87 protein-coding genes (1 of these 87 running past the window's edge) are annotated in these 115,343 nt (G+C 44.4%); 40 read left to right on the top strand and 47 right to left on the bottom strand.

All coding sequences use genetic code 11. The annotated features are described in order from the left end of the window. Positions 1–2,088 carry the 3' portion of an acylase gene (locus U2P89_RS04980; protein ID WP_322190775.1) on the top strand. 6 nt of this gene lie to the left of the window's left edge, so 2,088 of the gene's 2,094 nt are visible here — the last part of the coding sequence; the start codon falls outside the window, past its left edge; the stop codon is at positions 2,086–2,088. A 14-nt stretch (positions 2,089–2,102) separates the two neighbouring features. Here the strand turns inward: U2P89_RS04980 and U2P89_RS04975 are convergent, their stop codons facing one another. The 7 genes from U2P89_RS04975 to nifJ all read right to left on the bottom strand — a co-directional run bounded on the left by U2P89_RS04975 (position 2,103) and on the right by nifJ (position 11,675). Continuing rightward, entirely contained in the window at positions 2,103–3,419 is a 1,317-nt protein-coding gene (locus U2P89_RS04975; RefSeq protein ID WP_313380178.1) for a UDP-glucose/GDP-mannose dehydrogenase family protein, read from the bottom strand. 209 nt (positions 3,420–3,628) lie between these two features. Then, complete coding sequence (locus U2P89_RS04970) at positions 3,629–4,852, bottom strand: FtsX-like permease family protein (protein WP_322190774.1); 1,224 nt, start codon at positions 4,850–4,852, stop codon at positions 3,629–3,631. An 11-nt stretch (positions 4,853–4,863) separates the two neighbouring features. Further along, positions 4,864–5,202 (bottom strand): 30S ribosome-binding factor RbfA, encoded by a 339-nt coding sequence (gene rbfA, locus U2P89_RS04965; RefSeq protein ID WP_091906033.1) that lies wholly within the window; start codon positions 5,200–5,202, stop codon positions 4,864–4,866. A gap of 7 nt (positions 5,203–5,209) precedes the next feature. Next, positions 5,210–5,842 carry an O-methyltransferase gene (locus U2P89_RS04960; protein WP_076928698.1) on the bottom strand — a complete coding sequence of 211 codons (633 nt, stop codon included), beginning with the start codon at positions 5,840–5,842 and terminating at the stop codon, positions 5,210–5,212. Between the two features lie 118 nt (positions 5,843–5,960). Beyond that, a complete protein-coding gene (gene pyk, locus U2P89_RS04955; RefSeq protein WP_322190773.1) occupies positions 5,961–7,433 on the bottom strand; it encodes a pyruvate kinase in 1,473 nt (490 codons plus the stop codon). A gap of 137 nt (positions 7,434–7,570) precedes the next feature. After that, positions 7,571–7,999 carry a type II 3-dehydroquinate dehydratase gene (aroQ, locus tag U2P89_RS04950; protein ID WP_322190772.1) on the bottom strand — a complete coding sequence of 143 codons (429 nt, stop codon included), beginning with the start codon at positions 7,997–7,999 and terminating at the stop codon, positions 7,571–7,573. Positions 8,000–8,090: 91 nt separating this feature from the next. After that, a complete protein-coding gene (nifJ, locus tag U2P89_RS04945; RefSeq protein WP_322190771.1) occupies positions 8,091–11,675 on the bottom strand; it encodes a pyruvate:ferredoxin (flavodoxin) oxidoreductase in 3,585 nt (1,194 codons plus the stop codon). 399 nt (positions 11,676–12,074) lie between these two features. Here nifJ and U2P89_RS04940 point away from each other — a divergent pair, with 399 nt between their 5' ends. Together U2P89_RS04940 and U2P89_RS04935 are read left to right on the top strand one after the other, a co-directional pair. After that, positions 12,075–14,243: a bifunctional alpha,alpha-trehalose-phosphate synthase (UDP-forming)/trehalose-phosphatase gene (locus U2P89_RS04940; RefSeq protein WP_091906040.1), complete on the top strand. Its 2,169-nt coding sequence runs from the start codon at positions 12,075–12,077 to the stop codon at positions 14,241–14,243. A gap of 10 nt (positions 14,244–14,253) precedes the next feature. Then, a complete protein-coding gene (locus U2P89_RS04935; RefSeq protein WP_091906042.1) occupies positions 14,254–15,345 on the top strand; it encodes a mechanosensitive ion channel family protein in 1,092 nt (363 codons plus the stop codon). Here U2P89_RS04935 and U2P89_RS04930 read toward each other — a convergent pair. The 5 genes from U2P89_RS04930 to U2P89_RS04910 all read right to left on the bottom strand — a co-directional run bounded on the left by U2P89_RS04930 (position 15,332) and on the right by U2P89_RS04910 (position 21,713). Further along, positions 15,332–17,128 carry a glycoside hydrolase family 15 protein gene (locus tag U2P89_RS04930; RefSeq protein WP_019538540.1) on the bottom strand — a complete coding sequence of 599 codons (1,797 nt, stop codon included), beginning with the start codon at positions 17,126–17,128 and terminating at the stop codon, positions 15,332–15,334. The genes U2P89_RS04935 and U2P89_RS04930 overlap by 14 nt on opposite strands. A 131-nt stretch (positions 17,129–17,259) precedes the next feature. Further along, positions 17,260–17,766, bottom strand: coding sequence for a YciI family protein (locus U2P89_RS04925; protein ID WP_139233411.1), 507 nt, complete (start codon positions 17,764–17,766; stop codon positions 17,260–17,262). A 108-nt stretch (positions 17,767–17,874) separates the two neighbouring features. Further along, positions 17,875–19,986 carry a GDSL-type esterase/lipase family protein gene (locus U2P89_RS04920; RefSeq protein ID WP_322190770.1) on the bottom strand — a complete coding sequence of 704 codons (2,112 nt, stop codon included), beginning with the start codon at positions 19,984–19,986 and terminating at the stop codon, positions 17,875–17,877. A 166-nt stretch (positions 19,987–20,152) separates the two neighbouring features. Beyond that, positions 20,153–20,569, bottom strand: a complete 417-nt coding sequence (locus tag U2P89_RS04915) for a hypothetical protein (RefSeq protein WP_091906044.1) — start codon at positions 20,567–20,569, stop codon at positions 20,153–20,155. A 100-nt stretch (positions 20,570–20,669) separates the two neighbouring features. Beyond that, on the bottom strand, positions 20,670–21,713 hold the full coding sequence (locus tag U2P89_RS04910) for an asparaginase (protein ID WP_076932003.1): 1,044 nt from the start codon (positions 21,711–21,713) through the stop codon (positions 20,670–20,672). Positions 21,714–21,899: 186 nt separating this feature from the next. Between U2P89_RS04910 and U2P89_RS04905 the strand changes: the two genes are divergently transcribed. Together U2P89_RS04905 and U2P89_RS04900 are read left to right on the top strand one after the other, a co-directional pair. Then, a complete protein-coding gene (locus U2P89_RS04905) occupies positions 21,900–22,316 on the top strand; it encodes an OsmC family protein (RefSeq protein ID WP_313380165.1) in 417 nt (138 codons plus the stop codon). Positions 22,317–22,430: 114 nt separating this feature from the next. Then, entirely contained in the window at positions 22,431–23,690 is a 1,260-nt protein-coding gene (locus U2P89_RS04900; RefSeq protein WP_091906047.1) for a phosphoglycerate kinase, read from the top strand. Positions 23,691–23,824: 134 nt separating this feature from the next. Here the strand turns inward: U2P89_RS04900 and U2P89_RS04895 are convergent, their stop codons facing one another. After that, a complete protein-coding gene (locus U2P89_RS04895) occupies positions 23,825–26,308 on the bottom strand; it encodes a helix-turn-helix domain-containing protein (protein WP_322190769.1) in 2,484 nt (827 codons plus the stop codon). Between the two features lie 297 nt (positions 26,309–26,605). On the opposite strand from U2P89_RS04895, the gene U2P89_RS04890 reads away from it, so the two are divergent. After that, positions 26,606–28,024 carry an AAA family ATPase gene (locus U2P89_RS04890; protein ID WP_322190768.1) on the top strand — a complete coding sequence of 473 codons (1,419 nt, stop codon included), beginning with the start codon at positions 26,606–26,608 and terminating at the stop codon, positions 28,022–28,024. Here the strand turns inward: U2P89_RS04890 and U2P89_RS04885 are convergent. Next, positions 28,013–31,066 carry a DEAD/DEAH box helicase gene (locus U2P89_RS04885; RefSeq protein WP_091906051.1) on the bottom strand — a complete coding sequence of 1,018 codons (3,054 nt, stop codon included), beginning with the start codon at positions 31,064–31,066 and terminating at the stop codon, positions 28,013–28,015. The genes U2P89_RS04890 and U2P89_RS04885 overlap by 12 nt on opposite strands. 203 nt (positions 31,067–31,269) lie before the next feature. Here U2P89_RS04885 and U2P89_RS04880 point away from each other — a divergent pair, with 203 nt between their 5' ends. From U2P89_RS04880 to U2P89_RS04825, 12 genes are all read left to right on the top strand, one after another. After that, entirely contained in the window at positions 31,270–31,434 is a 165-nt protein-coding gene (locus tag U2P89_RS04880) for a hypothetical protein (protein ID WP_313380159.1), read from the top strand. Continuing rightward, positions 31,431–31,967, top strand: coding sequence for an ABC transporter ATP-binding protein (locus U2P89_RS04875; RefSeq protein WP_313380158.1), 537 nt, complete (start codon positions 31,431–31,433; stop codon positions 31,965–31,967). The genes U2P89_RS04880 and U2P89_RS04875 overlap by 4 nt, the downstream gene beginning before the upstream one ends. Before the next feature lie 13 nt (positions 31,968–31,980). Beyond that, positions 31,981–32,382, top strand: coding sequence for a four helix bundle protein (locus U2P89_RS04870; protein WP_091906081.1), 402 nt, complete (start codon positions 31,981–31,983; stop codon positions 32,380–32,382). Positions 32,383–32,429: 47 nt separating this feature from the next. Then, positions 32,430–33,599: an ABC transporter permease gene (locus U2P89_RS04865; protein WP_091906053.1), complete on the top strand. Its 1,170-nt coding sequence runs from the start codon at positions 32,430–32,432 to the stop codon at positions 33,597–33,599. Between the two features lie 66 nt (positions 33,600–33,665). Beyond that, the gene (locus U2P89_RS04860; RefSeq protein WP_091906056.1) at positions 33,666–34,400 is read left to right on the top strand and encodes an outer membrane lipoprotein-sorting protein; all 735 of its coding nucleotides are present in this window, start codon (positions 33,666–33,668) and stop codon (positions 34,398–34,400) included. Positions 34,401–34,432: 32 nt separating this feature from the next. Then, positions 34,433–34,822, top strand: coding sequence for a four helix bundle protein (locus U2P89_RS04855; RefSeq protein ID WP_091906058.1), 390 nt, complete (start codon positions 34,433–34,435; stop codon positions 34,820–34,822). Between the two features lie 229 nt (positions 34,823–35,051). Then, positions 35,052–36,506: a transposase gene (locus U2P89_RS04850; RefSeq protein WP_322190767.1), complete on the top strand. Its 1,455-nt coding sequence runs from the start codon at positions 35,052–35,054 to the stop codon at positions 36,504–36,506. Between the two features lie 86 nt (positions 36,507–36,592). Then, the gene (locus tag U2P89_RS04845) at positions 36,593–37,168 is read left to right on the top strand and encodes a TetR/AcrR family transcriptional regulator (protein WP_091906060.1); all 576 of its coding nucleotides are present in this window, start codon (positions 36,593–36,595) and stop codon (positions 37,166–37,168) included. A 23-nt stretch (positions 37,169–37,191) separates the two neighbouring features. Further along, positions 37,192–37,707: a hypothetical protein gene (locus tag U2P89_RS04840; RefSeq protein WP_091906062.1), complete on the top strand. Its 516-nt coding sequence runs from the start codon at positions 37,192–37,194 to the stop codon at positions 37,705–37,707. Further along, positions 37,691–38,005 (top strand): hypothetical protein, encoded by a 315-nt coding sequence (locus U2P89_RS04835; protein WP_091906064.1) that lies wholly within the window; start codon positions 37,691–37,693, stop codon positions 38,003–38,005. Before U2P89_RS04840 ends, U2P89_RS04835 begins: the two co-directional genes overlap by 17 nt. Before the next feature lie 279 nt (positions 38,006–38,284). Continuing rightward, positions 38,285–40,747, top strand: a complete 2,463-nt coding sequence (gene pheT / locus U2P89_RS04830; protein WP_322190766.1) for a phenylalanine--tRNA ligase subunit beta — start codon at positions 38,285–38,287, stop codon at positions 40,745–40,747. A gap of 155 nt (positions 40,748–40,902) precedes the next feature. Then, positions 40,903–41,622, top strand: coding sequence for a YebC/PmpR family DNA-binding transcriptional regulator (locus tag U2P89_RS04825; protein ID WP_092024477.1), 720 nt, complete (start codon positions 40,903–40,905; stop codon positions 41,620–41,622). A 66-nt stretch (positions 41,623–41,688) separates the two neighbouring features. On the opposite strand, the gene meaB is transcribed toward U2P89_RS04825, so the two are convergent. The 5 genes from meaB to U2P89_RS04800 all read right to left on the bottom strand — a co-directional run bounded on the left by meaB (position 41,689) and on the right by U2P89_RS04800 (position 53,445). Next, positions 41,689–42,786: a methylmalonyl Co-A mutase-associated GTPase MeaB gene (meaB, locus tag U2P89_RS04820; RefSeq protein WP_091906070.1), complete on the bottom strand. Its 1,098-nt coding sequence runs from the start codon at positions 42,784–42,786 to the stop codon at positions 41,689–41,691. Between the two features lie 80 nt (positions 42,787–42,866). Beyond that, a complete protein-coding gene (locus U2P89_RS04815; protein ID WP_175456712.1) occupies positions 42,867–43,256 on the bottom strand; it encodes a DUF1573 domain-containing protein in 390 nt (129 codons plus the stop codon). 137 nt (positions 43,257–43,393) lie between these two features. Next, complete coding sequence (locus U2P89_RS04810) at positions 43,394–49,303, bottom strand: alpha-2-macroglobulin family protein (RefSeq protein ID WP_322190765.1); 5,910 nt, start codon at positions 49,301–49,303, stop codon at positions 43,394–43,396. Between the two features lie 189 nt (positions 49,304–49,492). Next, positions 49,493–50,245 carry a hypothetical protein gene (locus U2P89_RS04805; protein WP_322190764.1) on the bottom strand — a complete coding sequence of 251 codons (753 nt, stop codon included), beginning with the start codon at positions 50,243–50,245 and terminating at the stop codon, positions 49,493–49,495. A 215-nt stretch (positions 50,246–50,460) separates the two neighbouring features. Then, positions 50,461–53,445 (bottom strand): PEP/pyruvate-binding domain-containing protein, encoded by a 2,985-nt coding sequence (locus U2P89_RS04800; RefSeq protein ID WP_322190763.1) that lies wholly within the window; start codon positions 53,443–53,445, stop codon positions 50,461–50,463. Between the two features lie 252 nt (positions 53,446–53,697). Here U2P89_RS04800 and U2P89_RS04795 point away from each other — a divergent pair, with 252 nt between their 5' ends. From U2P89_RS04795 to U2P89_RS04780, 4 genes are all read left to right on the top strand, one after another. After that, complete coding sequence (locus U2P89_RS04795) at positions 53,698–54,675, top strand: lytic transglycosylase domain-containing protein (RefSeq protein WP_076928662.1); 978 nt, start codon at positions 53,698–53,700, stop codon at positions 54,673–54,675. Positions 54,676–54,683: 8 nt separating this feature from the next. Continuing rightward, positions 54,684–57,506: an excinuclease ABC subunit UvrA gene (gene uvrA, locus U2P89_RS04790; protein WP_076932001.1), complete on the top strand. Its 2,823-nt coding sequence runs from the start codon at positions 54,684–54,686 to the stop codon at positions 57,504–57,506. Between the two features lie 242 nt (positions 57,507–57,748). Next, entirely contained in the window at positions 57,749–58,249 is a 501-nt protein-coding gene (gene tpx, locus U2P89_RS04785; RefSeq protein WP_076928661.1) for a thiol peroxidase, read from the top strand. Positions 58,250–58,257: 8 nt separating this feature from the next. Then, entirely contained in the window at positions 58,258–58,470 is a 213-nt protein-coding gene (locus tag U2P89_RS04780; RefSeq protein WP_076928660.1) for a hypothetical protein, read from the top strand. A gap of 29 nt (positions 58,471–58,499) precedes the next feature. Here U2P89_RS04780 and U2P89_RS04775 read toward each other — a convergent pair whose 3' ends face one another. Both U2P89_RS04775 and U2P89_RS04770 read right to left on the bottom strand, forming a co-directional pair. Continuing rightward, the gene (locus U2P89_RS04775) at positions 58,500–58,802 is read right to left on the bottom strand and encodes a HigA family addiction module antitoxin (protein WP_076928659.1); all 303 of its coding nucleotides are present in this window, start codon (positions 58,800–58,802) and stop codon (positions 58,500–58,502) included. A 17-nt stretch (positions 58,803–58,819) separates the two neighbouring features. Further along, positions 58,820–59,095 carry a type II toxin-antitoxin system RelE/ParE family toxin gene (locus tag U2P89_RS04770; protein WP_076928658.1) on the bottom strand — a complete coding sequence of 92 codons (276 nt, stop codon included), beginning with the start codon at positions 59,093–59,095 and terminating at the stop codon, positions 58,820–58,822. Positions 59,096–59,576: 481 nt separating this feature from the next. On the opposite strand from U2P89_RS04770, the gene U2P89_RS04765 reads away from it, so the two are divergent. The 4 genes from U2P89_RS04765 to U2P89_RS04750 all read left to right on the top strand — a co-directional run bounded on the left by U2P89_RS04765 (position 59,577) and on the right by U2P89_RS04750 (position 64,867). Further along, positions 59,577–62,123, top strand: a complete 2,547-nt coding sequence (locus U2P89_RS04765; RefSeq protein WP_076928654.1) for an FtsK/SpoIIIE family DNA translocase — start codon at positions 59,577–59,579, stop codon at positions 62,121–62,123. Positions 62,124–62,235: 112 nt separating this feature from the next. Then, positions 62,236–62,880: a LolA family protein gene (locus U2P89_RS04760; RefSeq protein ID WP_091907466.1), complete on the top strand. Its 645-nt coding sequence runs from the start codon at positions 62,236–62,238 to the stop codon at positions 62,878–62,880. Between the two features lie 149 nt (positions 62,881–63,029). Next, positions 63,030–63,971, top strand: coding sequence for a thioredoxin-disulfide reductase (gene trxB, locus U2P89_RS04755; RefSeq protein ID WP_091907464.1), 942 nt, complete (start codon positions 63,030–63,032; stop codon positions 63,969–63,971). A gap of 191 nt (positions 63,972–64,162) precedes the next feature. Beyond that, positions 64,163–64,867 carry a hypothetical protein gene (locus U2P89_RS04750; protein ID WP_076928651.1) on the top strand — a complete coding sequence of 235 codons (705 nt, stop codon included), beginning with the start codon at positions 64,163–64,165 and terminating at the stop codon, positions 64,865–64,867. A gap of 24 nt (positions 64,868–64,891) precedes the next feature. On the opposite strand, the gene U2P89_RS04745 is transcribed toward U2P89_RS04750, so the two are convergent. The 14 genes from U2P89_RS04745 to U2P89_RS04680 all read right to left on the bottom strand — a co-directional run bounded on the left by U2P89_RS04745 (position 64,892) and on the right by U2P89_RS04680 (position 81,539). After that, entirely contained in the window at positions 64,892–65,341 is a 450-nt protein-coding gene (locus U2P89_RS04745; protein ID WP_091907459.1) for a GatB/YqeY domain-containing protein, read from the bottom strand. A 62-nt stretch (positions 65,342–65,403) separates the two neighbouring features. Then, entirely contained in the window at positions 65,404–66,699 is a 1,296-nt protein-coding gene (ftsZ, locus tag U2P89_RS04740; RefSeq protein WP_322190762.1) for a cell division protein FtsZ, read from the bottom strand. Between the two features lie 21 nt (positions 66,700–66,720). Further along, complete coding sequence (ftsA, locus tag U2P89_RS04735) at positions 66,721–68,067, bottom strand: cell division protein FtsA (RefSeq protein WP_322190761.1); 1,347 nt, start codon at positions 68,065–68,067, stop codon at positions 66,721–66,723. 145 nt (positions 68,068–68,212) lie between these two features. Beyond that, positions 68,213–68,944 (bottom strand): hypothetical protein, encoded by a 732-nt coding sequence (locus tag U2P89_RS04730; protein ID WP_322190760.1) that lies wholly within the window; start codon positions 68,942–68,944, stop codon positions 68,213–68,215. A gap of 65 nt (positions 68,945–69,009) precedes the next feature. Then, on the bottom strand, positions 69,010–70,392 hold the full coding sequence (gene murC / locus U2P89_RS04725) for a UDP-N-acetylmuramate--L-alanine ligase (protein WP_322190759.1): 1,383 nt from the start codon (positions 70,390–70,392) through the stop codon (positions 69,010–69,012). Positions 70,393–70,417: 25 nt separating this feature from the next. Next, positions 70,418–71,527 (bottom strand): undecaprenyldiphospho-muramoylpentapeptide beta-N-acetylglucosaminyltransferase, encoded by a 1,110-nt coding sequence (gene murG, locus U2P89_RS04720; RefSeq protein ID WP_322190758.1) that lies wholly within the window; start codon positions 71,525–71,527, stop codon positions 70,418–70,420. After that, positions 71,524–72,891, bottom strand: coding sequence for an FtsW/RodA/SpoVE family cell cycle protein (locus U2P89_RS04715; protein WP_091907449.1), 1,368 nt, complete (start codon positions 72,889–72,891; stop codon positions 71,524–71,526). The genes murG and U2P89_RS04715 overlap by 4 nt, the downstream gene beginning before the upstream one ends. 202 nt (positions 72,892–73,093) lie before the next feature. Beyond that, positions 73,094–74,434, bottom strand: coding sequence for a UDP-N-acetylmuramoyl-L-alanine--D-glutamate ligase (murD, locus tag U2P89_RS04710; RefSeq protein WP_322190757.1), 1,341 nt, complete (start codon positions 74,432–74,434; stop codon positions 73,094–73,096). 87 nt (positions 74,435–74,521) lie between these two features. After that, a complete protein-coding gene (gene mraY, locus U2P89_RS04705) occupies positions 74,522–75,781 on the bottom strand; it encodes a phospho-N-acetylmuramoyl-pentapeptide-transferase (protein ID WP_313380135.1) in 1,260 nt (419 codons plus the stop codon). Between the two features lie 48 nt (positions 75,782–75,829). Further along, entirely contained in the window at positions 75,830–77,317 is a 1,488-nt protein-coding gene (locus U2P89_RS04700; protein WP_313380133.1) for a UDP-N-acetylmuramoyl-L-alanyl-D-glutamate--2,6-diaminopimelate ligase, read from the bottom strand. 38 nt (positions 77,318–77,355) lie between these two features. Beyond that, the gene (locus U2P89_RS04695) at positions 77,356–79,554 is read right to left on the bottom strand and encodes a penicillin-binding protein (RefSeq protein WP_322190756.1); all 2,199 of its coding nucleotides are present in this window, start codon (positions 79,552–79,554) and stop codon (positions 77,356–77,358) included. A gap of 188 nt (positions 79,555–79,742) precedes the next feature. Then, positions 79,743–80,075 (bottom strand): FtsL-like putative cell division protein, encoded by a 333-nt coding sequence (locus U2P89_RS04690; RefSeq protein ID WP_019538612.1) that lies wholly within the window; start codon positions 80,073–80,075, stop codon positions 79,743–79,745. A gap of 61 nt (positions 80,076–80,136) precedes the next feature. Beyond that, positions 80,137–81,072 carry a 16S rRNA (cytosine(1402)-N(4))-methyltransferase RsmH gene (gene rsmH, locus U2P89_RS04685; RefSeq protein ID WP_313380130.1) on the bottom strand — a complete coding sequence of 312 codons (936 nt, stop codon included), beginning with the start codon at positions 81,070–81,072 and terminating at the stop codon, positions 80,137–80,139. A gap of 23 nt (positions 81,073–81,095) precedes the next feature. After that, the gene (locus U2P89_RS04680) at positions 81,096–81,539 is read right to left on the bottom strand and encodes a division/cell wall cluster transcriptional repressor MraZ (RefSeq protein WP_313380129.1); all 444 of its coding nucleotides are present in this window, start codon (positions 81,537–81,539) and stop codon (positions 81,096–81,098) included. 427 nt (positions 81,540–81,966) lie between these two features. Between U2P89_RS04680 and U2P89_RS04675 the strand changes: the two genes are divergently transcribed. From U2P89_RS04675 to U2P89_RS04635, 9 genes are all read left to right on the top strand, one after another. Then, on the top strand, positions 81,967–82,788 hold the full coding sequence (locus tag U2P89_RS04675) for a 1-acyl-sn-glycerol-3-phosphate acyltransferase (RefSeq protein WP_322190755.1): 822 nt from the start codon (positions 81,967–81,969) through the stop codon (positions 82,786–82,788). Between the two features lie 35 nt (positions 82,789–82,823). Next, the gene (locus U2P89_RS04670; RefSeq protein WP_322190754.1) at positions 82,824–83,867 is read left to right on the top strand and encodes a GNAT family N-acetyltransferase; all 1,044 of its coding nucleotides are present in this window, start codon (positions 82,824–82,826) and stop codon (positions 83,865–83,867) included. Between the two features lie 395 nt (positions 83,868–84,262). Beyond that, positions 84,263–87,256 carry a TonB-dependent receptor gene (locus U2P89_RS04665; protein ID WP_322190753.1) on the top strand — a complete coding sequence of 998 codons (2,994 nt, stop codon included), beginning with the start codon at positions 84,263–84,265 and terminating at the stop codon, positions 87,254–87,256. 12 nt (positions 87,257–87,268) lie between these two features. Next, the gene (locus U2P89_RS04660; RefSeq protein WP_322190752.1) at positions 87,269–88,894 is read left to right on the top strand and encodes a RagB/SusD family nutrient uptake outer membrane protein; all 1,626 of its coding nucleotides are present in this window, start codon (positions 87,269–87,271) and stop codon (positions 88,892–88,894) included. A gap of 132 nt (positions 88,895–89,026) precedes the next feature. Further along, positions 89,027–90,175: a SusF/SusE family outer membrane protein gene (locus tag U2P89_RS04655; RefSeq protein WP_322190751.1), complete on the top strand. Its 1,149-nt coding sequence runs from the start codon at positions 89,027–89,029 to the stop codon at positions 90,173–90,175. A gap of 17 nt (positions 90,176–90,192) precedes the next feature. Continuing rightward, complete coding sequence (locus U2P89_RS04650) at positions 90,193–91,617, top strand: SusF/SusE family outer membrane protein (RefSeq protein ID WP_322190750.1); 1,425 nt, start codon at positions 90,193–90,195, stop codon at positions 91,615–91,617. A gap of 153 nt (positions 91,618–91,770) precedes the next feature. Then, entirely contained in the window at positions 91,771–92,805 is a 1,035-nt protein-coding gene (locus U2P89_RS04645) for an arabinogalactan endo-1,4-beta-galactosidase (RefSeq protein ID WP_322190749.1), read from the top strand. A 79-nt stretch (positions 92,806–92,884) separates the two neighbouring features. Next, entirely contained in the window at positions 92,885–94,717 is a 1,833-nt protein-coding gene (locus U2P89_RS04640) for a glycoside hydrolase family 13 protein (protein WP_322190748.1), read from the top strand. A 56-nt stretch (positions 94,718–94,773) separates the two neighbouring features. Beyond that, entirely contained in the window at positions 94,774–97,101 is a 2,328-nt protein-coding gene (locus tag U2P89_RS04635; protein ID WP_322190747.1) for an alpha-amylase family glycosyl hydrolase, read from the top strand. A 165-nt stretch (positions 97,102–97,266) separates the two neighbouring features. On the opposite strand, the gene U2P89_RS04630 is transcribed toward U2P89_RS04635, so the two are convergent. From U2P89_RS04630 to U2P89_RS04615, 4 genes are all read right to left on the bottom strand, one after another. Beyond that, complete coding sequence (locus U2P89_RS04630) at positions 97,267–98,574, bottom strand: peptidoglycan DD-metalloendopeptidase family protein (protein WP_322190746.1); 1,308 nt, start codon at positions 98,572–98,574, stop codon at positions 97,267–97,269. A gap of 189 nt (positions 98,575–98,763) precedes the next feature. Continuing rightward, positions 98,764–99,720 carry an ABC transporter permease gene (locus U2P89_RS04625; protein WP_076928628.1) on the bottom strand — a complete coding sequence of 319 codons (957 nt, stop codon included), beginning with the start codon at positions 99,718–99,720 and terminating at the stop codon, positions 98,764–98,766. After that, positions 99,713–100,450 (bottom strand): ABC transporter ATP-binding protein, encoded by a 738-nt coding sequence (locus tag U2P89_RS04620; RefSeq protein WP_313380113.1) that lies wholly within the window; start codon positions 100,448–100,450, stop codon positions 99,713–99,715. The genes U2P89_RS04625 and U2P89_RS04620 overlap by 8 nt, the downstream gene beginning before the upstream one ends. A gap of 2 nt (positions 100,451–100,452) precedes the next feature. Continuing rightward, the gene (locus U2P89_RS04615; protein WP_175456773.1) at positions 100,453–101,589 is read right to left on the bottom strand and encodes an NEW3 domain-containing protein; all 1,137 of its coding nucleotides are present in this window, start codon (positions 101,587–101,589) and stop codon (positions 100,453–100,455) included. 561 nt (positions 101,590–102,150) lie between these two features. On the opposite strand from U2P89_RS04615, the gene U2P89_RS04610 reads away from it, so the two are divergent. Continuing rightward, positions 102,151–102,657, top strand: a complete 507-nt coding sequence (locus tag U2P89_RS04610) for a flavodoxin (protein ID WP_313380112.1) — start codon at positions 102,151–102,153, stop codon at positions 102,655–102,657. Here the strand turns inward: U2P89_RS04610 and U2P89_RS04605 are convergent. The 3 genes from U2P89_RS04605 to U2P89_RS04595 all read right to left on the bottom strand — a co-directional run bounded on the left by U2P89_RS04605 (position 102,645) and on the right by U2P89_RS04595 (position 106,942). Further along, the gene (locus U2P89_RS04605) at positions 102,645–104,003 is read right to left on the bottom strand and encodes an alpha-amylase family glycosyl hydrolase (RefSeq protein ID WP_313380111.1); all 1,359 of its coding nucleotides are present in this window, start codon (positions 104,001–104,003) and stop codon (positions 102,645–102,647) included. The genes U2P89_RS04610 and U2P89_RS04605 overlap by 13 nt on opposite strands. Before the next feature lie 201 nt (positions 104,004–104,204). Then, entirely contained in the window at positions 104,205–105,731 is a 1,527-nt protein-coding gene (locus tag U2P89_RS04600; protein WP_091907414.1) for an MFS transporter, read from the bottom strand. 200 nt (positions 105,732–105,931) lie between these two features. Continuing rightward, positions 105,932–106,942 (bottom strand): LacI family DNA-binding transcriptional regulator, encoded by a 1,011-nt coding sequence (locus U2P89_RS04595; RefSeq protein ID WP_322190745.1) that lies wholly within the window; start codon positions 106,940–106,942, stop codon positions 105,932–105,934. Positions 106,943–107,031: 89 nt separating this feature from the next. Here U2P89_RS04595 and U2P89_RS04590 point away from each other — a divergent pair, with 89 nt between their 5' ends. Then, positions 107,032–108,297, top strand: a complete 1,266-nt coding sequence (locus U2P89_RS04590; RefSeq protein WP_322190744.1) for an arginine deiminase family protein — start codon at positions 107,032–107,034, stop codon at positions 108,295–108,297. 33 nt (positions 108,298–108,330) lie between these two features. Here U2P89_RS04590 and U2P89_RS04585 read toward each other — a convergent pair whose 3' ends face one another. From U2P89_RS04585 to U2P89_RS04565, 5 genes are all read right to left on the bottom strand, one after another. Beyond that, positions 108,331–109,023 (bottom strand): YjjG family noncanonical pyrimidine nucleotidase, encoded by a 693-nt coding sequence (locus U2P89_RS04585; RefSeq protein WP_076931999.1) that lies wholly within the window; start codon positions 109,021–109,023, stop codon positions 108,331–108,333. 74 nt (positions 109,024–109,097) lie between these two features. After that, complete coding sequence (locus U2P89_RS04580; RefSeq protein ID WP_076928620.1) at positions 109,098–109,952, bottom strand: hypothetical protein; 855 nt, start codon at positions 109,950–109,952, stop codon at positions 109,098–109,100. 70 nt (positions 109,953–110,022) lie between these two features. After that, entirely contained in the window at positions 110,023–110,691 is a 669-nt protein-coding gene (gene rsmI, locus U2P89_RS04575) for a 16S rRNA (cytidine(1402)-2'-O)-methyltransferase (RefSeq protein WP_076931998.1), read from the bottom strand. Positions 110,692–110,708: 17 nt separating this feature from the next. Then, positions 110,709–111,473, bottom strand: coding sequence for a hypothetical protein (locus U2P89_RS04570; RefSeq protein WP_322190743.1), 765 nt, complete (start codon positions 111,471–111,473; stop codon positions 110,709–110,711). A gap of 81 nt (positions 111,474–111,554) precedes the next feature. Beyond that, the gene (locus U2P89_RS04565; RefSeq protein ID WP_091907485.1) at positions 111,555–112,979 is read right to left on the bottom strand and encodes an ATP-dependent DNA helicase; all 1,425 of its coding nucleotides are present in this window, start codon (positions 112,977–112,979) and stop codon (positions 111,555–111,557) included. Between the two features lie 116 nt (positions 112,980–113,095). Here U2P89_RS04565 and U2P89_RS04560 point away from each other — a divergent pair, with 116 nt between their 5' ends. Genes U2P89_RS04560 through U2P89_RS04550 form a run of 3 tightly spaced genes read left to right on the top strand, consistent with a single transcriptional unit; the run spans position 113,096 to position 115,160 of the window. After that, entirely contained in the window at positions 113,096–113,800 is a 705-nt protein-coding gene (locus U2P89_RS04560; RefSeq protein ID WP_091907406.1) for a hypothetical protein, read from the top strand. Between the two features lie 20 nt (positions 113,801–113,820). Further along, positions 113,821–114,636, top strand: a complete 816-nt coding sequence (locus U2P89_RS04555) for a DUF3822 family protein (RefSeq protein WP_322190742.1) — start codon at positions 113,821–113,823, stop codon at positions 114,634–114,636. After that, a complete protein-coding gene (locus U2P89_RS04550) occupies positions 114,627–115,160 on the top strand; it encodes an RsmD family RNA methyltransferase (protein WP_076928616.1) in 534 nt (177 codons plus the stop codon). Before U2P89_RS04555 ends, U2P89_RS04550 begins: the two co-directional genes overlap by 10 nt. Positions 115,161–115,343 lie beyond the last annotated feature (183 nt).

Raw genomic sequence — 115,343 nt, 5'->3', positions numbered from 1 at the left:
GTAGCAGCCTGGGACACCTATGTAACGCGACAAACAGGAGTGATAACGATAGTCTTCACTATCTTTATTCTTTTTTCCTGCTCTAACCCGCAAAAACCGGAGAACACGGAAATCATCTGGGACAATTACGGCGTGCCGCACGTGTATGCCAATAATGAAGCGGAGATGTATTATGCTTTTGGATGGGCACAAATGCAGAACCATGCCAACCTGATCTTGAAATTATATGCCCAGGCGCGGGGGAGGGCATCGGAATATTTCGGCGAGGAGTATATGGATTCTGATAAACTGGTCCATCTGTTCAACCTGCCCGATTCTGCAGAGGCGCACTATAACAAATCCGGCAGCAGAGATAAACAGTATTTAGATGCATTCGTAAAGGGTCTCAACGATTATGCAAAAGCGTATCCCGATAAAATAGATGATAGGGTGAAACAGGTGTTACCTGTTTTAGCCACGGATGTGCTGGCTCATGGTAAAAGAGTTATATGTCTTGAATTTACTGGCGGAAACGATATAGCCGAGACCATGAAAGAAACAACGCCGGGCTCTAACTCCTATGCCATTGCCCCTTCTAAATCCGAATCAGGGCATGCGATGTTGGTTGCCAATCCTCATCTCCCATGGAGTGATTTTTACTTGTTTTTTGAAGCACAGTTAACCGCTCCCGGCTTTAATGTGTATGGTGTTACTTTGGTAGGCATGCCTGTGTTAAACATCGCCTTTAACGAACAGCTAGGATGGACGCATACTGTAAACACCATTGATGCTTCGGACAGATACGAGTTAACGCTGCAGCAGGGTGGTTACCTGCTTGATGGCAAGAGTGTGCCTTTCCAGGAAAAGAGAGTGCCTTTAAAAGTACTGCAAAAAGATGGCACGGTTCAACAGCAGGATATTGAATTAAGGTACTCCCAACATGGGCCTGTAATGGGTGAGAAAGACAACAAAGCTTATGCCGTAAGGGTTGCAGGACTTGAAAACAGTTCATATTATTCCCAGTATCATGAAATGGGTAAAGCTAAAAACATGAAAGAGTTTGAAGATGCTTTAAAAATGATGCAAATTCCAATGTTCAATCTCATATATGCCGATAAAGAGGGTAACATTCTCTATCTCTTTAATGGTAATGTTCCTGTAAGATCTGAAGGTGATTGGGTTTTCTGGAATGGTACTGTGGATGGTACACAGTCGAAATATATCTGGAACAGGTACCATGATTATGATGATCTGCCGAAGTTGATTAATCCCTCTTCGGGTTTTGTACAAAATGCGAACGATCCCCCCTGGACATCTACTTATCCGCTTTTACTGGACTTTGAGGACTTTCCTCCTTATATGTCTCCGGAGGATATGCCGGTATCTTTAAGGGCGCAACGTGCGGTGAACCTGATTAAAGATGATGCTTCCATCAGTTTTGATGAACTGGTTGATTATAAGTTAAACACGGGAATGGAGGCTGCCGACCGTTTTTTGGAGAACCTGCTGGCTGCAGTAAAACAACACCCCGATTCAACGGCACTGAAAGCTGCTTTGGTACTGGAACAGTGGGATAGAGCTACCAATGTAGATAGTCGTGGAGCTGTCCTTTTTGGAAGATGGCTTGACAAGCTTGACAGTGATATGTTTGCAATTCCATGGAGTGCCGAGAGACCTGTTTCCACTCCTGAAGGATTAAATAATCCAAAGCAGGCTGTCGAGCTGTTGGTAAGTGCTGCCAGGGAGGTAGAAGAGACCTATGGTTCAATGGATGTTGCCTGGGGTGATGTGAACCGGTACAAAGCAGGTGAATATGAATTTCCGGCGAATGGGGGGCCCGACAAATACGGCGTTTTCAGAACTATGTATTATCAACCAAACGGGGAGAACAATAAAAACTATGCATACCATGGCGACACGTTTGTAGCGGTTGTTGAATTTGGAGAGACCGTGAAAGCCAAGGTTTTACTAAGCTATGGCAATGCTACTCAGCCGGGCAGCAAGTTTATCGGCGATCAGTTGCAACTGCTTTCCGAAAACAGGCTGCGTCCCGCATTTTTGACCAGGCAGGACGTTTTACAAAATATGGAGAAAAGAGAAAAACTGTAAACAACAATTTCCTACTATTGCCCGATACCGCTATAAGCAAATCCGTAGGAGGCAAGTTCCTCCATATTGTAGATATTTCTTCCGTCTATCACGACATGGTTATTCATGATCTTCTTCAGGATACTCCAGTTGGGCAGCCGGAATTCTTTCCACTCGGTAGGTACGATCAGCGCATCAGCACCGTTGGCGGCATCGTAAATATCGGTCGCATAATAGATGGAGTCGTTCAAATAACGACGTGCTTCCTCCATGGCTGCCGGATCGTAGGCACGCACAGCTACCCCTGCTTCCCTCAGGCTGTGAATCAGTGAAAGTGAAGGTGCTTCGCGGACATCATCAGTCTCCGGTTTAAACGATAGTCCCCATATCGCAACTGTCTTCCCTTCCATTTCGCCATTGAAATGGCGTTTGAATTTTTGAAACAGGATATCTTTCTGACGGTTATTCACCTCTTCCACTGCCTTCAGGACACTCATCTCATAACCGGCATCTTCCGCCACCTTGATCAACGCACGAATATCCTTGGGAAAGCAACTTCCCCCGTAACCGCAACCGGGATAGAGAAAACTCCTGCCGATACGGGAATCGCTGCCCATTCCACGGCGCACCATATTCACATCGGCCCCTACCCTCTCACACAGGTTAGCGATATCATTCATAAAACTGATACGTGTAGCCAGCATGGCATTGGAAGCATATTTGGTCATCTCCGACGAAAGGATATCCATAAAAATCACCCGGAAGTTATTCAGCACAAAAGGACGGTAAAGCTTAGTCATCAGGTTTTTTGCTTCTTCGCTTTCCACTCCCACAATCACCCGGTCGGGGCTCATAAAGTCGTTTACAGCCGCACCTTCCTTCAGAAATTCGGGATTGGAAGCCACATCAAATCGCAGATCGGTCAATCCCCGTTCATCAAGTCGTTTTCTCACCAGATCCCTGATACGATATGAAGTTCCAACGGGTACAGTACTTTTGGTGACAATCAACAAGGGTTTGGACATGTGCTCGGCAATAGTGTTTGCCACCGTCATCACATAAGAAAGATCGGCAGTCCCGTCTTCGCCGGAGGGAGTACCCACCGCGATGAACACAATTTCCATATCGTTCAGTATAGCCGGCAAATCAGTCGAAAAATGAAGACGGTCCGCTTCATAGTTGCGTACCACAATATTCTTTAACCCCGGTTCGTAAATGGGAATAATTCCCTTCTTCAGTCTCTCTATCTTTTCACTATCGATATCCACACAGGTCACATCGACACCCATTTCAGAAAAGCAGGCTCCGGAAACCAACCCTACATAACCGGTTCCAACAATAGCTATTTTCATATTTTAATAGATTTAAAATTCCAGATTCAAAATTCAAAATTCAAAATTCTCAATCATCAAATCGTCAAATTATCACATCTTCAAATCATCGAATCATTAGTCCTATTATCACATTGGCATCCCCTGTCCCGATTTATCGGGATTGGCAGATTGACTCATTGGCAGATTAATCATCACATCGTTAAGTCACCCACCTTATCCCGTCAACTTCACTGTTGGAGTTTCTTTCTCAAGTTATTGACGGGATAAAGCACTGTCAACAGGCTTATCAAGCTCACAACCGCAAAGGCGATCACCACATCCGTCATTTTGACGATCACCGGGTAGGCATCGATAATATAAGCACCGGGCGTATCACTTAACTGAAGCAATCCGAAATATTGTTGTAATAAACATAATGCCAATCCGGTAATTATCCCGGAGATGATACCGATAAACGAAATCAGCCATCCTTCGTACAAAAAGATACGCGATATCAATTGTTCGGATGCTCCCATATTCTGCAGGCTTTTGATATCGTCCCGTTTCTCCACGATCAGCATTGAAAGCGAACCCACCAGATTAAAAACAGCAATCAACAAGACGAATACCATGATAAGGAAGGTCACCCATTTCTCAATTTGCATCATCCGGTACGATTCTTTTTGTTGTTGATACCGGTCTTCCACAAGAAAATCATCTCCCAGGATACGTTCTATTTCACGCTTCACTCTGTTTACCGAGACGTTGGGTTCCAATTTGATATCCAGTGATGTCACTTGGTTTTCATACCCAAAAAGATCCCGCGCCAGTTGAATAGGAACGATAGCCATTTGTTCGTCATATTCCGGGGAATTGAGGCTGAACACGCCACCAATCTGAATGTATGCTCTAGTGAATGCTGCTGCCGGGTTAGCCAGGTTTACCCTTACGTCACGCTTGGGTGCATATATTTCAATCGGATTGATAAAACCGGGACGTGCGCCAAGTGTCATTGCCAATCCGGAACCCAGCGTAGTATAGTCCACTACATCTTCGCGCAGGTTAAACGATCCCTCCAGTAATAACTTCTCCATGTCGGTCATCAACTTGAACTCCTCCGATACTCCTTTCATCAGCACCGGAGCCTGACTTTCGCCGAACATAAAAAGAGCATTCTCTTCCAGTGATTCGGAGATGATCTGTATACCATTTATCTGTAACGCCTTTTCAAATTCCGGCGTATGATAATCGAACACTTTTCCCTCTTTCACCGTGATCTTCAGATCGGGATCGAAAGCATTGAAGGTACCCTCCACAATACCTCCGAAACCATTAAAGATAGAAAGTACGCATACTATAGCCGCAGTAGCGACAGCAATACCGCACACCGATATAGCGGAAATCACATTGACGACATTGTGTGATTTCTTTGAGAAGAGATATCTGCGCGCTATGAAAAAGGAGACGTTCACCGGCCGGGATTTTACTGGTCTTTCAATAGCCTGTCGATATTTTCGATATAATCGAGCGAGTCATCCACATGAAACGTCAGTTCAGGGATCACCCGCAATTGGTTTCTTAACCGCTTACCCAGATCGTAACGGACGGTCTTCACATTTTCATTGATATTTTTAACCAGCTCTTCTGCTTTCTCCGACGGAAACACACTCAGATAGGCATGAGCGATACCCAGGTCGGGCGATACCCGTACGTTGGTTACCGAGATCAATATCCCCTGCATCTTTTTGGCATCAAGTAAAAAGATCTCACTGAGTTCTCTCTGTATCAACCGGTTTACTTTTTGTTGTCTGTTCGTATCCATGCTATTGTCATTTTTTTCTTATCAATGTTAATCCGTCGCGGAGAGGTAGGATCACCTTCTCCACCCGGTCGTCGTCGGCCAGTTTCCTGTTAAAATCCAATATCGCCCGGGTTGCCCAATCGTTACTTTTCACCTCTTCTATTACTTTTCCGTACCAAAGGGTATTATCGACCAGGATAAAACCTCCTTTCCTGATCTTCGGGAGGGTGTCTTCGTAATGAAGACAATAATCTTCCTTATCAGCATCAAGGAAAGCGAGGTCGAAACTTTCATCCGGAAAACCGGAGAGGATATCCAACGCATCACCAATATGAAGGATAATCTTGTTTCCGTGTTCAGACTGTGCAAAATTATCGCGTATCCGATCCTCTAATTCATCATCAATTTCGATGGTGTGAAGTTCACTGCCTTCTACAAGGCCTTCTGCAAAACAGAGAGCTGAATATCCGACAAAGGTTCCGATTTCCAGTACCCGCTTCGGACGGATCATTTGCGTGATCATTTTCAGGAAGCGTCCCTGCAGATGCCCGGAAGTCATGTTTCCCTGCAACAGTTTCATATGCGCATCCCGGTCGATCTTTTTCAGCACCTCCGGCTCCGCATCTATATGGGACAGTATGTATTCTTCTATTTTACTCATTCGCCCCCTTTTCAATTACTAATTACTAATTATTTTTATCGCACGAAATGCATTATCACTGAAAGTATTATCGTGCGAAGCGCATATCGCCGAAGGCATTATCATTCACTCAAAGAGACTACATCGTATAATCGGGCAGATTATATTTCTCTTTTGCCTCGAGAATTCTCCAGGCATCTATAATCTCCAAATAGGTAGTCCCACCGGTCTCCCCAAAGCTCCCTCCCAGATAAGCTACCCTATCCTGCGATTCAATTGTATTTTTATTTACCAACTGCTGGATGGCTTCTGTAAAATAAGCCCTGCGGCTTTCCTTGGTATTACCGTCACCTTTTCCCTGTTGGAACTCTGCCCAAATACCGTATGATAACGCCAACTCACGCGCCAGCCTTTTAGTAGTGGTGATAGCGTAAACGGGACTCTTTCCCCTGAATGCCGCCAAAACCCGGGCAGTTCTGCCTGTGTGGCTATCGGTCACGATTGCCTTCACATTTAGAAGTGCGCATGACTTCACTGCCTGTTTGGCCAGAAACTCCGTCACTTCACGGTTGTCTGCCGGATCATAAGGTACACGGATATCATTTTCTGACAGTTTGGTCAATTCGGCCTCATAAGCAGTTTTTGCCATTGTACGTACCGCTTCTACCGGATATTTACCATAAGCTGTTTCACCACTCAACATCACGGCATCGGTACGATAATAGATCGCATTGGCAATATCAGTGATCTCAGCCCGTGTAGGACGGGGATTATTGATCATGGAGTGCAGCATCTGAGTAGCTACAATAACCGGTTTCTTATGATGGATGGCTTTTCTGATCAGTACACGTTGTATACCGGGAATTTTCTCCTGTGCGACCTCTATTCCCAGGTCACCCCGGGCAATCATGATACCATAAGCTGCTTCCAGTATTTCATCGGCATTATCCACACCTTCCTGGTTTTCAATCTTGGCTATGATTTTGATATGGCTTCCCAACTCGTCCAGGATATCCTGTACGGCTTCAACATCTTCCCTGCTTCTCACAAATGAATGAGCTACAAAATCCACATCATTTTTGGCGGCTAATTCAAGGAATTTCTTATCCCGTTCAGTAATCGCAGGAAGATTGATACGTACACCGGGGATATTCACACTCTTACGGCTTCCGATCACACCATCATTCTTAGCACAACAAAGAAGAGAATCATTCGTGACCCCAATCACTTCCAGGTCTACCTCTCCGTCATCAATCAGGATATCATCTCCTATATGCATCTCATCGGTGATATTCCGGTAGGTGATATATAAGGTCTCCCTTGACGATATCTTATCAGGATTCCCCACAATTTTTATTTTGTCTCCTATTTTCAACTCAATAGGATCTTCCAGGACGGTAGTACGAATCTCCGGGCCTTTGGTATCTACCAATATAGCAATCTGGTCGGAGACTGTCCGTACATTGTTAATAATATTGAGGAACCCTTCTTCATCGAGATGGGCCGAGTTAAGCCTTACAACATTCATTCCTGCATCATAGAGTTGTTCCAAAAAGGGTATGTCACAACGCTTATCGGAAATCGTAGCAATAATTTTAGTATGTTTATACATATATATTTATTTATATTCCAGATTCAAAATTCAAGATTCTGAACTTCTAACTTCTTATCTCTTATTTCTTATTTGACTTCGTCCATTTTCTGTCGTCACTCGGCAAAATGCAAACAAGTTTGCTTCTGTCCTCGTTCCTAAGAAAATTCTAACTTTACCAGCGCACTCAGTGCCAGGCGATAGGAGTCCATTCCAAAGCCGGCGATCACTCCAAGGCAGACGGCCGATATCATAGAGTGATGCCGGAACTCTTCCCGGGCATGTACATTAGAAATATGCACCTCTACTACCGGAGCAGGAATCGCTTTAATGGCGTCACGAATAGCCACGGAAGTATGGGTGTAACCACCCGCATTAAGAATAATACCATCACTCTCAAATCCAGCTTCTTGTATCTTGTTGATAATCTCTCCTTCCACGTTTGATTGAAAGTAATCGATCTCTATTCCTGCATGATCGCTCCTCAACTGATCCAGATAATCTCCAAAAGTCTGGCCTCCGTACACTTCCGGCTCACGAACACCCAATAAGTTGAGGTTTGGTCCATTGATGATTTGAATTTTCATAACTGTATATCTATTTAGAGCACAAAGGTACATACAATCGGGGGCATTACAATAAGTAATACCCCCGAAAATATAACAGTTATGTCGTTACTTAGTTCGCTTCATCATCGATCGTCCCAGCGACCGGTCCTTCTGCTACCGGTGTAGCAAATGATGCTTCAGCCATACGTTTGTAAGAGCGATACCTCCACTGTGCATTCTCCTTTGCAGCAGCAAAAAGTTCATCTGCCTCCCTGGGGAATGATTTCATCAATTGGGTATAACGCACTTCACCGAGCAGGAAGTCTTTAAAGCGACTCCAGTCAGGTTCCTTACTATCGAGTTGGAAAGGATTCTTGCCCTCATCTTCAAGACGGGGATCATAGCGCCACAGATGCCAATATCCGCACTGTACCGCATCCTTCTGTTCAGACTGTGCATACCCCATTCCTCTTCTCAATCCGTGGCTGATACAGGGTGAATAAGCGATCACAATTGAAGGTCCATTATAAGACTCCGCCTCTTTGATTGCTTTCAGGGTTTGTGCCTGATTAGCCCCCATGGCCACCTGAGCTACATATACATATCCGTAGGTAGCAGCAATCATTCCGAGATCTTTTTTACGTATCCGCTTCCCGGCAGCGGCAAATTTAGCGACCGCAGCAGTAGGAGTAGATTTGGATGATTGACCTCCGGTATTGGAATACACCTCTGTATCAAGCACTAATATATTGATATTCTGCCCACTCGCCAATACATGGTCGAGTCCTCCGAATCCGATATCGTATGCCCAACCGTCTCCACCAAATACCCAGATCGATTTTTTGGAGAGGTATTTCTTTAATGAAATAATCTCAGTTGCGATGTGGTTATCCACACTGGCAAGAGAAGCAACGATTTTCGGCGCCAGTTCTTTTGATAATTCAGCATCCTCACCATTTTCGATCCATTCACGGAACAGCCCTTGTTGCTCTTCGTTAAATTCTCCGGAGACAAGCCCTTGTTGCATCAAGCTCCGGATACGATTACGCATGCTCATGTGGGCAATTGCAAAACCATATCCATATTCGGCATTATCCTCGAAAAGCGAGTTAGCCCATGCCGGTCCTTTTCCCTCTTCATTTTTCCTATAAGGGGTAGCCGGGGCAGAAGCACCATAGATAGAAGAACAACCTGTGGCATTGGCGATCATCATCCGGTCGCCATAGAGCTGGGTGATCAGTTTCACATAAGGTGTTTCACCACAACCAGAGCAAGCGCCGGAGAATTCAAACAACGGCGTGGCAAACTGGGTATTTTTCACATTCAGCTTCACGTCTACCAGATGGGCTTTACTGGTCACATGATTTATCATGTAATCCCAGTTCTTCTGGTTGTCATACTGTGTACCGATCGGTACCATTTGAAGCGCCTTTTGTCCTTTCTTGCCGGGACATACATCCACACAATTCTCGCAACCAAGACAATCAAGCACATCGACCTGAATACGATAACCCATATCCGGGAATTGTTTACCCTGCGCTTTCAATATTTCCACATCAGCACCCAATCCCTTCTGTTCTTCCTCAGTGAGTACGAACGGACGGATAGTAGCGTGAGGACAAATATAAGCACATTGGTTGCACTGGATACATGCTTCGGGGTTCCATACCGGCACTTTTGCTGCTACTCCACGTTTCTCGTAAGCAGTCGTGCCCATCTCCCAAGTACCATCCTCACGGCCACTGAATGCAGAAACAGGCAGGTCGTAACCGCGCTGGGCGTTCACCGGACGAACCACTTTGCGGACAAATTCGGGAGCATCATCGGAAAGATCGGCAGTGGTCTGGATGGATGCCCATTCAATAGGTACTTCCACCTGTTCAACGTCTCCCCCACGATCGACAGCAGCATAATTCATTTTCACCACCTCTTCCCCTTTTCTTCCGTAGGATTTCACAATGAATTTCTTCATTTGCTCCACAGCGAGTTCATAAGGAATTACATTGGATATCTTGAAGAATGCCGATTGCAGAATGGTATTGGTACGATTGCCCAACCCGATTTCATTGGCAATTTTCGTCGCATTGATAATGTAGAACCTGACATTGTTCTCGGCAAAATATTTCTTGATATGGTCGGGGAGATGATTACCTACCTCTTCTTTAGGCCATACCGAGTTGAGCAGGAACGTACCGTTCTTTTTCAATCCGCGGGTCACATCATACAAATGCAGGTAGGCCGGTACGTGGCATGCCACAAAATTGGGTGTATTCACCAAATAGGTTGAACGGATAGGATTGTCTCCAAAACGAAGGTGCGAGCAGGTAAATCCACCCGATTTCTTGGAGTCGTAGGCGAAATAGGCCTGCACATATTTATCGGTATTATCACCGATGATTTTGATAGAGTTCTTATTGGCTCCTACCGTACCATCCGATCCCAGTCCGTAGAATTTGGCTTCATAAGTAGTCTCATCTATCGTGATTTCCTCTTTCAAAGGAAGTGATTTGAATGTCACATCATCTACAATACCGATAGTGAAATCGTTCTTTGGTATATTCATCGAAAGATTTTCAAATACCGATACGATCTGTGCGGGGGTTGTATCTTTAGAGGAAAGGCCGTAAATACCTCCTACAATCCCTGGAGCTCCTTCTTTTCCATAGAAGCAATCCTTGACATCGAGATAGAGCGGTTGTCCGGCAGCACCGGGTTCCTTGGTACGATCGAGCACTGCGATACGTTTCGCCGTTTCAGGAATGGCCGACAGGAATGCTTCGGCTTTAAAGGGGCGATAGAGATGAACTGCCACCATTCCCACTTTCTCTCCCCTTTCGTTGAGATAATCCACCGCTTCACGGATGGTTTCCGTTACAGACCCCATGGCGATCACCACTCTTTCAGCTTGTGGATCACCGTAATAATCGAACAGGCCGTATTTACGGCCGGTCACTGCAGCCAGCTTTTCGAGGTATTTTTCCACAACACCTGGTACTGCATCGTAGAACGGATTGGAAGCTTCACGCGCCTGGAAATAGATATCGTCATTCTGTGCCGTTCCCCTTGTAACAGGATTATCGGGATTCAGTGCACGGTCGCGGAAAGCCTTCAGTGCTTCCTGATTGATGAGCGGTGCAAGATCGTCATTCGTCAAAGCTTCTATCTTCTGGATCTCGTGTGATGTGCGGAATCCATCGAAGAAATGGAGAAAAGGAACACGGCTTTCTATTGCGGAGAGATGGGCTACTGCAGCCAAGTCCATCACCTCCTGCACCGATCCGGTGGCGAAGAGTGCGAAACCGGTAGGTCTTGCAGCCATCGCATCCTGATGATCACCAAAAATAGAAAGAGCGTGTGATGCCAATGCACGTGCCGAAACATGAAATACTCCGGGAAGTAATTCTCCTGCTATTTTGTACATGTTGGGGAGCATCAACAATAAGCCCTGTGAAGCAGTGAATGTGGATGTAAGTGCACCCGCCTGCAAAGAACCATGTACTGCTCCGGCAGCTCCCGCCTCCGATTGCATCTCCTGTACCAACACAGGCTGTCCGAAAATATTTTTTCTTCCGGATGCTGCCCATTCATCCACATATTCGGCCATGGTGGAGGAAGGGGTTATCGGATAGATCGCAGCTACTTCGCTGAACATGTAAGCGATGTGAGCGGCGGCCTGATTACCGTCGCAGGTTAAGTAAGTTTTTTGTTTTGCCATAATTATATGATGATGTTACTATAAAATTGCAATCCCTAATTTAGATCTGTTTCAATAGTTTGTTTTCTACAAATTATTTGAGTCGTTCCTCGATTTCCAATTTACGCAACGACATAGTTGTAATCTGAACGACGAAATTACTATAAAAAAGTGGAAGCAACAAACCATACTATTTTTTGTTCATGAAGAATAAGAGGAAAAACAGTTAAATTCATAAAATAAAGTTAAAAAATAATCTTTCATGGGAATATGATGTTATTATTAATATACCAATGCGCCAATATGCCAATCCCGACTTCGGGAAGTATTGAATAATGTGGTAATAGGAAGTTAGAAATAAGAAGTGGAGAAGTCCAGAATTCATTTTTAATTTTTCACTTTTAGTTTTTAGTTTAACTTATGAAGATAATAATAATAGCCAACAGGTTACCGGTTAAAATAGAAAGAAAAGAGGAAGGGTTCTGCATCGTCAGAAGTGAAGGCGGCCTTGCCACCGGCCTCGGATCATTAGAGACTGAATCCGAAATATTCTGGGTCGGTTGGCCAGGTATTCATACTGAGGATGAGGAGGAAAAAAAGGAGATCACAGAGAAACTACATGAAATGGATTTTCATCCGGTTTTTCTGTCGGCCGGCCAGATCGAACACTATTACGAAGGTTACAGCAACAGCACCATTTGGCCGTTGTGCCATTACTTTTTTTCCTACATAGAATACAAGACGGAGTATTGGGAAGCCTATCAGGAAGTGAACAGGTTATTTTGCCAGGAATCGATCCCCTTTATAGAGAAGGATGATATGGTATGGATCCAGGATTATCAACTGATGTTATTGCCCAAAATGATTCGTACAGAAAAGCGGGATGCAAATATTGGTTATTTTCACCATATTCCTTTTCCTTCTTACGAACTCTTCAGGGTACTTCCAAAGAGGGAAGCGTTACTGGAAGGGTTGCTCGGTGCAGATCTCATCGGTTTTCACACGCATGACTATATGCGGCATTTTATCAGTGCCATCTATCGCGTACTCGACCTGAACTGTAGTCTCGATGAGATCAATCTCCAAGACCGGATCGTACATGTCGATGCTTTCCCGATGGGTATCAATTACGAACAATACCATAACGCACCTGCATTACAGGAAGTGAGGGAAAAGTCGGAGATGCTCCGCGAAGAGTTAGGTGATACCACTGTAATACTGTCTGTTGACCGTCTCGATTACAGTAAAGGTATCCTTCATCGTCTGCAGGGTTTCAAACAGTTTCTGGATAATCATCCCGAATATCATGAGAAGGTATCGCTGACTATGATAGTGGTGCCTTCACGCGACAGTGTGGATATTTACGCAGACCTGAAAACAAAGATCGACCAGGCTATTAGTGAGATCAACGGTCAATACTCCGGACTGGGATGGACTCCTATATACTACTTCTACCGCAGTTTCTCGTTTGAAGAATTGATTGCCATGTATGACATCGCCGGAATTGCCCTGGTAACCCCTCTCCGTGACGGAATGAATCTGGTAGCCAAAGAGTATCTGGCAACCAAGAACAGTCACAGTGGTGTCCTCATCCTCAGCGAGATGGCAGGTGCTGCCATTGAATTACAGGATGCCATCACCATCAATCCCAATGATAGCGACGAGATTGAAAGGGCCATACTGGAAGCCCTGCGCATGCCTGAAGAGGAAAAGATAGAGAGATTACATAATATGCAGAAGCGGATATCCAAGCAGTCGGTAAAGAAATGGGCGAACGATTTTGTGGAAGAATTACAGTCAATCAAAGCCCAGAATAAAGTGATATTGCAGAAAATCGTGGGGAAGAGACAGCTTAATCAGATCAAGAGCGCCTATGACGAAGCGACATCCCGCCTGATCCTGCTCGACTACGACGGCACTCTCGCCCCGTTCGTCAAAAAACCTGAGGATGCTGTTCCATCTGCCGAATTGCTGGATCTTTTGCAAAAGATGACTTCAGACAAAAAAAACAAAGTGGTGATCAACAGTGGCAGGAACCGTCAAATACTCGATCAATGGTTTGAGGGTCTGGATCTTGATTTTGCCGCCGAGCATGGTATGTTTTACAAGGAAAACGGGCAATGGTATAAGAACATACAGGAGAAAGTGGAATGGGATGACGAGATCATTGACATTATCCAACATACGATAGATAAAACTCCCCGCTCCTATTTGGAAAAAAAGGATGCCGCCCTGGTGTGGCACTATCGCAAAGTAGACGTCTGGCTTGCCGAGCTGCGGGCACAACAATTGATCAACGCCCTCATAGGCCCCTGCTCCAGGTTGAACTTACAGATCGTTCCGGGGAATAAGATCGTAGAAGTCAAACCTCCCGATTTTAATAAAGGCAGCGAAGTGCTGCGCAGGCTGGACAAGGGGGCGTATGACTTTGTGATGGCTATCGGCGATGACACTACCGATGAGGATATGTTCAGGGTACTTCCTCCGGGTGGTATCAGCATCAAGGTAGGTAATTTCTCTCCTGCAGCGAAATATCGTCTCCCTTTACAGTCATCTGTAATTCCATTTTTATCCAACTTAATTAAATAACAATCTCCCTATGGATTTTATTGACCATCTTATCCCCAACAGTTCACTACGATACCCATTTATTGCATTGCTATTTATTGCATTATTCATCATACTGGTCCTTGTTTTTAATTTTATCATCAGGAAATGGAGGATTCGGACACAAAAAAGTAAAAGCCACATTGATGATTTTATTGTCCGCCTTTTCAGAGTTCCCGGGATATGGATCATTTTCGCTATATTATTAAATATATTCAGTACGCTGTTACAGGAAGATGCACGCACTTTTGAAGTCTTACAGAAAATAAGCCGGATATTGCTGATTCTCACACTCGGATGGATAATTGTACAGATTATCAGGGGTACCTTTCATTATTGGCAGAACAAGCTCGACATCAATAATCCCAATAATCTTGAAGCTAGGAAGAGGCTTACACAGATGAGTATGATCGAGAGGATCACGATCATACTCACAGCCTTTATCTTCTTTTCGATAGCACTGATGACCATCGATTCAGTCAGGCAACTGGGTGTCAGCCTGCTGGCTTCGGCAGGAGTGGCGGGGATCATTATAGGATTCGCAGCCCAACGTAGTTTCGGACAGATATTCTCCGGTATCCAGATTGCTTTTACACAGCCGGTCAGACTGGATGATGTAGTAGTCATCGAGGGAGAATGGGGGCGTATTGAAGAAATCAATATCACATACGCCGTGGTAAAGATCTGGGATGAGCGACGGTTAATCATACCCATCGATTATTTCTTGAACAACCCCATACAAAATTGGACAAGAACCACTTCCGATATATTGGGAACAGTATTCCTGTATGTCTCTTACGACCTGCCTCTGGAACCATTGCGTGAAGAACTGGCACGCATAGTGGAAGATGACCCCAATTGGGATGGACGTGTCCATAACATCCAAGTCACCGAAAGCAAGCAGTGGTGCAAAGAGATAAGGGTATTGGTCAGCAGTAACAACTCATCCAGCAATTGGGATCTCCGGGTAGCTGTCCGCGAAAAACTGATCGATTTTATCAATCGGTACTATCCCGGTTCATTTGCAAAGATCAACTCTGCCGCTACGGGAGAAAAAGGGACTCCAGCTGTTACGGACGAATAAATTTGGAAAGGTGCTTCTCCTCCGAGAACAGCACTGCTGTGTTAATAAATGCAAGGTGTGAATAAGCCTGCGGGAAGTTGCCTAACTGACGTTTGGTCTTAAAATCGAGATCTTCGCTGTAGAGCCCCAGATGATTGGAATAGGAAATCATCTTCTCAAATATTTCACGTGCCTCCTCTGTTTCGCCGATCTTAAAAAGCGCCTCGATCAGCCAGAAAGTACAGATAGTAAATGAAGAGGTAGGCACACCGAAATCATCCTCTGCTTTATAACGGTACATAAGTCCTTCATGATAAAGGTGCTCTTTGATGGCCTTTACCGTTTTTACGTACCGCTCATTGTCGGGTTCGATGAAATCATAGAACTGCATAAGTAACAACGAAGAATCATAATCGGTATTACCATAGGCCTGAGTGAAGCATTGCAACTCTTCGCTCCATCCCTTTTCATGCACTTCCGCCTTGATCATATCCGCTTTCCGGCGCCATTTCTCGGCATAGCTATCCCTATGTAACAGTTCAGCAATCAGCGATGCCCTGTCAACAGCTACCCAACTCATCACTTTCGAAAAGACAAAATGCATCTTCCTTGTACGGAATTCCCAGATGCTTCTGTCCGGTTTGTCCCACGCAGCCAATACCGAGCGCACCAGATTCTTGATGATCTCCCATATCTCCTCCACTTCGTCCAGCGTACCGGGAAAATAGAGATAGTATTTATAAATAACATCCAACAGATAGCCAATGGAGTCGTTTTGTTCCTGATAGTAGGCCGCATTCCCGATCCTTACAGGACGTGATCCCTCGTAACCGCTTAAATGGGGCAGTTCCTCTTCCGTCAGTTCACGTTCGCCACGGATACCATACATGATCTGGATGGTTTCGTTACGGGACGACTTCAGGATGCGTTTCACAAAACCGATAAAACGCTCTGCCGTTGCCCGCTGTTTCATGAACAGCAGCGTATCTATCGACATGGAAGCATCGCGCAACCAACAGAAGCGGTAATCCCAGTTCCTGTTTTCCCCGATGCTTTCGGGCAGGCTGGTAGTCACCGCTGCCAACATGGCTCCCGATTCCTGGTATGACAACAATCTAAGTACAAGCAGGCTGCGTTTGATCATGTCGTTGTATTGCAGATAATCCCTGGAGCGATTCACGAAATTGAGCCAATACACTTTCGTGCGTTCATACTCCAACAGGATACGGTTGATATCCACAGTCATTAATTTCTGGTTATACGACAAAAGAAAGAAATGATGTCCGGCCAGCTCAATCTCCTCACGGCTGATCACTACTTCCGGATCAAAACTGCTATAGAGATAGATTTTATCTTCTGAATCTTCTGCTGAATGCGTTTTAATATAACTCCCCACTATTTCATGGCGGACCTCTTCCCTGGCATAGTTAATCTTTGGATCGTAAATTATTTTGACTAACGGCCGTCCTCTCGTGACCCTGATATACCGGTGAATTTCCGGCGGCATATAATAGCGGTTCGCCTCGGTCTGATAACGGGGCATATAATCGAACACGATAAACCCGTTCTCAGGCGACTCAAACCTTGTCAACAGCATATTGGTATGCCCGTGATAACTCTGGGTAATGGTATATTCATCCGACACCTCAAAATGAAAACTACCCCCTTTTTCCTCGTCCAGCAGTTTCGCAAAGACAGATGGGGAATCAAAATCGGGGAGACAGAACCAGTCTATACTCCCGGTTTTCGATACCAATGCCGCGGTGCGGCAGTTCCCGATGATTCCGTAATCCAAATTTTTCATTCCAATCAATTTTGTGGTTTTCTATCTTCTGTAAAAACAAAGATAGGAAAACCCTCTTAGAAAAAGAAAAATGAAGGAACACAAACATATAAAACGAATTTCTCTGATACTATACAGAGTATCAATTATTGTCAAGGACTGACTTTCCATATTTTATCGGAAACGGACAAATATTCGGGTAACGCAGCAGAACCATACCAAGTGAAAATCTCAAAATTCAACAATCCGCTTTTGATAGCGGGATCAGTGAGTAATAACTCTCGCGCTTCCTCCGCTGAATCAATATTGTTCAGAATAAAAATTCCCCTGTAGCTATTTTCATTCTGCCCTAATGGGCCTGCCACAACCAATTTCCCTTCTTGCGTCAGTCTTTGGATATTATCTAAATGGCCTCTGAAATTTTCGCTAATAAAGTCTCTGTCTGTAGTAGTATTCGTCCCCGTCTTCAGGATAACAAAGAAGTAACTTTTCATCCCGTAGTCATCTGCACCCAACTTCACGGCCAATGCCTTGTCGTAATTGGAATTTGAGATTGTTGTATCTCTTTGCAATGCTACTTCACTGTTTTTTTGAGGATCGGATTGACCAAAAACCGCACTCACCAACGACAGTGTTATTGCTACAAATAAATATTTCATTGCCAACAATTTTATTCATCTATATATACAGAAATGAACGTACACTGTGCTAGATTGTTCACAAATTAACTACCGGAAAGTTTGATTTTAGCCTTCTTCTTCGGGTATTTATTTTCGTATAAGTGTTGCAATCTTTTCCGCTGTGATTTTATATCCTTCACTTGTCATGTGGATATAATCATTGCCATAGAGCCCCTCTCTGATTGTTTCGTTATCATCAACATACCAACCGGTAGGATTGACATATTCTAGCTGATGAAATGGGTATGTACTTAAGATGTCATGAACTCTATCACATTTAATACGTAATGCAGCCTGCTTTTCCTTACCGGCAGGATAAGGGCCTAAAAGGATAATATGAGAGTTGGGGAATTGTCTCCGGGCTTCATTCGCCACAGCTATAATCCCTTCTGCAGTATCTTCCGGAGTATCCGTCCCTCCTAAATTATTAATACCAATAGCTATGACCACATTCTCAGGCCTACAAACATTGTAATTGCCATGTTGGAGACGCCATAAGAGATGTTGGGTCCGGTCACCCGAAATACCGGCACTTTCCCATACCCCTTCACCGATGGCATCATCCATAGCCTGCTTGCCCTTAAAATTGGTAATGGCTTTACGTGTACCGCCCCAGGCTTGTGTTATAGAATTACCTAACAAAAGCAGTTTCAATTTCTTACCCTGTAAGGTCTCTGTGATCTCTTCAGCGACTCCATACCAGTCTGCCCCTTCAACCCAACCCGCTGTCGTACGGAATTCATTTCCCGGGACAGGATGTACGCAATCATTTTTATTTCGTCCGGTAGCAGTAAGGATAAAACGGACAATCATTTCGGGGTTATTCAGGGAATGAGGATGATGTCCTACAGCCGGTTTATGAATTACAGTAATCGGAGCATTCAACTTATTCATCTGTTGTTCAAAAACAGCTGTATTTTCATCCACCGGCACTACTGCATCAGCATCTCCTACTACATGGATCACAGGAATTTTCGCTTTTGCTATGACCGAAGCGTAATCCAGCGGGTTACGCTTCCATGCAAGTGCTTCTCCTTCGTTTTTAAAACCGTAAGCAGCCAAAAGCTTCCGGGTATCATTTACCGATCCGGTAGATCCTCCTTTTCCCATCGGCCAGCTTTTAATATCCATTACCGGTGCATCTGCATAAATACATGCCACTTTATCCGCATTTTTTGCTGCCCAGTTATACACAATTAAACCGCCACGGCTCATTCCCTCAAGTACTACTTTCTTGTTAAATCCGGCTTTGACCATCTTTTTATAGAATCGATCCCATCGTCTAACAGCCTTATCGGATCCATACATATCTGTTACATCACAATAAGTGATATAGAACCCCTGTTCCAACAGATCGATATCTGTCTGAGGTTCATGATTCCAGAAACGTGCACGAATTACCCATGGCCTCCCTTCGGCTTCTATATATGGTTTGACCACTTTACAAAGTACACCTTTATCATAGAATTCATACCCCTGATAACCATGAAAGTTGAATTTTTGTGCATCACGCGGTACGACCGACTCAATAGATTTTGCCTGAAGAGAAGAATTCAAAGTGAGGAAATTATATATCTTCTTTGCCATGACTCCTGCTCCGATAGATGAAGGATGTAGTTTATCAGGCATAAGATAAGATTTCCAATCATTCCCAAATATATTGAACATGTTGATGATCTCCAGATCATTTCTCCAGGCCAGTTCTTCAAGCATGGGGCGCACTTCTTTCTCTATCAGTTGTGAGTTGATAGAAGAGCCCTCCGGCAAGAAACAACGTACCGGCGTAAGTAAAACAACACGGGGATGAGATCCCAACGCCCTATAACTATCAATAAGTGTCTGATAGTCTTTTAGAAAATCCTCTTTGTACTTCCAATTCTGGGGTTTAGTGTCGTTAGTCCCTAACTTAATCAGAACTATATCCGGTTGATAAGATAAAGATTGTTGGTAAGCATCCGTCTCTATATAAGGGTGATCACCTTTGGAAAGAGTTGTCCTGCCAGATACTCCAAAATTTCTCACTTCCCAATTATCACCCAGATATGCCTGGAGTTGTGCAGGATAACAATTTTTTTCACGGTTTATAATTCCGGCACCATAGGTGATACTATTACCCACACAGGCTACTTTGACGGGCTTTTGTGCTGCCAGATCCGTTATGCACAATAAGAATGTCAGTGTTAAAATTAAATATCTCATTACAATCAGTTTTATATTCATTCCCCTCTTCCAAGAGTGAATCACTTGTTGTCTTACTCAACTTTCGCAAATCGGCTTGGCAGATGTATTCGACTAAACCATATAACTTGCTTTATGTTGTTTGAAATTGAGCTTTTTAAATAATAGTGTCATTATTAGTTGTTGATCATTTTTGAAGTTCATTATTTATTGCCATGATATTTATCTCTCGTTCAATTGAATAAGTATTATCTTTCAAACTACAGAATCTATAAAGCTGCAATGCTTTCTCCAAATATTTCCTGGAACTCCCGTATTGGGCATTAAAACCTATTTCTGCCATAGCATTTGCCAAGGATTCTATATTTTCAGTATTGAAACCGTCAAAATCCAATAAATATTCACTTGTTTTTTCATCGTTTAGATGCAGAAACATCTCCAGGTCAAAGTTAATTTCGTCCAGAAGCATCCCCTTTGCTTCATCCACTTTATTCTCTATAGTTATTGCAAGATTCTCCCCATCTCCAAAAAGCATATTCCGGAAGGCACTTATTATCAGTCCAAACTTTTTTATTTCACGGATTATATAGTCTTCATGTTGCATATTCCTGAACTACTTCGATGAATCTCCCCTATCCTGGCAATAAATATACAACATAATTTTCACCCCATATCTAATAACCCAAATATTTCACATAAATTCCTTATCCTCTCACCGTCAATTCACCACGGAGGGAGACAGACATCAGGCGGCTTACTTCGGCCGGCGTTTTACCCTCCCCGAAAAGGATCATCAGCTTGGCAAGAGCAGCTTCGGTAGTGATATCGTGTCCGCTCACTGCACCCAATTTCTCCAGACGTTGTCCGTTTTCATAACGATGCATCTCTACACCTCCATAGAGGCACTGGGTAACATTCAAAATCACAATACCCCGCTCTATTGCATCCTGCAATAAGTCCGTAAACCATGGATGAATAGGAGAGTTCCCTGTGCCATATGTTTCCAATACAACCCCTTTCAGGCCGGGAATTCCGAGATGTGCCCGCACCGACTCCTCGGAAATACCGGGAAATAGTTTCAGGATCACCACATGGGAATCCATCGCATAATTGAAGTATACCGGCTTTTCGTAATCGGGCTTGAGGATGAATTGGTCATTGTACCGGATATCCAGGCCCGCCTCGGCCAGATAAGGATAGTTGGGACTATTGAAAGCACTGAAGTGATCGGCATTGACCTTGGTAGTACGGTTTCCCCGCATCAGCAGGTTTTGCATATAAATGCACAGCTCAGGAACGATAGGACGGCCGATAGCATTTTTGTCGGCTGCAATCTCAAGAGCGGTAATAAGATTCTCCTTCCCGTCCGTCCGGAGTTTACCGATAGGAAGTTGTGATCCGGTCAGGATTACCGGTTTGGTAAGATTACCCAGCATCAGACTTAGTGCTGAAGCAGTATAAGCCATCGTATCTGTACCATGAAGAATCACGAATCCGTCATATTCATCATAATGATCTTCAATCACTTTAACTATTTGTTGCCAGATCGAAGGAGACATATCCGATGAATCAATGGGAGGATCAAACAGGTAGGTTTCCACATTGAAATTCAATCGCTTTATCTCCGGCATGTTAGAGCGAAGATGACTGAAATTAAACGGTTCGAGAGCACCTGTTTCTACATTTTCTACCATTCCAATGGTTCCCCCTGTGTAAATAAGGAGTACATTCGTATTTCTATCAATCATATTTGCATATTTTTTACGCAAAAATAGCAATTTGTAATTAAATGATTATCTTTTTGACATAAATTTAATCATAATAACGAACTTAACACCTTAAAAATTTACTTTTTCATCTTCCGAACCAAAAGGGAAAATAATTTGTTTTAATTAGATAGTCGGATAATCATTAAAGAGAGAGCTAAAATGGCAATGCATTCTATTCAAACAGTTTGGAGAAAAAATAATATTTTTGATACCGAGATCGACGGACACAAGATTACTATTGATCTGGCGAAAGAAGCAGGAGGCAATGATGCGGGACCAAGGCCGAAGAGGTTCCTTTTGATTGCAGCCGCAGGATGTACGGGACTGGATGTGGTGGAAATTGTCCGTAAGATGAGAATCGACCTGAAAGGTTTTGACATACGTATCGACGCAGAAATGAGCGAAGAACATCCTAAACAATATACATCACTAAAAGTGATCTACGAATTTGAAGGGGATAATCTTCCGAAAGAAAAACTGGAACGGGCATGTAAACTCTCGTTCGACAACTATTGCGGTGTATTGGCCATGTATAAAAAAGCGGTACCTGTAACCTATGAAGTGGTGATAAAGAACTCCTGAATTTTCCCTACAGCTATTATGGAAAAAATTCCACATTTTTTGTAACTTTGCACTTTATTCGGCATTGCCGTAATTGGGTTATTTCGCAAAACTTTTTATAAAATATACTGAACTATGCAAACAATGGACACTTTTAATTTTGCCGGTAAAAAGGCATTTGTGCGTGTGGACTTCAATGTTCCTCTCGATGAGAATTTCAACATCACCGACGATACACGTATCCGCGCTGCTATTCCTACACTGAAAAAAATCCTGAAGGATGGAGGCAGCGTAATCATAGGATCGCATTTAGGCAGACCGAAAGGACCAACCGATAAATTTTCACTCAAACATATCCTTCCCCGTGTATCGGAGCTGTTAGGAGTGGATGTACAGTTCGCCAACGACTGCATAGGTGAAGAAGCTGAAGCCAAAGCCGCTGCATTACGTCCCGGTGAAGCATTGTTACTCGAAAATCTCCGTTTTTATGCGGAAGAAGAAGGCAAACCCCGCTTAGCCGCAGACGCTACTGAAGAAGAAACTGCGAAAGCAAAAAAAGAGGTGAAAGAGTCGCAGAAAGAATTCACCAAAAAATTGGCTTCTTATGCCGATGTATATGTAAATGACGCTTTCGGAACTGCTCACCGTGCCCATGCCTCCACAGCGCTGATCGCCGACCATTTCGATGCTGATCATAAATTATTCGGATACCTGTTGCAAAACGAAATCACTGCCGTCGAAAAAGTGATGAATGAAACGCAACGTCCTTTCACAGCCATTATGGGTGGTTCTAAAGTATCTACCAAAATAGAGATTATCAAGAACCTGCTGGATAAGGTAGACAATCTGATCCTTGCAGGAGGAATGACCTATACTTTTGCCAAAGCATTCGGAGGAAAGATTGGCGACTCTATCGTAGAGAACGATAAGCTGGATCTGGCAAAAGAACTTGTGGAACTGGCAAAAGAGAAAGGTGTAAACCTGGTACTGGCTACCGATGCAAAAATTGCGGACAGCTTCAGTAATGACGCCAAGACCGGTTTTGCATCCGTAAAAGAGATACCCGACGGGTGGGAAGGCCTTGACATCGGTCCGGAATCGGAAAAAGCTTTCGCCGAAGTGATTAAAAACTCCAAAACTATCTTGTGGAACGGACCGGTCGGAGTATTCGAATTCGACAATTTCGACAAAGGATCACGCGCTGTTTCCGATGCCATTGTAGATGCCACCAAAAAAGGAGCTTTCTCACTGGTAGGAGGTGGCGACTCTGTAGCTTGCGTCAATAAATTCGGACAGGCAGATGAAGTATCGTATGTTTCTACCGGCGGCGGTGCCCTGCTCGAAATGATCGAAGGCAAAGTGCTTCCGGGAATCAAGGCGATAAGGGGATATTGATCTTCTTTAGAAAAATGGATATAACAAAGCCTTATAGTAAAGTAATCAGTCTTGTTTCTTGATTCTTGGCTCTTGTTTCTAAAGCATAAGGATGATAAGGGTGGAGCTCTCCATGAGCTTCCACCCTTTAATGTTTACAGAAATGAACTCTCGGAGCCTCCTCTTCTTTTATGTGCAAGTATCACCATGATTTCGGTATTCGAAAAATCGGGTTGCAATGTGTAATATACGGGGTCGTCGGGCGAAGCAGTCCTCAACTTCTCTTCGGCCAGACGCAGCCGCTCCCGGGGAATAAAGTCGGTAATGACCAACTCGCCTGTCTCCACATATTTTGCAAGATGCGTACCAATAGTAGAAATTGCCAGATTCCGCTCTTCGGCTATTTCTTCAATGGTTTTTCCGGACCGAAACATTTCCAAACTGAGTCGCCGGCTGTCACCTTTCTTTTTCTTTTCTTTTTTCTCTTTCTTCTCCTTTTGCTTTCGCCTGGATACTCCCTTCTCCGTTAAACGGGACTCTAAGCCGTGCCTTTCACAATAATCCTGAATGATCGATAAGAAAGCCTGTCCATATTTCTCTACTTTGGCCGGCCCGAATCCGGTGATTTGGAGTAGTTCTTTTTTATTTTGAGGCAAATATTCCGCCATCTCATAGAGTGTCTTACTGCCAGCTACCAAATAAATTGGCAGGTCCCGTGGTCCACAGATATTATTTCGTTCCTCTACCAGCAGACGGTATAAACCGGGATGCGACAGGTCGGATTTTGTGGAGGCCGATATAGCATAAGCATTCACACTAAAGGATGGAAGCCTGAAATTGTTTTTTGCTTCAAAATAGGCCTCAATTGTTGTATCGGATTTGAATTTACCGAGTAGATGCTTCTTCAATGCCAGATCGGAAAAAACATCCTGTATCGCTTCGTTATACTCGGCAGCATGTGCACGGCTATCGGTCGAAGCCGGAGATTGCCGCAGTTCCTCTATCAACAGGTCTATCTTCTCCATAAAGAAATCACCAGCAGCGCTTAACCGATCTTTTAAATAGTCTTCCCTAAGGGGCTGCTGACGAATAATTGAGTTCAACTGTACCTGAAATTTAGCCGCTACCCGCTCTGTCTCCTCCAATTGTTGTTGGATATTTCGCAAGTAGGGTTGTGTCTCATCGTTGAAGGACTCTCCCCACTCCTTGATTTTCGACGACAAACGCCTGACTTGTGTCAAAATGCCCATAAAATCGAAAATTGACAACAGAAGATGGGAACGGTAAGCATTGCGCGACTCTTCCAACTGGGTTTCAAGCACATCAACGGTCAGCTTATTCTTCTCATGGTCTATAATCTGACGGTCATTACGGATACTATCAGGATGGATCTTGCTCAATAGTACAATACCTTCCAACGAGCGGCACCGGCTCAATGCCACATATATCTGCCCCGGTGCAAAGGCTTGTCCGGCATCGATCATCACTTTGTCAAAGGTAAGCCCCTGGCTTTTATGGATCGTAATAGCCCATGCCAGACGTAAGGGATATTGTATAAAACGCCCCAATGTGTTTTCCTCTATCTGCTTTGTCTCGGGATTGGCCGAATAACCGATATTCTCCCACTGGGTACGTTCCACCTCGATATACTCATTCCCATCACAACACACAATAATAGTGTCTCCATCAATTCTATCGACCACACCTGTTTTACCATTATAGAAACGTGCCGCCTCGGTATCATTCCGGAGGAACATCACCTTTGCACCGGGTTTCAGTTCCAATTCCGGCTCGGTGGGGTAGTTCTTCTCGGGGTAATCACCTTCGATCTTGGCAGAAAACTTATGGGCTTTCCCCTTTAATTTCGCCAATTCACGGGTATTGATCTGATCCGCTTTGTAGTTATGTGTAGTGAGGACAATATAGTCATCTTCATCCCTGGGTGTAAACAGCGGATCATAACGTTTTTCCAGCATCCGGAAACTTTCAGGGGAGAGACAATCGTTCCGTATCTCATTTAATACCCGTATAAAATCGCTGTTTGTCTGACGGTAAATTTTCTCAAATTCGATATAGACAGGCAAGTCCTGCATAATCGCCCGGCTGTGGAAGAAATAGGGACTCGGATAATATTCAGACAATAAACGCCACTCATCCTCTTTCGCTACTGGCGAGAGCTGGAACATATCACCGATAAAAATGACCTGTACCCCGCCAAAAAGCTGGTCACTCCTGTATCGGAAATGGCGCAAGGAAGCATCAATCGCATCCAGCAGATCGGCCCGCACCATACTTATCTCATCGATCACAAGCAATTCCAACTCCTGTAATACCCGCCGCCGATGTCCCCGCATCCTTGTCTGGCTGATCAATTGTTTCCGTCCTTCAGGTGTGGGAAAGAAAGGGGTAAGCGGCAATTGAAAAAAAGAATGGATAGTAGTACCACCGGCATTGATCGCCGCCACGCCCGTAGGTGCCACCACCGCCATTTGCTTTCCGGATATTTCTTTCAGGCGACGAAGGAAAGTTGTTTTTCCCGTACCTGCTTTTCCGGTAATAAACAAATTCCGGTTGGTGTGAAGTGCAAAATCAAATGCTAATTGGTTGTTGTCCATCTTATCACAATGTATGACACCCACAAAGGTCAATTATTTGAATGTAAGGCAAAATTAAGTAAAACAACGGAGATTCAGAAATATAAAGGAGCTAAGTTTCTCACGCGAATTTGAAAAGTCTACAATTCGTCCAATTATTCAGTAGCATCGCATAGTTTTAAAGTCACAGTATCTATATATTTTTACATGCTTAGCGCCAATAAAATATTTTTTACTTGGCTATATCTATATAATTTGATCAACTTAAAGCCAATAAAATATTTTATACTTGGCTATATCTATATTATTTTATATATTTACAGCCAATAAAAATATAACATTATGACAAGAATTGTTGGACGGGAGCATGAAATTGAGATGCTTCAAAAATATCTCGAAACCGATAAATCGGAGTTCATTGCCGTTTATGGGCGCAGACGCGTTGGCAAAACCTTCTTGATACGGGAGTTTTTTCAAAACAAATTCACGCTTTATTTTTCCGGCGTAGCAAATCTTGACAAGAAATCACAACTGGTCAATTTTCAATCGGCTATTAATCGCTATTCCGATTATAAATATCCGGCTGTGAACAGTTGGTTCGAAGTGTTTGAGCAGATCATCAATTTACTCGATAATACCAAAGAAGGAGGAAAGAAAATAATTTTCATCGACGAAATTTCGTGGCTCGACACCAAACGTTCCAATTTCACCAAGGCATTGGAATATTTCTGGAACACATACGCGTCGGCTCAGAGAGATGTGATTTTAATCGTTTGTGCATCGGCAACATCATGGATTATCAACAATATCATAAAGAACAGAGGAGGCCTACACAACCGTGTTACCCGCCAAATCCAGTTGAATCCTTTCACGCTGAGAGAAACGGAGGCTTTTCTCAAGAAGATGAAGATCAGTTTTAACCGGCATCAGATTATCGAATGTTACATGATTATGGGAGGCATACCCTATTACCTCGAACAATTAGACAAATCGAAGAGCCTGGCACAAAACATCGATGATCTGTTCTTTCGAAAAGAGGGTATGTTGCGACAAGAATTTTCCAGGCTATACTCTTCACTATTTGAAAACTCAGAACAGTATGTAAAAATTGTCGAAACGTTGAGCAAGAAAAGGATGGGTCTGACACGAAACGAACTGATACAATATTCCGGATTGCACAACAGTGGCAACTTATCGGCAAAAATCGAAGAACTTGAGTTGTGCGGATTTATCAAAAGATACAATCCCATCGGCAAAATATCAAGAGAAACACTCTATCAGTTAATAGACTTCTATACGCTTTTTTATCTCAATTATATCAAAGGATCGAATGCAAGCTACACAAACCATTGGACAAACCTGATTGACAACGCGAAGCATCGTGCATGGAGCGGCTACGGGTTTGAACAGGTCTGCCTGATGCATGAAGATCAAATTCGTAAAAAGTTAGGTATCCATGGCATTATCTCTTATTCACATTCCTGGCGGAGTAAATCCAAAGAAGAGGGGACACAGATAGATTTGCTTATCGACCGTAATGATAATGTGATCAACCTGTGCGAAATGAAATTCAGCAGGGAAAAATTTTGCATGGACAAAAAGACACATCAAAACCTGATGCACAAGAAATCGGTCTTTATCAATGAGACTAAAACCCGTAAAGCCGTCCACCTGACAATGATTACCACGTATGGACTCGTACATAACGAGTATTGGAACGATATTCAATCAGAGGTAACGATGGATGATTTATTTGAATAACAACTCCTTCATCTCCTCTATAGAAAGTTGCGACCTGATAAGTGCATCCGACAACGAACTCTTATAGTGTTGTAACCGCTGGATTTTTTCTTCTACCGTATTTTTCGTGATAAAGCGATATAGCGTCACTTTCCGATCCTGACCGATGCGGTGGGCACGGCTCACGGCCTGCATCTCGGCGGCGGGGTTCCACCACGGGTCGAGAATAAATACATAATCGGCGGCGGTGAGGTTTAACCCAGTCCCACCCGCTTTGAGCGAGATAAAGAACGTCTGTACATTATCATCGTTATTGAACTTCTCGATTTCTCCCTGCCGGTCGGTCGTGCTGCCGGTCAACCATGCGTAACGCCACCCGCACCGGTCGAAATAATCGGCGAAGAGTTGAAGATGCTTCACGAAAGAGGAAAAGATCAGCACCTTGTATTTTCCTGCAAAGATGGTCTCGGCTTGCGAGATGACCTGATCGAACTTGGCCGACGATCCTTCGTAACCGGGGAAGGAGATCGCGGGATGGTTGGCTAATAGACGCAACCGCGTAAGGCTGCTCAATGCGGCAGCTGTATAAGACTTATCCGCTTTGTTCCATTGCTCCAGCAAGACGTTTCGGATTTTGCTCTTCTCTTCATTATAACATGCCGCCTGCTCCTCTTCCATCTCGCAATAGACCGTCTCCTCCGTCAATGGCGGCAACTCGGGCGCCACCTCCTCTTTGGTGCGGCGAAGAATAAACGGGTCGATAATCTTGAACAGTTTGAGGCATGCCTCTTCATCGTTGATCACATCCCGCTCGTTGAAACGCGCTTTGAATGTACTCCGTTTCCCGAGGATACCTTCATTCAAGAAATCCATTTGCGACCACAGGTCGGAGAGTGAATTCTCGATGGGCGTACCGGTCAATGCGAGTTTACCGGAGGAATACAGCTGTTTTACACACTCAAATATCTTTGATTCCGGGTTTTTGATATTCTGGCTTTCATCCAGCACGAGGTAATAAAAATGATAATGGCTTAACAGGTCGATATCTTGCCTTACAACACCATAACTCGTCAGTATCACCTGGCAACGGTTCATCCTTCTTCTGAAACCATCACCCTGAAGACGATTGCTTCCGTAATGCGCATAGACTTTCAACTGCGGGGCAAACTTGTTCAACTCGTTCAACCAGTTATGGACAAGCGATGTGGGCATTACAATAAGTGTCGGCGGAAGGTTTTTATTCAAGCCGGACTGTCTGTCAGCCGTTTTCTCTCCATCACCCACGGTATCCTCTGCAAAATTATCAAAAAGAGAAAGCTGCTGAGGCACTCCTCTCCTTATATCCGGCTTCCCCTGTGCACGTGTTGTTCCGGAGCCACCCAACGATTTTACCTCTCCATGCATAGCAATCCCTCCCGGCGTTTCTGAACTATCCACATACAGATGTAACAACAGTGCGATGGTCTGCAAAGTTTTACCCAATCCCATATCATCGGCGAGGCATCCACCGAAACCGTTTTTCTGCAGATAGACCAACCAACGGAAACCGCTCTCCTGATAAGGGCGTAACGTGGTATTCAATGAAGGAGGAGGCTCGACCGAAAGCAATCTTTCTCCGGTTTTTATTTCTGAAAAACGACCGTTTTCAGCCAGTTCCTTTACACGGAAATGAGTATTTCCAAGGCGAATAGAGTCGCCTGTGACCTTCCCAAACCGGAACAACTCATCAAAACGGAAAAACCACTCCCGAGGTAGTATCGCTATGCGCCCGTCAGGCAAAACATACTCGCGGATACCATTAAGAATATGGTTTTTAAATTCCACAAAAGGGATTGTCACCTCACCAAAACATGCCAGACATTGAATATCGAACCAGTCGTTGTTGTCACTGATATCCATTTCTAAATCAATCTCACCCGTGTAATATAACACTTTACCGAACGACTGTTTCAATTCGAAGTTTTTCAGCAAGTCGCCGTGCAAATTCAACCACTCCACCACTCCTGAAGGTCCGGTACCATTTTTATCTGTATAATCCAATCGATCAGGGAGATTCGCAGCCATTGCCGTCGTCACAAAATGTCCGATAGGAGTTTTACATAACCCTGAATCGGTAAGCATTTGTATATGCCTTTCCTCCCAATCTCTGTCGCGATAATACCATCCAATCGAAAAGTCACCTCCATTATCATTCAATTCCACCTCTTTCTTATAAGGTTTATTCATAGAGAAAAGGTTATTTCCGTATTGAAAACGCAGATGGAGCACCGGGAGCAAATCCATTCCTTTCTCGAGTGTCAGAACCGCTACCGGATCATGTTTCTGTTCGAAAATAGTCAATCCTTCCCCTATCGTCTCATAATTTTCCACACATTGCACCACGAACTTACGAATGTAAGTGGCGACACTGTTTACCGGGACTGTTATCTGTTTTTTACTGAGAAAAGGGATCAGCTTTTTTACACCGATATCAATAAAATGATGCAGTTGACTACCAATCACCGCAAGGGCAGGGTTTGAGACAAGCGGGGCAAAAAAACGGCCGTCGAGCACTATCTCTGATTTTCCATTCTGCACTTTGGCTGTATAGGTGAATATCTCCTTATTTCGAAAAATAAATACTATACGTGAAGGCTCTTTCATCTGCTCCAATGCTTGGTTTATACGGAAATCACGAATTTGTATCTTATTACGAATAAAGACCGGGGAATTTGTTTTCAAAAGCAACGCCGCAATTTCCTTATGCCTGTTTTCTATAAACGGACGGATATAGAGGTCGATATCCTTTTCTGTCACCTTTTGCAGGAAAGCGGCTTCACTTTTCTCACGTGAATAGGATACCATCAAATTTTTATCGGTATAGCGTTCGGCACACCTCACAATTTCCTGCTCATCATCGCCCAATAGGGGAAAAGTGGAAGAGGAGATGCTTGCTATTTCGGTAATGGTATATACTTCAGTTTCATGCCGGAACAATGCAAATGCAGGTTGAAGCATATAACCGAATTTGGGATGATGAATCAGGGTTATGATAAGTGACTCAGCCATGTGTCCATTCATCATTGTATGATTATTTCAATTTTTTATCTACAAATTAAGGCGGAAAATTCCGCAAGTTAAACGATACTCAATACACAGAAAAAACAAAGTTAGCAAAAAATTAACTGAAAGTTTCATTCAAATTAACCAATAAATATATACTATATTTGTATAATAATACATTTTTCGTATATTTACACACATAAAGTATATTTTAAACATAAAATATGATGAATGAAAAAGAGAAGATCATCCGGCTGACCGATCTGGTCAAACAGTTTCCGGTAGGAAACGGATTTTTCACAGCCCTTAACCGGATTAGCCTGGATATCGAGCGTGGAGAATTCCTCGGATTGGTCGGTCCCAGCGGATCGGGAAAACTACGCTATTGAATATCATCGGCTCGCTTGACACGCCATCTGAAGGAGAAGCCATGGTGTTGGGACACTCTATATCCTTGTTGACCGCCAAGGAATCGGCTGTGCTCCGCAACAAAAGTATCGGCTTTATTTTCCAAAGCTACAACCTGCTGCCCGTCTATACCGTCTACGAGAATGTGGAGTTCGCGTTACTTCTACAAAAAATTTCAGATGAAGAACGGAATAAAGCGGTGATGGATGCGCTCGAATGGGTTGGACTGACTGACAAGGCAAAATCCCGTCCGTCCCAACTATCGGGTGGTGAAAGTCAACGGGTAGCCATTGCCCGCGCGATGGTGAAACGGCCTGATATTGTACTGGCAGACGAACCATCGGCAAACCTTGATGCAAAAAACTCGCATACCATTCTCCAAACCATGCGCCGGTTAAATGAAGAACTTAACACCACTTTTATTTTTGCCACGCATGACGAGAAAGTGATGCAGTACTTGAAACGGATCATTTATCTGGAAGACGGAAAGGTAGTAAAGGATTCAATGATTTAATGATTTAATGATTATGGGAAAGATCGTATTTTTTGAAGACTTGGAAGTATGGCTACAGGCAAGGCTTTTTGCAAAAGATATCTTCTTGCTGACGGAGAAGGAAAGTTTTTACAGGGAATTTCGTTTCAAGGAACAGATAAAAGCTTCTTCCGGTTCCATAATGGATAATATCGCTGAAGGATTTGAGCGCAACGGAAACAAAGAATTTGTACAATTTCTTTATATAGCCAAGGGGTCATGTGGTGAAACACGCAGCCAATTACAGAGGGCATTCGACATCGAATTGATCACCGAAAAGGAATATCTGGAATTTTCAGATAAGGCTAAAAACATATCCCAATCTTTATCCAATTTCATAAAATATCTCAAGGAATCAGAATATAAGGGGATAAAATACAAAAGTTCCCAACACTAATTGAATCTTTGAATCCTGGAATCTTTAAATTTTTGAATTTTTAAATCATGCTACTCAAAACAGCAATAAAAAATATCCTTGGGGCAGGTAGACGTACATGGTTAAATGTATCCGTACTTTCCTTCACCTTTATCCTGATGACAGCGTTTAACGGACTGATAGACGGATGGGTAAACGATGCGATCACGGATACCCGTGACTGGGAAACGGGAGCGGGGCAGTTCTGGCATGAAAACTATGACAGGTATGATGTATTTACCTTACAGGATGCACATGGCCCCATTCCCAATGAGTTTATCCCCCATATCAATGATCAATCCTTGACTCCCATTCTGGTTATTCAAGCAGTAGCATATGAGTCGGGAAATATGCAGAACATCCTGCTGAGAGGCATAGAGCCGTCCCAGCAAATACTGGAAATCCCCTCACAATATTTACAATCGGAAGAAGAACCCATTGAGGCAATAATAGGAAAAAGGATGGCACGTACACTCAATGCGAGTGTGGGGGACAATCTACTTATACGATGGCGTGACAAAAACGGTGCATTCGATGCACAGGAGATTGTTATATCAGAGATATTCGATACCAGTATCGCGACAGTTGACGCAGGGCAGATATGGGTCAACCTGCACAAACTTCAACAGATGACAGGTATGGAAGGAGAGGCAACCTATCTGGTAAGATCCAAAGACTTCCCCATTGAGCAGGATATCAAAGGCTGGAGCTATAAAAATTCCGATTTCCTGCTGGAAGATCTCTACCTTTTGGCACAAAGCAGCCGGATAGAGTCGCTCATCATCTTTATCATCCTGCTTTCGATTGCCTTATTGGCGGTGTTTGACACACAGACGCTTTCTATCTTCCGCCGTCAAAAGGAAATCGGTACATATATCGCCCTCGGGATGACGCCTAAGCAAGTGACAAGGCTGTTCACTTTAGAAGGCACTACTTATAGCTTGTTGGCCATACTTATCGGGGCTATCTGGGGAACACCCCTGCTATATTGGTATGGAAAGACAGGTATAAAACTGCCTCAGAGCTATACGGAGATAGGCTTAGGGATGCGAGACACCATGTTTCCGGTATACCAACCAAATACTATCCTGACAAGCATCGTCATCATTATATCGCTATCCATGCTGATAAGTTATCTCCCGGCACGTAAGATTGCCAAGAGTAATGTGGTGGAAGCGTTAAAAGGGAGAATTAATTGATTTCAGATTCAATGATTCAATGATTCAAAAATTCAAGATTTAAGATTTAAAATCAAGATAAAACATATGAAGAAGTTTATACTATTATTATTGACAATACTTGTCGTGAGTACCCTCCACGCGCAGGATGCGGAACAGATTATCAGGGATGTGGACAGAAACCTTTCTGCCGAAAGCAGGATCGTGGAATCGAGCATGACAGTACATGGCAGACGCAGCAGTCGTACGATGACTTCGAAAAGCTATACCGTCGGGAATGAAAAATCTTTCACAGAGTACCTCTCACCTGCACGCGAAAAGGGAACCAAGATGTTGAAACTTGGGAAAGAAATGTGGCTCTACTCCCCTTCGACTGACCGCACCATAATGATCTCAGGACACATGTTACGTCAATCGGTGATGGGATCCGACCTCTCCTATGAAGATATGATGGAAGACAGGAAACTGACAGATATGTACACCCCTTCATTGATGGGCGAAGAGATAATAGAGGGACGCAAATGCTATGTCCTGCACCTAGAGGCCAAAGTGGATGATGTGGCTTATCACTCCCAAAAACAATGGATAGACACCGAACGGCTCGTTCCATTACGACAAGAATTATACGCCAAAAGCGGCCAGTTACTCAAGGAGATCACTTTGAGCGATGTGCAACGTATCGACAACCGGTGGTTTCCCATAAAAATGGTATATAAGGATGTCCTGAAAGATGGTAAGGGAACCGAATGGAGTATCACCTACATTGAATTCGACAAAAAAATCCCGGAACATATTTTTTCAAAAGCAAGTTTGAAACAATAGAATTCGATATTTAAAATTCAAGATTCAAGATTATGTCAAAGATAGAACAATTTGAAGATTTGGAAGTCTGGAAAATGGCTCGTTCCTTTTCGAAGAAGATATATCTGATATTGGAGAAAGAGTCTTTCTCGAAAGACTATAGATTGAGAGATCAAATAAGAGGGTCTGCCGGATCAATTATGGATAATATTGCAGAAGGATTTGAACGTAGCGGTAACAAGGAATTTGTCCAATTCCTCTTTATTGCAAAAGGTTCTTGTGGAGAAATCCGCAGCCAACTATATAGGGCTTTAGATATTGGATATATTTGCGAGGAAGAATTTGAGCAATTATATCAGGAAGCTTTACAGATATCTCAATCCTTATCCGGATTTATCAAATATCTGAAAACTTCTGAGCTTCGAGGACCAAAATATAAATAAAATCAAAATGAAAAGAACTTTCAGGAGAGCCAAAATCGGCGTAAGCCAAATCTTGAATCTTGAATCTTGAATTTTGAATCTTGAATAATTTAACTCAAGTTTCCCACCTTTTATAAAAGATTGAGAATGAGTTAAAATAATAGGGAAAAAGCGATGGTAATTTAAAATAAATTGCTATTTTTGAGGTAGTTAAACAGAAAATATAACAATTCTAAAACTACCATCACTTATGAGTACGAAAGTAGGCAAATTAGACGAATTAAGCAACATCCTAAGGCAAAAAGACAAGACAGGGGAGAAGGTCCTCTCCTTTTCAAGACAATTCAATATGGGGCAGCTATTAAAGCCTTTTTCAACATCAAAAAAGCAAGGTTACCCGTTAATAGGGATGCTGGTAGCGATGATTTTGAGCCGTATGGGCGGATTTAGCGTCCACTCCGCGCAAAAAACGGGATATATCGGATTTGACGACAACACGGTATACCGTTTGATGAACAACCCGCTTGTTGATTGGAGGTCGGTTCTAATGTCGTTTGCCCGGCAATTCATCCGGTGTGTCCTTCGCAAAGGCGATTTGGACAGTAAGTCCATAAAATGTTTTGTCCTTGATGATACCGACATTGAAAAGAGTGGCAGGACATTTGAGGGTATCAGCAAAATCTACAGCCACAAGGAACATGGGTTCCTGTTCGGTTTCAAGCTGTTGCTGCTTTGTTTCTGGGATGGCAAAAGTTTGATCCCTTGCGATTTTTCGTTTCATCGGGAAAACAAGAAAAATGGGTACGGGTTGGATAAAAACTCGCAGGATCGGCAGTTCGCAGGAAAGAGGGACGTCGAAAGCCATTTCGGGGAACGCCATGGCGAACTGGACGAAGACAAACTCTCCGTGGGCGTTAAGATGTTGAAACAATGTGTGAAACGGGCCATTACGGCAAGCTATGTGCTGATGGACAGTTGGTTCGTGACCGATGGCATGATCAGGGAAATCCGCAAGATTGGCAAGGGGATGCTGCATGTGGTCGGCATGTGCAAAATGGACAAGCGCCGGTTTGAGGTAGACGGGAAAGAGCTTAACTCGAAGGCAATCGTCAGGATTAATGAATCCCGCTCCAATAAGGTACATAGTTGCCACAAGTACAAGTCACGGTATTTTTCTGTTGTTGCCAATTACAAGGGTACGCCGGTTAAATTATTCTATGTCAAATATAAAAATGCGACAAGCTGGGCGCTTTTGCTCACGACCGACACCTCCCTGACGTTTGTCAAGGCAATGGAACTCTACCAAATACGTTGGGGTATCGAGGTCCTGTTCAAGGAATGCAAACAATACCTGCGGCTCGGAAAATCTCAAAACACTGATTTTTGCGGACAGGTGGCCGATACCACTTTAGTGATGATAACATACACCATATTATCACTATACAAGCGTTTCCAGGCATATGAGACGTTGGGAGCCCTGTTCCGGGACACACGGGAAGAGATGTTGGAAAAAACGCTATGTGAACGGATTGAATTGGTTATATTGAAAATACTGCGGGATTTATTGGAATTGCTATGTATTGACATCGAAAGGACTCTTTACAAGTTGACTTCTTCAGAAAAGACATCCCAAGAGATCCTTGTTTTGCTAAATGCAGTAAATCATTTAGATAGCTGCAATGTTAAATCCAATAAAGCTTCTTGATAAATGATTAAATATGAGATTAATATAAAATCAAACCACTTCAATTATCGCTATAAGGAGAGGTGGGAAACTTGAATAATTTAAACATGACAAAAAAACAGAACGATATTTTTGAAGCGGCAAAAAGACTTTTTTACAAATTTGGTGTAAAGAAAGTTACGATAGAGGAAATCTGTGAGGAAGCAAATGTCAGCAAAATGACCTTTTACAAATATTTCCCCAACAAGATAGAGTTGGTCAAAGCCGTTATAGACAATTATTATTCTACTGCACTGGACAAATATGAAGCAATGATGCAATCAGACCTAACGGCTGAAGAGAAGGTCAGGAAAACATTTGAATTAAAGCTGGAAAACGCATCAACTTTGGATATGGAATTTGTGTCAGACCTGTATAAGTATCCCGACGATACAATCAGAGAACATTTAGAAGCATGGAGACAGAAAAATTTAGATGTTACAAAAAAATGGTTTATCGAAATGCAGCAAAGCGGACAGATCATCAAAGAGCTAAGCTTCCCGGTTTTTATTTTATACGTGAATGCCATACAAGATTTTACTTTCAATGATGAAACAATGAAGTTTTTCGGGACAACCCACGAACTCGCCCGCATTATCACAAGACTATTTATGTATGGTATCGCCGAAAACAAAGATGGATAAGACTTCAATCAACAAAAATTCCGATGAATAGAATCTACATATGCATAGCACTTATTTTCTGCAGCCCTTTAATATTTGCACAAAACAGCAAACCCGAAAAGCTCCTGTTCAGCGGACAACTATCTGCATGGGGGCAATTTTCACCCGATATCCCAACAAAATTCTGGTTGGGAGGACGTTATATCCCGCAATTGAACTTCAGCATCCCTTTAAAAAACAACCAACTCTTTGATATTGAAGCATCAGCAAATCTATTCGGTGACATGGGAATACAATCCGGTAATATTTCTACGGACGGAAAGATAAAACCATACAGGGCATGGGCACGTTATTCGTCCACAAGAATGGAAGCAAGGATCGGACTACAAAAAATTAATTTCGGATCAGCGCAGATGTTCCGACCGTTGATGTGGTTCGACAGCATGGATCCGCGTGATCCGCTGCAGCTCACCGATGGTGTCTGGGGTGGTTTGTTCCGATATTATTTCCCGAATAACAGCACCTTATGGTTGTGGTCTCTCTATGGCAACAACATTTGAACAATTATTCTACTCCTATAGCGAGAAAGGGATCGATCCTCACAACTCCCTTAATTTTTCCGGACTCCATATCTCCTACCCTCTCACGCTGCTGGACAATCTCAGTGCAATGATCTATTACGACTGGAAAGAGCAGAACTTCTACAACTTCCTCAACTGGCAGCATCAGCTCAACAACATTACTTTCCATACAATCGCTTACTGGAACCCGAAACAATTCGGAATACCTTCGCAAATGGGAACATCCGGTCGTTTTGCGGGTAAAGGCTTTCAACTAATGATCGTATGGCATCACTGACAAATCTTGAATCTTGAATTTTGAATTTTGAATCTTAAATCCAAATATAGAGAGGTTATCGCTTTTTTTTGTAATTTTGAACCTTATTTCAAAAAGAATCAGGATTCCGGATTTTAACAGGTTGATATTGACAGATTGAAAAACCAAACGATCATCAATCTTTTTCAATCTAAATCAATCTGAATCGATCTAAATCAATCTGAATCAATCTGAATCGATCTGTATCAGTAAGATTTAATCTGTTTTAATCCGCATAAATCCCATTGCAATTTTAGAAGAATGAACATTTCGTACAACTGGCTCAAAGAGTACCTTCAATTTGATTTGTCGCCACAAGAGACAGCCGATGCACTCACCTCCATAGGACTGGAAACCGGGAGTGTGGAAGAGATACAAACCATCAAAGGGGGATTGGAAGGTTTAGTGATCGGGGAAGTGCTGACATGCGTATCTCATCCCAATTCCGACCATCTGCACCTGACTACCGTAGATATCGGTAATGGTGAAGAGCCGCTGAAGATCGTATGTGGTGCACCCAACGTGGCAGCCGGCCAGAAAGTAGTGGTTGCCACCATCGGCACGAAATTGTATTCGGGTGATGATGTGTTCACGATAAAACGCTCCAAGATACGTGGTGAAGAGTCGTTCGGAATGATTTGTGCCGAAGACGAGATCGGGATAGGCACTTCTCATGATGGTATTATTGTTTTACCTGATGAAGCAAAAGTAGGAATGCCTGCTAAAGAGTACTATAACATAAAGAGCGATTATGTACTGGAAGTAGATATCACTCCCAACCGTATAGATGCTGCCTCCCATTTCGGAGTAGCACGTGATCTGGCGGCATGGCTGGAACAGGCAGGTAAACCTTATAAGCTTACAAAACCGTCGGTAGAGGGATTTGCCGTGGATACCCAACAGGGAGGTATCGAGGTGATTGTGGAGAACAGGGAAGCCTGCCCACGTTACTCGGGACTGACTATCCGTGATGTAACAGTGAAAGAAAGCCCCGACTGGCTGAAGAATAAATTATTGTTGATCGGGCTTCGTCCCATCAACAATATCGTAGACATCACCAATTTCGTACTCCACGAGACAGGACATCCGATGCATGCATTCGATGCTGCACATATCACCGGAAACGAAGTGATAATACGTACCATGCCCGAAAAGACCAAATTCATCACATTGGATGAAGAAGAACGCGAACTAAACGAAAACGACCTGATGATCTGCAACTCTGAAGAGGGGATGTGTATTGCCGGCGTATTCGGAGGATTGGAGTCGGGCGTAACCGAAAAAACAACCGATATATTCCTGGAATCGGCTTATTTCAATCCTACATGGGTACGGAAAACTGCCCGTCGCCATGGGCTGAACACCGACTCTTCATTCCGTTTCGAACGGGGTACCGATCCCGCCAATACAGTCTATGTACTAAAACGGGCAGCCATGCTGGTAAAGGAACTGGCAGGCGGTACAATAGAGGGCGACATTCGTGATATTTATCCGGTACCTATCGAAAGAGCAGTGGTATACCTCTCTTATGACAAAACAAAGAAGCTGATAGGCAAAGAAATACCGAAAGAGACTGTCAAGAGCATTTTGAACAGTCTTGAAATTGAGATAGAAAATGAGACAGATGATCAACTCACCCTACGTATCCCCACTTACCGTGTGGATGTAACGCGCGATGTGGATGTAATTGAAGATATCCTCCGCATCTATGGATACAACAATGTGGAGATCAGTGACTCATTAAAGGCGAATCTTTCCATTCAAATGCCTGCGGACCGCAAGCAGAAATTGCAGACACTCATCTCTGAACAACTTACGGCAAACGGATTTAACGAGATATTGAATAACTCTCTTACTAAAAAAAGTTATTATGAGAGCTTCGAAACTTATCCTGCCTCACACTGCGTACCGCTGGTAAATCCGCTAAGCAATGACCTCAACGTGATGCGCCAGACATTACTTTTCGGGGGATTGGAGAGCATTGCTTACAACCGCAACCGCAAACATGGCGACCTCCGGTTCTATGAATTCGGCAACTGCTATTTCTTTGATGCCGCCAAAAAAAGCGAAGAGAATGTTCTTGCCCCATATTCCGAAGAATTCCATATCGGACTATGGATATGTGGTAAACGTACCCATAAGAATTGGGCGGCAGCAGGAGAACAAAGTTCCGTCTTCGAGTTGAAAGCGCATGTGGAAAATATCCTGAAAAGAATGGGGATCAGCGGGAATCAGGTGTTCTTTGAAACAGAACAAAACGAACTCCTTTCTGCCGGTATGAGTGTCAAAACCCACAAACGCACCATAGGCTTCTTTGGCATTGTTTCTCCTAAGATATGCAAAAAATTCGATATCGATACGGAGGTATTCTTCGCCGAGATGAATTGGGATCTGCTGATGAAAGAATCCGAAAAACAATCGGTACGTTTTTCCGAAATAGCCAGATTCCCGGCCGTAAGCAGAGACCTGGCACTGCTGGTCGACAAAGAAATCACCTTTGCCCAGATCCGGAAGATCGCCCTCAAGTCAGAAAAGAAACTACTGAAACAGGTATCACTCTTTGATGTCTATGAAGGAAAAAACCTGCCTGAAGGCAAAAAATCCTATGCGGTCAACTTCCTGTTACAGGACGAAGAAAAAACGCTCAACGATAAACAGATCGACAACGTAATGCAGAGGATCCAAAAAAGTCTGGAAGAGGAATTGGGGGCTCAGTTGAGATAGGACTGGGGAGACTTGATGATTGGGGAAAAGGGAGAAAAATGAAGAGTGAAGAGTGAAGAATTAAAAGTGAACATTTCTGGTAAAATTGGTAATTGGTAATTAGTAATTGGTAATTAGAATTTTAATACTATTAGATAAAAGGATATATAAACAATATGGGAAGAGCATTTGAATATAGAAAAGCGACCAAGCTGAAACGCTGGGGAAATATGGCCCGCGTATTCACTAAATTAGGGAAACAGATCACTATTGCCGCCCGTGAAGGTGGTCCTGATGCCGATACCAATCCCCGCTTACGTGTGTTGATACAGCAGGCGAAGAAAGAGAATATGCCGAAAGACAACGTGGAGCGTGCCATCAAAAAGGCGACCGACAAGGACCACTCCGATTATAAGGAAGTGGTATATGAAGGATATGGACCTTATGGCATCGCGATCGTAGTGGAAACAGCAACCGACAACCCCACGCGTACCGTGGCGAACGTCCGCAGCTATTTCAATAAACATGGGGGTTCATTGGGTACTTCCGGCAGCCTGGAATTTTTATTCGACCATAAGTGCGTATTCAAAATTGCACCTAAAGACGGTATTTCGTTGGAAGACCTGGAACTGGAACTGATCGATTACGGAGTGGATGAAGTAGAAGTGGAAGAAGATGATATTCTTCTCTACGGCGATTTCAAGTCCTATTCCGACATTCAAAGTTATCTGGAAGAAAACGGATTTGAAATTCATTCAGCCGAATTCGAGCGCATTCCACGCGACACCAAAGATCTCAACGAAGAGCAACGTGCTCAGATCGAAAAACTGCTGGAAAAATTTGAGGAGGACGAGGATGTCCAGAATGTGTTCCATAATATGGCGGAAGGGGAGTAAAATGAAAAAATATCGGGCATCGCACATTATCCGGAGAAGTAGCGCACAGCGGAATCGAACCGCTATTCATTGCCTGAGAAACAATTCAAAATATTTGTCAAGCGCCTCCCTGGCTGCGATAAAGGAGCTTTTCCGGTTACCAAGGACATCATCCTCCAGTTTTTGTAATAACCGGTCAATCTCCGGATCACGGTAAAAGCTGTTGCGCAACTGCTCGTTAATGGTCTCATACATCCAGTATTTCGCCTGTTGCTGACGCTTACGTTCGAAATAACCGTTTTCCTTCACAAAATCGATATACTTGTGCACCATCTCCCATACCTCTGCAATACCCAGATTATAGTATCCGGAATAGGTCAGTACTTTGGGTAGCCATCCGGATTCGGGAAGCGGAAAAAGGTGCAATGCATTGCTGAAATGGCGCTGAGCCATCTTGGCTTTTTCAATATTGTCTCCATCAGCTTTATTAATCACAATGCCGTCGGCCATCTCCATGATCCCACGCTTGATACCCTGTAACTCGTCACCTGTACCGGCAAGTTGGATCAGTAAAAAGAAATCCACCATAGAGTGGACTGCAGTCTCCGACTGCCCTACTCCCACGGTTTCCACAAACACGTAATCGAATCCGGCCGCTTCACAAAGGACAATAGTTTCGCGTGTCTTGCGCGCCACACCTCCCAGGGACCCTGCAGAAGGAGAAGGACGGATAAAAGCATCCTGCTCTAAAGAGAGTTTCTCCATCCGCGTCTTATCTCCAAGGATACTCCCTTTCGACCGCTCACTCGAAGGGTCGATCGCCAATACCGCTAATTTGTGGCCTTCCTGCAAAAGATGCATCCCGAATGCATCGATAGAGGTACTTTTCCCGGCTCCGGGAACACCCGTTATACCCACACGGACTGAATTACCGGCATAGGGGAGACACTGTTCAATAATAGCCTGCGCTTTCTCCTGATGTTCGGGTCGCGAACTCTCCACCAGCGTCACAGCCTGACTAAGCACTACCCTGTTGCCTGACAAAATACCTTCTGCATATTCCGCCACAGAACGCTCATGCTCTTTTATCCTTTTCTGTAAATAAGGATTCACACTGGGCGGGCGGGCGACACCTTTATTGACAATAAGTCCTTTATATCTCGGATCATTCTCGGGATGTTCCATCATATTGTAAGCAAATTAAAAACCGAATGAACTCCTGCAAAGATAGCTCATTCGGCCTGTATTATCAATTGAAACGGTATTTATTGTTTAGGCGTTACATTCCCTTTAATAGTGAGTACGTATACCGTATCGGGAACATTCGTGTACACTCTGATGGTTTTGTTAAATGTGCCTGGACGACGTACGGTAGAATAAGTGGCGGAGATGGTTCCCTTTTTACCCGGCAACACCGGCTCTTTTGTATAACTGGGAGTGGTACATCCGCACGATGCCGATACCCGTTGTATAATAAGAGGACTCTTACCTGTATTGGTAAATTCAAACTGCGTGGAAACCGATCCCATTTCTTCTTTGATAGTCCCGAAATTATGTTCTGTTCTCTTAAAGTCCATCTCCGGTTTCTGCTGTGCAAAAGCAATACTACTCATTAGTACAGCGAATAATACTATTAAATTGATTTTCTTCATCATACAATCATTTTATTTTCCGAGGACATGGAATCTTCACTGTTCAAAAAAATATCGATCCCATCATCCTGTCTATTTTGTAAACTACAATATTCTCAATGTTCAAAGATACAAAAGTAACAAATTCGTTTAAAGCTTGTTTATTCTTTAACAATAATTCTCATTCCGCCGGTATGTGAGGTGAACTCAGGGGCATACATACTCTGAATGGTGGTGATACCGTTGGAATAGCTGCCCGGCCGGCTTACATACACCCCATACTCAAACAGGTAGGTCCCCCGAGGCAGGTTATCGAAATAGAAGCCGGTAGAGGCGTCTTTTGATGTCTGATAATAGGGAATCCCGTTCTGCCACCCCATAGCTGAAACCTGATTAACCGGCTCAAAAGCAGCTGCACGCATATCTTTCAAATGGACAAACTCCAAATCCCGGTCACTTCGTACTGCCAGTCGCACTATTACTTTATCTCCAACCTTCAAAGGAGTTTCCTCCGTAATACGTACCAATTGCAATCCGGATGCGGTAGTCTGCTCCACAAAAAGCTGCTTTTCTATGTCAAGCGAAGCATCGGTTTTTTCGATCTTGTCCATATCTTCGAAATATTGCCAGTAAAGTGCACCCCATGCAGGAGTATTTCCCTGATGCGCCACTGTTACCTTACCCATTTCAGGTTTTATTTCCGTACGGCTCCACGACTCTTTGAAATAGCCGCTTCCCAATTCCTTGTTCTCCGGTTCCACGCGCAGTTTACCCAATGTAACGGTTGTTTCTCCTTCTGTCGTAAACCAGTCGCTTCCGGTACTCAGTAACGCATATACGGCATCTGCAGTAGCATGGGTGGTTTCCCACAACTGTGTCTGTTTCTGTTTCAGCAACCAACGTTTCATTTCATCCATTTCAACGGCTTTAACTCCTCCGATACGGAAAGCGTCCATGATAAAGGTATGCACCGAAACAGCCGATTGCGACATAAATACCCGCGCACGGTTATTCGCCCAATACATACCCATTTCACCAGATCGGGTGGCGTGCTCACGGAAAGAATTCAAAATACTTTCCACAACACCGTTTTTCCCTTGCCGACTCATCAGCATGGCAATCAATGAGCGCTCATATAGTCCGTACTGCGTCCAGTTTTTTTCTATGACCGAGTAATAAAAATCGGTCATCTCTTTGCCTTCTTTGTCCTGCACCCAATCGGTATAACCGGAACGCACATAAAGATACTCGAGATCAGTAGTAGAAATGATTTTGATATTCTTCCACTCTTTGTTATATTTTTTCAATGCCTCGAAACGGCGTTGGGCTTCTGTATCGATATAGAAAACTGCTTTTTCCTGCATTGAAAGGACATCTTGCGAGAACCCCGCAGTATCCAGTTCTTTTAACTGGTGAAATCCATAAAGGATATATTGCGTAATGCTCACACTCGGATTAAAACCTTTAAACCAGCTCCATCCCCCTTGATTGGTTTGCAACTTCTGCAATTTGTCTATAGCTGTAGTTGTGAGGTTACGGCTACGGTTTAAATCGAACAGTAATGACAATCGCTCTTTCTGTTCCGATTCGTTTTGAGCTTCCATTACCCAAGGAGTCTCTTCTAGCAGCACATTTTTTAATTCCTGATTCTTTTCAAGATTAGAGAGGAAAGTCTCTTTGCTACCTCCCTGCTTTTTCCACGCTTCCACCATTGCTTTCACTTTGGGAAATGATTTTCCGATATGCGCTCCCAAAGAATTGGCGTAATAAGAGGCAAACCATGAAACTGCATTATCGCTTTCCGGTTCACCCAACACCGGTAAGGCCTGTACAGCATACCATGCAGGGTTAGAAGTAAACTCAAGCGTCAACCGGTAGTCCTGTATGGTTTGGGACGATTTGTTGATCAGCCTGTCCATGGTGAACTCTTCCGTCTGCTTCCCGCTCAGGTCCATCCGCATACTTTCGGTCACCAGCATCCGGTTGGGAAGCACGGCGAGCGCATGTTGTTCGCCATCGCTGAACTGTTCGCTTCGGGCTACGATACGCACACCGAGAATATCGATATCGACCGGCACATCGAACGTCCACCATGCATCGGAAGAGGCGCCTTGCTCTAAGGAAAATGCCTGTTCCCGGTTCTCAAACGATATATCATTGATGACCTCTTCCGTGACAGGATCAAAGAATTCGAGCTTCACACTACCGCTGATCGCATCCTCCGAAAGGTTGGATATTTTGGTAGAAACAGCCGTCCTGTCGCCATGACGAAGGAATCGCGGCAGATTAGGAGTCACCATCAGCTCTTTTTGCGACACGGTAAAAGCTTCTGCCTTTCCGGTATTCAGTTCCTTATCGTGTGCCAGCACACGGAAACGCCACCGGGTATTGCTTTCCGGAACGGTAAAGGCAATTTGAGTTTCTCCTTTACTATTGGTTTTGAGATGGGGGAAGAAGAAAGCGGTCTCGTTAAAATTGCGCCGTATCTGAAGGGCTTCATTTTCTTGCCCGGGCTCTCCGGAGGCAGCTGCGGGAGGTGCAGGCGGCGGAGGAGGTGTGGAATAACGAGCCATTATTTCTATTTCTTCTTCAGCCAACACATCCTGAACCATAAACGCTTCATCTACGGACTTTGCTTGTAGCGAATATGCCTGTGTTTGTACTGCTCCTGTTCTAGCCCCTCTCAGCATAATCCTACCGGAGTAGAACAGCGAGTAACCGAACCAGTTAAAACGGTCGAACTCAAAAGCTGTAACATTCTTCCACTGCACGGGTATATTACTATGGGCCGTAACGGTATGGAACGATTGATCACTCGTGAATCCCATCCTCGAGAAATAGCGTGTATACGAGAAGGGATAGAAATTCCATGTTTGTGATGGAGAAATATTGTCGAGCGAAAAATCATACATCGACGCCAGCACCTCTGCCAATGTAGGATTATTATCCGCACCGGTTACCGTGATCCGCCATTCCTCTTCCGCGCCGGGACGGATCTTGTCACGGAACACGTCCAATTTCACCTTTAGGTCCTTCTTCTCCTTTTCGGGAAGGAGATCCACTCTGTGCGCATAGAACTTTCCGTCCTTTACATAGGTAAGCATCAGGGTGACACCTTCCTTGTATTGTTCTTTATAGGGGATCGAAAAGAGCCGGTTTTCATCATCCAATCCGATCCATTTCCGCTCCAGCAATTTATCCTCCTGCCATAATTCATACAAAACATGCACTTTGTCAGATACTCCCAGTATCACTTCCGCGTCTTTATCGCGCGAGAAATTGCTGTTCTTTTGTATAAGCCACTCGTTGGTTTTTATTGGCGGGCGCTTATCGGAATAAGAAAAGAGGATAATATCTTTTTCTGTCTCAATGGAATTTCCCCTGTCGTCTTTCGATTCCAGTTTCACACGGTATTTTCCCGATGACAAACCTGTCAGTCGTTTTTTCAATTCCGGCTGGTCACCTGTCTTGAATTCCCCTTCTGCTTCCGGTTGACGGATAGAATCGTTCTCCTGAAGGGAAAAAATCCGGTAGGTTCCACCGGCTACCACATCGTTATCGTCCAGATTTTTGGCTGAAATAATGATCTTTCCATCACTTTCCTTTGCCCACCTATCGGGTATATCCAGCGATAACATCATGGAGACATCTCCCACCGTCACTGTATAAGAAGCCGTTTGTGTTTCGCCGTTAATATCGGTCACCGTAACTGCCACTTCAAACGAATAAACCACTTTAGAAGAAGATTGGCCATCAGGTTTTTCCGGAGTAAAGGTAATCTCAAAACCACCGTCTTCCCCGGTGGTTACACTGCCTGACGTATAGTGGTCTATAGTTCTTCCATTCCATATCCTCCACCACATTTGCATTCGCGTAATATCATACTCCACATTCGCTTGTTGAAGGCTGATACCTGAAAAACTTTCCACTTTTCCTTTGAGTGTGATCTCCTCACCGAATTTATATGTTTTCTCTATTTTATCGAACCTCACCTCAAAGGTAGGGCGTTTGTATTCCTCTACCCGGAAACCTACGGTTCCCTCCCCGGATCCGATCGTAAAATGTCCCGGCAGTACACCTTGCGGTAACACAAATTCACCTGCTATAGAACCAAATTCGTTCGTCGTTATGGTCTGCTTCGATATTTCCCTGCGATTGGCATCTCTCAATACAATCTCAATAGGTTTACCGGCAATGACGGATTGCTCACCGGCACCTCCCCGAACCTGTATCGCCTTAAAGTAAACTGTCTGTCCGGGCCTGTAGAGGCTTCGGTCAGTGAAAATATTTGTCATTTCCCGCGGTTCGATCTTCCGGTCGGAGTAACTATAAAAAGCCGATGGCAATCGATTCAATGCGGAGCCTTTGTCATTCCCTGAAACAGCATGATAAAAGACATCGTTGTTGGGAATTTTTTTATTATACACAGCCAATCCCAACTCATTGGTAGTGATTGATTGATCCAACGTAAGCTGCGAATTGTTCCAGTTACCCGGCAGTTTATAAATACCGACTTTGGCATTAGGAACAGGAACACCGGTCGTTCTGTCCACCACGAAAAAATCATATTGATTATCAGAAGATCCCCGGGCGAAAACAGCCATATCAGAGACTGAAAAATAATATTCCGATCCTCGGGTATCATTGGTTTCAGGTGAAGAACTGAAAGTCAACATATAGCTACCGAAACCTCCGGGATTGACCGTAAACGTTGTTTCTCCATGCCAGTATTCAGGTGTATCCGGCAAAGATATAGGTATTTCCTTGATCAATACACGTTTTCCGGCTATCCGGCCTCGCACTTTCAATTTCTCTTCCAACATCTCTATGGGTGAGTTAACGCGATACAGCTTTGCGGTGAGTGACCGTATATTTTTGAAATTCACTTTTAACTCTTTATTACCCTCTTTAGGGAAAGTACCCGCTCCTGTGACTGTAAAAGCCGGCTGTGTAAGTTGCGATAACCTGTTTTGAAGTATCGATATCCGTTCGTATTTCGGGAAATCCGCTATTGTTTTTTTCAGTAATTCATATACCTCTCCTGTTTTCTCTCTCCGTTGAATTGTATCTTCTGCATTGGTCAGATCGACTTCGTGCAGATAAAATTGAGACAGCTTGTCGATAATTTCCACACTCATTTCGTCCCCTTCCCATTTTGCCAGTAACTTCTCCAATGCCGGGCGTGCCAGAGAAATATATGTAGAATAATAGAGACCCCTCAAATAATCCGATTTTTCCAGTTCGACCAGCAAAACCGAGCTATCCATATTTCGCTGCAACAGGGAACTCAACAACTTTCTATAATTTTCCAGTACCAATAATCCATATTCCGCCTGTTGGGGAGTGAACGACAATTTCACAAACTCATCCGCCGGAGCAAACAACGACTCCTGCGAGATATTCTTCCTTGCCAGCACACGGTTCAGGTCTTCATCCTGATTGACTTGTCCCGATAGTTCTATGGCACGCCGCGCCAAAAAATCATACATGGTAGGGTAAAACCGTCTCGAAGCCTTGCCCAATTCTACTACAGCAGCATAGGACTCCACTTTCGCCTCCACCAGTTCCTCCTCAGCAGCAACAGAAGCATCCAAATGTTCCACGGCTTTGTTGAAGAAGATATTGCGTGTCCACTCCTTCATGTCGGCCGGCACAAAATCGCCTAAATCGGTACGCTGGTCGATATTCCACCGGTCTTTTTGATAGTATTGCAGGTACAACTCTGCCAGCATGGAGTGCAATACCGATTTTTCTACTACACTGCCGCTTTTCCCCAGCATTTCATTCAGATTCCGGAAGATAAGCGTATCATTTTGTGCATCCAGCGTCAGGTCATACTTTCCCTGATGGATCAAGGCCTTGATGATTTGAGGACTGTTTTTATCCTTTACAGCCTGTTGCAAAATAGCATTTACGGTAGCCGAAGCTGACCGGGGAAGTGATTTCTTTTCAAATTCGGCTACTTTTGCCCATTCGTTTGCATAATGGTCTCTGTTCATTGGTCGGTTAGTCTGGGAAAAAACTCCTGAAGCAAGTGCCACAAGGAGCAGTGTGAGGAAAATTTTATTCATAGGGGTGTTGTTTGCGAATAATTGGATCAAGAATCAACTATCCATTTAACAATTTCAGAAACTTTTTGTTTTGATTAAAAAGGGGATAGGGCAATGAAGGGGAGTGACCGGCAAAAACCGAAAACCGGTATCTTCTTCCATAGCATGCATTGAAAGAAGATACCGGTAAAGTAAAAAATAAACTTTTTATTATTCTGTTTCCACTGTCAACGGAGCTACACAGAGTCCGGTTTTACCATCTGCCGTAAAGGCGATCCAGTAAGTATCGGGAGTTCCTTCTTCATCGTCTGCTGGTTGAGCTTGCAAAAGGCTCCAAGCAGTCACGTCGTAATCAACGGGATCTTCCCCTTCCACCGTTACTGTGAGTTTCCCTACCGGTTCGGAATTTTCCGCTTTTACAGAAGCAGTTTCTTCTCCATCACCGTTACCGCCTATTTTGTCTTCAGCGTCAGTAAATATCAGTACCAAAGACTCATTTTCCTCTTCATTCGTCCATGAATAAGTAACAGTTTTGGTTTCAGCGTCCTTAGTAAGCGTAAAAGTTCCCTCATCCGTACCTTCTATCTTCTCATAGGTATCCCATTTGATCCGTACGGTGGCATCTTCTTTTTCTTCCTCATAGGGATCCGCTTTCACGGCAACGGCTATGACAGCCTCCAGGCCGTTCTTATCGGTCACCTTTACCGTGGTATTGCCTTCTTTTAGACCCTTGATAGTTATATCACTGCCACTTACCGTTGCTTCGGCAACCGTTTCATCGGCCGGCGTCGCTTCATAAGGAGCTACCCCGCCGCTCACTTTCACGGCATCTTCCTCACCAATAATCACTTCAACGCTATTCTTATCGAAAGTCAATTTGCCATTACTTTCATCATCGTCACATGCCGCGAAAAACGCGCCTGATACCATCAGGCTCAATAGATAAATAGAAATTCTTTTCATAATAACTCTCTTTTTTAATAGTTAAAAAATAGTGTAATCTGTGTGGTTTGAGATCTCGTGTACACATAAGGAGAGACGAATACAGACATGGAAACGTTGCATGGTTACATAAATTTTAACCACAGATAACCCACTCTTAACTCCTGTTAACGGCAAAAATCAGCTCGATTTCATTCCGCAACAATCTAACTATCAAAACATAAAGCCAAAACAAATCATTTTCCCGGTTTCATCACTACTCCCGCTCTTTTTTTACCATTTATTTTGATGACCACCGGCTGGTCGAAATGTACCTGACGGATAAATTCCGTCTCATAGACGGAGGATTGCGAATTGAGAAATTCCTCATCAAAAAATCCATCATTTTCGGCAAAGGGATTCACTGTAAAATATCCCACGCCAAAGGAGGTTAGATTCTGGAAAAAATGAGTCCCCTGGCTCGGTTCTATACGGTAATTCTCCATTCCCGACTCCACAATTACCCTTGCCTGACTAATATGCGGCCATTTCACCGGGATACCCAGCCAGGGATCGGAAGAACCCCAGCGACCCGGACCAACCAGCACATAATTGGTTCCTTCAGCTGCGAACCTGCTATTCAGGGACTCAATCTCACGAGCTATCAGTGGATTCCTGGAAGCGTTAAAAGCCGCAGTTTTCACATAAACCACGTCATATACATCGTTTGATATTCCGTTTCCAAGGGCATTCTTTGAAAATAGTATAGTATTGGCTATTTCCACCTCTTCGAGGTTCTCATGCACCACCTCCTTGTTGTCTACAATGGGTCGGATCTGTAATACATAAAAAGAAGCAAACTGATTGTCCTCAATATCCACGGCAAATTCTATCTCTACGGGACGCCCCATCTCCTTCTGTCCTGCTTTCAGGAGTTTATCCAGGATCTCCGAAAGTGGAAACATTTCATGCTGTAGAATATTGGCAAAGGAGATAATCTTACGACCTCCTTCATAATATCCATCCCGTATAATCTGATCCTGAGGATCATAAGTAGAAGCCACATACCTGAGTGGCCCTTCTTTTTCTGCCTCTTTGAGTCGAAGTTTCAAAAGATTAAAACCATCATCAATCATAAAATCCTTTATCTCCGAATTCAGGTCAAGGGCATAGAAACGGGTCTGGGTATCACTCAACGCCAGATCGAGCGAGCTCAATTGCAGAATATTAGATGCATGGAGTGGGGAAAAACGGAGTCCCGTAAGCCCATCCATAATATATTTCCCCAATCCAAATGCCATACTCACAATACCATCTTCCGGTTTTTCATTGCCGATAGGATAATAGTTAAGGGAACGGGCTACCCCTGAAATGGCAGGATAGAACAGGTTTCCGTATTGCGATCCCACCACCTCCTGCAGGACAATCGCCATCTTCTCCTGATCGATCAGGTTTTGCGTTGCAGACATATAGGCCTTGCTATCCTTATAGAAAACAGAAGCATATACTGCCTTGATAGCATTGCTGAGTAGACGCACCATCTCATATTTATCATTCACATAAGGGATCATGTAAGTGGAATAAATACCGGCGAAAGGCTGATACTGTGAGTCCTCCAGCAAACTTGAAGAACGGATGGCAATAGGCGTCTCTATCGCATCAAAGAACACAAGAAAATCACTCACCAACCGCTTCGGAAGTTTGGCAGCAAGAAAATGCTTCAGGATCATCTCGTCTTCCAGATCCGCAAGAGCCATCGGATAGAGATTATTGGCCTCCATGAATTCATCGAAGATATCGGTACAAAGCACCACCGTCTTCGGAGTAGTCACAGGAAAGTTGTGATTATTATTTAACTCCAGATGGGTTTTCACCATATAACCGATAAAAGCCAGTCCTCTTCCTTTACCCCCGAGTGAACCCTCTCCGATACGTGCGAAGTTCGAATACTGGTCGAATCGGTCTTTCTCGAAAACAGCTACCACTCCGGTATTCTTCATACGCCTGTATTGCACGATAGTGGCATAAATAAGTTCTCTTGCATCATGCATATTGGCATATTCCGAAACATCTATCTTCTTGAGCATCTCCGCTACGGGAAACATGGCACGGGAATAAAAAAACCTGGAAAAATGATTTCTTGAAAGGTGGTAATATAAAGCATCATCAGGAATATTACGGATATTCATTTGCAATTCCTTCAGATTCTTGATCCGGAATATCTCTTGTTTGGTAATGGGATCGGTTATAATGAAGTCTCCAAAACCCAGATTCTCTTTGATTGCTTTACGCAGATCCTGTGGAAAAGTCTTGGAATTTTTATCAATAAATACAGCATCCACATCGGCTGCATATTTCCGGTTTTCCGACTCCGAAGAAGCATAAATAATCGGGATATAACGGTCTTTCTTCCTGATCCATTCACCGAGCCGCTTGCCGGCTAATTTATCCTTCTCCCCTTCAATATTGAAACTCATATCACTGATCACACCCAGCATATTATCACCATACTTTTTGTAATAGGTGATTGCCTCCTCATAGTTACGGGCAAGCAGTATCTTTGGACGTCCGCGCATGCGGAGCATTCTCAGGTGGTCGTTGAGGGCCTCCTTCGAGAACTCTTTCGATTCACTGAGCACAAACTTATAAAGCAATGGTAATGCCGTTGAATAGAAACGAACGGAATCTTCCACCAACATCACAGTCTGTACACCGACCGTCTTTACGTCGTGTTCCACATTCATCCGGTCTTCAATAATCTTGATGATAGCCAACAACAGATCCGTATCCCCCAACCAACTGAATACGTAATCGATACCGCTCAGATCTGACTTCCGTAACGATTGTGTGACCGCTTTGGAGAAAGGTGTGAGCAACACTACAGGAATATCCGGGTAGCGCGCTTTGATTTGCTTCGCCAGATCGAAAGTATCACTATTGTCCATGTTGGGCATGCAGATGATCAACTCATAACGATTCTGTTTCAACTCTGCCAGTGCCTCCTTACTGCTCCCAACCTGTGTAAAACGCGGTGGATAGCGGAGGTTGAGTGAGGTATACTCATTGAAAATCTGTTCATCGACACGACCGTCGTCTTCCAGGATGAACATATCATACCTGGAAGCCACCATCAATATATTGAAAATACGTTTGTTCATCAACTTCACAAACGGGGTATCCCGGAATCTGAACCGGTTTATATCATGTGCCTTAATTACTGACCCTGGCGTTTTTAGTTTCATATTCTTTTAGAATAAAGCAATAAAGTTATTATTCGATTGTTATTCAGTTGTTGCTCTGTTGTTAAACATAAGCAGAGCGAATGAATATCGGCAAAGCCGAATAACACGAAGTGCGAATATATATGAAAAATCTGAGTTCTCACTGCTCATTTCCAAATTTCCAAAAAAACGATTATCTTTGTTCTACTCAAAAATATACCGGCACCCACTCGCCGGAAAAATATTATAAGAATTCACAAAGCTAAATAAAGAATGAAGAAATCGGCACTATTGATCTCTTTCTCAATATTGATAATAGGATTGGGGGTATTATTCATAGCCCTCACATCGGGAAATAACATCGAGAAAACCGAATCGGAAAGACCATTGGTACTCTCCATGACAGCCTCGGTAGCCATTCCGGAAAGTATGGAATTTGCAGGAGAACAGATCACTTTTGACCGCTATGATAAACGGGAGCGGATGGACCGGGAACTGAATAGTTTCACCTACTTCCATTCCACCACCCTACTCCTTTTCAAAAGGGCCAACCGCTTCTTCCCGATCATTGAACCAATCCTTAAACAACAAGGGGTTCCCGACGACCTGAAATATCTGGCGGTAATAGAAAGCAGCCTCGATCCCAGGGCAGTCTCCCCCGCCCGTGCGGCAGGACTTTGGCAGTTCCTCCAAAGTACGGGCAAACAATACGGTCTTGAAACAAGGACTGATGTCGACGAACGTTATCACGTAGAAAAATCGACTGTGGCCGCCTGTCGCTATCTGAAAGAGGCCTACCGCAACCACGGTTCATGGAGTGCCGCCGCCCTGTCATATAACGGAGGACAAGCGCGTATCACTAACGGGTTAAGAGACCAGGGGGTAGACGATTCGCTCGACCTCTGGTTGGTGGAAGAGACTTCCCGCTATTACTACCGCATGCTTGCCATCAAACAGATCTTCGAAAATCCGCAGCAATACGGATTCGTTATAAGGCCGGATCATCTCTATAAACCCATGCAGTTCAAAGAGGTGAAGGTATCTTCCTCTATACCCGACCTGGCAACTTTTGCCAAACAACACAACATCACCTATGCGCAGTTGAAAGACTTCAACTCATGGCTACGAAATACCAGCCTGAGCAACCCGTCGGGCAAGACCTACACCCTGCTTATTCCTACACAGGAAGACCTGTACTACAAGAAAGGGGAAAGCCCTAAGGTTCATAATCCGGCATGGGTAGTGAAATAAAAAAGATTATGGCATCCGAAACTGAACAGATAATAGAGGTGTACGGCGCACGCGTACATAACTTAAAAAATATTGACGTAACGATCCCCCGCGACTCTCTCACGGTAATCACCGGATTGAGTGGCAGCGGGAAATCATCGCTTGCATTCGACACCATCTTTGCCGAGGGACAGCGTCGCTATATAGAGACTTTCTCGGCTTACGCCCGTGGATTTCTGGGCAAGATGGAACGTCCTGACGTGGACAAGATCACAGGCTTAAGCCCGGTCATTTCCATTGAACAGAAGACCACCAATAAAAATCCACGTTCTACCGTTGGTACCACTACTGAAGTATATGACTTTCTCCGCCTGCTTTATGCCCGTGCCGGTGAAGCATACTCCTATATCACCGGAGAGAAAATGGTGAAATATACCGACAGCCAGATACTGGAACTGATATTAGAGAAATATATCGGTAAAAAGATCTATATCCTCGCTCCGGTGGTGAGAAACAGGAAAGGACACTATAAGGAGCTGTTTGAACAGATCCGGAAAAAAGGATATCTCAATGTGAGGGTCGACGGTGAAATCAGGGAAATCATGCCCGGCATGCGTGTGGACAGATATAAAAACCACAATATCGAGATACTCATCGATAAGCTGGTTGTATCCAATAAGTTTGCAGATAAATTGCAAAGCAGCGTACGTACCGCCATGAAGCAGGGTTCCGGCCTGATCCTTATACAGGATGTAGAAGCCGGGGAAGTGCGCCATTACAGCCGCAGCCTTATGTGCCCGACCACCGGTCTTTCGTATAATGAACCTGCACCCCATAATTTTTCTTTCAACTCACCACAGGGAGCCTGTCCCCGCTGCAAGGGTATCGGTTCGGTCGATCAGATCGATGTCGAAAAGGTCATTCCCGATCCCAATCTCAGCATTGCAGGAGGAGGTATTGCACCACTCGGGAAGGAACGAAGCAACCTGCTCTTCTGGCAAATCGCAGCCATCTGCGAGAAATATGGGGTGACACTGAAAACACCGATCAAAGATATCCCCCAGGAAGCTATCGATGAGATCATGTATGGTACCGATGAGCGACTCAAAATAAAAAACGAGTCGCTGGGAAACTCCAATTATATGGTCTCCTACGAAGGGGTCACCAAATATATTGAGATGCAGCAGGAAGATGAAGCTTCGGCCACCGCCCAAAAATGGGCAGGCCAGTTCATCACCACCTCGGTCTGCCCCGAATGTCACGGGCAACGGCTCAACAAGGAAGCACTCCATTTCAAGATCAACGGAAAAAATATTGCCGAGTTGGCAGAAATGGATATCCAATCGCTGTATCAATGGATTATTTCTTCAGAAACAGATATAACGGAGAAGCAACGCCTTATCGCCGGAGAGATCAAGAAAGAGATCCTTTCACGTCTCCAGTTCCTGCTGGATGTGGGACTGGGATACCTGTCTCTCTCCCGTTCATCGGCATCCCTATCCGGTGGTGAGAGCCAGCGTATCCGTCTGGCTACCCAGATCGGATCGCAACTGGTAAATGTGCTTTATATACTCGACGAGCCCAGTATCGGGCTCCACCAACGCGATAACCACCGCCTGATCGACTCGCTGAAGAAACTGCGGGATTCGGGTAACTCGGTGGTAGTGGTGGAACACGACAAAGATATGATGCTGGCATCCGATTATATAGTCGATATGGGGCCTTTTGCCGGTCAAAAGGGGGGTGATGTGGTATTCGAAGGCCTTCCTTCAGAAATGCTGAAAAGAAACACACTTACCTCCAACTACCTGAATGGCAAGTTAGAAATCGCCATTCCCGAAAAAAGAAGGGAAGGAAGTGGCAAGAAACTCATTATCGAAGGAGCATCGGGTAACAACCTGAAAAATGTGACGGCAATGTTCCCCCTCGGTACTCTTATCTGCGTAACCGGCGTTTCCGGCAGCGGGAAATCGACATTGATCAACGAGACACTGCAACCCATTCTCAGCCAGAAATTTTATCGCTCGTTAAAAGATCCCCTGCCCTATAAATCTGTGAAAGGGATCGAACATCTCGACAAAATAGTAAGTGTAGACCAGTCCCCCATAGGCCGTACGCCCCGCTCCAACCCGGCAACCTACACCGGAGTCTTTTCCGATATCCGCCTGCTGTTTGCCGGAATGCCCGAAGCCAAGATCAGAGGTTACAAACCGGGACGGTTTTCCTTTAATGTGAAAGGAGGTCGTTGTGAAAAATGCGGCGGGAACGGATATAAAACCATTGAAATGAATTTCCTGCCCGATGTAATGGTCCCCTGCGAAGAGTGTCATGGTAAACGGTATAACCGTGAAACACTGGAAGTACGGTTTAAAGGAAAATCGATAGCCGATGTACTGGACATGACCATCAACGAGGCAGTGGATTTTTTCGAAAATGTGCCGACCATATTACATAAAATAAAAGTTTTGCAAGAAGTCGGATTAGGATATATCAAACTGGGACAATCCTCCACCACCTTGTCGGGGGGAGAAAGCCAGCGGGTGAAATTGGCTACCGAGCTGGCCCGTATCGATACTGGGAATACCCTTTATGTGTTGGACGAACCCACTACAGGGTTACACTTTGAAGATATTCGCGTACTTCTGGGAGTATTGAACAAATTGGTAGATAAGGGCAATACCGTGATTGTCATCGAACATAATCTCGATATTATCAAATGTGCCGATTATATCATCGATCTGGGGCCGGAAGGAGGAGAAAGAGGAGGTCAGATCCTCGCTAAAGGAACTCCCGAAGAGATTGTCAATAACGGAAAAAGTTATACTGCGGTTTATCTCAAAGAGGAGTTATAATAACTTGCATTTAAAGTTAAAAATGTCATAGCCATGAACATTTAAACCAACTTTTTGTTTAGAGATTACAGAAAAAGGACAATTAAGAATGTTTTCGTTAAGCTAAATGAGAAAGTCAAACTTGTTTGAATGTTTTCGATTAGCATACTTGAACTTTCCCATAGCGAAAATTGAAAATCGAGGAGCAAAGGCGACTCAAAATGACTAATGAAATTGAACAATTTTAAATAAGCAATAATATAATGGCAAGTATTACATTTAAAGGCAATCCCGTTCACACAACCGGAGAGCTGCCCCAAAAAGGTGTGGCTGCACCCGATTTTACGTTGGTAAAGGGAGATCTTTCCGAAGCTAAATTATCGGACTTCAGAGGAAAAAATGTTGTTCTCAATATTTTCCCGAGTATCGATACCGGAGTATGTGCCGCCTCTGTGCGTCGCTTCAACCAGGAAGCCGCTTCATTAAAAGATACGGTAGTGCTTTGTATTTCTGCCGACCTGCCCTTTGCTGCCGGGAGATTCTGTGCGGCTGAAGGCATTGAAAATGTTGTTACACTTTCTTGTTTCCGCGACAAATCATTCGCCGAAAATTACGGACTGCTAATGAGCGACGGCCCATTAAAAGGACTTTTGGCCCGCGCTGTGGTAATAGTGGATCGTGATGGGAAAGTAGTATATACCGAACTGGTTCCCGAGATTGCACAGGAGCCGGATTATCATTCTGCAATCAACTCGATAGTGTAGTTTGTTTCATGAAGATTGTGTTAACAAGGAAGGTCTGCGAAGTGATTCGCGGACCTTCCGCTTTTAAGCAGGTAAGATTATTCCATACATCGCAGGAAGAACAATTATCGGCATCATTCTTAGCAGAAGACAAAGGCTCCAAACAGACGGCCTACATTCAACTGGCCGGGACTGTTATTCTCCTTATCGGAGGTATTTATCTGGTAGGTAAGAAAAAATAGGAAAAATGCTGAATAGTATAAATACTTGGCTATACCGCACGTTGTGGTGCGTTTTTCTTTATTCTTATCAATATTTCTTTTTTACTTTCGCGCTCTTCCTCAATATCATAATCATCCTGTAATCCAAGCCAGAATTTAGCTGTTGTCCCAAAATAGGATGCTAATCTGAGTGCTGTATCAGCAGTGATTCTTCTTTTCCCTTTTATAATTTGAGAAATTCGTGTCTGCGGAATATCTGTGTCTTTAGATAATCTGTATGCTGTTATCCCAAGAGGGTTTAAGAACTCCTCTATTAAAATCTCTCCAGGATGTATGTTTGCTAATCTATCCATTTTTAATCCTCCAGGCTTTAATGATAATCCATTATCTCAACATCGTGTGCATTATTATCAATCCACTGAAAAACAATTCTCCATTGGTCATTAATCCTGATGCTATAGAAGTCAGAACCCTGTAATTTTTCAAGTCGGTTGGATGGAGGGATTCTCAAATCGGATAAATTTTGCGAGTTATTAAGCATTCTTAATTTTCTTCGACCGATTTGTTGAATTTCAACAGGCATCTTTTTGACACGCCCTCCATCCCATATTTTTTCAGTATCCTTTGAACCAAATGAAATAATCATACTATCATTTCACATTACTAATGTCAAAGATAAGTAATTTATTTCAGATTAGCAAGTAATTATAGAAAAGATTAACCGTATTATGTTTTCACCACTCGTTATTATATGCCCTTACTAACCGATCCGTCCTTTTCCATTGTTTTTCTGATGTTTCATAGAAAGTGCTGCATCCAAAAAGTTAAACAACACTAATACTCTTCAGGAAGAGGTTTTCCTGAAGAGATATCAGTGAGAGATCTAAAAGGTTTTGAACCCGACTATCCGGTAAATAAAACCATCAAGGCTATAAGGGAAGGACGGGATGAATATTTAGAAAAAGCGCTGGAAGTTGCAAGACTGTAAAAATAGAAATACAGCTTTTATACTGTTTCCATATATCCACCAGTTATGTGACATTTTTTTGTATTTTTGTAGTAGAGCTTTCATTTAGCGTTTGCTAAGGGAATTGAAATAATTGTAGAAATTCATGTATTAATCCTATATGGCCAAAAGAAAGAGAAAAAGGCAAAGCCCAAGACAGAAACCAAAACAAGGTCAAAAGAAGAAAATCGTTTCCTTTTTGAAGAATGAACGGGTGCATTTCATTTGGGGGGTGATTGTCGCCTTCATCGGCATCTTTATGCTGCTCGCCATTATATCATTCTTCTTTACCGGCGCAGCCGACCAAAGTAAAGTAATAAACAAAACATACATGGAGGTCGTCCGTTCAGGTACATCCGATATAGATAACTGGACAGGCGCGGGAGGTGCCTATATGGCTGAAAGGTTGGTAAATGACTGGTTCGGTCTCTTCTCCGCACTTATCCCCATCTTCCTAATTTATATCGGGCTGAAAATAATGAACGCTACGAGTCTCTCATTCCTGAAAGCCCTTTTTATCACCGCATTTGGCCTTATCGGCGGTTCAGTGTCCAGCGCATTTATCCTTGACAGGCTTTTCCCAAATACGCATGTGAAATGGGGTGGCGCCCACGGTATCCAGATTGAACGGATATTGGAGAACAGCATAGGATGGCCCGGAATTATATTACTCATCCTGTTGTTCATCACAATAATAGTCGTAACATTACGAAAGAGTTCGATGTACAAGATACAGGAAACACTGATCAATGGCACATCCTCTTTTGCACCACAAAATGAGACATCTCCTGCACCAGAGGAAGACGACTGGTATGAGCCTGAAAAAGAAAAAAAACCGGGATTGCTTAAACGCTTCTTCACATGGATGAAAAAAATAAAACCGCTCAGGGAAGAGCAGCATGAGCAGGAAATAGCTGAGGATGAAGAGACAGACCAAATAGTGCAACGTAAAACCCCGACTGCCAATACTACACACAACTTTACGGAGTCCACGACCATATCTCCAAAGCCACCGGTAACAAAGAGACCATTTCCGGTTGAGAATGATTTCGAAGTGATCGTTCCTGAGGATGATGAAACAGCTATCCACATACCCCATGCGGAAGAGAATAAACCAAAGGAGGAGACAAAGAGCCCGGAAGGAATGACACAGGAACTAGAAGAAGATTACGACCCACGGAAAGACCTCTCTTCATTCAGATTCCCCACCATGAACCTGTTGAAGATATATAATACAGGCGACAGAGCTGTGGATATGGACGAGCAGAATGAAAACAAGGAGAAGATCATTCATACGTTGCGCAACTATGGTATCGAGATCACCTCTATCAAAGCGACCGTAGGTCCCACTATTACGCTTTACGAGATCGTACCTCAAGCGGGCGTGCGTATTTCAAAGATCAGGAATCTTGAAGATGATATCGCGCTCAGCCTCTCCGCACTGGGTATCCGTATCATTGCACCCATGCCCGGAAAGGGAACCATCGGTATTGAAGTTCCCAATAAAGATCCGCAGATCGTTTCGATGCAATCGGTGATCAGTTCTAAAAGATTTCAGGAATGTGACTACGAACTACCTGTAGCATTGGGAAAGACTATTACCAACGAAGTCTTTATCTTCGACCTTACCAAAATGCCCCACCTGTTAGTGGCAGGGGCCACCGGGCAAGGGAAATCGGTCGGCTTGAACGCCATCATTACCTCTTTGTTGTATAAAAAGCATCCGTCGGAAATGAAGATGGTACTGATCGACCCCAAGATGGTGGAGTTCAATATCTATTCCGCTGTCGAAAAGCACTATCTGGCGAAACTGCCGGATGAAGAGAAAGCCATTATCACTGATGTGACCAAAGTGACCCAGACACTGAATTCACTCACCAAAGAGATGGACGACCGTTATGAGTTGCTGATGAAGGCGCATGTCCGTACCGTCAAGGAATATAACGAAAAGTTTGTCAAACGCCGTCTGAACCCCGAAAAGGGACACAGGTACATGCCCTATATTGTGGTAGTGATTGATGAGTTTGGTGACCTGATCATGACGGCCGGAAAAGAGATCGAGATGCCTATCGCCCGTATTGCACAGAAAGCGCGTGCCGTGGGGATGCATATGGTGATCGCCACACAGCGTCCCACTACCAACATCATCACCGGCACCATCAAAGCGAACTTTCCTGCCAGGATGGCCTTCCGGGTTACTTCCCAGATCGACTCCCGCACCATCCTCGACATGAGCGGGGCCAACCAGCTCATCGGACGGGGGGATATGCTCTTTTCACAAGGAAGCTCGCTTATCCGTATCCAGTGTGCATTTGTGGATACTCCCGAAGTGGAAGAGATCTCCCAATACATCGGAAAACAGCGGGGATATGATGCAGCTTTCGCACTTCCGGAGGTGATTTCCGATATGGAAGCCGGAGCCGGTGCTACCGACCTGGGTGACAGGGATCCTCTTTTTGATGAGGCCGCCCGCCTTATTGTGGTGCATCAGCAGGGATCTACCTCGCTTATACAGCGTAAGTTCTCTATCGGCTATAACCGTGCCGGAAGACTGATGGATCAACTCGAAGCCGCAGGAATAGTAGGTGCCGTACAGGGCAGCAAGCCCCGCGAAGTATTCATTGCCGATGAATATTCACTGGAAAAGTTGTTGGATTCATTGAGATAAGCGACCGGTATAGTTTTTCGGATGTAGACTCTCAGGATGTGAATTCCCAAAATAAACTAACTCCCGTTTTTGCAGTCCAATCCATCAAACAAACAAAACCAAAACAGCTAAAATGAAGACGATCTCATCCATATTATTAATTTTTCTCCTGTCAGGATATACATTCGCCCAGAATTCAAACGATGCCAAGGCGCTTTTGGACAAAGCATATGCCACTTACGAGACTTCCGGCGGCATCAGATTATCATTCAAATCGACACTGACCGATAAGGATGGAACAGTCTATATACCCCAGTCAGGCGAAGCCTATATAAAAGGCGATAAATTCAAACTCGAGATGGAAGCGATGGATATCTGGTTCGACGGAAAAACCCAATGGGTATTGATGAAAGATGTGAACGAAGTAAATATCAGTGCTCCTACAGCCAGTGAAATAGCTTCTATCAGCCCATTGGCGCTTCTGGGGATATACAAGAACGGATTTACGTTGAAAACACCTGCTTCCAAAACAATCAACGGAAGGAGCACACACCTGATCGATATGGTTCCCGCCAGTCAGAATAAAGATTTCAAATCCATCACTGCAGCCATTGATAAGGAAAGCGGCAATATCATACAGGTAATCCTTACGATGGCCGATGGAATGAAAAATAAAATCGATATTTCCGGCTACAACACGAACCATCAATTTAGTGATACCCTATTCAGGTTCGACAAAAACGATTATCCCGGCGTTGAAATAGTAGATCTCAGGTAAGTCCATATTTTCCGTTTACCGCAAATAGATTATGATAATAACCGATGCGGTATATGGAAGAAAAGTTGTAACTTTGAACTAATTAATAATCCATACGCCTTCCCCCAGTATAACAACAGTGAGGAAGGATTTTAAATTCAAGAACAGATATGAGAAATAAGACACGTTGCCTGATCATCGGATCAGGACCGGCCGGCTATACAGCTGCCATTTACGCTTCACGCGCCAATCTCGAACCTATTCTCTACGAGGGCCTGGAGCCGGGAGGACAGCTAACGACTACCACCGAAGTGGAGAATTTCCCCGGTTATCCCGACGGGATCACAGGGCCGGAGATGATGGAAGATCTTAAAAAACAGGCGCAGAGATTCGGTACGGATGTCCGTTCCGGAAGGGCTACTGCTGTCGACTTTTCGGTACGTCCGCTTAAAGTGACGATCGATAATGAACATGTGATCGAAGCTGACACGGTCATTATCTCTACCGGAGCATCGGCCAAATACCTAGGCCTTCCTGATGAAACCAAGTATGCCGGACAAGGTGTGTCGGCATGCGCTACCTGTGACGGTTTCTTTTACCGTAAAAAAGTAGTAGCCGTAGTGGGTGGCGGCGATACAGCCTGTGAAGAGGCCACATATCTGTCGGGGCTGGCGTCAAAAGTCTATATGATTGTCCGCAAGGATCACCTGCGTGCTTCGAAGATCATGCAGGAGCGGGTAATGAACAATCCCAAAATCGAAATACTTTTCGAACATAACGCGGTAGGCCTCTATGGTGAAAACGGAGTGGAAGGCGTCCATTTAGTAAAACGTTTGGGCGAACAGGATGAGGAACGGTACGACCTCCCCATCGACGGATTCTTCCTCGCTATCGGACATACCCCCAATACTAGTATATTCAAAGATTTCATCAAGATGGACAAGGTAGGTTATATCATTACTGAACACCCTACTGCAAAAACCAATGTCGGAGGTGTTTTCGCCTGTGGCGACGCAGCCGATCCCATTTACCGTCAGGCTGTCACGGCAGCCGGAACCGGATGCAGGGCTGCTATAGATGCGGAACGTTATCTTGCAGAAAAAGGGTTGTAAGAAACAATTTACACTGCTTATCCTATTCAATAACCGGGAAGGAGAAGAACCGAAGGGTTTTTCTCCTTCTTTGTTTTGAGACTACTCATAGAAGAGTTGAAAGATATCCGTGATAAGGCCCGTTTTAACATTTCATTTTTTTTCATCACGAATATTAATCGTATTTTTGCCTTTCATATAAAACACGACACATGAAAAAAATTCTGTTACTTGCGGGCATACTCCTATGGGGAATACCTCTCTTCGCACAATTAGACGGGACCTATAAAATCGGGGCAGACTCCATTGCTTTCTCGGGTGAAAAAGTGACCTTCCGCATAAGCGGTTTCGGAGGACTCTCTTCAGCACACGTGGGAGAAGGGAAGTATGAGTTATCGGGGGATTATCTTTTTATCCACACAACGGATTACAGCGGTGATAAGACTAATTTCGAGTTGTTGGACGGTTCGAAAAAAGACACTTGTGTCGTGCATACAGTCAGTTCACAGAACTATGCCGTTCAGGGCATCCTTGTGGAATCACGAACTAAGTCGGGTAAACTGATCAGCGGCAAGGTAACAGGTAACGACGGAAAAGTATTCTTTACCCCTTGCAATAAAATCGCCTCCATATCAGCCACTTCACTGGGATATAACTCCATCTCCCTTGATTACACACCGGGAAAAGATTACCAGATAAGACTTGCAGAGAACGATATAATAGAAAACAGGACGGTTGTTTTCAAGATCAATTTCATTGACGAGGAAACCCTTTCCCTGCTGATGCTGACAGAGGATTTTAAGACCGGCAAAAACAGGGACAAGGAACTACAGAAATTAGAAAAAAGGGCACGAAAAACCAATAAACTGGATAAACGGTTAAAAAAGGTCTATATACCCTATAACAGGAGAAACTAATTCCTTGTACAAAACGTTTGCCGGTTATGCCAGCAAACGTTTTACTGTTTCGGAGATATCTTTTCCTTCGGCCTTGCCTGCAAGTTGTTTGGACGCAATCCCCATCACTTTTCCCATCTCTTTCAGGGAAGATGCCCCTATCTCCTCAATAATACGCTTCACAGCGGCTTCCAGTTCTATAGGCGAAAGTTGTGCCGGAAGGAATTCCCGGATCACCTCCATTTGTGCGATCTCCGGTCCGGCCAGATCTTCCCGCTTTTGCGCGGTATAGATTTCCGCACTGTCCCTGCGCTGTTTCACCATCTTCTGCAAAAGGGCAGTCGTCACTGCTTCCGTAAGTTCATCACCTGCACCTTTCGCTGTTTTGGCTTCCAACAGTTCCTTTTTGATCGCCCTCAATGCCTCCAGCCGCACCTTGTCCTTGGCCAGCATGGCTTTCTTTATCTCATCGGTAATGGTATCTATTAGTGACATATTTTTGATTTGTTGATGTGATAATGTGATGATTTGTTGATTTCAAAATCTCATGATACAGATTAATCGAACAGAGAGGATGATTGTTGTTGCTGCACATCAGATGAGAAAATACGGGGATTAAAGGTGGACTCCCGTTTAAACACAGGTGTCTTTTCCAATGCCTCCAATACTTTATCGTCATCCAGTTCGTCGATAGTTAATACGAAAGGCTCTAATCGGTAGTTGACACTGGTCAGTGTCTTCAGCCCGGTCTTGCCGTAATATTTCTCGATCAGTTCCTTGTCTTTTTTCTCCTGTGCCAGTTTCGCATCTTTTTCGATTTGTTGCTGGATCTGCTCGGCTCGGCTCTTTTCCTGTTCATGCTCTTCGATACCCGGCACGCTGGTAATCGAAAAACCGGTAGCGAGCAATGTCACCTTCACCTCTTCGTCGAGCGACTCTTCCACGGCAGCTCCCCAGATAACCTCTATCTCTCTGCTGAATTTCGACATAAAGTCGTGGAGCGCATTCATCTCTTCCATCATCAGCGGATGTGCTTCGCCAAAAGAGAGATTGATAAGTATCTTCTTGGCACTGAAGACATCGTTATTATTGAGTAACGGTGAGTGCAGCGCATTCTTTATTGCATCGTTGATCCTGTCCTCTCCTTTACCCAGACCACTACTCATAATAGCCACACCACCGTCTTTCAGGGTGGTGTTCACATCGGCAAAGTCGAGGTTCACATGTCCGTGCACGGTAATGATCTCGGCGATGCTCCTGGCGGCTGTAGCCAAAGTATCATCCGCTTTGGCAAAAGCATTCAACATAGTCAGGTCGCTGTAGATATCACGCAGGCGTTCGTTATTGATCACCAGCAGCGCATCTACGTTTTTCGCCATCTCTTCCACCCCTTTCAATGCCTGCACGATTTTCCTTGGGCCTTCAAACATAAAGGGAATGGTTACAATACCAACCGTGAGCACTCCCATATCTTTTGCCACACGAGCCACCACGGGAGCAGCTCCTGTTCCTGTTCCACCACCCATCCCGGCAGTGATAAAAACCATCCGCGTGCCGTCGTTCAGGAGATCTTCAATCAGATCGACACTCTCTTCAGCTGCACGCTGTGCAATCTCGGGTTTATTGCCGGCTCCAAGTCCTCCGGTGGTGTGTCCGCCCAGTTGTACCTTTACAGGTACCGGCGATTCCATCAGTGCCTGGTTATCAGTATTACATAAAGCAAAAGAGACATCATGCATTCCCTCTTGAAACATATGATTCACGGCGTTACCACCACCGCCACCCACACCGATCACCTTGATAATAGCGTCAGTGCGGCTCTCTATCTGAAAATCCAATAATTCGTCGTCCATCTGCTGCAAATAAAAACAGTGTTATTCATCATCCTCTTCAGAGAAAATACCTCCGAATACATCTTCCATTTTCGAGAAAAATCCCCCTTCCTGCTTCTCTGGCTTGGATTTCTTCACTTTAGGGGGTTTAGGTTTTTTTTCGGGTCTCGAATTTCGCCCTATCCCGCTGAACCAACCGGAAGCACCGGATCTGCCGCTTTCTTCATCTTCAACTTCGACGGGTTCTGATTTTATCATCTCACAATTCTCTTCACCAAAAAGAAGCATTCCCAACGCTTGGGTGAATGCGGGATCATGCATCAGGTCGGGAGAATTATTTATAGAGGTTTTTTTGGCAGATGCTCTTCTTACCGGCATTTTCAATTTTTGTGTAAGATAAAGATCAAGGTTTTTGAGCTGCGAGGCCCCCCCTGTAATAATCAGTCCTGCACCCAACTGGCCTTCGTATCCCGACAAGACGATTTGCTCTTTGATATTGGCCGTTATCTCATCCAGCCGCATACCGATCACCTTATTCAGTTCGGTAAGGTCGACATCCGGTTTCGAGGAAAAAGGAGACAAGAACATAGGTCCATCCTGGCTTTCGAAAGCTTTCCCGAATTTTATCTTAAGTTGTTCGGCATCATTCTCGGTAAAGTTCAACGCACAGATATCTTTCGTGAGATTCTTTCCGCCAAAGGGAATGACTACCATCCGGCGGAGTATACCTCCCTTGTAGACCGACAGTGTGGTAGTACCTGCCCCGAAATCCAAAAAAGCACAACCCAGCTCTTTCTCTTCATCGTTCAGTGCAATTGACGCCGATGCCATCGGTCCTACAATATAATCTACAATCTCCAGGTTGGTCTTGGCCGTAATACTTTTTTCTATGTTTACCAGCAGATTGGGACGCCCGACGATCAGCTTGAAACCGGCCTCTATCTCGGAACCCGTCACTCCCACCGGGCTGGGTTCCGGTTTATCGTCGATATAATATTCCACATCCGCAATCCTGTAATTGCGTTTCAGTTCGGGCTGGAATTTCTCTGCCAATTTACGTAACCGGTTCACCTCTTCCTCTGTGACCATTCCGGATGAGATCCGCAGCATCTCACTGAATTCCATCGTATGCAATGATTGCCCTGATAGAGAAACATAGACCTTTCCAATTCGCCTCTCCAGGCTGTTTTCAAGCATCATGACCAGTTTGTGCACATTCGCACCGGCCTGTTCGATATTGTAAACCATTCCTCTGCGGATCGAATTCCCCGAGTCGATAGAGCTGCTTGCCAGAATGGAGATAACTCCATTTTCGTTCTTGCGGCCCACAACCCCTTTGATTTTGGAAGTACCAAGATCAATTACAACTATAAATCCAGATTGCGTCATATTATTCAGTCAAAGATGAACCCTAGGTTACTTTATTTTTTTAACAAACATACTTATAATACCTTTTGTTTGCTTTTTAACATCATTTGCATCAAGGTAGTTATACCAAAGGCGGCAGAAAGAAGAAATTCAATCGTCGGCACACCTATTTTCTCGTACAGACTACCTGATTATCATATTTCAGATTGATGGCAGAATAGCGATTCCATCCCACCACATTTAGCCCTTCATCCACAAAACGGGCAAATTTAGCCAACTTAGCCTGGTAATCATCGAGACTTCCCATAATGATCCGAAAATCACCAGCCCGTGGTATCAACTCCACCTCCTGGTCTTTCTGTACTACGATCTGTTCTATCCACGCATCCCAATCGGGATGGGAAGAGAGGAACAGTGCAAAATCAGACAACTGGTTCCGGGCAAACTCTTCGTCGATAGCTCCGGTTGCTACAGGTACATATACGGCGAAATTACCCGACACGGGCATGATACGGCGCTCATTATCAACATAAAAATTACCTTTTACATCAGAAATAACCCTCAACACCGGCTTCCGTTGAGATACTGTCGCCATAACGGAACCGGCCGGGGTAATGAATACCTTGGCTGACTCCACCAGCCTGTTGGCAAGGATAGTATCCCTGATGGCCAGCGTGTTGATCTCGCCGAATGTCTTGCCGACCGGATCGAGGTCGTACCGCTTTACCAGATTCACAATATCCTGCGTCGATACAAACCGGTAGTGGGCACTGTCTTCAATCACTACGCCAAAACTCTCACATACCCTGTTTCTCGACATATCCCTGAAATAAGACGCCGAAAAGATCAGGTAGCCAATGACCACCGCCGCAATCAATATGATGAGAATTTTTTTCACCTGATAAAAATATTTATCACCTGCAAAGATACAATTTGTTATTCAATCGCATGAACTCTTCAAAATCATTTACTTCCCGACAGATATTTCTCTTTCAACACCTGCTCTATTTCAGGGAGCAATCGGTCAATATCACCTGCTCCGAACGTCACCAGGACCTCCACATCTTTTTCCCTGAGCAATGCGATCAATTCCCCTTTTTTACAAAGCAATTTCTCCTTCGACCTTATCTTATCGAAAATGATCTGAGAGGTAACCCCTTCGATGGGTTCCTCCCGGGCAGGATAAATATCCAGCAGTACCACATCGTCCAAAAGAGACAAACTATTTGCAAACTCCAGTGCAAAGTCACGGGTACGCGAATAGAGATGGGGCTGAAATACAGCCGTTATTTTCTTATCAGCATAAAGCGCTTTGATCGAAGTGATGGCAGCCGACAATTCACGGGGGTGGTGGGCATAGTCATCAATGAAAACAATTCTGTCGCTCTTGATATGAAAGTCGAACCGCCTCCCGGCTCCCTGGAACGTGTGTATTGCTTTTTTGACTTCATCCGGAGTAACGCCACACAGTAACGCCACTGCGGCAGCAGCCACGCTATTTTCTACATTGATTTTCATAGGAATACCGGGTGAAATATCACTGATTATTACTGAGGGGGTCACCAGATCAAAGACAATCTCTCCATTTCCTATCCGGATATTCTTCGCATGAAAGTCGCCTTCCGATTCACCATAACTCCATATCTTTACCGTTTCTCCGGTACGGGGGGTCATCGGTATCCCTTTTTTCATGATCAGGTGTCCATCAGGACGGATGAGAGAGGTAAACTTCTCAAAGCTCTCCCGATATGCTTCCTCCGTGCCATAAATATCCAGATGATCGGGATCAGCCGAAGTGACGACAGCAATCCATGGTTCCAGCCAATGGAAAGAGTGATCATACTCATCGGCTTCCACTACCGTGATATTACTCTTCTCCGAGAGCAACAAATTATTATTATAGTTCTTCAGGATACCCCCCAAAAAGGCATTACAATCCACTTGTGACTGCCGTAAAAGGTGAGCGATCATGCTCGATACGGTGGTTTTACCGTGGGTTCCCGCCACACAAATAGCATTGCTACTGTTTGTAATCTCACCGAGCAACTGAGCTCTTTTCATTACCATATAACCATTCTTCCGGAAATAGAGCAATTCGCCATGTGATGCGGGGACGGCAGGTGTATAGACTACCAATGTTTTTTCTTTATCGAAAAATGATGCCGGAATAGCATGAATATCATCCTCATAATGGATAAATGCACCCTCTTTCTGCAATGACCTTGTAAGTACCGTTTCAACACGGTCATATCCCCCCACCTTTTTCCCTTTCAAAAGGAAATAGCGGGCTAGGTTGCTCATGCCAATGCCACCAATACCTATAAAATATATCGATTCGTAATTCATTTGCTTCAATCTCCTTCAATCTCCTTCAATCTCCCGAGAGAATAATCTTTGCAATTTCGTCGACGATCCGTTTTGCTGAATCGTGTTGTGCCAGTTTTATGATATTCTCACTGAGTTTCTTCAATTCCCCGTCATTTCTCACAAGCGCTATCGCTTTATCAAACAAAATATCAGGAGCCTCAGTATCCGTCACCATAATAGCTGCGTCTTTGTCGACCAGTGCCCGTGCGTTCTTTGTCTGATGGTCTTCGGCTACATTGGGGGAAGGCACCAGAATGACAGCTTTTCCCAGCAGGCTGAATTCAGAAATAGAGCCGGCACCGGCACGGGATATTATCAGGTCAGCCACTGAATAAGCGTAATCCATCCGCGAGACGAAATCAAACAGGTGTACGTTTGACGGTATTTTACCTTCCGACTGCAGTTGCTGTATCTCTTTATAGTAATATTTTCCGCATTGCCAGATCACCTGAAGATCATCGGCTTTAGCCAACTCTGGAAATGCGTATATTATACTTTGATTGAGTGTACGGGCACCAAGGCTTCCTCCCACCATTAGAATAGTCCTTTTGGCGGGATCCAGTTGAAAATGAGCATATCCCTCCGCCCGATTCTCTTCCGATACCACCAGATCCTGCCGGCAGGGGTTACCGGTAAGGACAATCTTCTCTTTTGGGAAAAATTGCTCCATTCCTTCATAGGCTACACAGATAGTGGCTGCCTTGCGTGCCAGCATCTTGTTGGTTACACCGGCATAGGAGTTCTGCTCCTGAAGAAGTGTCGGCACACCCTTCGCGGCTGCCGCTCTCAGTGTGGGGCCACTGGCATACCCTCCTACCCCCACCGCGATAGCTGGTTTGAAATCATCTATGATCTTACGTGCCTTTTGCATACTTCTGAAGAGCTTTATCAACACAGAGAAATTCTTCAGAAGATTCTTCCGGTCGAATCCGGCAACCGGCAGTCCAACGATTTTATATCCGGCTGCCGGTACACGCTCCATCTCCATTCTGTCTTCCGCCCCCACGAAAAGTATTTCACTGTCGGCCCACCGCTCTTTCACGGCATTGGCAATACTTATAGCCGGGAAAATATGTCCACCCGTACCGCCGCCGCTGATGATTATCCGTTTCATACCTGAATAATTTCAAATTCAACCTTATCTTCCAATTTGTCGACCGACTCTTTTATTTCATTTGCAGGATTGTGAAGATCATTATCATTCTCCTCATCCTGACCGGGTTTTGTTTCAGGAGCTTTCTCCTCTTTCTTCTTACCGATACCGAAACGGTCGGCACTCAGGATCAATCCAAAATAAGCACAGGTGATCAGCGTGGAAGTCCCACCGCGACTCACTAATGGCAATGGCTGTCCGGTGACCGGGATCAGGTTGACTGCCACCGCCATATTGACAAAAGCCTGTATGGAAAGCATCAATGCAGATCCCAACACAAGATATTTAGGAAAGAGTTTCTCGGTCTTCCGCGCAATCATTCCCGCCCGGATCAGGATAATTACATAGAGCATCAGGACAAAGAGTCCACCCAGGATTCCCATCTCCTCAATGATGATAGCATAGATAAAATCGGAATAGGCCTGCGGAAGGAAATCGCGTTCTGTACTGTTCCCGGGAAATACACCCACTATACCTCCATTAGCAATGGCGATCTTGGCATGTGCTACCTGATAATTTTCATCGGTAATTGTAAAATACTCCTCTTCCGACAACTCTTTATGGGTACTGAAATTGGCAATACGGTTCTTCCATGTACCCAAACGGTTTAACGGGCCAGATTCGGTCCAGTTGTCGGGAATCACGTTTAGCATCAGGATAAACAGGAGCACTACCGAAATCCCCACTCCGGCTACTTTTAACAACCGCAGTATCTTCACATTGCCGATAAACATCAACAGATAACAGATCCCAAACAGCAATACTGCCGTCGACAGGTTATCCATGGCAATAATACCGCAGACAACCACCATTAGTCCTATCATCCATCGGAACAATATGCCGTCATTTTCCCCGTTCTGCTTGCTCAGGAGAAAAGCAATCGTTCCCATCAGTGATATTTTTGCTATTTCCGAAGGTTGAATAGTGAAACCCATAAAAGATATCCACCGGTCGGCACCATTGACACTGGTCCCTATAAATGGCGTCAGTATGAGTAATACAATAGCTCCTATCAATACAAAGATCAACGATGAAAAATAGCGGTAGGGTATATTATGGATAAGCAGGATCACCCCCACCCCCCCTATCAGAAACATGGCATGCCGCAATATCGGCCCCCATATATTCTGTTGGCGATAAACTATGGTGCTGGTAGCGCTGAATATCTCTACCAATGAAATAACACACAGAATGATAAAGACCAGCCAGACCACTTTATCACCTTTAAATATCTTACGTCCGAAATCACCTAACGAAGATTCCGTCTCCATTCCCCCTTCATAAAGTTGATCGGGATCGGCCATTTGATTACTGTCGTTAAGCATAATTTGATTTGTTGATTTATTGATTGAGAGATTTGATTGAGATTTGATTGAGATTGATTGAGAGATTGAGGGAGATTGAACAAGATTGATTGAGATTGAACAAGATTGAACAAGATTGAACAAGATTGAATTAATAAAATCACCCAAATACTTAGACACTCTCCCCAGTCTCCTTTTCCACTTAGGCACTTTTCCACCTCAATCACAATCGTCTGACGCACTCCTTAAACTGGTCACCACGGTCTTCGTAATTCTTAAACAGGTCGAAACTTGCACAACAGGGTGACAGCAAAACCGTATCACCTTTCTGTGCCAGTTGATAGGCTGCCTCTACCGCTTCTGTCATAGAACCGGCATCTTTGATCTCATCCACTTTACCATCGAAGAAGGCGTGCAGTTTACTGTTATCTTTCCCCAGAAAGACCAGTGCCCTCACCTTGCTGCGTACCAATTCTTCAATTTCGGTATAATCGTTCCCTTTGTCAGTTCCTCCGAGGATCAATACTGTTTTCGTACGCATACTCTGCAAGGCATACCAGCATGAGTTTACATTGGTCGCTTTGGAGTCGTTGATATACTGCACTCCACGTACCGTAGCCACTTTCTCGAGCCGGTGCGGGACTCCTTTGAAATCGGACAGGGATGTACGTAACTGTTCGTCGCTGACATCCATCAGTTTTGCGACAATACCCGATGCCATCGAGTTGTACACATTATGCATCCCTTCCAAAGCAAGCAATTCCAGTTCCATATCGAATATATTTTCTTTCGTTTGAATGTACAGTTTCCCGTTTTCGGTATATGCAGCCATATGACCGTTTTTTTTCTCTCCAAAGGGATAAGTGGTGGCCGCTGGCTTCAACTTCTCAATTTCTTTCGTCACTAAAGGATCATCTATCCAATAAATGAAAGCATCTTCAGTCCTCTGATTCCGGATGATTCTCATTTTGGCCTCCACATAATGCTGTAAATTATGATCGTATCGGTCCAGATGATCAGGGGTAATATTCAGAAGCACTGCAATATCGGCTTTAAAATCATATACCCCCTCCAATTGGAAACTACTTAATTCCAATACGTAATAGTCATACGACTCTTCCGCCACCTGGCGGGCAAAGCTCTTTCCGATATTACCGCCTAATCCCACATTCAATCCTGCCGAGCGAAGGATATGGTAAATCAGGCTGGTTGTGGTGGTTTTACCGTTACTTCCGGTGATACAGATCACCTTTGCATCCGTATATCTACCGGCAAACTCAATCTCGGAGATAACAGGAATACCTTTTTCCAACACCTTTTGCATGATATGGGCAGTATCGGGGATACCCGGACTTTTCACAATTTCATCGGCCGTCAATATATATTCCCCAGTATGTTGTTTCTCCTCAAAAGCGATCCGGTACGCTTGAAGCGTTTCACGATGTGTATCGTTCAACACACCACTATCGGAAAGAAATACCCTGAAGCCTTTCTTCTGCGCGAGTATGGCAGAACCCACACCGCTCTCACCGCCACCCAATACCACTATTAACTTTTTATCCATCGATCCTTCATTTAATTGTACAAGCCGACCGGTTCTATACTCGCCCGGGCTTACCCAACCATTACCTTTCCCTTACCCGGAACATCATTACCGCATTTTGAGTGTCGCCAGTGCCAATACTGCCAAAATCATCCCTACTAACCAGAAGCGGCTTACGATCTTCGGCTCTGCCAATGGAGCGAAAGGCTTCTGAATAAGAGCATCGATACTTCCATCACCCGGTTTCTGGTAATGATGATGCAGCGGGGTCATCTTAAAGATACGCTTACCGGCACCATATTTTTTCTTCGTAAATTTAAAATAGGCTACCTGGGCGATGACAGATAATGCCTCCACAAAAAAGACACCACATAGAATTGGCAACAAGAGCTCCTTGTGGATCAATACGGCAAAGACACCGATAATCCCTCCCATTGTCAGACTACCTGTATCGCCCATAAATACCTGCGCCGGATAAGCATTATACCAGAGGAAGCCGACACAGGCTCCCACAAAGGCAGAAGCAAAAACCATCAGTTCATCACCACCCGGTATATACATTATATTGAGGTAAGAGGCAAAGTCGACACGCCCCGAAACATAGGCGAGGATACCCAATGCCACCCCGATAATCGCCGAGGAACCGGAGGTCAGTCCATCCAGTCCATCCGTCAGGTTGGCACTGTTAGAGACCGCCGTCACGATAAGGATCACCACCAGAATGAAAACAATCCATACCGCAGTATCTGCATAATCTCCCATCCACCTGACAAGCCATTTGTAGTCGAAGTTATTATTCTTTACAAAAGGAATGGTAGTACTGGTAGTCTTTACATCCTCATTCTTATAAGTCACCTCCTCTATCACATTATTGACACGGATTTCAGTATTTTCCCGGACAACCATTTCAGGACTGAAATAGATGGTAAGGCCAACGATCAGCCCCAGCCCGATCTGTGCCACGATCTTGAACTTTCCTTTCAATCCCTCTTTATCCTTTTTGAATACTTTAATATAATCATCGGCAAAACCCAATGTACCCAGCCAGACAGTGCTGACAAGCATCAGGATAATATAGATATTCTCTAATTTCCCAAAAAGTAATGTGGATGCTAAAATGGAAAGGATCACAATAACTCCTCCCATAGTGGGTGTACCCCGTTTGCTATATTGACCTTCCAGATCGAGATTCCGTATGGTTTCCCCTATCTGTCTCCGTTGTAATACGCTGATAATCTTCTTCCCGACAAAAATCCCGATCAACAGGGAGAAGATAGCTGCCATTGCAGAACGAAACATCACGAACTGGAACATGCCCGCTCCGGGAAAATCGAGTTTGTCTAAATATTCAAATAGATAATATAACATACAAATTTGGGATTTGGGATTTGAGATTTAGGATTTGATCAATCTCACTCAATCTCTTTCAATCTTTTCACTTTTAGTTTTTAGTTTATTAAATATTTTTTCCACCTCTTCCTTGTCATCGAAATGGTGTTTTACTCCTTTTATCTCCTGATAATCCTCATGCCCTTTGCCGGCAATAAGAATCACATCTCCCGGTTGTGCCAGTGCACAGGCAGTTTTGATTGCTTCCCGACGGTCGGCAATAGTAAGTGTGTTGCCTTTCTGCTCTTCGGTAAGCCCATCGAGCATATCCTGAAGGATTTCCCCCGGTTCTTCAAACCGGGGGTTGTCAGACGTAAAGACTGCTTTATCACTGAGTTGCACCGCCTCCCGTGCCATAATAGGACGTTTAGTCTTGTCACGGTTCCCGCCACATCCCACTACGGTGATGATCCGCCCTTTCCTGTTCAGTACACCATCAATAGCACTCAACACATTGGAAAGAGCGTCCGGCGTATGTGCATAATCGACAATCACCGTATAGTTCTGCGGCGAACGGAGTGTCTGGAATCTGCCTGCCACAGGCTTCAGCAGAGAAAGTGTCCGTAGCAGTTCTTCTTCATCGAGCCCAAGCAGGATCCCCGCCCCGTATACAGCCAACAGGTTATACACATTAAATGTACCCACAAATTGCACGGTCAGCTCTTTTCCATTTATCTCTATATCTGTACCGTCGAAATGCTTTTCAAAGATACGGGCTTTGAAATCAGCCATTCCCCTCACCGAATAAGTGTATTGTGCAGCCTTCGTATTCTGCAACATCACCGGTCCGTTTTTGTCATCGATATTGGTCAGTGCAAAGGCATCAACCGGAAGATCATCAAAAAAGGACTTTTTCACATTGCGGTATTCCAGCATATTCTTATGATAATCGAGATGATCCTGGGTCAGGTTCGTAAAAACAGCTCCTGCAAACCGAAGTCCGTGCACCCGTTTCTGGTGGATAGCATGTGAACTCACTTCCATAAAAGCATATTCACAGCCGGCATCGACCATCTTACGCAGGAAATCGTTGAGAGTAACAGGATCGAGTGTGGTATGCGTAGTGGGATACCGTTCCCCGTCCACGTAATTGGCCACTGTGGAAAGCAATCCCGAAGGATAGCCCAGATGGCGGAACGCATCGTACAACAATGTGGCAATAGTCGTCTTCCCATTTGTTCCGGTAACACCGACCAGTTTCAGCAATGACGAAGGATGACCATACCATGCCGAAGCTATCTGAGAGAGAGAGATAGCACTCTGTTTTACCTGTACATAGGTCACGCGTGAAAAATACTCCTCGATCATCGGCTTGTCATACACTACTGCCACGGCACCTTGCTCTATCGCCTTACCGATATAAGCATGACCGTCGGTAAAGATCCCTTCTACCGCAATAAAAAGGGAACCCGGCGTTACCGTACGAGAATCGGACGTGATGGATGTCACCTCCACCTCACCGTTGCCACGCAGGGCAATAACATCACAAGCCTCAATCAATTTACTCAGTTTCATTTTTTTTGAATTTTGGATTTTAAAATCACCTTACCACCTTACCGCATCGTAATAGTGACAGTAGTACCCTTCACCAGCTTCTGACCGGGTGAAAGCGACTGGGATACTACTTTTCCTGCCCCGATCAGGTTTACCCTCAACCCAGACTTCTCCAGCAGATAAATTGCATCGCGGGCGCCCATCCCCCTAACATCGGGGATCAGAGCACTGTTCAGTGCAATTGGTTCCGATCGGTAAGTAGTACTGTCGTATTTCATCTTCACCCAATCGGCAGCTTCTGCCGGACCTTCCGCCGGTAAATTCAATGCGTTCAACAGCGACCTGTTACGATCCCAGTTACCGTTTTTCAGTAAAGGTTGTTTTTGCAGTGTAGAGTCTATCCTACATGCCTCCACATCTAACCGCACCTTCCTTAAATAGGTCTGCTCGGCTATATTTTTAAAAACCATACCAGCCATTCCTCCACCCGAAGGCACACCTTTCGGTTTTCTTAGCCCTACAAAGATGGTGTACATCGGTTCTTCTGCCGGGAAATAACCGCAGAACGAAACGTAATAGCCTCCATAACCTCCTCCGGAAGCGATCTGTGCCGTACCGGTCTTACCGGCTATGGTGAAATAGTCGGAACCCACCACTTTAGCCGTACCATCTTCCACCACTTTCAACAGCATCTGATGAATCTGCTCCAGGGTGGTTTCCTTACACATTTTCGGATTTACTACCTCAGCCTCCACATTCTTCACCACTTTTCCCTTTTCGAAAAACTGCTTGGCGATAAAGGGTTTTATCATTGTTCCGCCGTTAGCAATCCCGTTATAGAACATCAACATATAGATGGGCGGCACCTGGGTTTCATATCCAAACGACATCCAGGGGAGAGTGGTTTTCGACCAGTAATTGGTTTTGTCATCGGGGAAACGGATAGATGAAGTACCTTCGATTCCGTTAAGCGGTACATCCCATGTGAGCCGTTTTCTCAAACCGATACGGTCTATTCCCTCTACAAATTTTGTTGGGTTGTTTTCGTATCCTTTTAATGCGATTTTACTCATTACCACATTCGATGAGACAGCCATCCCTTCGGCCACAGTCATGTAGCCCCTGTCTTGTCCCCTACGCCAGTAATGATCCCGCACCCATCTCCTGTTATACTGAAAGAGTCCGTTCCCTACATAAAATGAATCGGTAGGAGTGATCACTCCGTCATCGAGCGCCACCATCGTAGTCACTGTCTTAAAAGTAGAACCCGGTTCATTCATATAGGAGAATGCGTTAGGATTTCCTTCGGCATAATCCCCGTTACTCATACGGTCGAGGTTGACAATTCCTTTTATTTCTCCGGTCTTCACCTCCATGATGATGGCTGTACCCGACTCGGCCTCCGTCTCAATCAACTTCTCCCGCAAGGCACGCTCGGTAATATCCTGTATGGCTGCATCGATGGTAGTAACAATATCCCAACCCTCTTCGGCCGGTTGCTCTACCACATCCATCCATTTACCTTGTATCTTCTGGCGGAATTTTATACCGGGAACGCCTCTGAGCAACGAGTCGTATTTCAACTCCAGACCGCTGGCACCTCCCTTATCAATATCTTTATAGACACTGCCGACTGTACGGTTGGCAAGGTTACCGAAAGGTTTTTTACGGGCATTCCGCTCTTCAGCGATCAGTCCGCTACGGTTAGAGCGCTGGTTCCAGAACGGATAGGTACGGATCTCCTTTAAATCGACATAAGAGATATCGTTACGTAATATTCTTACGTAACGGGAGCGGATCGACACCCGCTTATCGATCCCTTTCTCCTGATTTTCACGGATCTGACGCTCTTCTTTTTCGCGCATCGACCACCCGTTCATGATCACATTCTTATACTGGGCGGCGGTCCTGTCAGGGAATTTTTTGGACAATGCTACCGAGAGGTCATCCACATATTTAATAAGTGTATCTTTCTGCATCCCATCTGCCCAGAAATCCATATAGATACTGTATAGCGGTTCTGTAGTTGCCAGAAGTTTGCCGTCGTGCGTATAAATATTGCCTCTTTTGGGCAGGATCACACGATCCCTGATCACAGTCTCCTTTTCACCTACTTCACGCCATTTTTTCCCTTCGGCAGTAAATACGATCTTTCCGGCAGAAAAAATGATCATCACGGCAAACACCATCAACAGGGCAACGATAAAACCGTATCTACCCAAAATAGCCCGTTTGTTATTCCGATTTTGTCGTTTCATTTTCTGTAAGTCGTTCAATTACATTAGTCGTTTTGAATCACCTTCGCTCCTTAATTTTCAAATCTACGCTCGGCAAAACAAATAAATTTGCTTATCGAAAACGTTCAATTACATTAGTCGTTTTCTCGCAATGGCATAATCCAAGCAAGCTTGTCTTCTGCTCATATTGCTTATCGAAAACGTTCTGCTTATTTATCCAAATAATAAACAGGCTCATTTGTCACTTTCAGTTCCAAACCAGCCTCCTCAATACGTCGCTCAATTTCGCCCTGCCTGCTCGCTTCGGTAAGACTCGAGGAAATGGTAAGCGATTCATATTTTGCATCCCTGAGTTCCTGCTGTAGCTTTTCGATCTCCGCCATCTGCTGAAGCACTTTATATCGATGACTGATAAACAAGAACATCACCAGCACGATAGCAATAACAAATCTCATGTTTTTGAGGAAGAAGTCCTCAGTAAGGACACTCCCCCCAAAAACACGGACAAACGATTTGCGTATGTTATCGAACTTAAATTTCACCTATAATTGATTTATTGATGTGCTGATGTGCTGATTAATCAATCAACCAATCAGTAAATCATCACATTAATTTTCTTTTCTCCGCAATTCGCAGCTTGGCACTTCTTGAACGCGGATTACGCTGCATCTCTTCCTCCGAAGGAATGATCACCTTGCGGTTTATCACCGTGAAAGGCGTCTCCACATTTCCGTAGAAATCCCTCACCAGTTCCCCTTCAAAATTGGCTGTCCTGAAAAAATTCTTCACCAGACGGTCTTCCAGCGAATGATATGAGATCACACAAAGACGTCCACCCGGTTTTAATAATTGTAAAGCCTGTAAAAGCATCTCCTTCAATGCTTCCATCTCACCATTCACTTCAATACGAAGTGCCTGAAATGCCTGTGCCAGTGCCTTTTTTTCTTTTTCCCTACGGGTGAAAGGCTCCAGAATTGCAAGCAGGTCATCAGTCTCCCTGATTTGTTTATCCTGTCGGTATCGTACCACAGCCGAGGCTATCTGTCGCGCATTTCTCAATTCGCCGTACCGGAAAAAAATTTCGGACAGCTGCCCCTCCCCATATTCATTGAGAATATCAGCAGCTTTCTTTTGGGCATGGCGATTCATACGCATATCCAACTCACCCGGTAAACGGAATGAAAAACCACGTTCAGAAATATCAAAATGATGTGACGATACACCCAGGTCAGCCAAAAGACCATCCACCGCCTCCACGCCGTGATATCGAAGAAAGTTCTTCAGGAAGCGAAAATTGCCGTGCACAAAGGTAAAACGGGGATCGGCCGAAATATTCCCGGCAGCATCCTCATCCTGATCGAATGCGATAAGCCGTCCCTCTTCACCTAATCTGTTTAGTATCTCACGGGAGTGTCCTCCGCCGCCGAAAGTGACATCGACATATACTCCATTGGGACAAATATTCAATCCATCGACGCTTTCTTCAAGTAACGCCGGCGTATGATACACTGTTCCATTTTGTCCGCCTTGTGAAGACATAATGCTATTCTACTCCTTATACACTATTCCATTAATTGCTGTAATTTCGAAGAAAATTCGTCGGGATCGACCAACGGTTTTTCCAATTTCTCTTTCGCCCAGATCTCAATGGTTTCATCCACACCGAGAAAACGAACATCCGATTCAATAGAAACCATTTGTAGATAACGCTTCGGTATAAGTATCCGTCCGTTTGCATCCATCTCAAGCCTTTCGGCATCCAGCACAAACTGGCGGAAAATCTGCTGCTGCTCCTTATTCCATTTATTCAATCTGCCACGGAGCATCTCAATCTCTTTCTCCCATACACTCCCGGGATACAATACGAGACATTCCTGGAAAATATCTTTACGGAGCACAAGAAATTCTTCACCCTCGCTCTGTAAGCGCTTGCGAAAGATAGCCGGCACAAAGATTCTCCCTTTTGCATCGGCTTTGGCTTCCATATTTCCAAGAAACTGCAGCATATTTATACATATAACGCGGTAAAAGTACAAAATAATCCACTTTTCCCCACATTTCCACACAAAAATTTATAAAAAAGTTTTCAACAATCCTCACATCTTCAAAAAGTCATTAATTATCAAACATTTAATCATCAGAGTAAAAGTGGGGAGTTTCACCCGGTTTTTTCTAAAATGTTCTCTATTCCTTCTAAAGAGAATTATTTCGTTAAGCTAAAATAACGGTTAAGCGAGGGCAATGTCAAGCTCGCTTGAAACATTGCCGAGCACAAGAACAGAAGATAAACAAGTTTATCTTCTGCCATAGCGAGTACTTTTTCGATAAGCGAACACATATAGTCTAATGTAATTGAAGATTTTTTTGTTGATCGCTATCTTATATGTACTATTTTTGTACATTTGCGACAAATTAGAAGGAGAAGACGATGTAATGGATCACAACGCATTTCGGGTTGATATTGACCGTATTTTAAGAGATAAATCACCCAGATATTACAATAAAATTCCGAAATTTCTAACCAACTACCTCAAGCGGACTGTCCATCAGGATGATATTAACGGCATTCTGGAGCGGAATCAAGGGCTTGAAGGGGTAGCTTTTATGCGTGCCCTCATCGACAAAGAGTTCAAACTTACCCTTCAAACCAGAGGAGAAGAGAATATACCCGATGAGGGAAGATTTATTTTCGCATCTAATCATCCGTTGGGCGGACTCGACGGCATTTGTCTTTCTGCCATTCTGGGTGAAAGATATAACGGGAAGATTCAGTATCTTGTAAATGACGTGCTCTACTATATTGATCCGCTGAAACCTATCTTTGTTCCCATCAACAAATATGGTTCCCAGGCTAAAGATTCGGCACGTGCAATCAACGAGGCTTATGCATCTGACAACCAGATGATCACTTTCCCGGCCGGCCTCTGCTCCAGAAAGCAGAGGGGTGTAATCAAAGATCCGGAATGGTTGAAGAGTTTTATTATTAAAGCAGTTGAATATGAAAGAGATATTATCCCGGTACATTTTGCAGGCAGGAATTCCAACTTTTTCTACAATTTTGCCAATCTTCGCAAGGTATCGGGTATAAAATTCAATATAGAACTGATCTATCTGCCGGACGAAATGTTCAAGAATAGTAACCAGTCGTTCACCATCACCTTTGGGAAGCCCATTCCCCGGCAAATGTTCGATAAATCCAAAACACCAGCCGAGTGGGCTCAATACGTAAAAGAAGTGGTTTACTCGATGGCTTAATGACGACTCATTAAAAATAAAAAAGAGAAAGTATTATGGAGAAGATCATAGATCCTATCGATAAAAATCTGATAAAAAGTGAACTGACCGTTCAGAAGAGAGTCAGGACGACCAACAAAGCCAATAACGAAATTTATGTCTTCACCGCGCATGATTCACCCAACCTGATGAGGGAAGTCGGCCGGTTACGAGAGATCGCGTTCCGCCACTATGGCGGAGGAACAGGATTAGAAGCTGACATCGACCAATATGACACGATGGATGTGCCTTACCGGCAATTGATCGTATGGGATCCCGAAAATGAAGAAATATTGGGAGGTTATCGTTTTATCTACGGCTCGGATGTGGAGTTCAACGAGCAAAACAAGCCCATGCTTGCCACCGCCCATCTCTACAATTTTTCGGAGCAATTCATAACGGATTATCTTCCTCACACTGTGGAATTAGGCCGGTCATTCGTCTCACTCGAATATCAGTCGACATTGCTGGGCAGAAAAGGTATCTTTGCACTCGATAACCTGTGGGACGGGTTGGGAGCCCTTACCGTTATCGATCCGGGGATCAGGTATTTTTTTGGAAAGGTAACCATGTATGGCACCTATAATAAGGATGCACGCAATATGATACTCTATTTTCTTCACAAGCATTTTCCCGACAGCGAGAAACTGGTAACTCCCATTGATCCGCTCATGACAAACACCGACATAAGCCGGATGAAACAGCTTTTTACCGGGAAAAAGTTCAGTGAAGATTACAGGATACTTAATAAAGAGGTGCGTACCCTCGGCTACAATATACCTCCGCTGATTAATGCCTATATGAGTTTATCACCTACCATGCGTTTTTTCGGTACTGCCATCAACAACGAATTCGGCGACGTGGAAGAATCAGGTATCCTCATTGAGATAGACCAGATACTGGAAGAAAAACGTGCCCGTCATATTGAGTCATACCTCAAGAGTAATCCCAGCAAACGTTTTCTTATGCTGCTCAGAAAAAGGATAGCCGGTAGTGCGGGAAGAAGAAAGGTTACACTCCCGAAATTAAAGCGTATAGAAAAAAGGAAAGAGAGAAAATAGGCACCTCCGGCATTTATTCGCCTCTTCACACTATCAAAAAGACAGGAATACATCCAATATTCCCGTACCGGTCTTGCATACCCACCCCTGAACCGGACATTTTCACGCACCCTCACACCAAATCATAACTAACTGATAATTCAATCTTTATCATTCAAAAATGCAATCGTTTGCACAAGCAAACCGAGTTAATTAACTTCTTTTCAATGCCATTCCATTTAAGAAAATCTAACTTTGATGCTGGAAGTGAGGTGACAATAATATAATAAATGAAAAATGTTTATTAACCTTTCATTTTTTATTATGTGATACCCGCAACTTTGTAGAGGATGAAATGAGTATTAATCAGTTAATCTTATAATGTTAGCAACATGTATGTAAATTTCAAAAAAACTATGAAAGCGTTCCTGATGACGATGTTGTCAGGTATGCTAATGATTTTATCGGCCAACGCCCAAACCGGCGCTACGATAAATGTGAGAGGGACGGTAACGGATATTGCCGGCGAACCGATTATCGGCGCCAATATCCTTGTACAAGGCACCTTATCGGGAACAATCACCGATTATGACGGTAACTTCACGCTTCAGGCTCCTGCGGACGGCATCCTGGAGATAAGTTACATCGGCTACAGGCCGCAATCCATCCCCGTCAACAACAGAACGACCATCAATATAACGATGGAGGAAGATACGGAGTTGTTGGAAGAGGTGGTAGTGATCGGTTACGGAACCGTACGGAAAGATGATGCAACGGGCTCAGTGGTTGCTGTAGACGCAACAAAAATAAACAGGGGACTTGCCACCTCTCCTTCCGCATTACTGGCGGGACAAGTGGCAGGTTTGAGCGTGGTTTCATCAGGGGGGGCTCCTGGATCGTCTTCCAGCATCCGTATCCGTGGCGGTTCGTCCATGTCGGCCAGCAACGATCCGCTGATCGTGATCGACGGTGTGCCTGTGGATACTGAAGGTATCAACGGGATGGACGATCCGTTAAGTACTATCAATGCAAACGACATCGAAACATTCACCGTGTTGAAAGATGCGTCTGCTACCGCTATTTATGGTTCACGTGCCTCAAACGGCGTGATCATCATTACAACCAAAAAAGGGCATAGTGGAAAATTACGGGTGGCTTACAACGGGAATGTGTCTGTCAGTACCAGAACAGGATTGGTGGATGTAATGGATGCCCCCACTTTCAGGAATTATGTCATCAACTCTTTTGGTGAAGGTAGTCAGCAGGCGGCCGCGTTAGGCAATACCCAAACCAACTGGCAGGATAAAATTTTCAGAACTGCCGCCAGCACCGATCATAATCTCAGTGTTTCCGGCGCCATAACGGATTTCCTGCCCTATCGCGTATCCGTAGGATATACCAATGAGAACGGTATTCTGAAAACCTCCGGTTTAGAAAGATACACCGGAAGTATCAACTTGTCGCCAACCTTCCTCGACGGCTCACTGAGAGTGCAGTTGAACGCGAAAGGGGTGTACAATACCAATCGTTTTGCCGATCGTGGCGCCATCAACTCTGCCACTCAGTTCGATCCGACCATGCCGGTCTATTCCGAGACCAATTCTCCTTACGGAAACGGATATTATATGTCACTCAAAGCCGACGGGACTCCCATCGATATCGGGTTGGCCAACCCATTAGCCATACTGGAACAGAAATCCGACAGATCCAAAGTGTACAGGAGTATAGGTAATCTGCAACTCGATTATAACCTACCGTTTTTGGAAGGGCTGAGAGCTAACCTCAATATGGGTTATGATATTTCCGAAAGTAATGGCGATGTGATTATTACAGACAACTCTCCCATGAGTTGGGTCTGGGGAGATTACAAGGCCGGCTGGGGTGAAAATTCCACCTATTATCAATACAAGAGCAATACTCTGCTCGATTTCTATCTGAATTATACGAACAATTTCGGCGTACACAGAATCGACGCTATGGGAGGTTACTCCTGGCAGCGCTTCTATCGTGAAGAGGAAAATACATATCCCTATTCGGCTGCAATGGCTGCCCAAACGGGGAATGAATTTTACAAGGAAGGGAATGATTATTCTACGGAGAGCTATGTGATCTCTTTCTTCGGCCGTTTGAACTACTCGTTGCTGGAGCGTTACCTTCTCACACTCACACTGCGTAACGACGGTTCTTCCCGGTTCAGCCCCGGCAATAAATGGGGTTTGTTCCCGTCTGCGGCTTTTGCCTGGCGTATCATTAACGAACCTTTTATGGAGGATGCCGGAGATGTGATGTCCGACCTGAAATTACGTTTGGGTTATGGAGTTACCGGACAGCAGAACCTGGGTAGCGGCGATTATCCCTGGATGGGAAGATATAGTTACAGTCAGGCCGGAGCCAATTATTTCTTCGGAGATACCAGAGTTTCCCTGATTCGTCCCCTGGCATATGATGAAAACCTGAAGTGGGAGGAAACAGCCACTTACAATGCCGGATTAGATTTCGGGTTCCTGAATAACCGTATTAACGGTACATTCGATGTGTATTATCGTAAGACCACCGACCTGCTGAATACTGTGGGTATAGCTGCCGGAACAAATTTCAGCAACCAACTGCTTACCAACGTGGGCGAGTTGGAAAACAAGGGAGTTGAATTCAGCATCACAGGCAGACCCATCGTCAGCAGGGACCTGAACTGGAATGTAAGTTACAACATTACTTATAACAAAAACAGAATCACAAAGCTGACCATTAACGACGATCCCAGTTATGTGGGCGTACGCTTCGGCGGTATCGACGGCGGTACAGGAAATAATATTGCCATCCACAGCGTGAACTATCCTTCCGGCTCTTTTTATGTATATGAGCAGGTATATGATAATGACGGAAGACCTCTGGAAGGAGTGTTTGTGGATCAAAACGCAGACGGACAGATCAACGAAGAAGATATGATCGTTTATAAAAATGCGGCACCCGATGTGTTTATGGGACTTTCTTCCCAATTGTCATACAAAAACTGGGATCTCAATTTCTCATTGCGAGCCAATATCGGAAATTATGCTTATAATAACATCCAATCGAATCGTGAATCCAGATCGATCACCTACGATCCCTCCGGCTGGCTGAAGAACAAGGTGAACAGTGCGACCTTCACCAATTTTGATGCCGTACACTATCAATCCAGTTATTATATCCAAAATGCATCTTTCTTAAAGATGGATAATATCTCACTAGGGTATAATTTCAATAATATATCTAACTGGCTTCAATCTGCCAGACTTCATTTTACTGTGCAGAATCCCTTTGTGATTACGAAATACAAAGGACTCGATCCCGAATTCACCAACGACGGTATAGATAACAATATCTATCCTCACCCACGCGTATTTATCCTTGGGTTTAATTTAAACTTTTAATTCTTGAAAAATATGAAACGAGTAAAATATAAATTTCTGGTCATCGTAACAATCAGTATAATGGTTGCAGGACTTTCCTCCTGTCTCGATGACTTAAACACCATCCCGCTCGACAAGGAAGAGTTGGTGTCGGAAGTGGTTTTCGGAAGTGAAATAGGGCCTTATCAGGAACTGCTTGCCAAGATTTATGCCGGCCTGGCCATCAGTGGTAACAGCGGCGGTGACGGTGATCCCGATGTGGCGGGTGTGGACGGCGGAAGCCAGGCATCTTTTCTGAGAGGGCTCTGGAACCTGCAGCAATTGCCCACAGACGAAGCGCTTTGTGCCTGGAATGATGTGGGTATACCTGATTTGAATTATATAACATGGACAGCAAACAATGTCTTTATCAAAGGATTTTATTATCGTCTTTACTATCAGATCAACCTGGCCAACGCACTCCTGAGGGAAACAACCGACGAAAATCTCTCTTCAAGGGGAGCAAATGAGGAGGTAAAAGCAGAGATCAAAACATACCGTGCCGAAGCCCGCTTTATGCGTGCACTCGCCTATTACTATCTGCTGGACATGTTCAGGAACGTACCTTTCGTAGACGAAAACAGCCCGGTAGGCAGTACGCTTCCTCCACAGATCATGGCGGCAGACTTGTTCGATTATATCGAAAAAGAACTGACAGAATGTGAAGCGGATATGCTTGATCCTTTTGTGGGTTATAACAGAACTTACTACGGACGTGCACATAAAGCCGCCAACTGGACATTGCTCTCGCGTCTCTACCTCAATGCGGAAACATATATTGGAGTGAATAAGTATACGGAAAGTATTACTTACAGCAAAAAGGTACTCGACGAAAATTTTGCCCTCGATCCGGTTTATCGCAATGTATTCACGGCTGACAACCATAATTCAGTGGAAATAATTCTGCCTATCCGCTACGAAGGAGAGGATACCCAGACCTGGGGTGGGATGACCTTTCTGATGAGCAGTACGGTTCCCTCCGCTTTACAGGCTGAAATAAATTCAGTAGGTGCCTGGCAGGGTAATCGCGCATTGGTTTCATTGTTAAACTATTTCGAAAGGGAGAACAGACATGAAGACGATGCCCGTTTCTCTATGGTACGTATCGACCAAACCGAGAACTATGAAATCACGGATCCTTCCCTGTTCACCAATAACGGAATACCGATCGTGAAATACTTCAATACCAACAGTGACGGAACGCTCCCGCCCAGCAATATCGTATTTACCGATTTCCCCCTCTTCCGTCTGGGCGAGATCTATCTCAATTATGCGGAAGCAGTTTTAAGAAGTGGATCGGGTGGCGATCAGGCCACGGCATTGCAGTTGGTAAACGACTTACGCCGGCGTGCCTATACAAACGACAACGTAGCTACAATTACTGCTAACCAGCTTACGCTCGACTTTATTCTGGATGAGAGAGGACGTGAGTTTTTCTTCGAGGCACAACGCCGCACCGACCTGGTACGTTTCGGGAAATTTACCGGCTCTTCCTATATATGGCCGTGGAAAGGCAATGTACCGGCAGGAAGGTCTGTGGCCGATATCTATAAGATCTATCCTATTCCTTCTGACGACATAGGAGCCAATCAAAACCTGACACAGAATCCGGGATATTAATGTGTTAATGTGATGATTTACTGATTTGAAAATAAATAATCGTATGAAACGAGCATGATAACCGTTCTCACACAAGAACATGATTAAAAGCGAGTTCCATATGATACCTTTGAAAATAAAAGTTTTAATCATATGAAAAATATATTTAGTTTAATAATTCTACTGGCCGGTATAGGATTTTTCTATGCATGCGAGGACAATGACAACATTGTCCTGCAGCAACCGGAGAGTTTTGTGCTTAACACACCCAAATATGCTTCAGGGATCTATGACCTTCAGCATACCGAAACGATCGAATTTACCACCTCTCAGCCCGACTACGGGTTTACTGCCGCAACCCTCTACGCGGTAGAGATTTCCTTATCTCAGAATTTCGCAGAATATGCAACCCTGGCGGGCAGTTACTCTACCGCTAAATTCGATATATCTGCGCAAGATGTAGCCGTAGCATTGGTTGCGCTACATGAAGTGGAAGAGGAGAGTAATTACCCTGTCGATCCCCATCCACTTTACGTTCGTCTCTCCGCTACTATTTCAGGTAGTAAGGTTAGTCCTGTCTATTCGAATGTAATCACACTTCCTCAGGTGCTTGGTTATTTCGCACTCGAAGCGATGACGATGCCGGAAGAGATGTATATAATCGGAAATGTAGCCGGCAACTGGGATTGGAACAGCTCTACCGAAATGATCCCGGTATGGGGATCTCCCGGTAAGTTCTGGGCAATGCAATATCTGGGACAAACCGGAGATGGAGGCAATGCAGAGATCAAATTCAATTACGCCAAGGAATGGAATGGAAATGAGTTCGGTTATAATGATGTGACCATTGGGGAAGGTTCCGACGGTATATCCGGTAATGATGATAACAATATAACAATAGGCAATCCCGGATGGTATATCGTAGTGGTGACCACAGCCATCGAAGGGCGTGGGTACACGTTCAGCGTGGATTTCCTTCCGCCGTATGTCTACCTGCAAGGGGATGTAAATGGTGGCCACTGGGGAACGACCGATGAGGCCTACCGCTTCGCGATACCCGATTTATCCCTTGGCGCTGATGCCGAATTCGTCTCACCGGCGTTTACCGCTGCCACTGCTGCCGACGGAGGAATACGTGCCAGCATTCAATTGCCCGGACACGAATGGTGGCACACCGAATTCATGGTGTTCGACGGAGTGTTCATACCTCGCGGTGCAGGAGGCGACCAGGATCGTGTAGCCGGAACAGTGGGACAACGATTATCCATCAACTTTACCAACAGGACAGGCAACATAGAATAACAATAAAAATGAATACAATGAAGACTAAAATATATCTTTTGACAGCCCTGCTCGCGTTGATCGGTTTTGGAGCATGCGACGATGTGTATGATCATGTAGCCGCACCACCACAGGCCAATGAGCAGGAAGATGCACAATCGGTTGACGGGTTCACCATTGCACTGGGATCAGGCTTCAGTTCGCCAATCATACTGACGGAAGAAGCACTGGAAGAGAACACCCCGTTCGAAGCGGTCAAAGCAACAGCTACTCCGCAATTGGCGGAAGGAGCTACCGTTACCTTCAAACTGGAATTGTCATCTACAAATGAGTTTGTAAAGGTTGTAGAAATTCCATCGGTGAGCGGGGAAAATGCCGCAACCATCAACCCTGTCGACCTGGATGAGGCAGTAAAGAATCTCTATGGAAAAGCACCCAATGCACGTGAGCTTTTTGTACGGGTAAGATACTACATTACCGACGGCACTTCGTCGGTAATGATGCCCACTTCCGTAATACTGGGTCCCATTACTGTTACGCCCGTAGGTCCAGTAATTGAAGAAGAATATTACCTTGTTGGCAGTATCAATGGATGGAATATTGGAGATCTGGATGATTACAAATTTAATCATAGTGGTAATGACGTTTATGCAGATCCTTATTTCTCTATCCTTGTGAACAACCTGGAAGGCGAATTCAAAATCGTCCCTAAATCAAGTAAAGAGGCAGCATCCTGGGATGGTATTTTCGGCACATATGAAGCTGAAGCGCTGACAGGTGAGCTAAAACTTGATGGAGGTAACCTGAAAGTTACAGAACCCGGCTGGGTAAAAATTACGCTGAACATGATGGAGTACACCTACACCATCGAGATTATCGGAGAAATGAATCTGACGCTATACGTGCCGGGCGGCCATCAGGGGTGGTCACCGGAAACGGCGCCTACCCTTTATAGCCGTAATTTTGATTTCAAATATGACGGATATGTATATTTCGATGCGGCCCATGAGTTCAAGTTCACGGCAGGACCCAACTGGAACGGCCCCAACTACGGTGATGGCGGCGATGGTATCCTTTCCGACGATGGCGGAGCAGGCAATCTGAAAGTCACTGAAGCCGGCTATTACCAGTTGAGTGCCGACCTTTCCGGATCGCCATATACTTATTCCGCAGTAAAGACCGATTGGGGATTGATTGGCGATGCAACGGAAGGAGGTTGGGATAATTCCACTCCAATGAATTATAATCCTGAAACAAACAGATGGACTGTAACAACGACATTAGAAGCAGGAAAGGCTTTCAAATTCCGCGCTAATAATGGTTGGGATATTAATCTGGGAGGAGACACCAATAATCTGACATACGGTGGAGATAACATTGCTGTCACGGAAGGTGGAACCTATCAGATTACGTTGGACTTATCTGATCCGACCGCATACAAATGCACGGTTACCAGGCAATAAATTGTATCTAAATTTAAAAAGCACGGCGATTGTGCCGTGCTTTTTCTCTCTTTTCATACTGCTTTCTATACGGTATTCAGAATTATCACAGTGGGCTACCTAAAAAAGCATGATAATAATACCTTTAAGGTACTTATTTAAAGTAGACAAATAATGCAAAAACGTATTCTCTTTTATTTCAGTCTATTGACTCTGTGCATTTCCTGTCAACAATCAACGACAGAAGTAAAACAGGAAGATACGTTTGCCAAAGGCGCCGATATCAGCTGGCTACCACAAATGGAAGCTGATGGGTACATCTTCTATAACGACGACGGTACTCCTGAAGATTGTTTTAAGATTCTCAAAGACCATGGTATTAACTCTATCCGGTTACGCACGTGGGTGAATCCTTCGGATGATCCGCACAGCGGCCATTGCAGCAAAGAAGAAACAGTGGCTATGGCGAAAAGAGCTAAGGATTGGGATATGCGTGTCATGATCAATTTCCATTATAGCGACAGTTGGGCCGATCCGGGCAAACAACACAAACCCAAAGATTGGGAAGGACTCGATTTCGATCAACTCAAAGAAACACTGTATGATTATACCGAGGGAGTGATGACTGCTTTGAAAGAGGCTGGAGTAACTCCGGAATGGGTGCAGGCAGGCAATGAAATCCCTTCCGGAATGATTTATCCTGAAGGGCATACCGATAACTGGGATCAACTGGCGCAACTGATCAACTGCGGATATGATGCCGTCAAGGCAGTCAGCCCCACCACAAAAATCATCCTGCATGTCGACCAGGGAAATAACAACGAACGCTTTCGCTGGTGGTTCGATAATGCGGAAAAATACGGGGCAAAATACGATATCATCGGTATGTCGTTTTATCCATGGTGGTTAGAAGGAAAACCCGATTACAGTGAGATCATCGACGATTTGGGCCATAACCTGAACGATATGGCAAATCGTTACAATAAAGAGGTGATGGTAGTGGAAACAGGCGGTGAGGATACCAAACCGCAAAATACGTATGAGATGTTACGTGCCGTGATCCGGAAAGTGAAGGAAGTACCCGACGGTAAAGGAACGGGCGTCTTTTACTGGGAGCCGCAGGGTGCCCGTTCGTGGAGCCGTTATCCGCTCAGTGCATGGGGTGATAACGGGCGGCCGACAAAAGCAATGGATGCTTTTATAGAGTAATGAATCATCAGAGGAATTAAAAATATAAATCCCTGATCATTTTTTCAATCTACTTATCTGCATTAAATATAATAATCGTATGAAGAAAATAATTTTACTTTTTTCCCTTATTGTAATAGCAATATCTACGGCACACGCCCGTGAGGTGCATGTCGAACCCTCGTTTTGGTGGAGTGGCATGGAAGAGCCGGAATTACAGTTGATGGTATACGGCGAAAATATTGCCGGTTATATTCCGGAAGTGACTTCAAAAAATGTGAGAATCAAAGAATCGGTACGGCTGGAAAGTCCGAATTACCTGATCCTTTATCTCGATATCTCGGAAAGCAGCCCCGAAACATTCGATATCCTGTTCACCGACGGAAAGGAGAAAATCACTTATTCTTATGAATTGAAAGAACGTAATCCGGACAGGTACCACATAGAAAGTTTCGATGCATCAGATGTGCTCTACCTGATCATGCCCGACCGTTTTGCCAATGGAGATCCTTCTAACGACCAGATCCCGATGCGGATGCCTTACAAGGTAGATCGCAACCATCACAGCGCACGGCATGGCGGGGACCTGAAAGGGATATCCGATCGGTTGGATTACTTAGCAGACCTCGGAGTAACTGCTATCTGGCTTAATCCCGTACTGGAGAATGATATGGAGGGCGGATCGTACCATGGATACGCCACCACCGATTACTACCGCGTGGATCCCCGTTTCGGCACCAATGAAGAGTACGCAAATCTGATCGCCGACGCCCATTCCAGAGGAATGAAGGTGGTGATGGATATGATCTTCAACCATTGCGGAAGCGACCACCCCTGGGTGAAAGACGTGCCCTCGACGGATTGGTTCAATAACCTCGGTGAATATGTGCAGACGTCCCATATGAAAGAGATGTATTTCGATCCTTATGCTTCGGAATATGATAAGAGCAAGATGGTAGACGGCTGGTTCGTACCTACCATGCCCGACCTCAACCAACGGAACCGGCATGTGGCAAAATACCTGATCCAGAACAGTATCTGGTGGATCGAATACTCGGGAGTGGACGGCATCCGGCAGGATACCTACCCCTATGCCGATTATGATATGATGGTCGACTGGATTGAAGCCGTAGAGAAAGAATATCCCCAATACAATATCGTAGGAGAGGCATGGCTCAACAACCCTATCGGCACCTCTTTCTGGCAGAGGAACAGTCCGATCAACCCGAACAACACCAAATTGAAATCAGTGATGGACTTCCGCTTTATGGGATTGTCGCACAGCGCTTTCTTTGAAGAAACCGGTGAATGGAACGGGGGATTACACGGCATCTACGACCACATGACCTACGATTTTATCTATCCCGATATCTATAATGTACTGCGCTTCCTGGACAACCATGATACCGACCGGTTCCTGAAAGAGTATCCCTCCGATCTGGCCGGATGGAAGCAAGGGATTACGTTCCTGCTCACCATGCCTGGCACCCCGCAGATCTACTACGGTACCGAATTGCTGATGAATGGCAACAAGAGCAGGAGCGACGGCGATATCCGTCTCGACGTGCCGGGCGGGTGGCCCGGGGATAAGACGGATCATTTCACTGCAGAAGGGCGCGACAGGTTACAGAATGAAGCGTTCGATTTTATGAAGAAACTGCTTCACTGGCGGCAGGGCAATGATGTGATCGCGTATGGCGATATGAAACATTATGTGCTGCAAAAAGGCGTTTATGTCTATGAGCGTTACTTAGGGGATGAAAGCGTATTGATTTTTATGAACGGGACATCGAAACAGGTAGAGATAAACCTCGACCGGTACGCCGAGTCAATAAGAGACAGAACCGGATGGACTGACCTGCTCTCGGGTAGAAATGTTTCGCTGGAAAAAACGCTGACACTTGCGCCCAAAGAAGTGCTTGTGCTGGAATAATAGTGTGGAATAGTAGAAAGGTCATATGTATAGATTTTTTTAGCTCTAATAATAATATGAAAATATTCTCAAAAGCATTTTACTTGCTGCTAATCCTGTTTCTCGCTGTTGCCTGCGGGGAAGATCCGGTGGTTATTCCGGAGCCGGAACCAGAACCGGAGCCACCTGCTGTAATTCAGCCGGGACTCTCATGGAACCTCGAAGAGGCGGATGCCGACAAAGAACTGACAATCTGGTTCAAACCGCGTTCGGGTACAGCACTCTATAATTACAAAGAAGACGTCTATATCCATACGGGCGTTATATCTGAAGGGGTGTGGGAATTCGTTCCCGCCGAATGGAATGAAAACCTGGAGAAGTGCAAAATGACGAGGGTAGAAGGTGAACTGAGCACATGGTCCATCAAGCTCTCCCCCTCCATTCGTCAATGGTATGGTTCAGGTGAAACTCCCGTCAACAGACTGGGTATTGTTGTCCGCTCTCACGATGGGTCGAAACAAACCGAAGATCTATTTATCCCTGTCACCGATACGCAGTTCAAAGGCTTCGAACCGGCACAGGCAAAATTCGGGGATATGCCGGCAGGTCTGAAACATGGCATCAATATAGTGAACAATAACACCGTCACATTAGTACTATACGACAAAGATAAAAATAATGCAAGAAAAGACTTTGCCCATGTGGTAGGAGACTTCAATGGCTGGACATTGAGTAACGACGAGAAATCGCAGATGTTCCGTGACGAAGATGCCGGTTGCTGGTGGATCACGATTGATGGATTAAGCGCCAATGAAGAATATGCTTTCCAGTATTATGTCGGCAAAAGAGACGGAGACCCTATCCGTGTAGCCGATCCATATGCCCGGAAGATACTTGATCCTAATAACGATAAATACATCTCTTCAACTACCTATCCAGGAAATCTGAATTATCCGGAAGGAGCGAGAGGTATTGTTTCGGTATTCCAAACCCAACCGGAAACTTATACATGGAAGGAGCCTAATTTCGAGATCCCTTCACGGGACAATCTGGTAATCTATGAGATGTTGTTGCGTGATTTTACAGAGAGCGGTGATATCAACGGCGCTATGGCCAAACTCGATTACCTGCAATCCCTCGGTATAAATGCCATTGAACTGATGCCTGTACAGGAGTTCGACGGCAACGACAGTTGGGGATACAACCCTGCATTCTTTTTTGCGATGGATAAGGCTTATGGAACCGACAGGATGTATAAGGAATTTATCGACGAATGTCACAGACGTGGAATAGCGGTAATTCTTGATGTGGTATATAACCATGCTACCGGCGCCAATCCCTTCGCCAGAATGTGGTGGGATTCCGCGAACAACCGTACGGCAGCTAATAATCCTTACTTTAACGTAACAGCACCTCATCCTTGGAGCGTATTTCACGATTTCAATCATGAGTCGCCACTGGTAGTCGATTTTGTAAAACGTAACCTGCAATTCTTGCTGGAAGAGTACAATATAGACGGCTTCCGTTTCGACCTGACTAAAGGTTTTACACAAAATAAAAACGGAAATCCTAATAATGATAATAGTGCATATGATCCGACCCGCATTGCTATCCTGAAGTATTACAATGAAGCAGTAAAAGAGGTAAAAGAGGATGCATACGTGATTCTGGAGCATTTTTGTGATGATCGTGAAGAGTTTGAACTAAGTGAGGAGGGAATGATGGTATGGCGCAATATGAATCATGCATTCCGGAATTCTGCTGCGGGTAAAAGTTCTGATTTCTCGGGCACCTATTATTCCACTTCTCGCCCCCCCAATAGTTTGGTAAGTTATATGGAAAGCCATGACGAAGACCGGATGGCATACGAACAAACGGATTCAGGTGTTGGTATTTTAAAGACAAACCTTAATGCCCGCATGTCACAACTTGCGACCAATGCCGCCTTTTTCTTTACCGTACCCGGCCCGAAAATGATCTGGCAATTCGGCGAGTTGGGATATGATGTTTCGATCGATTATAACGGACGTACCGGAAAAAAACCGGTGAAGTGGGAATATATGGATGTACCACAGCGAAAGGAACTACACGATACTTACACAAAACTGGTTTCCCTCCGTTTCGATCATCCGGAACTGTTCAACGCGACCGCAGAACTCGATTGGAAAGTAACACCCTCATTCTGGGAGGACGGCCGCTTTATCACCCTTTCCTCTTTTGGCGAGGCGAAACAGGTAGTGGTGATAGGGAACTTCACCAATGGCCCTATCTCGGCCACCTTCCCGAAAACCGGTACTTGGTATAATTATATGACGCCCGGCGAACCGCCGTTGAATGTAACATCGACCACAAACATCACCGTCCCGGCGAACAGTTTCAAAATGTATACCAGTTTCACAGAATAAACAGGATATCTCAGTGACTGTCGCAATAATGCCCCCAAAAGATCTTTGTCTAACCTTTGGGGGCATTTCACTTTTGTGGTATACCCTTCTTTTTATTTCATAAACGGAGCGGGTGACACGCTCAGGATCCATGTGAGACGATCAGGAACGGGATAGTGAACGATTTCAGGAGTGGGACGGTATAAGGGTTAAGGAATCAGGGACCTGCTCCTCTTCCGCGAACAACTGTCCTGCCATCCGTAAACTATCCAGTTGAAACATCACCCTGTCCTGCACAAGCATAAAGCTATCCCTCAATTCAGGCCTCACCGGCAGGCAGGGGGGCGACTCGATGGTAAGGGGATTGACGGGCTGATTGTTCTTGTGTACCCGGAAATCGAGATGAGGGCCGGTAGAGAGTCCGGTAGAACCTACGTAAGCGATCACATCCCCCTGCTTTACCCGACTCCCTTTCTCAATCCCTTTGGCAAAGCGGCTCAGATGCATATAAGTGGTCGTATAGGTGGCATTGTGTTTTATCTTCAGAAAATTCCCCGCTCCACCACGTTGAAATCCTTTTTCAACTACTACCCCGTCGCCAATCGTCTTTACGGGCGTACCCACCGGTGCGGCATAATCCACGCCATGATGCGGACGATGACGTTTCAATATGGGATGGAAGCGGGAGTTGGAAAACTTCGACGTAATGCGGAAAAAATCAAGAGGATTTTTTAAAAATGCTTTCCGCAGACTATTTCCCTCTTCGTCAAAAAACTCCATGATGGAATCCTGTTGAAACGGGATGGCCCGGAACTTCTTCCCCTGATGCGTGAAAACTGCCCCTTCGATAGAAGAGATTCCTACCCTAGTAGTATCGTCTATATAGGCTACGTCATACATCAAGCGGAACGAATCGCCTTTTTTGACATCAAAGAAGTCGACCTGCCAGGCATATACATCCGAGAGTTTAAGTGCCAGCAAAGCCGGTGCACCGGTATCCATAATCGCATTCCATAGAGAAGAGGTAATTGTTCCCTCGGCATATTCACGTTTCAGGGTAACCGGTTTTGTATAATCATATACACTGATTGTATCGCCACTTAAGTCTACTACAGCGTAATCGGTACGCGACTTTTCAAAAACAACGTATTTCACGGCCGCCGTAGAGTCGGTAATCGCCGCATACGAATTCCCAACCTGTAATCTTGAAGGAGGATAAATGGAAGATACCGCATCTATAATCTTCTCCCTTTTATTGGCTTCAAATCCCAGATTAGACAGAATAGTGGCAAGATACTCCCCACGCCCTATTTCATAATGGGTTACATCCAGCGAATCGACGCATATCCCATATTCATACACACAGCTTGTCTCTTCCTGACCAGTCTGGCCAACCTGTTGTTCCTCCTTTTTTAATCCACATGAAACAACAGCGACTATCAGCAAAGAATAGATAATCGACTGAATCGTTTTTCTTCTGTTTGTCTTATACATAACTGGTTACATTTACCATTTTTCCGGTTCCGTAACAGGCAAGAAAAATAGATGATTACCTGACAGATTCACAGATACAGCCTGTATTACGCGCTTTTGGATACCGGGAGGCAGAATGGATCCGACTTAGTTAATTGAGTACAAAGATGCACAAAAATCTCAGACAAGCAAAAAAATATCGGTGTTCTGTCACCTCGATCGTACCTCTTTCCTCATAAATGAAATGTAAGCCAACATAAAAAAGAGGAGCGTGATGGAGATCAATCCTGTGAGTTGAGGCCATACCACAAGCAAACTTTGTCCCAATGACAGGGGACTTGGGATAGCACCATCCATCTGTTCGAATGTGAGTGGTCCAAGACTCCTTACCGAAGGCATCAACATGGTCATGGTGATCTCCTGGAACAATTCCCCGGGTGAAAACCGCAGTAAATTCAACATAAACTTCTGGTAGCGGACAACCTGATCAGGCATGGCCATAGGCGAGGGACTCAACGCTTTGCCTACCACATTCATGATAATATTATAAAACAGGCTGAAAAACAACCATACGGCTATCCCCGACAATGCGGAGGTGGCAGGTTGTTTGCTCTTGATGGAGAAGAAGAGCGCCAGATTGAGCCAGAGCGCAATGTAAACCATTGAAAGCAACAGGAAGAGCACGATACGGCAGAATTCTTCAGCAGTGGGTGGTATACCGATAAATATCAATCCGAAACCCATTACCAGAAAGCCGAGAGCAAAAAGCATGATGCCAATCACAAAAAGTGCAGCTATCCATTTTGCATTTAAGATATAGTCCCTGTAGATAGGTTGCGACAGCAGGCGACTTAAAGTCCCTTTGTTCTGTTCGGTATTGATTGCATCAAATCCCAACGCGATCCCCAGCAAAGGGCCGAGGAAACCTATAAAAACAGCGAACGAAGGCAAAGCGCCGTCTGAAGCTGTAAACAGTTTTAGAAAAAGAAAATTATCATCGGTACTCCCCTGTTTCACAGCTTCGCCTATATTGCTCAGCGCCGTATAGAGTGAACCCATACAGGTCAGGGCAATGAGAATGATCAAAATAACAGCTTTCCAGCTTCCCATATAATCGGATATCTCTTTCCGCACTATTACCCAGAAAGGCTTTGATATATTATTCATGTTCATTCCCTCCTAAATAATGGTTATATACCTCTTCCAATTCTCCTGGTTTATTATGCAACTCATTTATATCGATCAGGGTCAGCAACCGTCCTTTTCCGAACAACCCGACACGGTCACATAGTTGCTGCACCTGATGCAAATGATGCGAAGAAAAGAGTACAGTCAGTCCGTTCTCATGACTTAGATGGCGGATCAGATGGATAAAATCCTGCACACCAGTAGGATCAATACCGGAAGTGGGTTCATCCAGAATGATAATTTCCGGATCTTTAATTAGTACATCAGCCAATCCGAGCCTTTGTCTCATCCCTTTTGAATATTTCCCGGTCCGTTTCTCCGTCTCGTTTCCCAATCCCACACGATGAAGCAGGGATGCAGCTTTCTCACGAGCCTCAGATAGGGGAATCCCATTCAGTTCTGCTGTATAAATGAGGTTCTCCATTCCCGTCATATCTTCATAAAATCCGACATCTTCAGGCAGATAGCCTACTTTTCTTTTTACTTCGACGGGAGAAGTGGTAGAATTGATTCCGCAGACCGAAACATTGCCTGCGGTAGGCTCCGTCAAGCCCAGAATCATCAGGATGGTAGTCGATTTTCCGGCACCATTGGGTCCGAGCAAGCCAAAAATTTCACCCTTCCGTATGTTCAGGTCAAGATTGTCCACAGCCGTAAAATCCCCGTACCGCTTTGTCAGACCGGTTAACTCAATTACATGCTGAGCCATTTCTACCTCCTTCCGTATTTACGGAACAGATAAAAGATTGTTCCCACTACTGCCAGAATAATTGCGACCCCTATCCATCCCCAGAGCAGAGGCGTTTTCACAGTCATCCTGAAACTGGCACTTTTATTTACCTCAGGCGTATTAGCACTGATATTCAATACATAATCACCGGGGATAGCTTTTTTCGAGGCCCTGACAACAGCCTGGATATTTACACTTTCACCGGCTTTCAACGCATCAACAGAAACAGGCTCAAAACTTACCTCCCAGCCGGCAGGTTTACTCGACGACAGTTTGATATCTTTCAATTCTGCAGATCCGGTATTATTCACCACCAAATCGATACGCTTCGTATCTCCGGCCGTGATGTCAGAGCTTAACAATCCCCTTGGAGTGGTAAGTTCCATATCATAAGAGCCGGTCACTACCACTTCAAGTTCCAACTCGTCGGAAGTGGTTCCGGTGGTCGCCTGAACAGGGATTTTATATGTTCCCGCCTCTACATTGCCGGGCGGCGTGATCTCAATACTAATGTTCTCCGTAGTGTTCGGCTCCACCTGTGCCGACGTGGCCTGCTTCCCTCCGGCACGGAAAATAACATTCCATCCCCGGGGTGCAGCAGCCATCAAGGCGTAGAGTTGTGTTTCGGCGGTCTTGTTGTTCAGATTGGCATTGAAGTTGAAATTAGACTTGGCATTGCCCTGCATATTAGGCTGGCTTGTGGTGAATTCGGTTTTAAAGGTTCCTTGTGAAGATACCGTCACTGAAAGCGGGAGTTCAGCTTCTCCTGCACGTACGACAAAACGGTAGTTTCCTTTGTTCACCTGCAGCGGAACAGTCACCTGAAGGTTAAACGATTTTTTATCGCTAGGCATGACGGCAAGCTGATTGACGATATAGCTGCCTGACTTTATTTCCCACTCCCAACCGCGCGGTATGCCGCTGACGGAAATGTCAGGATTTTTGAGACTCTCCGTCTCATTCACAATGTCGATACTGTAATTAATGGTTTCTCCCGGCGGTACGGAAATTTTGGTGTAAGGCGTGTAGAGCAGCATCTGCTTTTCCTTTTCTTCCGCATGTAACAGGCCAACGAAGCCCACAAAAAAAATCATCCAAAAATTCAATCTACATTTCATCATAGCTCATTCACAATTACGATATATTATTATAATATTACTTTTATAGCCTATACCGTGCAAAATCTTAGCGCAGAGTTCTAAGCCGTGCGCTAACAAAATCCTGATTAAAGTGAATCAGTCAAAATATATATGTTATTCAGAATGAAAGCTGCGAAAACAGCCGTACAAAATTAAAAAGAAGAAAGAGGCAAAATTGTTAATTTTTCCAAAAAAACAAAGCTTAACATTTAATTATTTTTAAACATCCCCCCTATTAAAAGAAAAACTCCTACCGGAGGAATATAAACGGAGTATCAGAGCATTTTATTTTCAGTTGCCCTAATTTGAAAGTAACCGGATAAGCCTAAAAGAACATTTCTGATTTTTTGGGAAAGGAGGAACGGTTACATAGGATTATTCGATAATTATGTCCCCTGTTTTTGGCTGTTTTAAAACTTATATTAACTTTGCGTAATTAACAAGGCAAAATCACGGTTGGGAAACAAACATACACTGAAATGTAAAATAATCGTATGAAACAGTAGATGTTTATTCCGAACATAAAAAATGAATAATCTTATGAAGTCGATCGCAATTATTTACGGTTCAAGCACTGAACACACTAAGAATGCAGCGGAAAGAATCGCCGAACTGCTGGCTGATTACTCCCCCACCCTTGCAGATATTTATGATGGCGATGAAACGCCTTTCCTGACCCATGACGTATTGATCCTGGGCGTATCTACCTGGGGAGTACAGGACTTACAGGACGATTGGAATGATTTCTATCCCAAGTTGGAAAAACTGGACCTGTCGGGAAAAACCGTAGCCCTTTTCGGATTGGGTGACGCTTCTATTTATCCGAGTTCCTACGTGGATGCCATGGGTATATTATATGAAATTGTCATTCAAAAAGGAGCAACCGTTATCGGGGAAGTTTCTCCCGAAGGATATGATTTCGAATATTCCAGGGCATTCAAAGACGGTAAATTCATCGGGCTACCGCTCGATGACGATTACGAACCCGACCTGACGGAAGGGCGTATCATTAACTGGATAGAAAAACTGAAACCCTATTTGGAATAGATCCTGTATTCCCAGGGTTTCAATTCCATTTCTTCCACAGGGAGCACTTGGGATGTGTCGGGAAAAGAAGAAAATCCTTCACCCGGCACATTTCCGTTAAATTGGACATTTACGGTTTCATTACTGAAATTGAAAACGCAAACCACTTCGTTTCCGTTATTTACCCGTTTGAACGACCACACCTTTTCAGTACAATCGTTAGGTATCTCTGTCATCTCCCCGTCACGCTCCTGAGCCAATAGTGCTTTATTCTTCCTTTTGAACCTGTTCAGTTCCTTGTAGAAGTCACTGAAGCCACCCTTATCTTCCCATTCAATAATATCTTTCTCAAAAAATTCCAGACGGCGGTTCAATCCCACTTCCTGCCCACTGTATACCAGGGGAATTCCGGGGAGCATATAGGTCAATACTGCAAACGATTTTGCCGCTTCTCCCATCCGCTCGAATTCGGTGCCATTCCATGAATTCTCATCATGGTTTGAAGTAAAGTACATAGGTATGGCATGGGGTGGAAAACGGTCATTCATCCTTTGCAGGGAAACGCGTAATGAATCGACTGTCTCTTTGCCCTGTGCCACGTTGTTCATTTTATGATGGAAATCCCAGGCGTAATAGGCATCGAATACCGACTCATTCAGTGCTGGTTTTTCTGCTTCAGCCAACATAAAAATGTCAGGATTCAGCCTAGTCAGTGAATCTTTTGCCGCCTCCCAGAAATCAGTAGGTATTTCACCGGCCACATCACACCGGAATCCATCGATACCGGTCTCCCGGATCCAAAACTTCATCGCCTCGATCATCTCTTCCCGCATCTCTGCAACCGAGTAATCCAGTTGGGCTATATCGGTCCAATCGTACATGACATTCAGGTTACCCAAACTGTCCCTTACATACCAATCGGGGTGAGTATCCACCCACAAAGCATCGCGGGAAGTATGGTTAGCCACCCAGTCGAGGATTACTTTCATTCCCAATCCCTGCGCTTGTTTCACTACTGCTTTAAAATCGGCTAACGTACCGAATTCATTATTTATCTCAGTATAATTCTTGATGGAGTAGTAACTACCCAACAAGCCTTTCCTATCCTCCTCACCAATAGACTGTACCGGCATAAACCAGAGGATATCCACTCCCAGCTCTTCTAATCTGGGCAGATGTGCCGAAAAAGCATTAAATGTTCCTTCCGGTGTATATTGGCGTGTATTCACCTCATAAATCACCGCATTATACACCCATTCAGGATGTGTGCTCTGCACATCGTTTTCTTTCTCCTGGCTTCTGTTTTGATTACCACATGCTATCAACAGCGCCGATATAAGTAATAGTAGAAATATTTTTTTCATCATTTATTTATTCAAGATTCAAAATTCAAGATTTAGCTACGCTGATTTTGACTACGTCGATTATTAATTCAATCCAGATTCAAGATTTCAAGATTCAAAAATTCCAAAATCGTTAAATCAACAAATCCCTTTTCATTTTTAATTTTTCATTTTTAATTTTTCACTCCCTATCTCCCCGGTCTCCCTTTCCACTTTCCCACCTAATTACTTCCGAAGCCGGTACACATCATCCCTGTCCTGTACGAAAAAGACGGAGATGCCTCCCAATATAAGCGAACAACCGGCAAGCACCATCGTGAGTATCACCTGTCCATGGAACAGATCCCGGGTGATAGAACCAAGTATACTGGCAGCCAGTATCTGGGGTATAACGATAAAGAAATTAAAAATTCCCATGTAGGTTCCCATCTTACTCGCGGGTAGAGATCCGGTAAGGATTGCATAGGGCATGGAAAGGATGCTTGCCCATGCGAAGCCTACCCCGATCATGGGAATAAGCAGCATCATGGGATCTTTGATAAAATAGAGAGAAATAAAGGATATTCCTCCCAATGCCAATGCTACCGCATGGGTCGCTTTCCGGCCCACCTGCCGGGCAATCAACGGCAAAAGAAAGGCAGTAAGAGCCGAAACGGCATTATACACTGCAAACAGAACCCCTACCCAGTTAGCCCCTTGATTATATAAAGCCGATGCAGAATCGGTAGTACCATATACATGTTGTGTAATAGCCGGTGTAGTATATATCCACATGGCATAAAATGCCAACCAGGAAAAAAACTGTACTACAGCCAGTTGCCCCATTGTCCTGGGCATATGCAACAGATCGTTCATAATCCCTACTAATCCTGTCGGCTCATCCGATTTCCCTCTGAGAAGGCCTGAGATGATCAGGATAATACCGAATAGGAGTAACAGACCTCCCACAATATAAAGCTGTTCATTTTGACTTCCCAGATCGGTAAACATGATCAACAAAGTGGCGGCAACACCTATGATCGTCCATATCGCACCATTCTTTAAAAATTGCGAGGGAGTTACCGCTGCTTTCGCAACCATCTTCACTCCGGTAGTTCTCTCTTTCTCCTCCTCAAAAGCAGCCAGCTCCTCCGGAGAATACTCCTTCGATGTGAAAACGGTATATAGTACTGAAGCAAGCAGTACAATACCCCCTATATAGAATGATAGTTTTACTGACTGGGGAATAACTCCCTCGTCTGCTATATTGGAAACGCCGAACCAGTTGGTCAATATATAGGGTAATGCAGAAGCTACTACAGCACCGGTACCGATAAAAAAACTCTGCATGGCAAAACCCATCGTCCTCTGTTCGGTAGGAAGGTTATCACCTACGAATGCCCTGAACGGCTCCATGGAGATATTGATGGATGCGTCCATGATCCACAGCATCCCGGCAGCGATCCAAAGGGAGGGGGAGTTGGGCATAAAGAACAGTGCCAGCGTAGTAAAAAAAGCGCCTATCATGAAATAGGGCCGTCGGCGTCCGAAGCGGTTCCATGTCTTGTCACTCAAATGGCCGATGATGGGTTGCACGATCAACCCGGTAATGGGAGCGGCGATCCACAGAATGGGTATATCTTCCACTCTTGCACCGAGCGTCTCGAAAATACGGCTCACGTTCGCGTTCTGCAAAGCAAAACCGAATTGGATACCCAAAAAACCGAAACTCATGTTCCAGATCTCCCAAAAAGATAAGCGCCTTTTCTTCATGTTGTAAGATTATTGAATGATATAAATTTAATGGAGTAAATATACTTCCCTTTTAATATCCGGAAACGGGTTTTCATAAAAACCAATTATTTTTTTCATGCAATCGTATGCATTTCTCCACTCGCCCTACTCATACTATTCGGCTTCGTCGTTGTTCATTCGCTCCGTTTATGTTTAACAACTGAACAACTACCGAATAACTATTTTCTGGTCGAACCCTTGATCACCAGGTCAGTCTTGATCAGCCGGCTAACGATCCCCGGTTTGGTCTCTTTGCCTTCAATACGGTTTATCAGCAACCGTGCGGCTACTTTCCCCATCTCGAGCCCATGCTGGTCCACGGTTGTCAGGGTTGGATCAGTCACATCCGTAATATAACTGTTGGTAAAGCCGCATACCGATATCTCTTCCGGTATTTTAAATCCGGCAGATTTCGATATCTGCATACAATAGGCAGCTACCTCATCATTGACACAGAAGAAGGCATCGGGATGAGGATTTAACTGCAACATTTCCGGTATTACTTCCCTTGCCAGTTCAGGAGTATCAGACACCCTGTTCATCTCCTTCAAAATAGGCAATTTATGTTTCCTTAATGCGTCTTCATAACCCATACGCCGGTTATTGGCGATAGGCATCGATGGATGGGAGCCAAGAAAAGCAATCCGGCTACATCCCGTACTTATCAGGTATTCAACCGCATTGAATGCACCTGCATAATCATCCACCACCACTTTGTCGGTATTGATGCCGGTACAGATCCGGTCGAAAAAGACAAGGTGGATATTATTATCGACGATCTCCTGAAAATGGTGGTACTGCTGTGTTTCTTTCGACTGCGATGCTAAAATCCCACATACCCGTGCATCAATCAGGGTTTCCACACTCTTCACCTCACGCTCATAATCTTCCTGGGAATGACAGAAGAGTAACTTATATCCTTCACTCTCGGCCTCCTCCTGAATTCCTGAAAGTACCGTAGAGAAAAAATAATGCACAATCTCAGGCACAATGACTCCAATGGTATTATTCCGATTCGTCCGAAGTTGCATCGCAAGCGTATTGGGTTTGTATTTGTGCTGTTCCGCATATTTTTGCACAAGCTTTCTTGTATCCTCACTGATGGCAGGATGGTTTTTCATCGCTCTTGAGACAGTGGATGGAGAGAGATTAAGCGCCTGGGCAATATCTTTCAGGGTTATTCGTCCCATATATAAAATAGTTTCCTCAAAAATAGAGAAAAAATGGGAAGAAAGCAATAGATATTTCCTACTTTTGTTATAATTATTGACTTACCGCTATGACCGAAAACAGAAAATGTACTTTACAGGTTCAGTCGGAAACCGGAAAACTGGAAGCCGTACTGATCCATTATCCCGGTGCCGAGGTGGAAAATATGACTCCACGGCATGCACAAAGGGCTTTATACAGCGACATATTGAATCTTTCCATTGCACGCAGGGAATATGATCAGCTACTGGCTGTACTGAAAAAAACATCGGATGTCTATGAAGTGGCAGATTTACTGGAAAAGGTACTGGAGCATGAACACCTAAAAGAGGATCTGATCCGGAAAATATGCATCACAGAACAGGCAACAGAGTATATCGATTGGCTGATGTATCTTCCGGCCTCCAGCCTCACGAAAGTACTGATTGAGGGACTTCCCCTGCAAATCAATACCTTGACCGACTTCTTACGCGAAGAGTATTATGCGTTGCAACCACTCTATAACTATTATTTCACACGCGACCCGTCGGCCGTTATCGGAAATAACGCGTTGATATGCAAGATGGCTAACAGCGTTCGTGTACGGGAATCGCTGATCATGGATGCCATATTTAAAAGCGACCTCTTTTTTACTGGAAATGTGGTGAACAGTTATGACCTGTCGCAAAACAATCCTTTAATAAAGATGGAGGGTGGTGATATCCTGGTGGTGAGAGATGATATTTTGCTGATTGGAAATGGAATGAGGACAAGCACACAGGGAATAGACCTGCTGACGAGGGAATTCTGTAAGACCGGCTCCGGGAAAAAACATGTCATCGTTCAGCAACTGCCCGAGTCGCCCGAATCATTCATTCATCTCGATATGGTTTTTACCCTGCTCGACACCGACAAGGCAATGGTCTACAAGCCACTGATCATGAACGACTCTCCCTATCAGACAGTACACATGCAGATAGACAATGGGAAGGTGACAAAAATATCCTCCGTGAATAGTATCTTAACCATTCTACGTAAACTGGGAGTGGATCTGACACCGATAGTATGTGGCGGTAAGTCGGACGATTGGGACCAGGAACGGGAACAGTGGCATAGCGGTGCCAATTTTCTAGCACTCGCACCCGGTAAAGTGATCTCTTATGCAAGAAATATCCACACATTGGAAGAGCTGGACAAGCATGGGTTTGAAGTGGTGAAGGCAGCCAATGTCATCAACAGTCAATGGGATATTGCCTCTGCAAGCAATTGCGTGATCACCCTCGAAGGATCGGAGCTCCCACGCGGAGGTGGCGGCCCAAGATGTATGACCATGCCGTTACGTAGGACAATCGAATAATCACCGAACAAGCATTGAACAACAACCAAACAACTATAGAATATCTTTTATATCCGCCAGCCTTTGCACAGTGTAAGTAGGTTCAAAGCCATCCGAAGCTATCCCTTTCGGGTTAAACCATACCTGTGCGATCCGGCTTTGGTATGCCCCGACAATATCGGCATCCCAGCTGTCTCCTATCATAATAGTCTGGTCACGCCGCGAATTGGTATTCTTCAAAGCATAAGTAAATATGTCGGGATGAGGTTTATTGATGGCTGCATCCTCCGAAAGGATTACCTTGTCAAAATAAGGTTTTAGTCCCGAGTTTTCGATTTTTTTGAATTGAACCTCCCTGAATCCGTTGGAAAGAATATGCATCCTGTATTTTGGTTTCAGGTAATCCAATAGATCCAGAGCCCCATCGATCAGCTTCGTCTTACGGGTAGTTCTTTCCAAAAAATCATCACTCAATCTCTTTGCATACTCCGGGTCATCAATCCCGAACGCCCTCACAGGAGCCAAAAAGCGTTCCACTACGAGCTTCTCCTTGGTGATCTCCCCTTGCCCGTATAAACCCCAGAGATGATAGTTTCCGGGCAAATAGACACGGTAATATGCTTCAAACGTAGGATAGAATTCCTCATATCCGTAATCCCGATAAATTTCTTCCAGACACTCTTTCCCGTTTCTATGGATATCCCAAAGGGTATCATCCAGATCTATAAAAAGATTTTTATATTGCATCAGTAAACAATCACGGAGTGGTTTCAGGCCACTCCGCAATATTTATTTTCAGTTTGACATTATCTACCTGTTGATCAATTCACTTCAATAATCAAGTATTTAGTAAGGCTCCAGAAACGCTGGGTATCGGTAATCTGGAAAGTGAGATTTCCATCGCTACCTTTCACAAATTCATAGGTACCCTCAGGGTGAGTAGACCAGAGTTTACCCTTTGAAGTATACAGCGGGATTTCAGTCACCTCACGCACATCTATCTTCAGGAAATAATCCTTATTGAATGTATCCTGTAAGACTCGCGTCTGTTGGAGAAATCCTCCGGAAAGTATCTTCTGGTCTTTCAGTTCGCCGGCCGTACCAAAAACATAATAAGCAGTGTGCAATGACCTGTCCTGTTCACGGATAGTGTGTGATTGCTGCTCAGCTTCCACAGCGAGTGAAGCGATATCCTGTGACAATTGGGTGATCTGCTCATCTTTTTGCGCCAATTGAGCCTGTAATTCAGCCAGTCGTGTTGAACTCTCCCTCATCTCGTTATTCAAACGGTTGATGGTATTTTTTAACGAGACTATTTCCTTACTACTTCCGCTGTATTTCCTATTCAGTTCATCTAACTGGGTTTTATTCCTCTGCAGTATCTCATTGATCATCTTGAAATTATCATTCACCCTTTCGCGGGTAGCCTTACTCATTTCACCTCCTTCTGCCGATTGTGTAGAGATATACTTTTCCGCTTCCCTGATTTTGGTGAAATTTTCCTCTACCTCACTGATCACAGCCATCATCTCGGCTGCTTCAGCTTCTGTTCCGGCAGACTGCTGCAACAAAGAATCACGTTGAGCCTGAAGCTCTTTATACTCTTTTGATTCCCTTACGTTTGTACATGAGACAATGAGTCCGATGACAAAAAACAGTATTCCAATCTTCTTCATATGATTACAAAATTTTTCTTCTCTATTAAACGATTGATATTATAAAAAGTTTTATTTGTAGATTATACTTTTATTTTCCTGCTACTACAATAACAAATTCTCCTCTTGGTTCATTTTCGGTAAAATGGATGACCAATTCACCAAGAGTACCTCTGACCGTTTCCGCATAGAGTTTCGATATCTCTCTTGATACCGAGGCCACCCGGTCATCACCCATATTCTCGGCTAATTGAGTGAGCGTCTTCACTACACGATACGGCGACTCATAGAAAATCATGGTCCGGCTCTCCTCTGCCAGTTGTTTCAACCGTGTCTGCCTTCCTTTCTTCTGTGGAAGAAAGCCTTCAAAACAAAAACGCTCGGAAGCCAATCCTGATTCTACGAGAGCAGGTACAAAGGCTGTCGCCCCCGGGAGACACTCCACCTCCACCCCCTCCTCGGCACAGGCTCTCACGAGTAAAAAGCCCGGGTCGGAGACTGACGGCGTACCGGCATCCGATATCAAAGCGATACAATCTCCTGATTTTATCCTCTCCACAATATGCGCCACCGCCCGATGTTCATTGAATTTATGGTGAGATTGCATACGTGTCCCTATATCGAAATGCTTCAACAGAACACCGCTGGTGCGCGTATCTTCCGCCAAAATCAGATCACATTCTTTCAGCACTCTGATTGCCCTTAGCGTGATATCTTCCAGATTACCTATCGGTGTGGGCACCACATAGAGTTTCCCTATGTTCACTGCTTTTGCACTCACTCAAATCCTTTTTTGATAACCAGGAGAAACTCCTTTACCGTCTGACTTTCGAAATTCCAATTCAACTCTTTCTTCAAGTAATTTTCAGCTTCGTCAAAACTACCCAGGCCGTTTAATATCTCCATTACTCTATTCATCTCCTGGCGATTGTTACTGAACAGTTCCCTCTGGAACAAAAAACGATCGTTGAGACTGATCCCTCGTTTCAAATCCAACAAAGCAGGAGGAGCCTGAATAATATCATTCAATGAGCGTGCAACCCGTTTTTCCTCTCCGTTCTTTTCCGGAAGAACTTGCGCCCCTTCGACGGAGGGGGGAGTCTCTTTACTGATTCGCGGATCCCGGTATTCAGGCAAGATAATTTTTTCCGTAAAGCTGACTCTTTCTTCTATTACAATCTCATCTGTTGCCGGGGAAGGCTCCATCACTGCTTCGGAATGCTTTGGTTGTTCCGGGTGCTCTGGTTGTTTTGAATGCTCCGATTCTTCTTCTTGGGAAAGTTCCGGTTCCCTGGCAGGATTATTACGTCCGTCCGACTCCGACAGGAATCGTACCAACCGCTCCATCTGCTCTTTCATTTCCCCGATCTGCATCAGTTCCAGTTCATGGAGCGATCGTGAAATCTTTTCTATCCGGTCGAAAGAAGCACTAAAAAATGAGAAAGGCAACGTATCACTTTCCTTGACTGAAAGGAGACGTTGTTCCAACAATTTCAGATCACTCAAAAGCTGATCAATATATTCATTTCTTTTTTTCGACATTTGATATCCTTTTTGCTGGTGATTTCCATTATAGGCTCACTATGAGCATTGTTCCACTTTTACAACTCACAAAAGTAATCATTATTTGGAAAGCTCCACAAAATCATCAGGCAAATTCACAAGAAATAACTTCCTTGAACTGCGGGTAATAGATGTATAAAGCCAACGGTAGAAGCTTTCACCCATATAGGATTGCTGGATATATCCCAGATCGAGAAATACATTCTTCCATTCTCCGCCCTGTGCCTTATGACAGGTAACCGCATACCCGTACTTCACCTGTAAGGCATTGAACCAGGGATTGGATTTTACCTTCTTAAACCTCTCCCGCTTACGGGATATATCGACATAATCCTCCATTACGTTGAAAAAGAGTTGGTCGTTTTGCTCCCGTGTAAGCCCCGGAACTTCGGTATGCAACACATCGAGAATGATTTTCGCTTCAAATTCAATTTCATAATCACGGTGATACAACAACACATTACAGAACCTGAAACCATACATCTCTTCCTCACCCCTCACGCGCTGTACCTCTACAAATTCACCGTTAGCCAGAAAGTCAAGGTCTTCAAAATTCTCTACCCAGAAATAGTTATTTTTGGTGATCATCAGGATGTCTCCCGCAGAAATCTCCTCCTCGCGGTACAAAACCCTATTCCTGATTCCACTATTATAAGCATTCACCCGTTTATTGGAGCGGGAAATGACAATAGTTTCCTCCATACCCTCCTTCTGGTAAGCATGGGATATCTCATCTATCAGTTCTGTTCCTGTAATACGTACTACATCTGCAAAGCCTTCCAATTTTAGTTTCGGATACTCTTCCGTCATCTGAAACCTCAATGCATTCCTCAGTATCGTGGCATTGTACAGGATACCCGACTCTTCCTCCTGGCGCACGATCTGGGTTAGGGTCGCTTCCGTCACTTCAAGCGAATAGGAACGTAACATATCCCTGTCGAGAGCAGGACTGTTTTCCTGTTTCACCGGAGGTAACTGGGCACTGTCTCCCACGAACAGTATCCTGCACCCCTGGGCAGAGTAGACATACTCTATCAGATCGTCCAATAATCTTCCGGTTCCGAAAATAGAAAAATCGGGCGATTCATTACTGATCATCGATGCTTCATCTACAATAAAAAGCGTATGCTTATGCAGATTCTCAGAAAGAGAAAAATGAGGCGATCCCTCTGCAAACTTCTGCTGACGATATATTTTCTTGTGGATAGTGAATGCCTGTTGGGCCGCATAACCTGAAAAAACTTTTGCAGCCCTTCCGGTAGGCGCCAACAGAACGGTTTTTTGCCTGAATTCAGTCATTGTCTTCACAAGACTTCCGATAAGTGAGGATTTCCCTGTACCTGCATATCCGGTCAGTAAAAAAATATGATCGTCGATCCCTGAAAAAAGAAAACCGGCGATCTTTTCCAGGGCTTTCATCTGGTCGTCCGTGAAGTTAAACGGGAAATTCTCGCTGATTTTCTCAATAAAAAACCGATTTACCATTTTTTTTGGTATTTTTTCCCGTAAAAGTAGCACAATTATCATTCTTTTTCTAAATTTGTAGTCTAAAATCAGAAAATCAGAATTTAAACAGTATAAATATTAAAAAGGAAAAGTCCATGAAAGTTGTAATGAGAGTGCTTTTAGCAGTAGCCATTATTCTTTTGGCTTATGTTAGCTGGAGAAGTATCCAAGGACAGATTGATTTTGATGCAGAAGTAAAAAAGCGTGACAGGGCAGTTATCCAGCGTTTGGTGGATATCCGTACAGCGCAAGTCGCTTTACGTGCCCAGTCCGGATCTTACACAGCCAGTTTTGACACACTGATCCAGTTCGTAAAAGATGGAAGAATCGCTACCGTAGTAAAAGCAGGAGATCTCACTGAAGCTCAGTTGGAAGCAGGTATGACAGAGGTAAAAGCCATGCAGATCATCAATTCAGGGGATGAAAAAGCCATAAAGGCTGCGGGGCTTTGGGATGAAACAAAAAATGCTCCTCAGTTGGTAAGAGACTCTATCTACTCCCCCGCCGTTCAGGTTTTGTATCCGAATCGCCGCAATTTCATTCCGGATTCACTGGCATTCGTACCCTATGGAAACGGGGCTAAATTCGAAATGGGAGTCGATTCATTGATTACAGCATCGGGTTACCCTATCCAGGTGTTCGAAGCAAAAACACACTACTCGGTTTACTTGGGAGATCTTGACCAAAGATTAGTGAATCAGAAAATCCAGGAAGTGCTTGATCGTCCGGGTAACAGATATCCGGGAATGCAGGTGGGTTCACTTGAAGTGGCTAACAATAATGCCGGTAACTGGGAATAAGGATCTTCCCACATCAGCGTATGTTTTTACCTGAAAATATTGATCTGGCATATTCGGAAAGATACAATTTATCCATTCGGCTGTCGCCGAATGGATTTTCTTTTAGTATTTATTGTCCGGGTGACCCGTCTATTTTTCATTTTCAGGAAACCGGGCTAAGTGGTAAACTCTCCTATATAGACAACATCAAAAAACTGATTTTTGACCTTGGTTTTTTTAGTCAGACATTCAATCAGGTAACAGTTACTGTCGTTTCTCCTTTTTATACGCTTGTTCCCGAAGCTTATTTTGAAAAGAAGCGGATTGAAGAGTTGTTCCGGTTCAATTTTCATGAAACGAACGGTGTTATTCTTACAGATAGTACTCTGGAAAATGATCTCCGGACTCTTTTCAATGTAGATGAAGAAGTACATTCATTCCTTTCACGGAATTTATGGAATCCTACATTCCACCACCACTCTTCTATTCTTACCCGTCTGTTCATATCCCATAGGGGTGATGAAACCGGAAAGTGTTGCTTCGCCGATTTTCACGACAAATATGTCACTATAGTTTGTTTCTCAGGAAACCGGCTGCTCTCTACGAATACGTTTCTGGCAACTGATCCTCATGACGCCACTTATTTTATCGCAAGTGTGTGGGAAAAACTCACTTTCGACCAATCTACGGACAGGCTTTTTCTTTCCGGCGATACCGATTCCCAAAGGGCGACGATAGACCTGCTCAAAAAACTGATCCGACGGGTGGAGCAGGTGGAATTGAGTCCGAAGGTGGTATTGACAGAAGAGCAAAAGAGGACGCTTCCCACTGATATATTTGCTGCCTTATGCGTATAATCGGAGGAAAATACAAATCCAGACGTATTCAGGTTCCACCAAATCTGAAAGCCCGTCCTACGACTGATTTTGCCAAAGAAGGGCTTTTTAACGTCCTCAATAATCTTTTGGATTGGGAAGAAATAACCGCCTTAGATCTTTTTTCCGGAACAGGAAGTATTGCTTTTGAGTTGATTTCAAGAGGATGTACCTATGTAGTGAGCGTGGAACAGAATCAAAATCATTTTAATTTTATATACCGGGCACAGGAAAAACTCGGAGCAAAGGAATTGTTTCCTGTAAAAGCAGATGTATTTAAATATCTGCAATCTCTGAAACAACAATTCGATTTTATCTTTGCCGACCCTCCTTATGACCTTCCCGACCTGGAGAAAATTCCCGAAATTATCCTCAATAAACAATTGGTCAAAGAGGGAGGATTCTTTGTCATGGAACACTCCAAAAACCATCACTTCTCACACCTCCCGCATTTCAAAGAAGAGCGGAAGTACGGGAATGTGCATTTTTCCTTTTTTGAGTTTTAGATCCTGCTTTTTTCCATAAATCAGAGGACATTCCCACCTTTCCGCATGGTTTTTACAAGAAAATAACGTATATTTGCCACAATAAAATAACAAATTGTCAAATGGACGAAGATTCCCGAAAATATAATAACTGATGTTTCGCAGTTAAAAATGAAGTTGATAATCAGAGGATAAGAGATAAAA

It is taken from the genome of Proteiniphilum sp., from assembly GCF_034331125.1.
GTDB lineage: Bacteria > Bacteroidota > Bacteroidia > Bacteroidales > Dysgonomonadaceae > Proteiniphilum > Proteiniphilum saccharofermentans.
The sequence above is the reverse complement of the archived record's forward strand: the minus strand, read 5'-3'. Positions and strand labels throughout refer to the sequence as shown.

Coding starts and splice junctions, on each gene's coding strand:
- U2P89_RS04975 (WP_313380178.1), bottom strand. CDS start 3,419: ATGAAAATAGCTATTGTTGGAACCGGTTATGTAGGGTTGGTTTCCGGA.
- rbfA (WP_091906033.1), bottom strand. CDS start 5,202: ATGGATACGAACAGACAACAAAAAGTAAACCGGTTGATACAGAGAGAA.
- U2P89_RS04960 (WP_076928698.1), bottom strand. CDS start 5,842: ATGAGTAAAATAGAAGAATACATACTGTCCCATATAGATGCGGAGCCG.
- pyk (WP_322190773.1), bottom strand. CDS start 7,433: ATGTATAAACATACTAAAATTATTGCTACGATTTCCGATAAGCGTTGT.
- aroQ (WP_322190772.1), bottom strand. CDS start 7,999: ATGAAAATTCAAATCATCAATGGACCAAACCTCAACTTATTGGGTGTT.
- nifJ (WP_322190771.1), bottom strand. CDS start 11,675: ATGGCAAAACAAAAAACTTACTTAACCTGCGACGGTAATCAGGCCGCC.
- U2P89_RS04940 (WP_091906040.1), top strand. CDS start 12,075: ATGAAGATAATAATAATAGCCAACAGGTTACCGGTTAAAATAGAAAGA.
- U2P89_RS04935 (WP_091906042.1), top strand. CDS start 14,254: ATGGATTTTATTGACCATCTTATCCCCAACAGTTCACTACGATACCCA.
- U2P89_RS04930 (WP_019538540.1), bottom strand. CDS start 17,128: ATGAAAAATTTGGATTACGGAATCATCGGGAACTGCCGCACCGCGGCA.
- U2P89_RS04925 (WP_139233411.1), bottom strand. CDS start 17,766: ATGAAATATTTATTTGTAGCAATAACACTGTCGTTGGTGAGTGCGGTT.
- U2P89_RS04920 (WP_322190770.1), bottom strand. CDS start 19,986: ATGAGATATTTAATTTTAACACTGACATTCTTATTGTGCATAACGGAT.
- U2P89_RS04915 (WP_091906044.1), bottom strand. CDS start 20,569: ATGCAACATGAAGACTATATAATCCGTGAAATAAAAAAGTTTGGACTG.
- U2P89_RS04910 (WP_076932003.1), bottom strand. CDS start 21,713: ATGATTGATAGAAATACGAATGTACTCCTTATTTACACAGGGGGAACC.
- U2P89_RS04905 (WP_313380165.1), top strand. CDS start 21,900: ATGCATTCTATTCAAACAGTTTGGAGAAAAAATAATATTTTTGATACC.
- U2P89_RS04900 (WP_091906047.1), top strand. CDS start 22,431: ATGCAAACAATGGACACTTTTAATTTTGCCGGTAAAAAGGCATTTGTG.
- U2P89_RS04890 (WP_322190768.1), top strand. CDS start 26,606: ATGACAAGAATTGTTGGACGGGAGCATGAAATTGAGATGCTTCAAAAA.
- U2P89_RS04885 (WP_091906051.1), bottom strand. CDS start 31,066: ATGATGAATGGACACATGGCTGAGTCACTTATCATAACCCTGATTCAT.
- U2P89_RS04880 (WP_313380159.1), top strand. CDS start 31,270: ATGATGAATGAAAAAGAGAAGATCATCCGGCTGACCGATCTGGTCAAA.
- U2P89_RS04870 (WP_091906081.1), top strand. CDS start 31,981: ATGGGAAAGATCGTATTTTTTGAAGACTTGGAAGTATGGCTACAGGCA.
- U2P89_RS04865 (WP_091906053.1), top strand. CDS start 32,430: ATGCTACTCAAAACAGCAATAAAAAATATCCTTGGGGCAGGTAGACGT.
- U2P89_RS04860 (WP_091906056.1), top strand. CDS start 33,666: ATGAAGAAGTTTATACTATTATTATTGACAATACTTGTCGTGAGTACC.
- U2P89_RS04855 (WP_091906058.1), top strand. CDS start 34,433: ATGTCAAAGATAGAACAATTTGAAGATTTGGAAGTCTGGAAAATGGCT.
- U2P89_RS04850 (WP_322190767.1), top strand. CDS start 35,052: ATGAGTACGAAAGTAGGCAAATTAGACGAATTAAGCAACATCCTAAGG.
- U2P89_RS04845 (WP_091906060.1), top strand. CDS start 36,593: ATGACAAAAAAACAGAACGATATTTTTGAAGCGGCAAAAAGACTTTTT.
- U2P89_RS04840 (WP_091906062.1), top strand. CDS start 37,192: ATGAATAGAATCTACATATGCATAGCACTTATTTTCTGCAGCCCTTTA.
- U2P89_RS04835 (WP_091906064.1), top strand. CDS start 37,691: ATGGCAACAACATTTGAACAATTATTCTACTCCTATAGCGAGAAAGGG.
- pheT (WP_322190766.1), top strand. CDS start 38,285: ATGAACATTTCGTACAACTGGCTCAAAGAGTACCTTCAATTTGATTTG.
- U2P89_RS04825 (WP_092024477.1), top strand. CDS start 40,903: ATGGGAAGAGCATTTGAATATAGAAAAGCGACCAAGCTGAAACGCTGG.
- meaB (WP_091906070.1), bottom strand. CDS start 42,786: ATGGAACATCCCGAGAATGATCCGAGATATAAAGGACTTATTGTCAAT.
- U2P89_RS04815 (WP_175456712.1), bottom strand. CDS start 43,256: ATGATGAAGAAAATCAATTTAATAGTATTATTCGCTGTACTAATGAGT.
- U2P89_RS04810 (WP_322190765.1), bottom strand. CDS start 49,303: ATGAATAAAATTTTCCTCACACTGCTCCTTGTGGCACTTGCTTCAGGA.
- U2P89_RS04805 (WP_322190764.1), bottom strand. CDS start 50,245: ATGAAAAGAATTTCTATTTATCTATTGAGCCTGATGGTATCAGGCGCG.
- U2P89_RS04800 (WP_322190763.1), bottom strand. CDS start 53,445: ATGAAACTAAAAACGCCAGGGTCAGTAATTAAGGCACATGATATAAAC.
- U2P89_RS04795 (WP_076928662.1), top strand. CDS start 53,698: ATGAAGAAATCGGCACTATTGATCTCTTTCTCAATATTGATAATAGGA.
- uvrA (WP_076932001.1), top strand. CDS start 54,684: ATGGCATCCGAAACTGAACAGATAATAGAGGTGTACGGCGCACGCGTA.
- tpx (WP_076928661.1), top strand. CDS start 57,749: ATGGCAAGTATTACATTTAAAGGCAATCCCGTTCACACAACCGGAGAG.
- U2P89_RS04780 (WP_076928660.1), top strand. CDS start 58,258: ATGAAGATTGTGTTAACAAGGAAGGTCTGCGAAGTGATTCGCGGACCT.
- U2P89_RS04775 (WP_076928659.1), bottom strand. CDS start 58,802: ATGGATAGATTAGCAAACATACATCCTGGAGAGATTTTAATAGAGGAG.
- U2P89_RS04770 (WP_076928658.1), bottom strand. CDS start 59,095: ATGATTATTTCATTTGGTTCAAAGGATACTGAAAAAATATGGGATGGA.
- U2P89_RS04765 (WP_076928654.1), top strand. CDS start 59,577: ATGGCCAAAAGAAAGAGAAAAAGGCAAAGCCCAAGACAGAAACCAAAA.
- U2P89_RS04760 (WP_091907466.1), top strand. CDS start 62,236: ATGAAGACGATCTCATCCATATTATTAATTTTTCTCCTGTCAGGATAT.
- trxB (WP_091907464.1), top strand. CDS start 63,030: ATGAGAAATAAGACACGTTGCCTGATCATCGGATCAGGACCGGCCGGC.
- U2P89_RS04750 (WP_076928651.1), top strand. CDS start 64,163: ATGAAAAAAATTCTGTTACTTGCGGGCATACTCCTATGGGGAATACCT.
- U2P89_RS04745 (WP_091907459.1), bottom strand. CDS start 65,341: ATGTCACTAATAGATACCATTACCGATGAGATAAAGAAAGCCATGCTG.
- ftsZ (WP_322190762.1), bottom strand. CDS start 66,699: ATGGACGACGAATTATTGGATTTTCAGATAGAGAGCCGCACTGACGCT.
- ftsA (WP_322190761.1), bottom strand. CDS start 68,067: ATGACGCAATCTGGATTTATAGTTGTAATTGATCTTGGTACTTCCAAA.
- murC (WP_322190759.1), bottom strand. CDS start 70,392: ATGAATTACGAATCGATATATTTTATAGGTATTGGTGGCATTGGCATG.
- murG (WP_322190758.1), bottom strand. CDS start 71,527: ATGAAACGGATAATCATCAGCGGCGGCGGTACGGGTGGACATATTTTC.
- U2P89_RS04715 (WP_091907449.1), bottom strand. CDS start 72,891: ATGCTTAACGACAGTAATCAAATGGCCGATCCCGATCAACTTTATGAA.
- murD (WP_322190757.1), bottom strand. CDS start 74,434: ATGGATAAAAAGTTAATAGTGGTATTGGGTGGCGGTGAGAGCGGTGTG.
- mraY (WP_313380135.1), bottom strand. CDS start 75,781: ATGTTATATTATCTATTTGAATATTTAGACAAACTCGATTTTCCCGGA.
- U2P89_RS04700 (WP_313380133.1), bottom strand. CDS start 77,317: ATGAAACTGAGTAAATTGATTGAGGCTTGTGATGTTATTGCCCTGCGT.
- U2P89_RS04695 (WP_322190756.1), bottom strand. CDS start 79,554: ATGAAACGACAAAATCGGAATAACAAACGGGCTATTTTGGGTAGATAC.
- rsmH (WP_313380130.1), bottom strand. CDS start 81,072: ATGTCTTCACAAGGCGGACAAAATGGAACAGTGTATCATACGCCGGCG.
- U2P89_RS04680 (WP_313380129.1), bottom strand. CDS start 81,539: ATGCTGCAGTTTCTTGGAAATATGGAAGCCAAAGCCGATGCAAAAGGG.
- U2P89_RS04675 (WP_322190755.1), top strand. CDS start 81,967: ATGGATCACAACGCATTTCGGGTTGATATTGACCGTATTTTAAGAGAT.
- U2P89_RS04670 (WP_322190754.1), top strand. CDS start 82,824: ATGGAGAAGATCATAGATCCTATCGATAAAAATCTGATAAAAAGTGAA.
- U2P89_RS04665 (WP_322190753.1), top strand. CDS start 84,263: ATGAAAGCGTTCCTGATGACGATGTTGTCAGGTATGCTAATGATTTTA.
- U2P89_RS04660 (WP_322190752.1), top strand. CDS start 87,269: ATGAAACGAGTAAAATATAAATTTCTGGTCATCGTAACAATCAGTATA.
- U2P89_RS04655 (WP_322190751.1), top strand. CDS start 89,027: ATGAAAAATATATTTAGTTTAATAATTCTACTGGCCGGTATAGGATTT.
- U2P89_RS04650 (WP_322190750.1), top strand. CDS start 90,193: ATGAAGACTAAAATATATCTTTTGACAGCCCTGCTCGCGTTGATCGGT.
- U2P89_RS04645 (WP_322190749.1), top strand. CDS start 91,771: ATGCAAAAACGTATTCTCTTTTATTTCAGTCTATTGACTCTGTGCATT.
- U2P89_RS04640 (WP_322190748.1), top strand. CDS start 92,885: ATGAAGAAAATAATTTTACTTTTTTCCCTTATTGTAATAGCAATATCT.
- U2P89_RS04635 (WP_322190747.1), top strand. CDS start 94,774: ATGAAAATATTCTCAAAAGCATTTTACTTGCTGCTAATCCTGTTTCTC.
- U2P89_RS04630 (WP_322190746.1), bottom strand. CDS start 98,574: ATGTATAAGACAAACAGAAGAAAAACGATTCAGTCGATTATCTATTCT.
- U2P89_RS04625 (WP_076928628.1), bottom strand. CDS start 99,720: ATGAATAATATATCAAAGCCTTTCTGGGTAATAGTGCGGAAAGAGATA.
- U2P89_RS04620 (WP_313380113.1), bottom strand. CDS start 100,450: ATGGCTCAGCATGTAATTGAGTTAACCGGTCTGACAAAGCGGTACGGG.
- U2P89_RS04615 (WP_175456773.1), bottom strand. CDS start 101,589: ATGAAATGTAGATTGAATTTTTGGATGATTTTTTTTGTGGGCTTCGTT.
- U2P89_RS04610 (WP_313380112.1), top strand. CDS start 102,151: ATGAAGTCGATCGCAATTATTTACGGTTCAAGCACTGAACACACTAAG.
- U2P89_RS04605 (WP_313380111.1), bottom strand. CDS start 104,003: ATGATGAAAAAAATATTTCTACTATTACTTATATCGGCGCTGTTGATA.
- U2P89_RS04600 (WP_091907414.1), bottom strand. CDS start 105,731: ATGAAGAAAAGGCGCTTATCTTTTTGGGAGATCTGGAACATGAGTTTC.
- U2P89_RS04595 (WP_322190745.1), bottom strand. CDS start 106,942: ATGGGACGAATAACCCTGAAAGATATTGCCCAGGCGCTTAATCTCTCT.
- U2P89_RS04590 (WP_322190744.1), top strand. CDS start 107,032: ATGACCGAAAACAGAAAATGTACTTTACAGGTTCAGTCGGAAACCGGA.
- U2P89_RS04585 (WP_076931999.1), bottom strand. CDS start 109,023: ATGCAATATAAAAATCTTTTTATAGATCTGGATGATACCCTTTGGGAT.
- U2P89_RS04580 (WP_076928620.1), bottom strand. CDS start 109,952: ATGAAGAAGATTGGAATACTGTTTTTTGTCATCGGACTCATTGTCTCA.
- U2P89_RS04570 (WP_322190743.1), bottom strand. CDS start 111,473: ATGTCGAAAAAAAGAAATGAATATATTGATCAGCTTTTGAGTGATCTG.
- U2P89_RS04565 (WP_091907485.1), bottom strand. CDS start 112,979: ATGGTAAATCGGTTTTTTATTGAGAAAATCAGCGAGAATTTCCCGTTT.
- U2P89_RS04560 (WP_091907406.1), top strand. CDS start 113,096: ATGAAAGTTGTAATGAGAGTGCTTTTAGCAGTAGCCATTATTCTTTTG.
- U2P89_RS04555 (WP_322190742.1), top strand. CDS start 113,821: ATGTTTTTACCTGAAAATATTGATCTGGCATATTCGGAAAGATACAAT.
- U2P89_RS04550 (WP_076928616.1), top strand. CDS start 114,627: ATGCGTATAATCGGAGGAAAATACAAATCCAGACGTATTCAGGTTCCA.